We start from the raw sequence: 115,343 nt of genomic DNA, 5'->3' as shown, positions 1-115,343 counted from the left end.
AGATTATCATATTTATAGATATCCACACCAATTTTCTGGGGGGCAAAGACAGAGAATTGGAATAGCAAGAGCCTTGGCACTTAATCCTGAGTTTATTGTATGTGATGAACCTGTTTCAGCCCTTGATGTATCCATTCAGTCACAGGTGTTAAATTTAATGATGGATCTACAGGAAAGGATGAATCTTTCATATTTATTTATATCCCATGATTTATCTGTTGTAAAACATATATCCGATAGGATAGGGGTTATGTATTTAGGTACAATTGTGGAATTAGCTAATAAGCATAATTTATATGATGAACCATTACATCCATATACTCGTGCTTTACTATCGGCTATTCCAATAGCAGACCCAACTAAGATAAAGAAAATGGAGGCAATTATTGGAGAAATTCCGTCCAATGTAAATACTCCTTCTGGATGTAAGTTCCATACTAGATGTGTCTATGCAAAGGATGTATGTAAGGAAGTTGTTCCAGAATATAGGGAAATAAGACCTGAACATTTTGTTTCATGCCATTTTGCTGGAGAGATATAATATAGAAAGGAAATGTCAATGTTTAATAAGATAAAAGAGATACTTAATAAAAAAGAACTTGATGAAGATAAAAAAGATGTAGAATTAGAAAGAGGAGATTTTATAGCTATGGCAATAGCTCTTAGTTATTATATAGTTCCAGCTTTTATAGGTATCTTTGCCATAGTTGCATTAATTATATGGATATTATTTTATTAATATAATAAGTTTAAAAGGGAGGATTAACCTCCTTTTTTTAATACATAGAATTAATTGTACTAAATTGGGTATAACTCATATAATAATAAAAAAGGTTAGGATGATGATATGAAAGCAAAAGCAGCATTTTTTGATATTGATGGTACAATATTTAGAAATTCTTTAATGATTGAGCATTTTAAGAAGCTTAATAAATATGAGGTAATCGACCCTGCCATTTGGTACACCAAGGTAAAAAAGGTATATGAAGAATGGGAGAAAAGATTTGGAGATTTTGAGCTTTATTTAGAGACCTTAGCTCAAGTATATCTTGAAGAATTAAAAGGTGTAAGCAAAGATTATATAGAATTTATAGCATCTCAAGTAATTAATCTTAATGGAGATATGGTTTATAAATATTCTAGAGATCAGATTGAATGGCATAAGAATCAAGGACATAAAGTGTTTTTTATTTCTGGTAGTCCAGATTTTTTAGTATCAAGGATGGCTGAAAAATATGGTGTTACAGAATATAAGGGAACTATTTATAAGGTAGATGAAGATAATAAATTTACTGGAGAAATAGTTAGAATGTGGGATTCAGAAAGTAAACAAAGGGTTTTAGATGAACTGATATTAAAATATAATGTAGATTTGGAAAACAGTTATGCTTATGGAGATACTACAGGAGACCTTTCTATGCTGAGAATGGTAGGAAATCCAGTAGCTATAAATCCAAATAAACCTCTTTTTTTAGCTATAAGAGAAGATAAGGAGTTATCAAATAAAATAGATATTATAGTAGAAAGAAAAAATGTTATATATAGACTAAAGCCAGATGTAGAGATATTATAAGATGAGTTTATATACCCTATATTGTAATACTATCGTAAAGACTTTTTTATAAAAATATATTATAATTATAACTTAAGAGGATATAATCTAGATGAAGCGATGATTTGACAAATTAGTTATAGGAGTGATTTTATGAAAAAGTTTTTGTCATTATTAATGATAACAGTAATAATTATATCTCTAATTGGATGTGAAAAAGTTGTATCTAAGGATCAGGATAATGATGGACAGATATCAAAAGATGAAAAATTAACCATAGCTGACTATTATCCTTTTAAGGAAAATACTATTATGGATTACGAAGGCATAGGAAATGAGTATGCTGAACAAAAAACTTTTATAGAATTTGTAGAAGAAAATAGAGCACAAATGAAAATTATGAATTCAGGAACTAATTTCGTAAAGGTTTTAGAGTATAAAGATGGGGCATTGACAGAAGTCTTTGCAGAAGGAGAATTTTATCATATTGAAAATATGCTAAATGCTAATACAAATACTAATAATGTCATATTAAAAGAACCTTTAGAAGTTGGTAATACTTGGTCAAATAATGAGGGGAGTACAAAGGAAATAACTGGATTAGATAAAAAAATAGAAACACCATCTGGAACTTATGATGCATTGGAAGTAACAACTAAGTTTAAAGATGGAGGAAATCAAAAGGAATACTATGCGAAGGATATAGGACTTGTAGCAAGTATCTATAATCATGACGAATTTGAAGTTAAAACTTTATTAAAGGAAATAAAAAATGATAATCAAGAAATGGAAATACTAGCATATTATCCAATGGCTTCTGATATTGGGACAGTATCTGTTAAGCAAGAGATAGAGTTTGGAACCAATGAAAGTATTGAAGATATTTTAGAAAATGTTATGAAAAATCCTCCATCAGATAAGTTACATTCTTCTATTTCTCAGAATACTAATATAAATAAAATACATTTAGATAGAGAGACCTGGACTTTGGAAGCAGACTTTTCAAAGGAATTATTATTAGATATGAATGCAGGGTCTTCTTCTGAGGCTGAGATCTTAAAATCCATAGTAAATACATTAGGTAAGTTTTATGATGTGGAGAAAGTATATATAACTATAGAAGGCAATCCATATGAATCTGGACATTTTGGTATAAAAGCTGATGAACATTTTCAAGTAGACGATTCAGATGTAAAAGAATTTAATAAATAAAGAAAAAATAAGTATCATTTTTGGTGCCTGGCACCAAAAATGATACTTATTTATTAATTCGCTGATTCTATTTACTTTAGTTGTCTTCTCTTTTAGAATCTTGATTGTTGTCATTTTTTCTCTTTTGGTTGTTTTGATTGTTTTGATTGTTTTGGTTATTCTGGTTGTTTTGGTTGTTTTGGTTATTTAAATTGTTTTGTTTATTTTGTTTATTTTTCGCCATTACTACTATTTCCCTCCCTTTTCAGAATTATCCTTGCATATATAGTATTACAAATAAATAAAATTTTACTCTTTAAATTGCAAAAAATATAATTTAAATTACCAAAAATGATAAAAAAAGAAAGCTTATGCCTTCTTTTTCTCTAAATCGATCAAAAATCGTGATGGTTCCACTCTTTTTTCACCAATATTATTCACTGTAATTAAAGACAGATGATATTTTGCTCTACTCATTCCAACATAGAAAAGTCTTCTTTCTTCTTCAATTAATTCATATTTACCTTTTTCAGAAGCTTCGATACTAGAAGCAGATGGAAAATCACCATCTATTAAATCTATCATATATACTCTATCAAACTCTAATCCTTTGGCTGAATGAATAGTAGATAAGGTTACCGCATTTTTAGAATTCTTTGAGTTTCTGCATAAATGTTCCAAGTATTTTAGTCTGCTAAGTAGTTCATTTAAGTTTTCACTATCTTTAGCAATAAGTTTTAAATAGTACATAATAGTTTTTAAAACATCATAGGTATATCCAAATTTCATAGAGTTCTCTTTAAGATATTTTTCATATTCTAATTCATGTTCAATAAAATCTATTGCATTAGTAGGATTCATTTTTGAAAGCTTTTTAAAATCTAATTTTAATTCATTAATAGTGGATTTATAAAAACTAGATAGTCCAGGAAAGTCTAGTATTCTATCAAAAACAGATAAATTGTAATTTAATGTTTTAGCATAATTAATTTGTCTCTTTGAGATATATCCTTTTGTTTTATAATAGATGTTTTCATATATATTCATATTGCTAGTATCTTCTGAAAAGATTATGAAATTTATTACATCCTGTATAAGCCAATGATTAAAAAATCTCATTTTAATATCCCTCATATAGAAAGGAATTTTATTTCTTTCTAATAACTCAACAAGACCAATAGATGATAAATTATTTCGATATAGTATACAGCATCGAGAAAGTGTTCTATCTCTTAAATCTTTTATCAAATACTTATATTGCTCATCAATGGAATTAAATTTTACTATATTAATAGGTTCGATAAAGCAGTTGTCAGTAGAAATATTTTTATTATATCTTAATGTATTCTTTTTTATAAATTGATTGCAGACAGATACGATGTTTTTTGATGACCTATAATTTTGTTCCATAAAAAATATTTTTCCTTGAGGATAGATTTTATTAAAATTTAGTAGCCCCTTAGGATAGGCTCCTCTAAATCCATAAATAGATTGATCATCATCTGCTACGATAAATAGATTATTTTTAGGATTTGCCAATAATTTTACTATTTCTAATTGAACCCTTGAAGTATCTTGTCCTTCATCTATTTGGATAAAATCATATTTGGACCGATATTTTTCTAATATATTTGAATTTGACTCAAGAATTTCCAAGGAAATAGATAACATATCATCAAAATCTATAAGATTATTATCTCTTTTGTATTTTTCATAAGTGTTATAAATTGTTTTTAGATTTTCAATATCAGATTTATTTTGTTTTATGAACTCATCTACTGACATCATCATATTCTTAATATAACCAATTGAATTCAATAAAGATTCTAATTTTTCCTCAGTAATATATTCTTGATTTGTTGCAAAATATATTTTTTTAAGTACGTTATATTTATTAAGCTGATTTTTTTCTTCTTCAATTAATGTATATTTAATTTTATTTATATATGCATATTCTCTAATTAGACTAAAACAAAAACTATGGATTGTAGAGAATTTAATTGGGATAGATGAAATGTCTGAAAAGCATTTATTAAATCTTTCTTTCATATCCTTTGCAGAAGCTTTACTAAAAGTTATTGATAATATTCTCTCTGGGCTTACTTTATGATTTAATATTAAATTAACTGTTCTATGTATCAATACAGTGGTTTTACCTGCACCAGGCACTGCTAATATTAAAGCAGGGCCTTTTACATGTTGTATAGCTTTTTCTTGTTCTATACTTAAATTCATACAAACACCTACTTTTAAAATTGTCTATTATATTCTAACATAAAAAAGAAGTAAGGAGTATAGCTAATAAAACAATAAAAAGATTGATATCTGGGTAATAATAAACTAGAATATAATACTGAGGACAATAAATTTTCTTATTAAAGGTGGAAAAAATGAAAAATAAATTAAAAAGATTTGATGATATTTTTATAGATTTAATTAATAGAAAAATGAAACATAGGTATTTAGATGCCATAATGTATAGAGTTACAAATCTAGGAGGTGCAGTATTTTCTTCACTCCTAGTTTTAATTTTAATATTTATAGGAAGTAGTGATGTAAGGTTCATAGGTTTTGAAGCCCTTAGTGTTTTACTTATTAGTCAAATAATAGTTCATGCTCTCAAGAGGATATTAAGTAGAGAAAGACCATATAAAATCATAGAACAGCTAAATACTTTTGGTATAAATCTGAAAGATTACTCATTCCCATCTGGTCATACTACTGCAAGCTTTTCTATTGCTACAGCTATAGCAGTTAATATTCCGAGATTATCTATTTTAGTATTTACTATTGCTATAATAGTTGCTATATCTAGAATATATTTAGGAGTTCATTATCCTACAGATGTGGCTGCAGGTATATTTTTAGGAATTGGTACAGCCTTAGTAGTACATTTATATTTAATTGAACATATTTATACTATAATAGATGGTCTAGGATTGAAATTATAGATTAGAACATTCTAATAGTGGTATATATAATATATCAATTAGATAGGGGGGATTTCGTATGTTGATGACTAATTTTTTAAAGAATAGAAAATCTGTTAGGGAATTTAGAAATAAGAATATAAATACTGATATATTAGATGAAATTAAATTATATTTAGATTCTTTAGAAAAGGAAGATGGAACTAAGGATATAAGATTTAAACTATACGAATATGGTGAAAAATTATATAAAGAGTTAAAGGGAATCGGAGGATATTCAGGGGTAATGATTCAAAGTCCACATTATATAGGACTTGAAATAATAAATGATAAAGAAAGAAATATAATTTATGGTTCATATTATATGGAAAAGATCATAACTAAGTTAAATAATATGGGATTAGATACTTGTTGGGTGAGCATAGTAAACGTAGATAAGAATATTAAAAAAGAAATATTCGGAGATATAGTAGGTAAAATTGATTATATACTCGCTATAGGCTATGGTAAACTAAGAAATCCTTTTATTAATGAAACGTTTAGTGAGAGAATAGGCGTTGATGAACTAGTATTTACTGATAAAATAGGAAATTATTCTAATATTGATGATTTAGAAAATAGGGGATTAAGTGATTTATTTTATTATATAAGGTTTGCACCATCTGCTTTGAATAAACAGCCTTGGAGATTTTTACTTGAGAAAGACAAGGTTACTCTGCTAATTAAATATGATAAAGGAGAAAAACCAAATCTTGTAGATGCAGGAATAATTATGTATTATTTTGAATTATTGGGAGAATCCATAGGTTTAAATAATAAATGGAAGTTAATAGATGGATTATTAGAAGGAGAAAATGATAATTATAAATATATAGCAGAATTTAAATTATAAAGCACTTAAATGTGCTTTTTTTATTGACAAAAACCTCTAATTGGCATATAATCATATCAACATATGAATAATTGTTCATATGTTAATATGTTAAGATTGGGGGATAAGAAATGAAGCAAATTGAATTAGAACTAGACGGATTAAACTGTGCAGGTTGTGCAGGAAAAATTGAAAAGCTGTCTAGAGAAATTGAAGGAGTAGAAAATGCTAACCTAGATTTTATATCAAGAAAATTGAAGGTAAATGTAATTAAAGACGATGAGGCAAATACAGTAACTGAAAAGATAAAGAAAATTGTAAAGGAACTTGAACCTCATGTAATAGTTATAGATAAAACAAATAATCCAGGTCGTAAACACGGCAATAGTCATGGTCATTGTTGTGACCACGATTGTCATCATGATCACGACCATGGACATGAACATAGTCACGAACACAGCGACGAACATGGTGAAATGAATAAAAAAGAAATTATAAAATTGATTCTAGGTGGATTATTATTTGTAATTCCATTGTTATTTAAATTAGAGGGCACACCAAGATTTGCAGTATACTTCCTTGCATATATTGTAGTAGGATACGAAGTTATAATAATAGCTATAAAAAATTTATTAGCAGGAATACCATTTGATGAAAACTTTTTAATGACTGTAGCCACAATAGGTGCATTAGTAATCGGAGAGTATCCAGAAGCAGTGGCAGTTATGTTATTTTATCAATTAGGGGAAATGTTTCAAGGTATGGCAGTTAATCACTCTAGAAACTCTATAGCTTCTTTATTAGATATAAGACCAGATTATGCTAATCTTGAGAAAGATGATGAGATTATAGTTGTAGAACCTAGTGAAATACAAGTAGGAGACATAATAATTGTAAAGCCTGGTGAGAAAGTTCCATTGGATGGTATTGTAATAGAAGGAGAATCTTCTCTAGATACATCAAATATTACAGGGGAGTCTTTACCTAGAGATGTAGGAGTAGGGGATAAAATATTATCTGGAGTAGTAAACAATCATGGACTTTTAAAGATAAGGGTTGAAAAGGAATTTGGAGAGTCTACAATATCTAAGATATTAAATTTAGTAGAAAATGCGTCAGGTAAGAAAGCACCTACTGAAAACTTCATTACAAAATTTGCTAAGGTTTATACACCAGTTGTAGTATTTGTAGCTCTAGCTATTGCAATATTGCCTCCATTATTTATAGGAGGAGAATTAAAGTATTGGGCATATAAGGCATGTATATTTTTAGTTATATCTTGTCCTTGTGCATTGGTTATATCTGTTCCATTAGGATTCTTTGGCGGAATAGGAGGAGCTTCTAAATCAGGAGTACTTATAAAAGGCGGAAACTATTTAGAAGCCTTAAATGAAGTAAGCACAATAGTATTTGATAAAACAGGGACTATTACAAAGGGAACTTTTAAAGTAACAGAAATAAGAGCTTATGGTGATTATACAAAAGAAGAAATACTAGAATTAGCCGCATATGGAGAAGCTTTTTCAAATCACCCTATTGGTAAATCCATAGTGGAAGCATATGACAAGGAAATAAATAATGAATATATAAAATCTTATAAAGAAATATCAGGTAAGGGAATAGAAGTAGAGGTAGAAGGTAAGAAAATTATATTAGGAAATAAAAAATTATTTGATGAAAAGAATATCCTAATAGATAAAGTAGATTCCATAGGTACTGTTGTATATGTGGGCAGAGATAATTCTCATATAGGAAGTATAATAGTATCTGATGAATTAAAGGATAATGTAGTGGAAGATATGAAGAGTCTAAAGGCGTTAGGTATCAAGGAAACAATAATGTTATCTGGAGATAATGAAAACACTGCGAAAAAGGTAGGAGAACTAGTAGGAGTAGGTAAAGTATATGGTAATCTTCTCCCGCAGGATAAAGTAAGGATGTTTGAAGATATAATAAACAAAAGCAGTGGTAAGGTTGCATTTGTAGGTGATGGTGTAAACGATGCTCCTGTCCTTGCGAGAGCAGATATAGGCATTGCTATGGGAGGATTAGGTTCTGATGCAGCTATAGAGGCTTCTGATATAGTTATTATGACAGATGAAATAGGAAAAATTGCTACAGGAATAAAAATAGCAAAAAATACGGAAAAAATAGTAACTCAAAATATTGTATTAGCATTAGGAGTAAAACTTGTAGTTTTAACTTTAGGAACCATAGGTTTAGCAACTATGTGGGAGGCAGTATTTGCAGACGTTGGAGTCTCCATAATAGCAATACTAAACTCAATAAGGGCATTGAAAGTAGAGGCATAAGATTTCCTCTACTTTTTTGCCATAAATGTGGTAGACTATATATAGTACAAAATTTAAGAGGTGGTTTTTATTGGTAAGAGAAATAAAGGAACATACTAGACAATATAATTATGTACTATTAGCTGAAAATGCCTATATTAATGATAATAAAGAAAAAGCTATAGAATTTTATAAAAAAGCTTTGCAATTTAGAGGTAATATGGTGGATAATATAGCTATACTATATAATATAGCTCAAATTTATGATGAAATAAATAATATAATGAAATCATTATCTACATATGAAGAGATAGTAAAAATTGCTCCCAATGAAGCAGGAGCATATTATGGTATGGCTATGATATATGAACAAATAGGGGAGAAAGATAAGGCGTTAGAATATTATCATAAAGCAATAGCCATAGACCCTTATTATGATAGAGCCTATTATTACGCTGCTAATATATTTGATGAAAAAGGCGATAAAAATAAGGCAATAGAATATTATTATAAAGTAATAGAAATGGTGCCTAATGATTATATAACTTATAATAATATTGGTTCAATATATGAGGAATTAGGAGATTATAATAAGGCATATAATATGATAGAGAAAAGTTTAGATATAGAGCCAGATTACTATAAAGCTTTATTTAACATGGGAGTTGTATATAAGGCATTAGGAAATAATGACAAAGCCTTAGAATATTATTTTAAATCAATAAATATAAATCCTAAATATTCTTATTCCTATCTAAATATTTCTGCTATTTATATAGAACAAAAGAGATTTCAGGATACAATTAATTTATTAACAGAAGGAATAAGTAATAATAAAGATGCTCATGATTTATACTATAATAGAGCTTGTTGTTATTCCATATTGGGTAATAAAAAAAAGGCATTAGAAGATCTAAAGAAGGCGGTAATACTGCTGCCAGAAATAATAGAATCTATAAAAGGCGATAAAGATTTTGAAAATCTATATAATGAAGTTGAATTTGTAAAAATAATAGAACAATAAATATATATGGGGGCAAGTAAATGATTATATTAAAAACAAGTGAAGAAATACAAAAAATGAAAAAAGCTGGAGAATTGTTAGCAAATGTTCATAAAGAAATAGCAAAGATTATTAAACCTGGAATATCTACTATGGAAATAGATAGATTTGTAGAAGAGTATTTAAAGGAGCATAATGCTTATCCAGAACAAAAAGGATACCATGGATACCCTTATGCAACTTGTGCTTCAGTCAATGATGAAATTTGTCATGGTTATCCTAGGAAAGAACCATTAAAGGAGGGGGATATAGTAACTATTGATATGGTAGTAAATATAAATGGGTGGTTGGCAGATTCAGCTTGGAGTTACGCTGTTGGAAATATATCAGATGAGGCTAGAAAATTATTAGATATAACTAAAGAGTCTCTGTATAAAGGAATAGAAAAAGCGATTATAGGAAATAGATTAGGAGATATTGGTTATGCAGTACAGTCTTTTGCAGAGTCCAATGGGTATTCAGTAGTTAGAGACTTTGTAGGCCATGGAATAGGGAAAGAAATGCATGAAGACCCTCAAGTACCTCATTATGGTATACCTGGAAGAGGACAAAGACTTGTAGAAGGTATGGTTATAACCATAGAGCCAATGATAAATATAGGAACCTATAGAATGAAAATAGATGATAATGAATGGACTGCTAGAACAGTAGATGGTAAACTTTCTGCCCAATATGAACACACCATAGCAATTACAAAAGATGGCCCAGTAATTTTAACAGACCAAGATTAATTAACAAAGACAGTTAAATGATTAAGATATAACTTACATTTTGTTTAGTTACTTTAATATTTCCAATAGTTAATCTTTAATTGTTAACTGATAATTGTGAAAGGATAGGTATAAATATGAAAAATGAAAAATCAGTTCAATTGTTAGGTAAGAAATATACGGTTAAAGAAGAAATTGCCAATGGTATTACACACGGAATAGGAGTGCTATTTGGTATAACAGCTCTTGTAATTTTATTGGTTATGTCTATTGGAAAAGGAGATAGATTGTCTATTATTGCATTTAGTATATATGGAGCTTGCTTCATCTTTATGTATCTATCATCAACCCTATACCATAGTATTACTAATGAAAGAGCAAAAGGAATACTGAGAGTGTTTGACCATTCCTCTATATTTTTATTTATAGCAGGAACATATACACCTATTGCTTTATTAACTATGGATGGAGCTTTGAGAATTGGCATCTTAATTGCAGTATGGTTTATAGCGATATTTGGTATTGTATTTAAGATATTTACTTTTGGGAAATTTGATAGATTTAAAGCATTTTCCTTAAGTCTTTATATATGTATGGGATGGATAGCTGTATTTACCATTAAACCTATTATTAGGATGACTTCAATAGGATTCTTTATGTGGATATTAGGTGGAGGGCTTTTATATACTCTGGGAACTATATTCTATAGTATTAAAAAGATACCTTATCATCATGCTATTTGGCATATCTTTGTTTTAGCTGCATCTGTGGCTCATTTTGTAGGGATTATATTATACTTAGTATAGATAAGGATATTATACCTGTAACTAAAATATTATATAAACTAGAATTAAGAGAGAACTCAATTAGCAGTATTAATTAAAGATTTTAAGAGGATAAAAAATGCTATGATAATCATAGCATTTTTTATTCGATTATGAATAACATCTATTATTTAATATAGTTTATTAGGTTATGGGTTATAAATAATTTTATGAGAAATATATTTAATTTTTGAAAACAATCATATAAAATTTTATAATGAGGAAGGGAAATAAAATGGGTAATGTAAAAACAAATGCTATGCGTATTTTAGACCAAATGAAAATAGAGTATAGCTCTATTACTTATAATGTTACTGATGGAAAAATTGATGGTGTAGCAGTTGCTAAAAAAATTGGTAAAGATGTAAAATCTGTTTATAAGACATTGGTAGTTCAAGGACATAGTAAAAATATTTATGTATTTCTTCTACCAGTTCAAGAGGAATTGGATTTAAAAAAGGCTGCAAAGGTAGCAGGAGAAAAAAGTATTGAAATGGTACCAGTCAAAGATATATCAAAGCTTACAGGTTATATAAGAGGAGGATGTTCGCCAATAGGCATGAAAAAGAATTATAAAACCTTTATAGATATATCTGCTTTGGAAATAGAAAAAATCATTGTAAGTGGCGGAAAGATTGGTGCTCAGATGGAATTGGACACATCTAAGTTAATTGAAGCCTCTCAGGCTGAAATTGGAGATTTCATTGTTAAATAATAATTATTTACTTTAATTTCTAAAAATAACATTATAATTGTTTACTATTGATATACCTAGATATTCTATGTATAATTATACATAGAATATCTAGGTATGTTTTTTAGGAGGTGTAAATGTGAAAATTGATAAGGGATTCATAGGAGGAAGTACTAATTTATTAGTACTGTCTTTGCTCAAGGAAAAAGATATGTATGGATATGAAATAATTAAAGACTTAGAAATTCGTTCTGATAATACCTTTAAATTTAAAGAGGGAACTTTGTATCCATTATTACACAAATTAGAAAATGAAGGATATATTAAATCCTATAAGAAAAAAAGTGAAACAGGAAGAGAAAGAAAGTACTATGAGATTACAGATAAGGGAGAAAAACAATTAATTGAAGAAAAGAAACAATGGCACGTATTTTCAACAACTGTAAATAAAGTAATAGGTGGTGATGAACATGCCTTTTTGTAAATCTAATGAATTTTTAAAAATTGTATTATCATATATAAAGTTTTCTTTTGATAGAGAAGATATAAAATTAGAACTAGAATCTCATATATTAGATAAGATAGAATATTATATGGAACAGGGGTATCATAAAGAGGAAGCAGAAGAACTTGCTTTAAAAGATATGGGAAATCCTAAAGAAATAGGGATTCAGTTAAATAAGGAGCACAATCCTATAATAGGATGGATTTGGAGAATAACAAATATAGCAGTATCTATATTTGTTATAATTAATATTTTCATTGTGGGAGCAATATTATTAACATCAATATTTAGTAGAAATCCAATTAAAGATATTCCAAAGGAAGATATAGTTTATAGAATTGATATTAATGAAAAAGTTCAATTAGATGATACGGTTATAAAATTTACCAATGTGATTTATGATAAAGAGGGAGAGTTACATATACTCTATAGGTATTATGATAAAAGACTATGGGGAGGCGGTTGGAGTCTTGGCACCATTGGAATTATAAAAGATGATTTGGGAAATGAATATTTTTCGGGTTCAGGTTCTGGAGGTGGAGGGATTATTTCTAAACGTAGAAGAAGTCTTAGGGATTTTCCGGAGGAGGCTAAGGCCTTAATTATTGAATATGATGAATATAATAGAAAATACAAAATAGAGATTCCATTAAAAGTAGGTGAATATAATGAGTAGATTAAAGAAAATATTAAGAAATATAATAATTTTAGTAATTTTATTCTTTATATTCTTGAAAAGTTCAGGTCTTTATCTAACTCCATTATCTGCTCACAAAAATTCTGAAAGAAGTATTCACTACGGGCCATCGAAAGTCGTTCATATAGAGGATTTTGATAAAGGAAAATATATACTATGCAAATATGATAAATGGATTTCTTGTAATACTGTAAAGAGGAGCCTATTTTTCTTTTGGAGTTTTGGAGGTCAAGTTACTGGTAGGGAAAATGATTTATCAAATCCATTATCGTATACTTGGTCAGGTGGCGTAAGGGAGTTTTATAAAGTCTATGGAATTATTAATGATGATAGGATAAAGGAAATAGAAGTGACCCTTGAGAATGGAGATATACTTACACAAAATGAGTTTTATGAAGGGATGTTTCTTGTTACTTGGAGTGCTAATGATGATAGCCTTATGGATTTTGCAGGAATTAAAGCTTATGATAGCAATGGTAATATATTATTTGAAAAGATATATTAGATTTTATACTGATACGATAATTATATTATTTAGTTAATACATTATAAATTATGGTATAATGAGGTTATAATTAGTATTAATTATTTTCTGAAATAAGTGGAAGACTTACCGGACTCTTTAGAGCTAGTAGATGAGGCAATTAAAAAAACTATAAAAATAGTAATAGGTTTACAAGCTCCTGTTGAGTTGGAGCCAATGATTATAGCAGTAAAATAAAACATCAGCTAGACTAGGGAGGAAAATATCACCCTTGTTTAGCTATTTTATTAATTATAATATTTTGTTAGGAGATAATAGGATGACAAATGCAAAAGATGAATTAAAAGTTTCTTCTCCTAGAATCCCAGTGAGACTAGAGAACTTAGATATAACAAACAAAAACATTCTAGATGAAGATTTTTTCAGTATGGCTATTATTAATGATTGCTATATAGAAGAGCAGAGAGCGGAGAAGATAATATTTGAAAAGATAATATTTAAGAATGTTATATTTGAAGATATATTTTTTAAAGGTGTTGAATTAACTGATGTAAAGTTTGTTAATTGTGATTTATCTAATATAGATTTAAGTTGGGCAATTATACATAGAGTAGAGTTTGTGGATTGTAAGATGATGGGAATAAAATTAACTAATGGGACATTGAGAAATGTAGTATTTACTAATTGTAATCTTAATTACTCTATTTTTAGGTTTTCTGATTTAAAACAAGTAAGTTTTATAGAATCTCTATTGAATAATGCTGATTTTCAAGATTCTAAGTTTTTAAAAGTAGTATTTAGAGATATTGAGATGAAAAGAGTACAAATGGTTGGAGTAGCATTAAAGGGTATAGATTTAAGAACCTGTGATATAGAGGGAATAGGAACAAGGATTGAGGACTTAAATGGAGCAATAGTTTCAAATATGCAGGTAATTGGATTAGCAGGGTTTTTGGGAGTTGTAATTAAGGAATAAGGTAGAGGAAAATGAACTAAATCACAAATCCTCCGTTTGGGCTAATTATTTGTCCAGTTATAAAATCAGCATGATTAGATGATAGGAAAAGTACACAATTAGCAATATCAGAAGGAGTTCCTAATCTCATTAAAGGTGTATTTTCTTTAAGGACATTTAATTCATCTTCATTATAAGGGGAAAGCATTTCGGTTTGAATAACACCAGGTGCAACGGAATTTACTTGAATATTTGAAGGACCTAGTTCCTTTGCCAGAGCTTTTGTTAACCCTATTATACCTGCCTTTGTAGCAGAATAGTGGACTTCACAAGAAGCACCTACAATACCCCATATGGAAGAAATATTGATGATTTTGCCTTTTTTATTAGAAATCATATATTTTAAAACTGCCTGTGTACAGTAAAAAACACTTTTAAGGTTAATATTTATCATATTATCTAAATCTTCATCAGTAATATCTGTGAATAATTTTGATTGACTTATTCCTGAATTGTTGATAAGTACATCAATACTATGAAACTCTTCCATGCAAAACTCTATCATTGAATTTACTTCGTTTCTCTTAGAAACATCTGCTTTAAACAATCTTACAGATAGACCTTTATTTTTAAGTTTATTATATAAATTTAAGGCATTTTCTTCAGATTTATTAAAGTTAATTAAAACATTATAACCTTCATTTGCGAATAATTCTGCTATAGATTGTCCAATGCCTTTAGAAGCACCAGTCACAATTGCAGTTTTTGAAAAAATCATAAATAACACTCTCCTTATAAATAACAGTTTATATTAGTCTCGAAAATCTATTTCTATATAATAATTATTATACTCTATATTTTAGATAGATAATATATAAGGAATTCAATTTAATTAGATATTACTTTTTTAACCCTTATACTTGAATAAATGCATATAAAGGAGTAGTAATATACATTAAACAATTTATAATATAATTATGAAGTAAGCTAAGTAGATTTAGACATAAGGCAGAGCTTGGTATATGCATATTAAAAGATTATTGGGGTTGCGGAATTGGTAAAATCCTATTAGAGAGTATTTTAATATGGGCGGATAATGTAGGGATTAAGAAAATTTCATTAACTGTTGTACAAACTAATATAAAAGCAATTGAATTATATAAAAGGTATGGATTTATAGAGGAAGGATTGTTAATAAATGATCGTATTCACAGAGATGGAAAATATTATAATACAATTATAATGGGAAGATTATCAGATAGATGAAGATTAACAGTTAAAACATAGTTTATTGTAAAATGAAGTGACTACAAAAAATAGGATAAAATATAATTGCAGTAAAAAGGGGAATAAATAATGAAAATAGATAGATTGCTTTCTATTATAGTCGTATTACTTAATAAAGATAATATAACTGCTAAGGAATTAGCTGATAGATTTGAGGTTTCAATAAGGACTATTTATAGAGATATAGAAGCCATTAATTTATCAGGTATTCCCATAGTATCTAATCAGGGGAGAGATGGAGGATTTAGTATCTTAGATAATTATAAGATAAATCATCAATTGCTGACATTAGATGATATGACCTCAATAGTTGTGGCATTAAAAAATATAAATAATTTCTCAGAAAATAGAAATATAGATTTAACTATTGATAAGATAAGTAATATAGTACCTAAAGATAGAAAAGAGGAATTTGATTACTATTTTAATGAATTAATAATATGTGATTTGCCATGGGGATATAGGGTTAATTTAAAAGATAAAGAAAAGCATAAAATTATATATGAAGCAATAAGGGAAGAAAGACTGGTAGATATAGAGTATAGAGATTCAAATGGAAATGTAAAAGAGAGAAAAATAGAGCCTATGAGTCTGGTTTTAAAAGGAATTAGTTGGTATGTTTTTTCATACTGCCATTTAAGAAATGAGTATAGATTTTTTAGACTTTCTAGAATAAATAAAATCAAAGTGTTAGAAGAAAAATTTAATCGCAGAGATATGTCCTATGAAGAGTTTAAAGAAAGAAACACCTACATAAATAATATGGTAGACTTAGTTTTGAGATTTTCTCCCAAAGTAAAGCAAAGAGTTGATGAATTTTTCTATGAAGAAAATATTACAATAGATGAAAATGGATATATAATAGTTAGAATTTCATATCCAGCAGATGAATGGATTCATTCTATGATATTAAGTTATGGCGAATATGTAGAAGTTATTGAGCCGGATTATATTAAAGATATAATCAAGAAAAAGGCTCAAAAGATTTATGAAAAATATTAAATATGACATACTGTTGTCAATACATAATGTTATTATAGTTAAAACGATAAAAAAACAAGGGGGAAAATCTAATGAAACAAGAATATTGCCAGAGCTGTGGAATGCCAATGGAAGATATGAGCCTTTATGGTACAGAAAATGATGGAAGTAACAATCAAGATTACTGCATATACTGTTATGAAAATGGGAGATTCAGAAAACCAGATGAAACTATGGAAGAAATGATAGAAACTTGTGTGCCTTTTATGACAGAAAAAGGAATGGGTGAAAAAGAAGCAAGAGAATTACTAAATAGCTTTCTCCCATATTTAAAACGTTGGAAAAAATAAAATGATTTTCTAATTTTAACTCTCCTATTTATAAAGACATTAAATTAGGAGAGTTTTTTGTATTTTATTAAAATATAGATATTCATCGGGAGGATAGTAAATTAAAATGAAATATATTGATGCTAAGATAATAATCACACATAATAAGCATCCAAATGTATGGTTTGGAAATAAATATAATATGAATATTTATCGTGGGTGTAGTCATAGCTGTATTTATTGCGATTCCAGATCCAACTGTTATCAAATAGAAGATTTTGATGAAATTGCAGCAAAGAAGGATGCTCTTAAAATAATAGAAAGAGAATTAAAGAGTAAAAGAAACACTGGTAGTATATGTACTGGTGCTATGAGTGATCCATATAATCCATTGGAGAAGAGATTATTTCTCACTAGAGGAGCATTGGAACTTGTAAATTCATATGGTTTTGGTATTAATATTATAACTAAATCAGATATTATAATTAGAGATATTGATATTTTAAAAGATATTAACAGACATTCCCCAGTGTGTATTGGGATTACCATAACAGCAGCAAAAGATTCTTTATCTCAGAATATAGAACCATTATCACCTTCTTCTTCAAGAAGATTTAATGCCATAGCCGAGTTGTCTAGGAATGGAATATATGCAGGTATTTTAATGATGCCTATTCTACCATTTATATCTGATAATACAGAAAATATTATTTCTATTATAAAAAAAGGAACAGAATGTGGTGCTAAATATATTTATCCATACTTTGGAGTTACTTTAAGGTCAGGTAATAGAGAATACTTTTATCATAAACTTGATGAAATTTATCCAGGAATTAGTGAGAAATATAAGATTCATTTTGGATATTCCTATGAATGTCTGTCACCAAACTATAGAGAATTATGGAGAAATTTTAAAAAAGAATGTAATAAATATAATATTGTTTATAAAATGTCTGATATTATAAAAGGTGTAGAGAAAAGTGTCCAGATAAAACAATTATCCATATTTAGTTGACTATAGAGAGTTTAAAGATTGGGATGAAAAAGCCTATAAAAATCTTTCTATATAATAAATATATTAAATAAAAGCTTTTTATTGACTTTGCCTTCTTACTTTGATAGAATCATCCTTATGTCTAAAAATAGAGAGGGGATTTTTATATGGTTATTATGGCAAATGAGTTGTCTAAAGGGTATAAAATACCCAAAAGAAATCCTGGTATAGTAGGTGGGCTAAAGAGTATTATACATAAGGAATATAAAGAAATAACTGCTCTAGATAAGATATCTTTTGAAGTAAACAAGGGAGAGTTAGTTGGATATATCGGACCAAATGGGGCAGGTAAATCTACTACAATTAAAATACTATCAGGTATTTTAACGCCAGATTCGGGAGAATGCAAGATTCTTGGGAAAATTCCCTATAAGGAAAGGAGTGATTATGTAAAAGATATAGGGGTGGTTTTTGGTCAGAGAACTCAACTATGGTGGGATTTACCTGTAATTGATTCCTTTGAGTTACTGAAAGACATTTACAAGATTCCTTTAGGGGATTATTTAAAGATTAAAAATGAGCTTATAAAATGGCTGGACTTAGAGAGTTTTATAAATACTCCAGTGAGACAACTAAGCTTAGGCCAGAAAATGCGATGTGAATTAGCAGCATCACTTCTTCACTCTCCACAAATACTCTTTCTTGATGAACCTACCATAGGATTAGATGCTATATCTAAATTAGCTGTTAGAGAATTTATAAAAAAGCTAAATAAAGAAAAGGGAGTTACAGTTATACTTACAACTCATGATATGGATGATATCGAGACTTTATGTAATAGAGTAATTATAATAGGCAAAGGCAAAATCCTTTTAGATGGTTCCTTGCAATCTTTGAGACATAAAGTGTCTAAAGATAGAAGACTGATTGTAGATTTTGATGAAGGAACAAATGACTTTTCGGTAGTAGGAGCAACTCCAATAAGTCAAGAAAATAATAGGCTTATCATTGATTTTAATCCAGATATAATCACACCTGCAGATTTAATAACTACTTTATCCACAAAATATAAAATAGAAGATATATTAATAGAGAACCCTCCCATTGAAGAAATCATTGCTAAGCTTTATGGAGAATTTAACATATGAAGGCATTCTTATCTATTATAAAAATCAGATTTAATTTATTATTACAATATAGAATTGCTGCTATAGCAGGTATGGTTACTCAATTTTTCTTTGGGATGATTATGGTTATGGTACTATACGGGTTTTATAATTCCTCAAGTGGAGAGATGCCTATTAATTACGGGTCAGCTGTTACTTATATATGGATTGGTCAAGCTATGCTTGGAATGTTACCTTGGAATGGGGATACTGAAATACAAGAACTAATAAGGACAGGAAATGTGACTTATGAACTTATTAGACCTATGAATTTATATAATTATTGGTTTGCAAGAGCCTTTGCTTTACGAACTGCACCAACTTTGATTAAATCCATTCCTTTATTTATTGTTGCTTCATTACTGCCAAAGGATTATAGAATGGGATTGCCACCAAATATTTTAGCCATTATAGGATGGATAGTAACTACTTTTGGAGCTCTTATGATTTCCTGTACTATAACTAATATAATTAATATGACTACTCTTTATTCCATATCAGGGGATGGCATACAAAGATTATTAGCTACTATCGTTACAATATGCTCTGGGATGGTAGTACCTTTACCATTATTTCCAGATAAGCTGAAACAAATATTAAATTATCTACCCTTTGGTGGATTAGTAGATATTCCGGCTAGATTTTTTACTGGAGAAATTCATTTTTCTAAATTATTTAGATATTTTGGGTTTCAGTGTTTTTGGGCATTAGTCCTATATGTATTAGGTCAATGGATTTTAAATAAAAAAATAAAAAACTTAATAGTACAAGGGGGCTAGGGCATGGACAGTATAAAATTATATTTTAAATATATTAAATTAAATATAGAGTCTCAGCTGCAATACAAGGCTTCCTTTGTTATGATGTCCATAGGCCATTTTTTAATAACCTTTATTGAATTCCTTGGCATATGGGTGTTGTTTGAAAGATTTGGCAGTATTAAAGGTTTTAAATTTGAAGAAGTTGCTTTATTCTATGGAATAGTCCATATTGCTTTTTCCATTACGGAGGGTTGGACTAGGGGATTTGATGTTTTTCCTAGATTAGTTAGATCAGGAGATTTTGACAGGATATTACTTAGGCCAAGGTCTACAGTATTACAAATTCTAGGACATGATTTTCAGATAATGAGAATAGGTAGATTTATTCAAGGTCTTGTAGTTCTTATATGGGCAATATTTAAACTAAATATAAAATGGACATTAGGAAAGACTCTATTATTAGTTGGGGCAATTCTTGGAGGAAACTTTTTATTTTCAGGTCTTATAGTATTACAAGCTACTTTATCCTTCTGGTCCATACAGAGTCTGGAAATAGTAAACTCCTTTACCTATGGAGGAGTACAGGCAGCACAATACCCTATTTCCATATATAAGCCTTGGTTTAGAAAAATTCTTATATATATTATACCATTAGCTACAGTTAATTATTTTCCAGCTATGAGCATATTAGGAAAAGTTGATTCCCTTAACTATCCTTCATGGCTCGGATGGATTTCCCCTATATGTGGATTTTTGTTTTTTGTATTTTCCCTAATTATTTGGAGATTTGGAGTAAGGCACTATACTTCTACAGGAAGTTAAAAGCAACCTATTTATAAAAAAAGCATAGCTTAAATCATTGAAATTGATTCTGTAAAGAAAAATAATATTATAATTACTATATTGACTGCAATATTCAGGCTTTAAAAGAGAGACATAAATAAGCGATATGGTGACTGAATAATTAAATATAAGAGTTTTTATAGAGATATTTAATTATCTTGAATAATCCTTAAATTTAATGTAAAATTATTTAGAGTCGCCAAATATAAATCAACTAGAGGAGAATTATATGGACAGAAACGTTAATTTAACAGAAGGAAAGATTTCTAGTACTCTTACTAAACTAGCGCTGCCTATTATGGGAACATCCTTCATTCAGATGATGTATAATTTAACAGATATGATGTGGCTAGGCAGACTTAGTACTAAGGCTGTAGCTGGAGCAGGTACTGTTGGATTCTTTATGTGGTTTGGTATGGCATTGGTGTTGATTTCTTCCATAGGAGTAAGTGTAGGGGTATCCCAAGCTTATGGAAGAGAAGATATGGAAGATGCAAAGGAATATATTTCTAATGCTATAAAATTAGATATATTTATAGGAATTATGTATTCATTGCTTTTACTAGTATTTAGACATAAGATAATAGGATTTTTTAAATTAGGAGATTCTGAAACTATTAAAATGGCAGTAGATTATTTAACGATTATAGCCTGTGGATTTATATTTCATTTTATTAATCCAATTTATTCTGCTATATTTAATGCATCAGGAAATAGTGTTACACCTTTTATGATAAATTCTATTGGATTAGTCACTAATATATTTCTGGACCCAGCTCTAATTTTTGGAATTGGACCGTTTCCAGAAATGGGTATAAAAGGGGCAGCTTTAGCCACTATAACTGCTCAGATAGTGGTTACTTTAATATATGTATTAGTATCAAGAAAAAATAAGGTACTATTTTCTAATTTGCATATTTTTAAATTACCAAATAGAAATTATATTAAAAAGATATTCAAATTAGGATTTCCAGCATTCTTACAGTCTGGTGTTCATGCATCTATATCTATGGTTTTAACTAAGATATTAGCTGAATGGGGACCAATACCAGTAGCTGTACAATCTATAGGTTCACAAATAGAATCCATATCTTGGATGACAGCAGAAGGATTTTCCACTGCAATATCAGCATTTGTAGGGCAAAATTATGGTGCTAAAAATTATGATAGGGTAGAAGAAGGATATTATAAAGGACTTAAAATAGTAGGTACTATAGGAATATTTGCAACTCTATTACTTATATTTGCTGGTCAGCCTATATTTAGAATCTTTACCCCAGAGGACTCTGCTGCAATAGCACTTGGCACAGTATATTTAAGGATTTTAGGATTTTCTCAATTCTTTATAACTATTGAGATAGCTTCAGCAGGGGCATTTAATGGTATAGGTAAAACACAAATTCCAGCAGGAATAGGAGCTGTATTAAATTTATTGAGGATTCCTGGGGCTCTAATATTATCAAAAACAGTATTAGAAATGTCAGGAGTATGGTGGAGTATGAGTATTAGTACTATACTTAAGGGGATTATTTTAACCTCTTTATTTGTAGGTATGCTGAAAAGAGGAAGTTATAAGAAATAACTATCATTTTTGATTTAACTATCAAAAATGATAGTTATTAAATATTATAAACGATTTACTTTTCTAGCAGCAATTACATCAATACCAGTATCTAATATGTTTTTTATTATTATATCTCCTTTTTCTATAGGTGCAGATACTTCTGTGATTTTGATTATTTCCATACATTCATCGACTAAATTTTCAGGAATAACTCCATTTGTTTTAACTGGCAATCTACTCATAGGACCACTTTTTAAGAGTACTCTAGATGTAATAATCCTTGAAGGTTCTAAGATTTCTTTAATACCATATTCTTTACCTCTATTACATCTATTCCCTTCAACTGAATACTGTTGAGTTAAAGAATCATCTTTAATAATTTTAAGATTGCAACCTACAGCACATACCCTACATTTTTTTTCAATTATATTCATAAATAAGACCTCCATAATAAATTAACATAAGACTAATTTAAGCATAAGATGTTCTATACTTTTAAAAATCAACTTTCATGTAAAGATATCTTTCAAATATATTATACCATTTTAGAAATTAAGGTGTAAAATAGCAATTATTTTTTAGTAAATGATTCTTTCATAAAATTTACAATTCCTTATAATAAAGTGTAGATATAAAGATAGGTATCTGTATATAATATGATATATGTATATAACACTGAGTATGGAGAATTAATGTATTGGATTATACTATATAAGGGGTTTTTTTATGATATCTAGAATGGAGATAGTTAAGAGGCTAGTACTGTCTGCTATAGTAGGTGGACTTATAGGAACTGAAAGAGAAATCAATAATAGACCAGCAGGTCTTAGAACTCATATATTAGTTACATTAGGCTCCACATTAGTTATGCTTGTTTCCATTGATGGTTTTCAACTAGGGGACCCTTCCAGATTGGCGGCACAGGTTGTTAGTGGAATAGGATTTCTTGGTGCTGGAACTATTATGAGAACAGGTAACAATATTAGCGGACTTACTACTGCTGCCAGCCTATGGGTTTGTGCTGGTATTGGATTGGCAATGGGTGCAGGATATTATTTAGGGGCTATATTTACTACGACTATAGTTCTTGTAACTCTAATGAGTTTAGATCCATTTGAAAAGATGATATTGAAAAAAAGATATAGAGCAGTTGAAATAGTAGCTACAAATAGACCGGGAATTATTGGTCAAATAGGAGTCTTATTTGGTAAATATTATATTTCTATTAAAGATATTAATATATTAAGTGCCGATAGTGAATATGATGAAGATAATGGAATTATGGAAATACGATTTCTGATAAAAACGCCTAATGATTTTAATATAAATACTTTATATAAAGAGATTTATCAGATTCATGGTGTTATTAGTGTTAGTTTCGGGGGAAACATTATACCCAATAATAATTATATTGATTTTTAGTTATAATTAGTATAATATACAGCTAAAATGATTGAAGAACTGGGGATGAAAAAATGAATAGGAATAGTACTAAGATTTTAATATTAGTATTAGCTATCTCTCTGATTTTGTTTACAGGGGGATGTGAAAAAATGAAAGTAGAAAAAATTGAAAAGATTGAAGGAGGAAATGATATGGCATTAGAACAACTAAAACAGCCACAAGAAGGAGAAGAAATTATTGCTATTATTACAGAGTATGGGGAAATAAAGATAAGACTTTTTCCAGACATAGCACCAAAGGCAGTAGAAAATTTTAAAACCCATGCCCAAAATAGATACTATAATGGTGTTACATTCCATAGAATAATTAAGGATTTTATGATTCAAGGTGGAGATCCAAAGGGCACTGGTATGGGTGGAGAAAGTATTTGGGGAAAACCTTTTGAAGATGAATTCGCTAAAGATTATCATAATATTAGAGGAGCATTATCTATGGCAAATGCAGGACCGGGAACTAATGGAAGCCAATTTTTCATAGTGCAAAGACCATTTGTAGAAGAAGATTTTTTAGATCAAATGAGAAAAGCAGGAGAAGAAGCGGGATTTTCAGAGGATGTAGTGAATGCTTATGCAGAGCTAGGCGGAACTCCATGGTTAGACTATAAACATACAGTATTTGGTCAGGTATTTGAAGGGATGGATGTAGTAGATAAAATTGCTGATTTAGAAGTTGATGCAAATGATAGACCAGCTAAACCAGTTGTTATGGAGAAAGTAGAGATAAGAAAAGTAGAATATAAATAATTGGTTGTAAAGGGGAGATAGCATGAAAGAAAAAATCGAAAGTATTATAAAAGAATTTATTTTCAGCTATCAAGGTAAATAAGTATCATTTTTGGTGCCTGGCACCAAAAATGATACTTATTTTTCAATTTACCATCTTTCAAATTTATTTTCTAAAATAGCAATTATCTTATACATTAAAGCAGATATAATGGCTAATATAAATACGCTCATCATTACAATATCTAGCTTAAATACTTGACCGCCATAGACTATCAAGTATCCAATACCTGCTTTAGATACTAAAAATTCTCCTACAATTACTCCAACCCAAGATAATCCAATGTTGATTTTTAATGTGCTTATAAGAGTTGGTATAGAAGATGGAAGAACTACTTTCTGAAAGATTTGCAGTTTAGTAGCACCAAAAGTAGTTAATAGTCTGATTTTATCTTCATCAACAGCCATAAAGCTTGCAAACATATTCATTATAGTTACTACTATGGAAATAGTAATAGCAGTTACAATTATGCCAGAATATCCTGCTCCAACCCAAATAATGATAATAGGTGCTAAGGCTGTTTTAGGTAAACTATTTAGCATGACTAGATAAGGATCCAATACTTTAGCCCAGAAGTCGGACCACCAAAGTCCAATGGCAATGATTATACCTAATAATATACCACCTAAAAATCCCAATATAGTTTCAAATACAGAAATTCCAACATGATAGAAAAGATTTCCTTGCTTTGTATAAATTAAAAATAGTTTCCATATTTGTGATGGATAACTGGTTAGAAAAGTATCTATCCATTTAAAATGAGCAGCTACTTCCCAAAGGCAAAGACCCAAGATTAAAATACTTATTTGAGTTATAAATATATTTCTTTTTTTTCTCTTTATATTAATTAGATAATTTTCATGTTCTTTAGAAATATTTTTATTAGACATGGATGTCCAACTCCTTCCATATTTTATTAAAATAATATCTAAACTCAGGAGCTTCTCTACATTTAAGCGGAGTTCGACATCCCTCTGGGCAACTTAAGTTTATATCGATTACTTCCTTTATAGTAGAAGGCCTGTTTGAAAGAATAACTACTCTATCTGAAAGGCTGATGGCTTCTGCGATATCGTGAGTTACTAATAGTCCAGTTTTTCTTTCTTTTTTCAATATAATTCCAATCTCATCTGCTATTGCAAGTCTTGTCTGATAATCTAGAGCAGAAAAAGGTTCATCTAGTAGAAGCAAATTAGGTTCTAATAAAAGGGTTCTAATAAGAGCTACTCTTTGTCTCATTCCTCCTGATAATTGACTTGGATAGCTGTCTATAAATTCACCTAATCCATAGTTTTTAAGCAGTTCTTCTGCTAATTTATAGTCATCATGATGTAATTTTCCTCGAATTTCTAATCCAAGCACCACATTTTCTAAGATAGTTCTCCATTCTAATAATTGGTCCTTCTGGAACATATAACCAATGTTTCTATTGGATTTATTTACTTTCTCACCATTTACTAGTACATTACCACTAGTAGGTTCAATAAGACCAGCAATTATTGAAAGTAATGTAGATTTTCCACATCCACTTGGTCCAACTATTCCAACAATTTCACCTTCTAATATATTTAAATTTATATCTTTAATAGCTTCAGTTTCTCCTTCTAATGTATGATAGGTCATTCCGATACTATTAATTTCAACTACAATGTTTTCAGCCATAGTATCCCTCCCAAAAGTATTATATAGTACTTTATTGTATTCTAAATAGAGGAAATATGTGAGATTACAAAAAAATATTAATTTTGTGGAAAGCAATAAAAGGTGGTATAATATTTCAGTAATAGTTTAAAGGAGGAGTTGTTTTGCATCAATATAAAGGAAAATTAATCATACATACAGGGTCTATGTTTTCTGGAAAAACCTCTAGTTTAGAAAAAGATGTAAAGAGATTTAATATAGCAGGATACAGAACAGTGGCATTTAAACCATCAGTAGACACTAGATATCCAAGAACAGAAATAAGAACCCATGATAATACTACCTTAAATGCAGTAATGGTAAATAATATATCTGAAATCTGTGAATACTGTAAAATACATAATCCAAATGTAATAGCCATAGATGAGGTACAATTTTTAGGTGGAAATATAGAAGAGATAGTAAAGGCAATAAATAAATTTTTAGAGAAAGATATAACTGTTGTATTAGCAGGACTTGACATGGATTTTACTGGACAAGCTTTTGAAATTGTAAAAGAATTGATGCCTATTGCAGATTATCTATATAAGCATCATGCAGTATGTGCAAAATGCGGTACAGATGCTTGGGTAAGTCATAGAAAGACAAAAGCCCAAGAGAGGATAGTCATAGGGACAACAGATGAATATGAACCTCTTTGTAGAAAATGCTTTTTAGAAGAAGAAAAATAGAAAGGATAGAGTATGGTATGTATATAAAATTTGAACCTTCAAAAGATTCGTTATACGATGAATGTAATAAGGATCGTATGTATTTATTTAATGGAAATAAGCTTATGGTAGAGGTAAAAGATAAGGAATATATTGTACCTAAGAGGGAAGATTTAGAAACATTTAAATTACAAATAAATTATTTACAATGTTTAGGTGCTTATAATGGTATAAACTGTTATTCTGGTGAAATAGGAGAGGGTGCAGGGAATGATTATGAATTTATAGATTTACGGACATATTCAAAGAATATAAATCATGATGATTTCTTAGTATCTGCTAAGGCATTACTTTTATTAGATTATGTAAGAAATAATCAAAGATGTGGAATATGTGGATCTCAAATGATTGCTAAAATTAGTGGAAATGATAGGGCTATGATTTGTTCCTCCTGTGATAATATGGTATGGCCAAAAACTGCTCCTGCAATAATAGTAGCAATTACAAAAGAGGATAAGTTATTACTAGCACACAATAGAATGTTTCCAGATGGAATGTACAGTGTAATTGCAGGATTTGTGGAATTAGGTGAGACTTTTGAACAATGTGTAAAAAGAGAAGTCTTTGAAGAAACAGGCATAAAGGTACATAATATAAAATATTTTGGTTCACAGCCATGGCCGTTTCCAAATTCAATGATGATAGGTTTTACAGCAGAGTATCTAGAAGGAGAAATAAAAGTAGATAATGATGAAATAATTGATGCAAAATGGTTTGTAAAGGAAGAAATCCCGGGTAAATATAGGAAGTCCATTAGTATTAGTACGGAATTAATAGAATGGTTTTTAAATAAATAATATGATATTTTTTTTTGAATTTTGTATAAGTTATTGAATAAATCTTTTTTTATTGGCATAAAATAATATTTGGGTCATTAATCATATTTCTTATAAATATGACTTTTAATTTGTAATTAAAAGAATTGGTCAAATTTAATTTAGTAGCTTTTCCTTGAAAAAGCAATTAAATTGTGATAATATTTAGTTGATTAAAATAATATAAAAGGATGGAAATTGCAGAAATGAGAATATAATCCGCTTAAATTAAAAGAACAATTTGAACTTAGGAAAATAATACCTATTGAGTAGGTTTGTTTTTGCTGTAAAAATGTTCTGAAGTGGATTATAATCGTTTATTATTTATTTGAATTGACTATATTTTTAGTTGATTTATTTATTTTTGCAATAATATTTGTAATAATAAAGGATATTTAATCCCTTCAGATTTATAGGAGGGATTTTTTTATGTTGATTTTAGAGATAAATAATTTGAAAAAGTATTATGGAGATAGACTTATATTAGATATAAAAGATTTAAAAGCATATACAGGTGATAAAATCGGTTTAGTTGGATTAAATGGTTCTGGAAAAACTACATTACTTAATTTAATTTCGAAAAAAATAAATCAAGATGAAGGAACAATAAAAACAACTATTGAGCCATTTTATATTAAACAATTAGAAAACGAAATTAATAAAGATGTAGACAATGAATATATAAGTAAATTTGGACTCAAAAATAAAAATGAAAGATATATGAGCGGTGGAGAGATGGCTAGGTTAAAAATTGCTGAATTTTTAACTGATAACAGAAGATTTCTTCTTGCAGATGAACCAACTTCAAATCTTGATTTTGAAGGGATTAATATATTAATAGAAAAATTGTCTAATTTTGATGGATGCATGATCATTACTTCTCATGATAGGAATTTATTGGAGAAGGTATGCAATAAAATAATGGAAATTGAAGATGGAAAAATTAAAATATATGAAGGAAATTATTCAGAATATAAATCTCAAAAAGAATTAGAAAAAAAGACTCAAAAATTAGAATATGAGAAATATAATAAGGAAAAGAGAAGATTGGAAAGAGTTTTATTTGATACAAGAAAAAGAACAGATAAAATAAGAAGAACACCTAAGAGAATGGGAAACTCCGAAGCAAGGCTTCATAAAATGGGTGGGCAGAATTCTAAGAAAAGCTTAGATAATAAAGTAAAAGCGGTGGCTTCTAGGTTGGATAAATTAGAAGAAAAACATAAAGCAAAAGAGATAGAAAAAATAAATCTGGATATTAAAGGTGATGAGTTGTTTTCAAAAATAGTTATTGGGGGGAAAAATATCACTAAGACCTTTGAAAATAGGGTCCTGTTTAAAAACTCTAATTTTCAAGTATATAATAAATCCAAGGTAGCTTTAATTGGTAACAATGGCAGCGGAAAGACTACATTATTAAAAATGATAATGGAAAATGCTCCTAATATTAATATTTCTAAGAAAGCTAATTTAGGATATTTTAGCCAAAATCTAAATATTCTAGATGAAAACAAAACCATAATAGAAAACCTTCTTGAATCAAGTAATTTAGAGCAAGAGGCGAGGGATATTCTAGCAAAATTTCTATTTAAGCGAGAGGATATATATAAAAAGGTTAGTGTAATAAGTGGAGGTGAAAGAGTAAAAGTATCCTTAGCAAAAATACTCTTAAGCGATTTTAATATATTAATTTTAGATGAACCAACTAATTATTTAGATATATATTCAATTGAAGCACTGGAGGAAGCTTTAATAAACTATGGAGGTACTTTATTATTTGTATCCCATGATAGAAGATTAATTGAAAAAGTAGCAGATACAATAATGATTATTGAAAACAATAAAATTAATATATTTCAAGGGAGCTTTAATGAATATAATAAAAAGGATATGATAGAAGATTCCAATAAAAAGGATATCTTGTATAAGAAGGCAATACTAGAGAATAGATTAAGTGAAGTAATAGGGCTTCTTTCTATTTCTGCAAATGATGAAGAAAAGAAGGAACTTGATTTAGAATATCAAAAATTATTAAAAGAATTAAGAGAATTAAAGGAAATTAAATAAATAAAAATCTAAAACCTACAAAAGTAGGTTTTAGATTTTTGTATAGGAATCTCTTATTTTTTCTTGAATTCAACATCTCCAGAAGAAGTACTGATATCAATAGATTTTTCCCCTGAACCTATTGTCGCCCTAAATCTACCTTTTTCATTTTCTTCTATATTCATATCTATAAAGGAACTAAAATCGCCAGAAGAAGTTGAACCTTTTATATTGTAACTGGCATCATTACTAAGTTTAATGGATATATCACCTGAGCTAGTGGAAATATTCATATTTCCGCTTACTTTTTTATTGTTTAAAGAAATATCTCCAGAACTGGAAGTTACAGTGATTTCACCTATAAAACCATCTAATTCCATATCACCAGAAGAAGTAGATAAATTTAATGATTTTCCTTCTAAGTTTTCTAATTCTAAATCACCAGAACTAGATGATATACTTATATTATTTCCAACTAAATTTTTGATATAGATGTCACCAGAAGAAGTGGCAGTACTAAAATTACCTTTGAAAGACTTAGGTATAAATACTTCTAATAGAATATCAGATTCTACTACTGAATAACTATTGGAATTTATCTCAAGTTTAATATTTATGTGATTAGATATTTTTTCAATTTCTAGTTCTGGGACCACATTTGTTTTCATTTTACCATGATAACGAATCTGAACATCATCTCTATCCTCTGGTATTACTTTAACATCTATAAATGGGGAAGAAATTTTTATATTATCTATACCATTTATCTCAGCAAATTTTTCTTCATTGATTGTTTCCCATTTTATATCTTTAGAATTTATACCAAACCAGTTTCCACCATTATCAATTCTATGACTAGTTCTATTTTGATCATTTATTTTAATACCATTCCATCCAATCTTTACTTCATCTTCACCATCAGTGACTTTGATCCCATTCCAACCTATGGATACATGATCATCTCCATCTTTAACTTCTATTCCATCTATACCTATTTTTACTGTCCCATCATTAGATTTAATATTTAATAAATTGCCAGATTTAGAACCTGTAAATCTATAATTATCGTTATATCTTAGGGATAAAAAACCTACTCCAAAAGCAATGAGAGCAATAGCTAATAAAATTGGAACAAATTTTTTCATATTCATTTTTCAACCCCCCTATTTATTAATTACTTCTACATTCCATTGAATGTATTTAACTACTAGCTTATAAAATCCTTTTGTTAAATATATTGATAGTATTATTCCCAATGTACCTAATGCAAGTAATCCTATACCAAATGATATAGAAGTAAGTATATGAGGTGATGGTATTGGTGTAAAAATTGCAATTGGAAATCCAAAGAAAATTGCGATGCCGCCTAATATAAAACTGAAGGAAATGCCGTACGAGCCAATTAATAAGCCTACTAATGTCATAAAAGGAGCTAATACTACTATTAGATTAAATCCTATTAATAATAGTGTAATCAATAATTTTCTTGTATTATCATTGGAAGAATTCATATTATAATTAGTCTCATTGTAGTTAGGTTTATAAGTTGTTCTGTAATTCTTTGCAATTTCTCTAGGGTCTCCTAATTCCCTAGATATTTCTTCTTCTGATTTACCCTTGGAAGTTCCTATATCAAAATGCTCTTCATAGTCTGATAAAATATCTTGTATTTCATCAAGGGATAAGCCTTGCAAATATGTTTTTAATCTATCTAAATATTCTTTCCTGCTCACGATAATTCACCTCTTAATATATTATTTACTCCGTCAATAAAACTTTGCCATTCTATTTCCAATTCTTCATAAACTTCCTCACCACGAGCTGTTAGTTTATAATATTTTCTAGGAGGACCTTCTTGAGATTCTTCTAAATAAGTGGTTACATATCCTTCAGATCTAAACTTTCTAAGTAATGGATAAATAGTACCCTCAGATATATTTATATATTGTGAGATATGTTCAACTAATTCATAACCATAGAAATCCTTTCTATCCAGCAAGGAAAGAACACAAAGTTCTAAGACACCCTTTTTAAATTGAATATTCATAAACTTCTCTCCTTATTATTATATATTGACTATAGTATATCATACGCTACCTTTTATTACAAGGTACTGAAATAAAAAAATACAGGAGAATATTCTCCTGTTGGTTAAAAGCTTAGTTCATCCCTATGAACACTTACACTTAAAATTATTCCTATACAAATCATATTGGACAATTGGAAGGTACCTCCGTAGCTTATAAATGGAAGGGGAATACCTGTAATAGGCATAAGTCCTATGGTCATTCCTATATTTTCCCATATATGAAAAAGGAACATTGCAGCAAAACCAATTATCATTAAAGAACCAAATAAGTTTTTAGATTTTTTCGCTATTTTAATGAATCTATTGAGAAGAATAAAATATAGAGAAATAAGACCCAATCCCCCTAAAAACCCTAATTCTTCTCCTATTACAGCAAAAATATAGTCAGTTTGTTTTTCAGGCACATAGTTAAATCCAGTTAGTACACCTTCAAATAAACCTCTACCAAAGACTTTCCCAGAGCCAATAGCAATTTTCCCAAATTTAGCCTGATATCCAGTATTAGCTGCATCTCTTTCAGGATCTAAGAAATTAAAAATACGATCTTTTTGATATGGACTAAGTTTCAGCCACAATACGGGAAGACTTAGTATTCCAATTAAAAATGCATAGCCGATATATCTCCATTTTACACCAGCAATAAACAACATTACAGCTATGAAGAATATAAACACCATGGCAGTACCAGCATCTGGCTGAAGAAGTATTAGTACTACTGGTGCAAATGCAAATGCTAGTATTTTTAGTAGTATAAATGGTTCATTTATGCTTTCTTTATTATTATCTATAAATTTAGCTAATGAAATAATCAAACCGATTTTTACAAATTCAGCTGGTTGAAATTTTATAGGTCCGATCTTTAACCAAGATCTTGCTCCCCACTGTTCGTCACCGATTCCAAATATCAAAACAGCAACCAGTAAAATATTACACACTACATAAATAGGTATGTATAGTTTCCCTAGAAACTCATAATCTAATAAAACTAATACAGCAATGACAATTAACCCTAAAATTGTAGCTATTCCCTGAGTTTTTACAAAGCTCATAGTTCCTTTACTTAGGGTTGCGCTCATTATCATAATTAAACCATAGCCACATAATATTAATGTGGTCAAAAACAATATATAGTCAAAATTTTTATAGGATTTTTTCTTTAAATTAAACATAAACTTATTTCCTTTCGTAAGACAAGTTTTTATTGAATCATAAATGTCTTAAATTGTCTTATTTTTACCTTAAATTCAATTATAACATATTTTATTACTTTCAAATAGTTAAAAATATATGACAATGTGGTATCATAAAATATGATATTATAATATACAAGAAACGCTTTCAACATATTAGAGAGGCTATTCTTGAGACCCATTTAGGTTAAGTTTATAAGAAGCTTTTCTATGGGATATAAGAAAGGATGATTAGAGTGTTAAATATTGGATGTCATTTATCTATTTCCAAAGGACTATATAAGGCAGCATTAGATGCCATTTCTATAGGAGCCAATACATTTCAATTTTTTACGAGAAATCCTAGAGGTGGCAAGGCAAAGGAAATTGATATGGAAGATATAAATAAGCTTAAAGAATTAATATTAGAATATAAATTTGCGCCACTTTTTGCTCATGGGGCTTATACTATGAATCTTGCTTCAGATAAGAAAGAGACTAGAGAGTTTGCAAATATAATATTAAAGGATGATTTGGAGAGACTAAAATTAATTCCAAATACTTATTATATATTTCACCCTGGTTCACATGTAGGACAGGGAAGTGAAAAAGGTATAGAATTTATAGTTAATGCTCTTAATGAAGCTATAGATGAAGATAATGATACAGTAATATTATTAGAAGGCATGTCAGGCAAGGGAACAGAAATAGGGAGAAATATGGAGGAGCTTAAATATATAATAGATGGTGTGAAGAATAATAGAAATCTTGGTATATGTATGGATAGCTGCCATTTATACTCTAGTGGCTATGATATAGTTAATGATTTAGATGGAGTATTGGGGGAAATAGATAGAATAGTTGGCATAGATAGATTAAAGGCAGTACATTTAAATGATAGCAAAATGGAGTTTAACTCCAATAAGGATAGACATGAAGTAATAGGAGCGGGAACTATTGGGCTAGAAGCTATAGTAAATATAATCAACAATCCTCTATTAAAAGATTTACCCTTTAATTTAGAGACACCAAATGAATTAGACGGTCATAGAAAAGAAATTGAATTACTTAGAAGGAAATATAAATGAATGAATTAAATCAATATATAATCAATAAATCCAAAGAATTGAATATAGATATTTGTGGTTTCACAGATGGCTTACCATTATATAATATTAAAGATTATTTAAAATATAGAGAAGAAAATAGGATAAAAACAGAGTTTGAGGAAAAGGATATAGAGAAAAGAATAAATCCTAAGCTGACTATGTCAAATTGTAAATCTATTATAGTTGCAGGTCTTTCTTACAATGTAGATTATGATGAAGTTCCAGATTATCCACTGAAGGGGAAGTTGTCAAAATCTACTTGGGGTATAGATTATCATAAGGTTCTCAAAGAAAAGATAGAATTACTTATTGATGAAATAAAAAGAAAAGTAGATTTTGAATATAAATATTTTGTAGACACAGGACCGTTAATAGATAGGGAGTTGGCCAGAAAAGCAGGCATTGGATATTACGGGAAAAACTGTTCTATTATAAATGACGAATATGGTTCCTTTATATTCCTAGGATATATATTAACTAATTTAGAGTTAGAGTTTAGTAAAGAAATTTCAAATAAATGCGGAGAGTGTGATCTTTGTCTAAGGGCCTGTCCAACTGGTGCCTTGGAGGGTGCATACAAGTTTAATCCTAAAAAATGTATATCATATTTAACACAAACAAAGGATAATATTCCAACTGAGCTTCGAGAAAAAATGGGAATAAAAATATATGGTTGTGACACCTGTCAACTGGTTTGCCCAAAGAATAAAAATATAAAGCAATCTATCCATGAGGAATTTATACCTAATATAACTAAGGGATATATGAATATAGAAGAGCTTTTATCTATGTCAAATAAAGAGTTCAAGAAAAAATATGGAGAAATGGCTGGCAGCTGGAGAGGAAAAAACATACTCAAAAGAAATGCAATTATTGCTTTAGGAAATATGAAAAAAGAGGAAAACATACAAATTATTATGCCGTTATTAGAAGATTCCAATGTGGTAATAAGAGAATATGCACAATGGGCCATATCAAATATTTTACTAACAACTGTATCCAATAAATAAAAAGATATGTTATAATATATCTGTTATATATGTTTAGAAAAATAGGGGGGGTTATATTGTGTCTAATGTTCATGAGTTAAAATTTTTAAAAGAAAAGATTGAAGAACTTAAAAAAGACGGAGTTTATAGGAAATTACCTGTATTAGAAGGTGCAAGTGAAGCAGAAGTAATATTAAATGGCAAAAAAGTTATAAACTTATCCTCAAATAACTATCTTGGATTTGCTAATCATCCTAGATTAAAAAAAGCTGCTATTGAAGCTGTAGAAAGATATGGAGCAGGTACAGGTGCTGTAAGAACTATTATAGGAAATATGGATATTCATGAAAACTTAGAAGCACTTTTAGCTAAATTTAAAAAAGATGAAGCAGCATTTTTATATCAATCAGCTTTTAACTGTAATGCAGGAACTATTCAAGCAGTTACAGAGGCAGGAGACATCATTATATCTGACGAATTAAACCACGCTTCAATTATAGATGGTACTAGATTGTCAAAGGCTGCTAGAGGAATTTATAAACACTCTGATATGGACAGCTTAGAGGAAGTATTAAAAGATGCTAGAGGCAAACATAAAAATATCCTTATAATTACTGATGGTGTTTTCAGTATGGATGGAGATATAGCAAAACTTCCTGAAATAGTTGAATTAGCTGAAAAATATGAAGCTATGACATATGTAGATGACTCTCATGGTTCAGGAGTATTAGGTGAAAGCGGAAGAGGTACTATTGACCACTTTGGCTTACATGGTAGAGTAGATTTTTCAATGGGTTGTCTTTCTAAAGGTATAGGAGTAATGGGAGGATATGTATCTGGTTCACAAGCTATGTATGATTGGTTAAGTCATAGAGCAAGACCAGTATTATTCAGTACATCCTTACCACCAGCAGTAGTTGGTGCAGTTACTGAAGCAATAACAATGCTAATGGAATCAACAGAATATACAGATAAACTTTGGGATAATGCAAAATACTGGAAATCAAAAATTGGCAGTCTAGGATTCAACACAGGTCATAGTGAAACTCCAATCACTCCAGTAATCATCGGAGATGAAGCAAAGACTATGGAATTCAGTAGAAAATTACTTGAAAACGGAGTTTTCGTATCAGGTATTGTATTCCCAACAGTTCCAAAAGGAACAGGAAGAGTTAGATGTATGGTAACAGCAGCTCATACAAAAGAGCAATTAGATAAAGCTGCAGAGGTATTTGAAAAAGTAGGAAAAGAAATGAATATATTAAAATAATTTAAGGGGGAGATATTCTCCCTTTTTCTTTTACATAAATATTATATAAATTGTGAAGTCTAGATATAGAGGTGGTAAATTTGGTAATAGGAGCTTGTTCATTGGAATTAATCATATACGAGTCTCATTCTCTAAAGGAAAAGAGACAAGTTGTAAAAAGTATAATAGGGAGAATACAGTCAAGATTTAATGTATCAATAGCAGAAATAGATTTAAATGATAGTTGGCAAAGAGCAATAATAGGGTTTGCTTGTGTAACAAATGATGTAAATCATGCTAACCAAATATTGTCAAATGTGATAAAATTTATAGATGAAGATAGTAGAGTAGAAATAATAGAAGATAAAATAGAAATATTGTAGGTGAGAAAATGAAAAAGATGTTATCAAAAGAAGAAATAAAAATTGTATTAGAAAGGCTTACGGAAAGATTTCCAGATGCAAAGGCAGAGTTGAATTTTACCAATCCATTCGAGCTCTTAATTGCAACCATACTTTCAGCACAATGTACAGATGTACAGGTGAATAAGACTACAGCAGTATTATTCAAAGAACTGAAAACTCCAGAGGACTATATAAAGTTATCTGATGAAGAATTAGGAGGAAAAATTAGATCCTGTGGATTTTATAAGACAAAAAGTAAAAATATTTTAGAAACATGCCGACTTCTTATAGAGAACTACAATAGTCAAGTTCCTGATACTATGGAAAAGTTAGTTTCTTTACCAGGTGTAGGCAGAAAGACTGCAAATGTAGTTTTATCCAATGCTTTCAATACTCCAGCTATTGCAGTAGATACTCATGTTTTTAGGGTTTCTAATAGAATAGGATTAGCTAATAGTGCTAATGTACTAGATACAGAGAAAGATTTAATGGATAATATAGAAAGAGAGATGTGGTCAAAGGCACATCATTTATTAATCTTTCATGGTAGAAGGATTTGTAAAGCTAGAAACCCTTTATGTACTATATGCCCAATAACTGATTATTGCTTTTACTATAAAAAGGAGACTAAACAATAGGAAGAAGGTGTTATTGTGAAGGATGAATTAATATTTTCTTTAGATATAGGTACTAGAACCATAATAGGTATGGTAGGAGAATATACTGAGAACGAAGTATTTAAGGTACTTGCTTTTACCATAAAAGAACATAAAAAGAGGAATATGTATGATGGACAGATTCATGATATAGAGGGAGTAGCAAACCTAGTTAAAGAAATAGTAGTGGAATTAGAAGAAAAGACAGGGGAAAAGTTGAAGGTTGCATCAATCGCCGCTGCTGGACGAGCTCTCAAAACCCATAAAATAAGGATAGAAAAATCCATTGATAGTTCAAAAGAGATATCTAAATTTGATGTAGAAGCCTTGGAATTAGAGGCAATACAAAAAGCACAAGAAGAAATAAATGAAATAGAGATGAATAGAAGTCTCAGATATTATAGTATAGGCTATACAGTATCTGATTATTATTTAGATGAAGATAGAATGGAAAAATTACAAGGGCATAAAGGAGAAAGAATAGGAGTTGAGCTTTTAGCTACATTCTTACCCCAAATAGTTATAGAAAGTCTATATTCTGTAATTTCAAAGGCCGGATTAGAAGTGGGAAGTATTACACTAGAGCCTATTGCAGCAATTAATGTAGCTATAAAAAAGGAATTAAGATTACTTAACTTAGCATTAGTAGATATAGGTGCTGGAACATCTGATATTGCCATTACAAAGGATGGACAAATTACTTCATATGCTATGACATCAACCGCAGGAGATGAAATAACAGAGAGATTAGCAAAGGCATATTTACTTGATTTCAATAGTAGTGAAAAATTGAAAGTAGAGCTTAGTAAAAAAGAAGAGCATGAATTTGTTGATGTAATTGGAATACCATATAAGCTTACTACTACGGAAATAGTAAATAATATTAAAGATATAATTGAAAAGATTGCAGGAGAAATATCAGAAAAAATTATTGAATTTAATGGCAAATCTCCAAATGCAGTGTTTCTAATTGGAGGAAGTAGTCAAATGCCTATGCTAAGGGAGATACTTGCTGAAAAACTTGGGTTGCCAAAGGAAAGGGTTGCCATAAGAGATGTATCTATTGTTGGGAACATAGATGGTTTAGAAGGCGTTAATGGACCTGATATGATAACTCCAATAGGAATTGCTATTGAAGGTGCTCAAAATAAGTATAAGAATTTTATTAAAGTAAATTTCGACGGTGAGGAAGTTAGGATATTTAACTCAGAAGATATAGTGGTTTCTGATGTTTTAGTCCTTACAGGATATAATCCAAGAGACCTGCTTCCAAAAAAATCCAATGATTTTATTTATTATCTAAATGGCAAAAAAAGAATAATAAAGGGAAAAGATGGGACTCACCCTGAAATATTAGTAAATAAGAAACAAGCTAATCTAAGAACAAAACTTTATGATAAAGATATTATAGAGATATTACCTAGTATAGTAGAGCCTTTAATATCCCCATATTTATATGATGTAGTAACTGTGGATAAAACTGTATGTTTTCAAGAGGAAGAAGTAAATCTTGTAAAATCTATTAAGATAAATGGAGAAGAAATAAAAAATAATATTATTCTAAGCCCAGAGGCAAATATAGAAATTGAGGAAATAAAAACTTTGGAAGAATTACTTTTGCAGTATAATGATAATTACTCTAAATATGAGTTTTTAGTTAATGATATTAAAGTATCTAACAATTATCAACTGAAAAAGGGAGATACCATTATAAGAATAGATAATATTAAGACAGATAATAAGATAGATAACAAAGGAGATAATAAAAAATCAATTAAATTAGTAATAAATGATGAAGAGATGGAAATATACTATAAAAAAGATAAATTTGTTTTTGTAGATATTTTTGACTATATAGATTTTGACTTATCTTCATTAAAGGGAAAACTTATTTTGAAAGTAAATAATAAAGATGCAGAATACCTAGAAGAATTAAAGAATGGAGATAGTATAAAAGTCTATTGGGAATAAAATATTAATATTCTAGGCTGGAGGATTTAGATGAAAAAGGGTAAAATGGTTTTATTACTTATTGTTATAATAGTGTTTTCTATTGGTTTAGGAGCTGGAGTCTATATTTATAAGAATGTTCTAAATATAGATACTATCTATAAAGGTGTACGAATAGATGGTTATAATGTAGGGAATAAAACAAAGAAACAAGCCCTAGAATATATAAAAGAAAAAAAAGAAGTAGAAATCGATAAAAAGGCTATGAATCTAAACTATAATGGGAATGTATATAAAATTAACTTACGGGATTTAGGTTTTTCTTATAAATATGATGAAGCTGTTAATAATGCATTTCAATTAGGTAGGGAAGGAAATTTCATTAAAAAATTAAAAGATATATCCAAAATCAAATCTGGTATAGATGTACCATTGGAATCATTTTATGATGGTGATAAGATAAAAGATGTTGTTAATAATATTTCCCAAGAAATAAATAAAGAAGCCGTAGATGCTGTACTTAACTTTAATAATGGAAAAATTACTGTGAAAGATGAAAGTATAGGAAAAAGAGTACTGAAGGATGAGCTAATTACAAGAATAGATAATAATATTTATGAATTAAAAGATATAGAAATACCAGTGGATGATGTAAGTCCAAGGTTAACCAAAAACCTTTTGTCTAGAATAAATGGAGTCATAGGGGAATTTTCTACTTCTTTTAAAGGAAGTAGTAGGGGAAGAATAGCGAATATTAAATTATCATCTAAAGCAGTTAGCAATAAATTGATTTTACCTGGTGAAGACTTTTCATATAATAATACGACAGGTCCTAGAACAGCACAATCTGGTTATCAGGAAGCGAATATAATTGTTGGCGGAGAATTGACACCAGGACTTGGAGGAGGAGTTTGCCAGACTTCAACTACTATGTATAATTCTTTATTGCTTGCAGATCTTACTGTGCTTGAACGTCATCCGCATTCTATACCGGCAAGTTATGTTCCTTATGGTCAAGATGCAGCAGTATCATATGGTTACTTAGATTTAAAGTTTAGAAATGACTTTGACTTTCCTATATATACTTATGCTAAAGTAACAGGTGATCGTATATATGTATATATTTATGGAGATACGAAGGCGAAGAATTATACAATAAAGATAAACCCAGAAATAGTTGAAACTATCCAACCTAAAGTAGAAGAAGTATATGATGAACAGCTAGCTCCAGGGACTAGACTTGATATACAGAGAGGAAGAAAGGGCTATAAAGTTAATACTTATAAAAGTATAATAAAAAATGGGGAGGTAGTATCTAAAACAAAAATTACTTCAGACCATTATAGAAAGAAGGATTATATATATAAGATTGGTCCTACTTCATCAACTAATGCGGTATTGGGGGGAGACAAAAATACGTAGAAAGGCAGGCATAATAAATTGACCGAAATAAATGAACTATATGACAAAGAAGTGGAGTGTCCAATTTGTTCAAATAAATTTATAACTAAAAAAATAAGAACTTCTAGACTAAGACTTTTAAAGAGAGATGAGGATTTCTTAAACTACTATAATGTGGAAAACCCTATAAAATATAATGTGTTTGTATGTCCCAACTGCGGATATGCCGCATCTGAGAGTAAATTTAATGATATTAGAAAAGACCAAGTTGGAATGGTCATAGATTATATATCATCAAGATGGAATAAAAGGGATTTTGGTGGTGTAAGGAGTTTAGAGGAGGCTATAGAATCCTATAAATTATCTCTAATTACAGCAAACCTACTGAAATCTACAAAGTTAGAACAAGGCAATATTTGTTTAAATATAGGATGGTTATATCGTTTAAAAGAAAATAAAGATGGAGAAATGAGATTTTTAGAATTGGCTAGAGATCAATTTATAGATGCATATAATACTGAATCATTATCAGGGACAAATATGGATGATAGTAAATTATCCTATTTAATAGGAGAATTATCAAGAAGAACAAATGAAAAAGAAGAGGCATTATCTTGGTTTAATACTTGTTTGAGCCTTTCTTCAACAAGGATGAATCCTGCATTAAATGAAATGGCTAGAGAACAATGGAGATTAGTAAAGGAGATGTAACTAATGAATCCTAAGTATTATTCATTTGAATCACCTATAGGTAGATTAACAATATATTTTACAGAAAAAGGAATAATATCTCTTTCTTTTAAAGAAGAGGACAAGCTTAAATATATGGAGAGATACTATGATACTCCTATTAAAGTGGACCAAAAGGATTATAATTATCATGAGGAAATAACTAAATATTTAAAAGGAGAGTTAAAGGAATTTACTATGCCAATTTCCTTTAAGGGGACTCCTTTCCAAGAAAGGGTGTGGAATGAATTATTAAATATACCCTATGGAAAAACCAAAACATATAAAGAGCTTGCTGAAAAAATTGGGTGTCCTAGAGGATCTAGGGCAGTTGGAGGAGCATTAAATAAAAATCCAATAGCAATTATAGTTCCATGTCATAGGGTTGTAGGTTCAAATGGAAACTTAGTAGGCTTTGCTGGTGGAGTTGAAGTAAAAGATAAATTATTGAAATTAGAAATAAATAACATCATATAAGTGAATTGAATATTCTGGTATAAAAACGGAAAGGAGAATAAAGATGGACTATCCTATTGTTTTTATACCAGGACTTTTTGGTTCTATGGGAGATGATGTAATAAAGGGAACAGGGGACTTTTCCTTTGGATTAGCAGAAAGAATCTATAAACCTTTTATTGAAATATTAAATTCTATGGGTTATATAGAAGGAGTGAATTTATTTATATCTTATTATAATTGGAAAATCCCTGTATTAGAATCAGTAGATAAATATTTAATTCCTACTGTAGAAAAAGCTAAAATAATTACAGGTATGAAGAAAGTGATACTTATTGGTCACAGTTTAGGTGGATTATTGGGAAGGGCTTATGATAGCTATTTTAATCCTTCTTCTGTTCATAAACTAATTATGATAGGTACTCCTAATCTAGGAAGTGTAAATGCCTATCAGTTTTGGAGCGGAGGAAAACTTCCTTATCCTAAAATAGAGGATAATGTTCTTTACAATGGATTAAAGCTTGGATTTATAATTTATTATTATTTGTTTGAAAAAGTAAATTATATAGAAGGATTAAGGAAAATATTTCCTGTTGCAAAGGATTTATTACCTAGTTATGAATATGGTGATTATTTATTTTGGGAAGATAAAGGTATGAGAAAAGGAATTCCAATAAGAAGTATGTCCATAGATAATTTGTTTTTAAACAGAATGGAGCATAGCTTCATAGATGAAAACAAATTATTTATTATAGGAGGTAAGGGAATTTATACCAATAAAGAATTTATGGTAAGTTTAAAAGAAAAAGGTAAAATCAAATGGACAGATGGGAAGCCAATAAAAACATTTAGAACAAATTATGGAGATGGTACAGTAACTACAGCTAGCGCTTTAGGATATTTAGGTGGGAACAATATAATATTAAAGGGCAACCATACAGATATTTTATATAAGTCAAAAGATTATTTATCATCAATTTTAGGCAAGCCATTGACTAGAAAAACTAAGGTTAGCAAGGTAGAAAAAGTATATGTTATTTTAGCAGATAATTGTAAAAAAATAAATATAGAAGCATTTAGCTTTAATGAAATAATTGGTAAACAAAATATTGATGACAGTGAAATTCAAACTATAGATTTATTATCAAACAGATTTTTAGTAATGATTGCAGGTGATAGAAGCTTAGAGATTAATTTAGATATAGAGTCTATTGATGGAAAAAAACCAAGGGTATTTGTAAATACTATAGGAAAAGAAGGGATTTCATCTGAATATAAGTCATTTAAATATAAAATTTAATAGTGTAATAAATGAACCTTTCTATAGATGATATCTTAGAAAGGTTTATTATTAACACTGTGAGATATTTTATCATAAACTAAAATATAGGATACTAATATCTATTTTTCTATTTTAATTTTATACTCTTTATGCTATATTAAGTAGTTGAAGGAGTGAAAAAAGTGAAATATAAATTAGTCGCAACAGATATGGATGGAACACTTTTAAATAGCAGTAATCAAGTGTCAGAGAGAACTAAAAAGGCAATAGAGAATGCAAAGGCTAAGGGAGTTCATGTAGTGTTATCAACAGGAAGAGTATTAAAATCGGCTTTATCTTATTCTAGGACTCTAGATTTAAGAAATCCAATAGTTGCATGTAATGGAGCGATAATAGTAGATGAAACGGGTAATATTATTTATAGAAGGCCTATAGATAATAGTTTAGTAAAAGAAATAGTTAATATAGCAAGAAATAATAATATTTATTATCATTTTTATGATGAAAATAGATTTTATTCTCATACTAAAGTTGATGAAATTCTTAAGTTCTATAGTGAAGGAGATGAGAGTAATAGAATAGATATAAAAATATTTGATAATATAGAAGAAATAACAAAAATAAAGGACCTAAATATATATAAATTCTTGTTTGTTGATGATGACAAAAATAAATTACAAAATTTAAGGACTGAATTAAATAAATTAAATAATATAGAAACTTCAAGTTCTTGGTCTAATAATATAGAAGCCATGGGACTAAATGTATCAAAAGGTATGGCATTAAGTGAATTATGTAATAATCTTAAAATAAATCCAGAAGAGGTAATTGCCATTGGTGACAACGAAAATGACTTATCTATGATTAATTTTGCAGGATTAGGTGTAGCAATGGAAAATGGTGCTGAATCTATAAAAAAACAGGCAGACTATGTTACAGCTTCAAACGACGAAGATGGTGTAGCTAAAGTAATAGAGAAATTTGTATTAGAATAGGAGATGAGGACAGCGATGTCACTACACATAGTATTAGTTGAACCAGAAATACCTTCAAATACAGGGAATATTGCTAGAACTTGCGCTCTTACTGGAACTACACTTCATTTAGTAAGACCATTAGGATTTTCTGTAGACGATAAAGCACTTAAAAGGGCAGGACTTGATTATTGGAATTTAGTTAATATATATTATTATGATAGTTTTTTTGAATTATTAGAAAAATATCCAGATAGTGAATTTTATTATGCTACTACTAAATCAAAGAATAAATATACAGATATCAAATATAAAGATGAAAGTTTTCTTGTCTTTGGAAAGGAAACAAAGGGATTATCTAAAGAAATACTAGAAGGAAATATGGATAGAGCTATTAGAGTGCCAATGAGGACTAATATAGCAAGGTCTCTTAACTTAGCAAATTCAGTTAATATAATACTGTATGAAGCTTTAAGGCAGTTGGATTTTCCAAATATAGAGTAGAAATTAAATAAAACAGAGTATTATATATTAAATAGATATATAAAGCAAAAGAATAAATAGGTTAATAAAATTATCTAGGAGGTTAGTTATGGATATAGCACTACCAGTACTTGGTGGACTTGGGTTGTTTCTATATGGAATGAGTATAATGGGAACAGGGCTTCAAAAAGCTGCAGGTGAGAAATTAAAAAGGTTGATAGAGGTACTTACTAATAACAGGCTAATGGGTGTTATTATTGGGGCTTTAGTAACTATGGTCATTCAAAGTAGTTCTGCAACTACAGTTATGGTAATAGGATTTGTTAACGCTGGACTTATGTCTTTATATCAAGCAGCAGGTGTTATTATGGGTGCTAATATTGGTACTACTGTAACAGCACAATTAATTGCATTTAATTTGACAGAATATGCTCCTTTAGCGGTAGCCATAGGTGTGGGGATTTGGCTAACAGCTTCTAAGAAAAAATCAAAAAATATGGCTGAAATACTTATTGGATTTGGTATCCTATTTGTAGGGATGGATATGATGGGAAGCGGATTAAAACCTTTAGCCGATTTACCAGCTTTTGCAAATATTATGGTAAGGTTAAATAATCCAATTCTAGGAATGCTAGTAGGACTTGGATTGACTACTATAGTTCAAAGCAGTAGTGCATCTATAGGTTTATTACAAGCATTAGCAGGACAGGGATTATTAAACATTAATATTGCTTTTCCAATTCTTTTTGGAGATAACATCGGTACAACTACAACAGCTATGATATCATCAGTTGGAGCTAATAAAACAGCAAAAAGAGCAGCTATTATACATTTTCTATTTAATTTAATAGGTACGATTATATTTATGACAATTCTGAGGATGCCAATACAGAAATTAGTTACTAGAATATCACCTAATGATATCCAAAGACAAATAGCCAATGCTCATACTCTATTTAATATAATAAATGTAATTATTCAATTGCCTTTTGCAGGGCTATTGGTTAAGGCAGCAAATGCTATAGTTCCTGGCGATGATAAAGTAGAAGTCCATGAGGCAAAATTCCTTGATTTTAGAATTATTGAAACACCGCCAATAGCATTGGGGCAAGTGAGAAAAGAAATTTCAAGAATGGGTGAATATGTAGAAGATAACTTGGGCAAGGCTCAAAGGGCATTTGTAGAAGGAAAATATGAAGAGATAGAACCAGCACTGGAACAGGAACAAAAAATAAATAGGCTTCAAAGAGAAATAACTGATTATTTAGTAAGACTTTCAAATGCCCCATTATCAGATGAAGAACATAAAGAAGTAAATGTATTCTTCAATAATATAAACGATATAGAAAGGGTAGGAGACCATGCTGAAAATATAATTGAACTTGCCGAAGAAAGAATGGAAGACAATTATCAATTCACAGAGGATGCTGTAGAAGAATTAAATGAGATATTTGGTAAATGTCAATTAGGTTTTCAAAAAGCCATGGAGGCGTTTAAGACTAATAGTGAAATTTTAGCAAAGGAAGTTTTGGTTATAGAAGATGAAGTAGATGAATTAGAAACCAAAAATAGAACTAATCATATAGATAGATTAAATAAGGGATCCTGTCAAACAGGACCAGGTATAATATTTTTAGATGCAATATCTAATTTAGAGAGAGTGTCTGACCACTGTTCAAATATAGCATTATACGTACTAGATAAGTATAAAACAAAACCTAAAAATATATAAAAAAGATTAATATAAAAAAGGGTTGTATAATTATATTTTATATATTATAATAATAGTGAAATGTGAAAAAACTATCAAATAACTGCATTATCTGGATGACTAATGCGGGAGAGACCATATTTTTTATATATGGCGCCGAAGGAACAAGTTGCTGGATAGCCAATCTGCAATGAAATTCTCAGGCAAAAGGACCGTGTTATGACAGAACTCTGGAAAGCGAAAGCACCGAAGGAGCAACCCAAATTTTGGAGAATCTCTCAGGTAAATGAACAGAGTAAGTAGGCCTAATAGACCTATTTATTCTGTTTTTTTTATATAGTATTATATACAAGAAATATTTAGAATTTAATAACAAATTGTAAATACAAAAATTAATTAATTTTTATGTTGATTTTTTAAAATCAGTAAGACTATAATTAAGTTGATGTAAATTGATACAAATTATAATAGTTCTTCAATTAGAGATAAATAATATTTATAAAAGAATATTATTTATAGAATTTGTTAAAAATTTTATATTAGAGAACTACATAAAATATTTTCTAAGGGAGGAAGACAAATGATTTATGATGTAATAATCATAGGTGCAGGTCCAGCAGGTTTGGCAGCAGGTTTATATGCATCAAGAGCAAGACTTAACACTTTAATTATTGAAAAAGAAGGCGAAGGCGGACAAATAAAGACAACTGATGAAGTTGCCAACTATCCAGGTTCAATTCAAAATGCTAGTGGACCATCTTTAATAGCAAGAATGGTAGAACAAGTTAATGAATTTGGAGCAAAAAGAATAATTGATGAAATCAAATCAGTAGAACTAAATGGTAAGATTAAAGTTTTAAAGGGTGCTAAAGAAGAATATCAAGCAAAAACAGTTATTATAGCAACTGGGGCAACTCCAAGACCAATAGGATGCCCAGGAGAAAAAGAATTAATTGGTAGAGGTGTTTCTTACTGTGCTACATGTGATGCCGCTTTCTTCGAAGATTTAGAGGTGTTTGTAGTAGGTGGAGGAGATTCAGCTGTTGAGGAAGCTATGTATTTAACAAAATTTGCTAGAAAAGTTACTATAGTTCATAGAAGAGATGAATTAAGAGCAGCTAAATCAATTCAAGAAAAAGCATTTAAGAATGAAAAAATGAATTTCATGTGGGATTCAGTTATCACTGAAGTAAAAGGTGATGGCATACTTGAATCAATGATAGTTAAAAATGTTAAAACAGGCGAAGAAAAAGAAATATTTGCAGATGAAGATGATGGTACATTTGGAGTATTTGTATTCATAGGATATAACCCAGCTACAAAATTATTTGATGGAATAATTGATATGGAAAATGGGTATATAAAAACTGATGCTGATATGAAGACTAGTGTAGCTGGAGTATTTGCAGCAGGAGATAATAGAGTTAAATCACTTAGACAAGTAGTTACAGCTAGTGCAGATGGAGCTATAGCAGCTGTTCAAGCTGAAAAATATATAAATGAAAACTTTGAAGACTAATAAATAACAATAGTCTTACAATGCTTAAAAATAAAATTAGGAGGTATAATAAATGTTAGAACTTAATAAGGATAATTTTGAAGAGGAAGTATTAAAGGCAGAAGGATATGTTTTGGTAGATTACTGGGGACCAACTTGTGAACCTTGTAAAGCACTTATGCCACATGTTCATGCTTATGAAGAACAATATGGTGATAAAATCAAATTTGCATCATTGGACATTACAAAAGCAAGAAGACTTGCAATAGGGCAAAAAGTTATGGGATTACCTGTAATAGCTATTTACAAAGGTGGAGAAAGAATAGACGCAGTGGTAGCTGATGAAGCTACAAAAGAATCAGTTGAAGAATTAATAAAAAAATATTATTAATTAATTTGGTAACTTCAAATTTATTCGAAGATTACAAATATCAAGGTTTTAGTTCTGGGCCTTGTGCCCAGAATTGAGATATAGATACTTGCTAAAATAAGAGGAGGTGAATTTTATGCGTCTGGAATTAGGCCATGTGCTAATTAAAGATGTTCAATTTGGTAATGAAACCAAAATTGAAAATGGGGTGCTAACAGTTAATAAGGAAGAATTGCTTAACTTAATAAAAGAAGATGAGCACCTTGCATCAGTAGACGTAGATATTGCAAAACCTGGTGAAAGTGTTAGAATTACACCTGTTAAGGACGTAGTAGAACCAAGAGTGAAGGTAGAAGGTCCAGGAGGGGTTTTCCCAGGAATATTATCAAAGGTTGATGTTGTAGGTTCAGGAAAAACTAATGTATTAAAAGGTTGTGTTGTTATGACAACTGGTAAAATCGTTGGTTTCCAAGAAGGTATTGTTGATATGACAGGACCTGGAGCAGAATTTACTCCATTCTCCAAAACAATTAACCTAGTATTAAAATGTGAACCTGTAGAAGGATTAAAACAACATGATCACGAAAAAGCAGTAAGATTCGCTGGATTTAAGGCAGCTCAATATCTAGCAGAAACTGCTAAATCATTAACTCCAGATACTGTAAAAGTATACGAGGTAGATCCATTCTTGAAAGGAATTGAAAAATATCCTAATCTTCCAAAGGTTGGATATGTTCAAATGCTTCAAACACAAGGATTACTTCATGACACTTATGTATATGGAGTGGACGCTAAACAAATAGTACCAACCATAATGTATCCAACAGAAATTATGGATGGTGCAATTGTAAGTGGTAACTGTGTATCAGCTTGCGATAAGAATACAACTTATCATCAAATGAACAACCCAGTTATTCATGATCTTCTAGAAGAACATGGAAAATCACTTAACTTTGTAGGCGTTATAATTACAAATGAGAACGTTTATCTAGCTGATAAAGAAAGATCCTCAAACTGGACAGCTAAATTAGCTGAATATCTAGGACTTGATGGAGTTATAGTATCACAAGAAGGTTTCGGTAACCCAGATACTGACCTTATTATGAACACTAAGAAAATTGAAGCTAAAGGTATAGATACTGTAATAATTACTGATGAATATGCAGGTAGAGATGGTGCCAGCCAATCACTTGCAGATGCTGATGCTTCAGCTAATGCAGTTGTTACAGGTGGTAATGCTAATGAAGTAATAGTACTACCAAAGATGGACAAAGTAATAGGTACTTTAGATTATGTTGATATTATAGCTGGTGGATTTGATGGAAGTTTAGCAGCTGATGGTACAATCACAGTTGAAATCCAAGCTATAACAGGAGCAACTAATGAAGTTGGCTTTAACAAAATGTCCGCTAGAGGATTCTAATTTATATAAAAGATATGTAGAAAAATTTTAATATAGAACAAAAGATTAAAGAATACAAATAGGAGAAAGGAAGTGGCAAGATGTCAATCTTTAATGAAAACACAAAAGTTATGATTATCGGTGACAGAGATGGTATACCAGGACCAGCTATGGAAGAATGCATAAAGACCACTCCTGCAGAAGTAGTATTTTCAGCAACAGAATGTTTTGTCTGAACGGCTGCAGGCGCAATGGACTTAGAAAATCAAAAAAGGGTTAAAGATTTAACTGAAAAATACGGTGCAGAAAATATGGTCGTATTAATCGGTGGTGCAGAAGCTGAATCAGCAGGATTAGCAGCTGAAACAGTTACAGCAGGAGACCCAACTTATGCAGGTCCATTAGCAGGAGTTCCGTTGGGACTTAAAGTATACCATGCAGTAGAACCAGAATTTAAAGAATCAGTAGATGCTGATGTTTATGACGAACAAATCGGTATGATGGAAATGGTTCTAGATGTTGATGCAATAATTGAAGAAGTAAAAGCGATGAGAGATGAATTTACACAATTTTAATGTTGAGTGAAATCCCGATACGAAATATACGAGAGGAGGGAAATAAATGGGGAAAATAAGAGTTGTTCATTATATCAACCAATTCTTCGCTGGTATAGGTGGAGAAGAAAAAGCTGACCACAGACCAGAAGTGAGAGAAGAAGTACTAGGACCAGGTCTAGCGCTTCAAGCAGGATTCAAAGGTGAAGCTGAAATCGTAGCTACAATTATTTGTGGTGACAGTTATTTTGGTGAAAATTTAGAAGAAGCTAAAAAAGAAGTATTAGAAATGGTTAAAAAATACAATCCAGACCTATTTATTGCTGGACCAGCATTTAATGCAGGTAGATATGGTGTTGCAGCAGGTACTATAACAGAGGCAGTTCAAAATGAATTAGGTATACCAGCTTTAACTGGTATGTATATAGAAAACCCAGGTGCTGATATGTTCAAGAAATCAGTTTATGTTATTTCTACAAAGAACTCAGCTGCTGGTATGAGAGATGCAGTTAAGAAAATGGTGCCATTAGCACTTAAATTAGTTAAAGGGGAAGAAATAGGTTCTCCAGATGAAGAAGGCTATTTAGAGAGAGGCATCAGAAAGAATTATTTTGCTGAGAAGAGAGGTTCTACAAGAGCAGTTGATATGCTTATAAAGAAACTTGCAGGGGAGCCATTCGTTACTGAATTCCCTATGCCAAACTTCGATAGAGTAGATCCTAATCCAGCTGTAAAGGATTTATCTAAAGCTACAATAGCTATTGTAACTTCAGGTGGTATAGTTCCACACGGAAATCCAGATCATATAGAATCATCATCAGCTCAAAAATATGGTAAATATGATATTGAAGGTGTTGATGACCTTAAAGAAGGCGAATGGGAAACAGCGCATGGTGGTCACGACCCTGTATATGCTAATTTAGATTCAGACAGAGTTATTCCAGTTGACGTTTTACGCGATATGGAAAAAGAAGGAAAAATTGGAAAACTACACAGATACTATTATTCAACTGTAGGTAATGGTACTGCAGTAGCAAGTTCTAAAAAATTCTCAGAAGAATTTAGTGCAGAAATGAAGAGAGATGGAGTAGACGCAGTTATCTTAACTTCTACCTGAGGCACCTGTACACGTTGCGGTGCGACAATGGTAAAAGAAGTTGAACGTGCTGGTATTCCAGTAGTTCATATGTGTACAGTAGTTCCAATATCATTAACAGTAGGAGCTAATAGAATAGTTCCAACAATAGCTATTCCTCACCCATTAGGAGATCCAAAATTAGATCCTAAGGAAGAGAAAGCTTTAAGAAGAAAATTAGTTGAAAAAGCATTAGAAGCTTTATCAACTGAAGTAACAGAGCAAACAGTATTTGAAGTTAAAAGATAATTAATGAAACTTATAAAAGGGTGATTTTTCTTATCACCCTTTTATAAGCAAAATAAATTACATACCAAAATTTATGGAGGTGGACATATGAATTATTCAGTAGTAAAAGGAGCATCTTATGTATTGATACAAGCACCAGATATGATTATTCACAATGGTACAACTCAAACAACAGAAAGAATATTACATCCAGAGTCAGAATATCTAAAAGAGTTGCCAAATCACATACGTAGTTATGAAGAAGCAGTTAATTATTTACCAAATCAAGTATATATTGGAAATCATAAGCCAGAGGAGCTTAAAAAGATTGAGCAACCATGGTATGACAAAAAGGTTGAAGATGCAAAAAGAGATGGTAGATATGGTGAAATAATGCCGCAAGATGAATTTATAGGTCTAATCAAAATAGTAGACGCATTTGATCTTGTGTTATTATCCAAAGAATTTACAGCAGATGTTAAGGCAAAATTAGAAGCTCATCCATTGATTAAAGATGAACTTGTTGCTAAATTAAAAGATGGTGTAGAATTGGCAGATATTGAAAAGTCAATTAATGAGCAACATTCAGAACCATTATATAATGATAAAAAAGTAGTAGGTTGTGTAAAGAGAGCTCATGATGTAGATACTAACTTAACAGCTCACGTTATGTTTGAAAACTTAGTTACAAAAGCATCAGGAGTATTATCAGCATTACATTGTATAGCTAAAAATGATATAAATCCAGAAGATATTGAGTATGTAATAGAATGCTCAGAAGAAGCTTGTGGAGATATGAACCAAAGAGGTGGCGGTAACTTTGCTAAGGCAGTTGCTGAAATGGCAGGACTTGTAAACGCTACAGGTTCAGACTTAAGAGGATTCTGTGCTGCACCTGCTCATTCTATAGTATCAGCTTCTTCCTTAGTTCAAGCAGGAACTTACAAAAATGTTATGGTTGTTGCAGGTGGATGTACAGCTAAATTAGGTATGAATGGTAAGGACCATGTTAAAAAAGGTATGCCTATATTAGAAGATGTTATAGGCGGATTTGCAGTTATAATATCAGAAAATGATGGAGTAAACCCAGTTCTTAGAACTGATTTAGTTGGTAGACATACTGTAGGTACTGGTTCATCACCACAAGCAGTAATTACTTCATTAGTTACAGCACCACTTGACAAAGCTGGATTAAAGATAACTGATATTGATAAATACTCAGTAGAAATGCAAAATCCAGATGTTACAAAACCAGCAGGAGCTGGGGATGTTCCAGTGGCTAACTATAAGATGATAGCAGCTCTAGGAGTTAAGAGAGGCGAATTAGAAAGAACAGCTATAAATGACTTTATAGAAAAACATGGTATGGAAGGATGGGCACCAACTCAAGGACATATTCCTTCAGGAGCTCCTTATATTGGATTTGCTAGAGAAGCTATGTTAGCAGGTGAAATAAATAGAGCTATGATAGTAGGAAAGGGAAGCTTATTCCTAGGTAGAATGACTAATCTATTCGATGGTACATCAATAGTTATAGAAAAGAATAGTGGAAAGTTAGATGAAGGTAAGGGTGTATCACAAGAAGAAGTCAGAACACTTGTGGCAGAAGCTATGAGAGATTTTGCTTCTCATCTACTTCAAGATTAGAGGTGATAAAGATGGCGGACAATAATATAAAAGATATGATAGGCAAGGTATTTAATGACATTGCTGATGCTATGCAAACTGGCCAATTTGGAGAGAAAGTAAGAGTAGGTGTTACAGTAGCAGGTAGTGAACTAGGCATTGATAATATAGTTAAAGGTGCTGAAATGGCACAGGCTAGAGACAATAGCATAGAAGTAGTATTAATTGGACCAAAAGTTGATTCAAAACTTACTCAGTATAATGTTGATGGAGAAGATGCTCAACATAAGAAAATGGAAGAATTACTTGACAGTGGAGAAATTGGGGCATGTGTTACTATGCACTATAGTTTCCCAATAGGAGTTTCAACTGTTGGAAGAGTAGTGACTCCAGGTAAGGGTAGAGAAATGTTTTTAGCTACAACTACAGGAACTTCTTCACCACATAGAGTTGAAGCTATGGTTAAAAATGGTATCTATGGCATTATAGCTGCTAAGGCTATGGGAATTGAAAACCCAACTGTAGGTATTTTAAACGTAGATGGTGCAAGACAAGTAGAAAGGGCATTTAAAGATTTAGTTAGCAAAGGATATCCAGTTAACTTTACTGAATCAGGAAGAGCAGATGGTGGTTCAGTAATGAGAGGTAACGATCTTTTAACAGGTACACCAGATATAATGATAACTGATACTTTAACAGGAAATCTTTTAATGAAAGTATTCTCTTCATTTACAACAGGTGGATCATATGAAGCTCAAGGATTTGGATATGGTCCTGGTATTGGAGAAGATTATGATAGAACTATTCTGATTATTTCAAGAGCATCAGGAACTCCAGTAGTTGCTAATGCAATTAGTTATGGTGCATCTTTAGTAAGAGGAAATGTAGTTAATATTGCTAAAGAAGAATTTGCAAAAGCTAATAAAGCAGGACTTAAAGATATTTTAAATGGTCTTACAAAGGATAATAAGAAAACTGAATCTAAAGAAGAAGCTGTAGAAGCACCACCAGCAGAAACTGTAACAGGTACTATTAGTGGTATAGATATTATGGAATTAGAAGATGCTGTTCAAGCACTATGGAAAGCAGGTATCTATGCTGAGTCTGGAATGGGCTGTACAGGACCAATAGTGATGGTAAATGAAGCTAAATTAAGCGAAGCTACTAAAACACTAGCAAAAGCAGGCTACGATGTAGGTGAATCTGATCCATGCTAATAAAAAGCCTCCGAGGAAAAGATGAATATCGTAGGAAGGTTTTGGAAAGGCAAGTAAATTGATTTGAAAGTTTATTAATTGAATTAATAGTTTTAAAAACAAACTCCCAAAGTATACTGATAGTACTTTGGGAGTTTTACTGTATAAAGAATTTGCTGGATTTCAAATATATTTAAGATTTCTTATGCATACTAAGATAAATCGATTTAAGAATCGATAGATTTATTATTAATTTTTAGAGATTAAAAAAGATTATTTAACATAAAGAAATCCCATGTGCGTGACGATCCCATTTTAAGATTTAGTGTAAGGTTTGCTCCCATAGAAGCACGCTCACTGTTAATATATTTACTAAATCCTGTATTATAATTAATGATACTGCTATACACTTTAACCGCGTATAAGGAAGCTTAAGGTTTTCTTTTAATGCCTTTTTGCTTATAAAAAGAGTTATAATAAATGACAAGGTTAAGTAAAATACAGGAATGGCAAAGAATGTATTTATCATTTCATAGAGTAAGTTATATTGCTTAGTTAATACATTGATTAATATTAAATTGTATAAAGTAATATAAAATAAACTTATTATGAGTAATACAATATTGATTGAAAGTGTTGTATTCTTTTTTTTCATTTACATTGCCCCTTTCTTGGATATATCTTATTGATTTATCACATATTGGAATTACCACTAAAACTCTATTATCTATTATATATTATCTATTATATTTTTATATTTAAATTTTTATCATAATATTCAAGTTATATGAAAATATTTAAAGTACGTAGCCCTTTAAGGTAATTTAGACTTTTTGAGCTAAAATCTATGATGATTTTTATATGGATATTGATGTCTATGATTGATATTTTAGTATAGATTTTAGATAGAGTTGTATTATAGGTGTTTATAATGTTCTAAGAGTTAATATTAACACTATTTAGACCCCTAACCATTTTGGATAATCGCACACGATTATAGTAAAATATAATCAATGGGAGTTTGCTAAAAAGTACTTAAGATACTTGGACTACATAGATCGACCTATTACTTTAATATAAATAAAGATTTAAAGATAGAATTAGAAGAAAATCAAAAGTTGGTAAACAAAGGTAGCAGACCAATTTTTGATTCGTCTAAAACTACTGATGGAGAAAACTATCTATGATGAATAAATTAAAGAATACATTTGTGAAATCATTGAATTTGAGGGATTATGCTATGAATATTATAAAATAATCATAATATTAAGAAGAAAAATTAATTATAATTGTATATTATTTTCAGCAAAATTGCAAATTTTTGACATATATAAAGATGTGAATTAATATAGTGAGTTTATTAATTGGTATTAACAATGTAAATTAGGAAAGGATTATGAATTTAAAATAACGAAATTCTATGTTTAATTATGGTTGATAAAGTTGGAGTGATTTCAAAAATCAGAGTGTACATTTGTGAAGAAAGATATGTATATTTAATGACAAATATAGAGCTCTAAAACTGATTTTGAGATGCTATAGGATTATCAATTGGGTATTGAGTTTTAAAATACTTTATAGATGAATTACTATATTTACTGGTTTATGTTCTAGTCAGCTTTAAAACGGGATAGGAGCTTCTATTCAAGGAATGGATTTATAGGGGTGTTTTCTGTATTCTATCTATTTTCTGTAGGTATTACATCAGTAGAAGAATGATGAATTATGGAGTAGATAGTTGATATCAATGAAAAATATGCCTTGTGTGATTAAATAATGAGTGTAAACTTTCTATACTATACAGCTATCATAAACTTGGGGCTTTTTAATTGTGGTTTTTAACAAAGACTTTGTTGACTTAATAGTTGAAATTTTGGTTTGGAAAGGTTATAATTAAGTCAGAGACACTAGTCAAATGAACTAATTAGGGGGGTAAAAAATGAAAAAAATACTAACCATTGCTTTGGCAATTATGTTGGTAATGATGAGTTTGACTGGATGCGGTAATAAAAATGTAAGCACTCCAGACAATTCAACAGGTTCAAACGATTCAACAGAATCAAAAGAAAAAGATTCAAGTAAAGGATATGAAATTGCACTTATTACAGATAAGGGTAATATTGATGACAAATCATTTAACCAAGGAGCTTGGGAAGGTGTACTTGCTTTTACAGAAGCAGAAAATATTACACATAATTATATCAAGCCAGAAGAAGCTTCAGATGCTGGTTATCTAGCAGCTATTGACCTTGCAGTAACAGGTGGAGCAAAAGTAGTTGTAACTCCAGGATTCTTGTTCGAGGTTCCAATCTATGAAGCACAAACAAAGTACCCAGAAGTAAAATTCATACTTCTTGATGGTTCACCCCATACAGCAGATTATGCGACATTTGAAACTAAAGAAAATGTTGCAAGTATAATGTATTCAGAGGAGCAATCAGGATATCTTGCAGGTTATGCAGCTGTTATGGATGGATTGAATAACCTTGGATTTATGGGTGGTATGGCAGTTCCTGCAGTTCAAGCTTTTGGATATGGATATCTTCAAGGGGCTGAAGATGCTGCTAAAGAATTAGGGTTAGATGATGGTGCTATAAAGGCAACATACCATTATACTGGCAATTTTGAAGAAAATGATACAAATAAATCAACTGCAAAGACAATGTACCAAGAAGGTGCAGAAGTAATATTTGCATGTGGTGGTGCAGTTGGCAAGTCTGTTATGTCAGCAGCTAATGAAGCAGGTTCAAAGGTTATTGGTGTTGACGTTGACCAAAGATATGACAGTGAAACTGTAATGACATCAGCTACAAAAGGTCTTGCAGCTTCAGTAATCTCTGTTCTTGAGTCCATATATAAAACAAATGACTGGGATAAGTTTGGCGGAAAAACAACATATTTTGATGCTGCTAACGACGGTGTTGGACTTCCAACTACTGTAATTGGAGACGAAAGTGCAGATGGATTTGATAGATTTAACTCTTTCAATAAAGAAACATATGAGAAAGTATTTGCAAAATTAGTAGATGGAAGCATTAAACCTATTCGTGAAATCGAAGTTAAAGATTCATCAGGAAATGCAACTGCTGATGAACTTGTTAATGGATTAAATCTTAAAAAAGTTGTAGTTACTACTAGATAGTAAAGAAATTTAAATTACCTGCCATATTGGCTAAGCCTTATGCAAGTAAAATTTTATTAACGGGGGAAGGCTAAATATTCCCCCATTTTTTATCTTCATTTTGTAGATAATATTAAACTAGAAAATAATGTTTGAAAAATAAAAAAATATAATAATAAGAAGAGGTTAAAGTGGAAAATTATATTGTTGAAATGCTTAATATTACAAAAGAATTTCCGGGTATTATTGCTAACGACAATATTACTCTAAAATTGAAAAAAGGAGAAATACATGCACTTTTAGGGGAAAATGGAGCAGGAAAATCCACTCTTATGAGTGTGCTTTTTGGTCTTTATCAGCCTGAAAAAGGTGAAATAAGAAAAAATGGACAAGTAGTTAAAATAAACAATCCTAATGATGCTAATGCACTTGGGATTGGAATGGTTCATCAACATTTTAAGCTAGTAGAGATTTTCACTGTGCTTGAAAATATTATACTAGGTGTTGAACCTAATAAGATGGGATTTCTTGAAAAAAAAGAAGCTAGAAAAAAGGTTGTTGAACTTAGTGAAAAATATGGACTGATGGTTGATCCAGATGCCTTTATTGAAGATATTACTGTGGGTATGCAGCAAAGAATTGAAATACTTAAGATGCTATATAGAGATAATGAAATTTTAATATTTGATGAGCCTACTGCTGTTTTAACACCACAGGAGATTAAAGAACTTTTACAAATCATGAGAGGATTTGCTAAAGAAGGAAAATCAATTCTTTTTATTACTCATAAACTCAACGAAATAATGGAAGTTGCAGATAGGTGTACAGTTCTTAGAAAAGGTAAGTATATTGGAACTGTAGATATTAAAGATACGAATAAAGAAGAACTTTCTAAGATGATGGTAGGACGGGATATTAGCTTCAAGGTAGATAAGAAAAAGATGGAAGCTGGGGAAGTGGTTCTATCTGTTAGAAATGTTACAGTAGCTTCAAAAACTAATAAAAATAATGCGGTGAAAAATGTATCGTTTGATATTAGGGCAGGAGAAATAGTGTGTCTTGCTGGAATTGATGGAAATGGGCAGACAGAGTTTGTAAATACACTTACAGGTCTTGAAAAGCCTAGCTCAGGTAGTATTACTTTAAAAGGTAAAGATATAACAAAGGCTTCTGTTAGACAGCGTTCCATATCTGGTATGAGTCACATTCCAGAGGATAGACATAAACATGGTCTAGTATTAGATTATAAACTAGAGGAGAATCTTGTGCTTCAAAGATATTGGCAACCTGAATTTCAAAAAAAAGGATTTATTAAATTTGATGCAGTGAGGAAATATTCTAAAAGACTTATAGAAAAATATGATATCAGATCTGGCCAAGGACCAATAACCATAGTAAGGAGTATGTCCGGAGGTAATCAGCAAAAGGCAATTATAGCCAGAGAAATTGATAAAGAGCATGAGCTTTTAGTGGCAGTACAACCAACTAGAGGTCTAGATGTAGGGGCAATAGAGTATGTACACAAACAGCTTGTTGAAAGGCGTGATGCAGGTAAAGCAGTATTCCTTGTATCATTGGAATTAGAAGAAGTCATGAATGTATCTGATCGTATTTTGGTAATATACGAAGGAGAAATAGTTGGAGAACTTAACCCTAAAACAACAACTGTTCAGGAGCTTGGACTTTACATGTCAGGCGCAAAACGTGATATCGTAAAGGAGATTAATGATGCAGGATAATAAAAAGATTAATTTAAAAAATATAATACACAGTAGTTGGGTTTCCTCATTTTCATCAGCACTAATGGCTATTACCCTTGGTTTAATTTTTGGATTTTTTGTAATGCTTGTGGCGGCACCAGAAAATGCATTTGAAGGATTTAAATATATAGTTCTAGGAGGATTTAGTCGTATAGGCGATGTTTTTTACTTTGCAACACCAATACTTATGACAGGTTTAGCTGTAGGATTTGCATTTAAAATGGGGTTATTTAATATAGGGGCTTCCGGTCAATATACAATGGGGATGTTTTTTGCATTATATGTAGGATTTATGTGGAAATTACCGGGCAATATACATTGGATTGTAGCGGTTTTAGCTGGAATGGTCGGCGGAATGATTTGGGGTTTTATACCTGGAATCTTTAAGGCCTTTATGAATGTTAATGAAGTTATTACATCTATAATGTTTAACTATATAGGCATGTATCTTGTTGATATGTTAATTCAAAGTAGTTCAGTAATGTATGCATCCAATATGACTAGAACCAATTATTTACCAGCTGCAGTACAACTTCCTTCTTTGGGGATTACTGGATCAAATGTAAATATTGGAATTGTTTTAGCCATTATTATTGGGATAATTATATATATTGTCCTTCAAAAAACTACCTTTGGTTATGAATTAAAAGCAACAGGATTCAATAAATATGCCAGTGAATATGCTGGAATGAAAGGTAAGACAAATATAGTTATTACTATGATAATAGCTGGAGGACTATCAGGATTAGGTGGAGCTTTTGCAATATTGGCACCATCGGCTATTGCAGGAAGTAGTATGACTTATGAGCCTATTAATATTATTGCTGCTAATGGATTTAATGGTATAGCTGTTGCCCTTCTTGGAAGTTCTCATCCAATAGGGATTATTTTTTCATCTATATTTATTTCTCATATACAGCGTGGCGGAACACTAGCTAGTCTTGTAGGTTTTAAACCAGAAATAATAGATGTGGTTATAGCTGTTATTATTTATTTCTCAGCTTTTGCTATGATAATGAACTCTGCATTAGCTAAGTTCTTTAAAAGAATATTTAATAAGGTGCATATAAATCATGATAAAGAGTTAAAACCTGTTAGTACAGATAAAAACTCTGATGATAAAAAGGAGGGGGCAGAGTAATGGAAACCGTATATTATTTAATTCAAAATATGCTTCCTGTAGCAATGCCACTACTTCTTGTAGCTTTAGGCGGTATGTTTAGTGAAATCGGTGGAGTAGTAAATATTGCTCTTGAGGGTATAATGCTTTTTGGAGCATTTTTTGGAGCATTATTTGTTTACTTTGTTCAAGATTCAGGTATGAATCCTCAAACTGTTCTACTTTTAGGAATGCTAGTTGCTGCATTGGCAGGTTTAATTTATTCCTTACTTTTATCCTTTGCGGCGGTTACTATGAAAGCAGACCAAGTTATTACTGGTACTTCTCTTAATATGCTTATTCCCGCAGTAATATTATTATTTGCAAAGATGTTTTTCACCAGTGATGGTATAACTACAAACATGAACTTTTATATTCGGGAAATACCTGTTTTAGGGAAAATACCAGTACTAGGTCAGATGTTTTTTCAGAGAACTTATCTTACAGTTATGATTAGTGTAGTATTTCTTATAATCACAGTTATAGTGTTCTATAAAACAAAATTTGGTCTAAGATTAAGAGCATGTGGTGAACATCCTCATGCAGCTGATTCCGTAGGTATCAATGTTCACAGAATGAGGTATGCAGGTACTAGTATTTCAGGTATCTTAGGTGGTATCGGAGGATTCTTCTATTCAGTAGGAGTCATGGATGGGAATGTAAATGGACATACTGGAGTAGCTGGATTTGGATTTTTAGCTTTAGCAGTAATGATTTTTGGACAATGGAAGCCAATAAAGATTTTTTTTGCAGCACTGTTCTTTGCATTTTTAAGGACCTTGGCATATTCCGTTTCCTTAATACCTTTTTTAGCTAATCTAGGAATTAATCAAACGTATTACAAAATGTTACCTTATATAGCTACAATGGTGGTTCTTGCATTTACCTCAAAGAAATCAAGGGCACCAAAAGCAGAAGGTATACCATATGATAAATCTCAAAGATAGATTGTTATATTAATTTGGATAAAAAAATTGATTTATACAAAAGAGGACCTATTAGATAGACATTAAAGAATCTATTTTAATAGGTCCTTTCTATATATTTCTTGGGATTATTTAAAGGTACTATTAAATATTTAATCCAAAATACTAAAATATTTGTTCTTGATAAAGTTTATTGTTATGATACAATGAAGGTAATAGATAATCTCAGATAAATTCAAAAGGATTAGCTAATATTGCATCTGAAATTATTACATATCTTATTAGCCACTTTATTTTAATCAATATTTATAGATTTAATATAAATATTCTAACTCATAAAGCATAATTATTCCCATATTTAAGAAAATCAAGTTAGTTTACAAACAAGTATAACTGCATTTTAAATATGCTATATAATATCATTCTAATTATTTATTTTGACTCATCTAAATTATATTTACAAGGAGGAGATTTTAAATGAGATATTTTAGAAAAACAGCATTTTTTCTATTGGTCTTCTTTATTTTTATTCAAGTATCATTTGCTGCAGAAGACACTCAACATAAAAGGGTTGAAAGTTCTATAAAAAGGGTCAACAGTACAAAAAATTCTATTCTTAGTGAATACTGGTTTATTGAATATAATCGTAAAGATGAACTTACAGATTGTATTGTTCCAGTTGATGAATATCTAAATTTTTTAGGATATACAAGTAACCTTAATAATAATGAAGAACTTATTTTAAAAAATGAGTTTAATACTATAGAAATTATTGATTATGAGAAATTAGGTAATCTAATGAATTTAGACCAGATTAATAAATTACCAGTTGTAATGATTGGAGATAAGGAATATGCAACTATATCAGAAATTAATAAAAGTATACTATTAAATGAATTTGAAAATATAAGTATTGTGAAATTAGTTAAATATGCTTATGGACCAACTAGAAAAGCAGAGAAAGATCAGCTTCATATTTTACGAAGAGATAATAAAAAGAAGTTAGTTTTAAATATTAAAAAAGAATTAAAAGAAAGTGAAAAAGATAATATAGTAAAATATAGAGAAATCTTAATGGATATAGATTAAATATTAGATATTATATTATAAGATACTTAATATATTATTAAAGAGCTAGTATTAAATATAGCTCTATTTTTATTTATAAATTTCATTTGCTATAGAAAAGTTTGAAAAGTATTTAACACGGGTTGGAAAAATAGAAAAATTCTGACAAAAATTGATCAATAAATGCAAAATACTTTAAAATCAACGGTTACTTGTCTTATTTTATTTTGTACTATGCTAAATTTCTGATATAATATAATTATATAAATAATATCTGGAGGATTGAGCTGGATGAGACTTAGTTATGATTTAACCCTTGAGCAATCACAGAAGTTGATAATGACACCAGAATTAAGACAGGCAATAGAATTGCTTCAATTCAATAGCCTAGAACTGAAGGAATATATAACTAACGAAATGGAAGAAAATCCTATGCTTGAGTCATTGAATTCCTCCGAGGAATTCGATAATTTGGATAAATATACAAATGATAATGAAATAGACTGGAAAGAATATTTTGAAAAGTATGACGATATTAGTTATAGGCCCCAGGTTGATAAAAATATAAAGGAATATAATTATGAATCCTTTGTATCCTATGAACCTACATTAAAAGAGCATTTGATGTTACAGTTAAGACTTATTCCATTGGAAAATAGGGAATATAAAATAGCGGAAAATATTATACAAAATATTGATGAAAATGGATACCTTACTGTTTCTACAGAAGAAATTGCAAAATTTATGAAATGTGGACAAGAAGAGGTGGAAATAGTACTAGATATTGTGCAAGCATTTGAGCCAGCAGGAGTAGGAGCGAGAAATTTAAAAGAGTGTTTGTCAATACAAGTAAGGAATAAGCCGGATGTAGACTATTATATTGTTAGAATAATCGAAGATTATTTAGAAGACCTTGGATATAATAGAATATTAAAGATTTCCAAAGAATTAAATCTTGATTTAAAAGAAGTTCAAGAGGCCTGTGACTATATAAAGAGATTGGAACCTAAACCAGGAAGGTCTTTTAGAAGTGATTCAGATGACATAAGATATGTTCTTCCTGATGCTGAAATTAAATTATTAGATGGAGAATTTGTTGTGATATTAAATGATGTTGCAGGACCTAGACTCAATATAAATAATTATTATAAAGAGTTGATGAAGTCAGGTGGAGATAAAAAGACAATAGACTTTCTCAATGAAAAGTTTAACTCTGCAATGTGGGTTATTAGAAGTATAGAACAAAGAAGAAATACAATTAGAAGAGTGATAGAATCCATATTGAAATTTCAGAAAAGTTTTTTTATTGAAGGTGAAATAGCATTAAAGCCCTTAACATTAAAAGATATAGCAGATGATATTGATATGCATGAATCCACTGTATCCAGAGCAACAAATGGAAAATATGTACAAACTCCGAGAGGTTTATTTGAGTTAAAATATTTCTTTTCTTCAGGAATATTGGGAGATGAAGGAGATATATCTTCAGCTAGTATTAAGGTTACATTAAAAGGAATTATAGATAATGAAGATCCTAAAAAACCATATAGTGATCAAAAAATATCGGAATTATTAAAAATACAGGGTGTAAACATTTCTAGAAGAACTGTTGCAAAATATAGAGATGAGCTTTGTATACCTTCATCTTCAATGAGAAGAAGATATTAAATATAATTTTATTTTGATATTGCATAAAAAATAAAATTAGGATATACTGTAAGTGGTAGAATTTGTATTCTGCCATTTATTTAATATAAGTGGGACAAAAAATAGATATGTGGGTCAAAAAATGACCAACCATTAAATAAGTTTTCTCATTGAGAGGTGATTTTATGGAAGTACTAGAATTATTAAAAAAGATAACTCCAGAAATAATTGAGATAATCGAAAAAAGATATCTTATTTTAAGATCTATTTCCTATAATCAACCAATAGGCAGAAGAGCCTTGTCAGGAGAGCTAGGATTTAAAGAAAGAACTGTAAGGGATGAGGTAGGAATCTTAAAAAATCAAGGCTTATTAAACATAGATTTAATGGGTATGTATATTACCGAAGATGGAAAGAAAGTTCTAAGTAATCTTCACTCAATTTACAGCAATCTAAAGGGTATTCCAAAATTAGAGGAAAAATTAGAAAAGCTACTCGGAATAAAGAAAATAATCATAGTTCCAGGAGATTCTGCACAAAATAATATGGTCCTAAAGGATATGGGAAAAGTTACATCTAAGATATTAAAAGATAGTATTGAGGATAAAGATATAATAGGTATAACTGGTGGAAGTACAATGGCTGTTGTAGCTGAGGAAGTTACATCTGATAATAAGAGTAGAGACATAGTAGTTATACCTGCAAGAGGTGGATTAGGCCGAGATGTAGAGACTCAATCCAACTCCATAGCTGCAAAGCTTGGACAACAATTAGGAGGTTCTTATAGATTATTATATGTACCAGATAGGTTAGAAGAAGAAGCTTTAGAGCTTATGTTAAGGAATGAAGAAATTAGAGAAACAGTAGAAATACTCAACAATATGAATATCCTTATATTTGGCATTGGCAGAGCAGATACAATGGCAAAGAGAAGAAATCTATCAAAGGAAAGAATAGAAGCCTTAATCAATGAGGGAGCAGTATCAGAAGCATTAGGTCATTATTTTGACATTAGAGGTAAAGAGATTTGGGAATTTAAAACCATTGGATTATCTCTAGATAAGTTCAAGGGATTAAATGATGTTATTGGAGTTGCAGGAGGGGAAGAAAAGGCAGAGGCCATACTTTCTGTATCTACATTAAATAAAAATATGACTTTAATAACAGATGAATCAGCAGCAAGAAAAATACTTAAAATTGTAAACAAGGCTACTAAGTAGCTAAAGATATAAAAAGTAAAAATATAAATAAATAGGAGGAGTTTTTTATGGCAATGAAGGTTGGTTTAAGTGGATTTGGTAGAATTGGTAGAGATGTATTAAGAGCTTATGCAGAAAATGGTGTAGACGAATTTGAAATAGTAGCAATAAACGCATCAGGTAATTTAGAAGACCTAGCTCATCTATTTAAATATGATACTATGTATAGAAAATTCAATGGCACTATAGAAGTGGCAGAAGATGGATTTATCATAAATGGTAAAAAGATTAAGGTAGTAGCTCATAGAGATCCAGTTGAAATTCCTTGGAAAGAACTAGGTGTTGAATTGGTAATTGATTCAACAGGTGCTTTTAGAGATAGAAAAGGATTATCTAAACATATTGAAGCAGGAGCTAAAAAAGTTATTATAACTGCTCCAGCTAAGGACGAGGATATTACAATAGTATTAGGAGTAAATGAAGATAAATATGATCCAGATAATCATCATATTATTTCAAATGCTTCATGTACAACAAACTGTCTAGCACCAGTAGCTAAGGTAATATTAGAGAAGTTTGGTATTAAAAAAGGCTTAATGACTACAATTCATGCTTATACAAATGACCAACAAATACTAGATAAAAGACATAAAGACCTTAGACGTGCTAGAACAGCAGCACAAAATATTGTTCCTACAACAACAGGAGCTGCAAAGGCTGTAGCATTAGTTCTTCCAGAATTAAAAGGAAAACTTAATGGTTTCTCAGTAAGAGTTCCAGTACCTACAGTTTCCATGGTAGACGTAGTATTTGAAGTAGAAAAGCAAGCTACAGCAGAAGAAATAAATAATGTATTAAAAGCAGCTAGTGAAGGAGAATTAAAAGGTATATTAGGATATTCCGATGAACCATTAGTATCATCAGATTATATTGGAGATTCTCATTCATCAATAGTAGATGGATTATCAACTATGGTTATAGATAACATGGTTAAAGTAGTTTCATGGTATGACAATGAGTGGGGATATTCTGAAAGAGTAGTAGACCTTGCAAAATTAGTAGCAAACAAATAATCTAATAAGTATCATTTTTGGTGCCAGGCACCAAAAATGATACTTATTGTTCAAATATTAGTGTGGGGGAATTAAAATGCTAAATAAAAAATCGTTAAAGGATTTAAATTTTGCAGGAAAAAAAGTATTAGTTAGATGTGATTTTAATGTGCCTATGGACGGAGAAGGTAAAATCACAGATGATATAAGGATAAAATCTTCACTGCCAACTATAAATTATCTAATAGATAAAGATGCAAAAGTTATACTCATGTCACATTTAGGCAGACCGAAGGGAGAAGCAAATAAAAAATATTCATTAAAAGCAGTAAGAGATAGATTAACAGAATTACTTAATAAGGAAGTTATATTTGCAGAGGACGATAGTGTTGTATCTAATACAGTTAAGAAACAAGTAGAGGCTATGGAAGATGGTGATGTTTTACTACTTGAAAATACAAGATTTAGAAAAGAAGAAGAAAAAAATGGAGAAGATTTTGCAAAGGATTTAGCTTCATTAGGAGATTTATATGTAAATGATGCCTTCGGAACTTCCCATAGATCCCACGCATCTAATGTAGGTGTATCCACTTATTTACCATCTGCTGTAGGATTTTTAGTAGAGAAAGAAATATCTGTTATGGGTAAGGCTTTAGAGTCACCTGAAAGACTTTTTGTAGCAATCTTAGGTGGTGCTAAAGTATCTGACAAAATAGGTGTAATAGAAAACCTTATAAATAAAGTAGATATAATAATAGTTGGTGGAGGTATGGCTTATACTTTTCTAAAGGCACAAGGACATGAAATAGGAAAGTCTCTATTAGAAGAGGATAAGATTGATTTGGCAAATGTATTATTAAAGAAAGCGAAAGACAATAATGTTAAATTAATGTTGCCAGTAGATGTAGTAGTTGCAAAAGAATTTAAAAATGATACGGAATTTAAAACTGTTGACATAGACAGTATACCAGAAGATATGATGGGTTTAGATATAGGTGAAAAGTCTATAGAATTATTCTCGAATACAATCAAAGAATCAAAAACTATAATATGGAATGGACCTATGGGAGTATTTGAAATGGAAAATTTCAAAAAAGGTACAGATGCTATTGCAAAGGCTATGGCAGAATCAGACGGTATAACTATAGTAGGCGGCGGAGATTCTGCTTCAGCAGTTGAAAAATCAGGTTATGCAGGTAAAATGACTCATATTTCCACAGGTGGAGGAGCTTCCTTAGAACTTCTTGAAGGAAAAATTTTACCAGGTATCGATGCAATAAGTGAAAAATAGTAAATAAAAAGGGGGATGAATATGCGAACTCCTATAATAGCAGGAAATTGGAAGATGAATAATACAATAAAAGAAGGTATAGAACTAGTAGAAGAAATTAAATCTCATAAATTAAACCAAGATGTTGAAGCAGTAATTTGTGTACCATTTATTTGTCTTTCAGAAATTAAAAAAGCTATTGAAAATACAAATATAAAACTAGGTGCTCAAAATATGCACTGGGAAGAAAAAGGAGCCTTTACAGGTGAAATTTCTCCAAAGATGTTAAAGGAATTGGATATTGATTATGTAATAATAGGTCATTCAGAAAGACGTCAATATTTTAATGAAACAGATACTACAGTAAACAAAAAAATAAAGACTGCAATTTCTTATGGCATTAAGCCAATAGTTTGTGTAGGAGAAACTTTAGAAGAAAGAGAAGCAAATATTCAAAATGAAATAGTAAAAAAACAAATACTAAAAGCTTTCGAAGACATAGAAGAAAAAGATTTAGATAATATAGTTATTGCCTATGAGCCAATTTGGGCTATAGGTACAGGTAAGACTGCTTCTTCAGATGATGCTAATAATATGATTGGCTTTATAAGAGAAACCATAGGAAGTAAATATAAAAATAAGAAAGATGTAATTAGAATCCAATATGGTGGCTCTGTGAAACCAAGCAATATAAAAGAATTAATGGATAAAGGTGAAATAGACGGTGCATTAGTTGGAGGAGCCAGTTTAGTAGGGAAAGATTTTGCAGATTTAATAAATTTTTAATTGGAGGACAATATGGCTAAAACACCAGTTATGCTAATAATACTTGATGGCTTTGGTATAGGTAAAGAATATGAAGGAAATGCTGTAAAACTAGCTAGTACACCTAATATAGACAGACTTTTTAGCGAGTGGCCAAATACTACTTTGGAAGCATCTGGATTAGCAGTAGGGCTTCCAGAAGGACAAATGGGTAATTCAGAAGTTGGACATTTAAACATTGGTTCAGGTCGTGTAATATATCAAGATTTAACGAAAATATCCAAATCCATAAAAGATGGTGATTTCTTTGAAAAGAAAGAATTCTTAGAGGCAATAGAAAATGCTAAAAAGAATAATTCAAAACTTCATCTTATAGGTTTAGTATCATCAGGTGGAGTTCATAGCCACAATACTCATCTTTATGCATTATTAGAATTAATGAAAAAACAAGATTTTGATAATGTATATATACATGCAATATTAGATGGAAGGGATGTATCTCCGACTGCTGGTAAAGAAGATATAGAAGAATTAATGAGAAAAATAGATGAAATAGGCGTTGGGAAAATAGCAACAATTTCAGGCAGATACTATGCTATGGATAGGGATAAGAGATGGGATAGAACAAAACTAGCCTATGATGCCTTTACTTTAGGAGAAGGAAATGAAAGTAATAATCCTATATTAGCAATAGAAAAATCCTATAGTGATGGTGTTACAGATGAATTTATTATACCTACTGTTATAAAAGACAATGGGGAACCTATTGGAACTGTAGATAATAATGATTCAATTATATTCTTTAATTTTAGACCAGATAGGGCTAGACAAATTACTAGGGCCTTCGTAGATAATGATTTTGATGGATTTGAAAGAGGTAAAAAAGTAAATACATTTTATATTACTATGACTGAATATGATAAAACAATAGAGAATGTAAAAGTGGCTTATAGTGACGAAGCACCTAAAAACACTTTAGGAGAGTATATTAGCAATAAAGGATTATATCAACTTAGAATTGCTGAAACTGAAAAGTATGCCCATGTAACATTTTTCTTCAATGGTGGTATAGAAGAACCTTATGCTAATGAAGATAGGGTGTTAATTCCATCTCCAAAGGTAGCAACCTATGACTTACAGCCAGAGATGAGTGCTATAGAAGTAAAGAATGAAGTGTTGAATCGTTTGAGAATGGATAAATATGATTTAATTATATTAAATTTTGCAAATCCAGATATGGTAGGTCATACAGGAATAGTATCAGCTACAATAAAGGCGATAGAAACTGTAGATAATTGTTTAGGAGAAATAATAGAACTTCTAATGGATAAAGGCGGTAAAGCTTTAATCACAGCAGATCATGGAAATGCAGAAGCGTTAATCAATGAGGATGGCAGTCCTATAACATCTCATACAAGCAATAAAGTACCACTAGTATTAGTAGGAGAGAAGAATGTAAGACTCCAAGATGGAATACTAGCAGATTTAGCACCAACATTATTAGAATTATTAGGAATAGATAAACCAATGGAAATGACAGGGAAATCGTTGATAATTAACAATTAACAAAGAGTAAAGAATAAGATTTTATCAATTAATAATTGTCAGAGAACAATTAACAGTTAAAACATTAAAGGCTCAATATTTTTTAAATAACTTGACTAGTTTCAATGCTTTTAAATTGCATACATGACCTTTGGCTATTAATCATTAATTGTTAATTGAAAATCGAAATCAAGGAGGAATTTATTTTGAGTATAATAGTAGATATCTATGCAAGAGAAGTATTAGATTCAAGGGGTAATCCTACTGTAGAGGTAGAAGTATGGACAGAGGATGGTGCATTTGGTAGAGCATTAGTTCCATCAGGAGCTTCTACAGGAGCATTCGAAGCTGTAGAATTGAGAGATGGAGATAAGGAAAGATTTTTAGGTAAAGGCGTTATGAATGCAGTAAATAATGTTAACGATATAATAGCAGAAGAAGTAATAGGTATGGATGTATTTGAACAAGCAGCAATAGATAAATTAATGATTAGATTAGATGGTACTCATAATAAAGGTAAATTAGGTGCTAATGCAATCCTTGGAGTATCTTTAGCAGTGGCAAGAGCAGCAGCAGATGAATTAGGAATGCCATTATATCAATATGTTGGTGGAGTTAATTCTAAAACATTGCCAGTACCTATGATGAATATTCTAAATGGCGGAGAGCATGCTGATAACAATGTAGATATCCAAGAGTTTATGGTAATGCCTGTGGGAGCTAAAAACTTTAAAGAAGCTCTTAGAATGGGTGCAGAAATATTCCATAGCTTAAAAGCAGTTCTTAAATCTAAAGGATTAAACACAGCAGTAGGAGATGAAGGTGGATTTGCACCAAATTTATCAAGTAATGAAGAAGCTTTAAAGACTATAGTAGAAGCTATAGAAAAAGCAGGATATAAACCAGGAGAAGAAATAATGCTAGCGTTAGACGTAGCAGCATCAGAGATGTATGATGAAAATAAGAAGGTTTATAACTTAGCAGGAGAAGGCAGAGTTCTTACTGTAGAAGAAATGATAGATTATTATGAGGAATTAGTAAATAAATATCCTATTATATCCATTGAAGATGGTTTAGCAGAAGATGATTGGGATGGATGGAAACTGTTAACAGATAGATTAGGTAAGAAAATTCAATTAGTAGGTGATGATTTATTTGTTACAAATACTGAAAGATTGAAAAAAGGTATAGAATTAGGTGTTTCAAATTCAGTACTAGTAAAATTAAATCAAATAGGTACATTAACCGAAACTTTAGATACAATAGAAATGGCAAAAACCAATGGATATACAGCAGTTATATCCCATAGATCAGGAGAAACTGAGGATACTACTATAGCAGACTTAGCAGTAGCAACAAATGCAGGTCAAATAAAAACAGGAGCTCCTTCAAGAACTGACAGAGTAGCTAAATATAATCAACTACTTAGAATAGAAGATATGCTAGGAGATGAATCAGTTTATAAAGGAAAGAAAACATTTTATAATATAAAGAAATAATACAGACATTAAAGGTTCCATAATAAATTATAGAACCTTTAAACATATATTGATAAATTTGTACCAAAAGATATTGATTAAAGGAAAAATATGGTATATAATGAAGTTAATTCTGAAAATTAAATATAAAGTGTTTAGGTTCTTTGTATAACAAAGATTAAAAGGGAATCGTGTGAAAATCACGAACGGTCCGGCCACTGTAAATGGAGAGCAATCTTTTAAAATACCACTGGAAAATCTCTGGGAAGGTAAAAGAAAGCAACGACCCATAAGTCAGGAGAACTGCCTAAGTAATATTTTCATTAGCCTTCCAGGATTGAGGCGAGATGTAACGACTGTATATTGGCATGTAATTATACTTGTATAAAATGTCTTAACCTCTGGAGGTTAAGACATTTTTTTATTTATATAATTTATATAGTTAAGAAAAGAGGGATAATATGAAAATAAAAAAGAAGAATATTTTTCTCTTATTATTACTGTCTGTAGCAATCATTTTAGGTAGTTTTCAAATCATTGGAATAGTCAAAGACTATTTTTCTATTAATAAGGCATTCGCAAAATCAAATACTTTAGATATTGAATATTGGATTGACCATAATTCAGAGGAAAATCTTGAAGAACAGGAATCAGATTCACTTTTAGTACAGTTAAGAAATCAAAACAAACAAGATGCTGATTTATCACAAGGGGATTCTGAAGATATAGAGTCAGATATAGATGTTAAAGAAAAAGAAGAATCCACATGGCAAAAATTATTAAAGTCTAAGGAAAAGGATAAAAAGGTTACTCAAAATCTAATTATAGATGAAACAAAAAAAGATAAAGATAGTGGGAAAAATCAACCTGAAAAAGAGGAACCAATAAATAAATTTCAGGAGGAAATAAATAAATCACGAGAAAATGCAAAAAAGAAGGCTGAAGAAACTGAAAACAAAAAAGAAAAAGAAACTAATAAATCCACTGAAGAAGAAAAAGCAAAGGCAATAGCAGAAGCTAAGAAAGAAAAGGAGAAAAAAGAGAGGGAAGAAAAGGCAAAGGATAAAAAGGATAATATAGTAACTATGCATATTAGATGTGATACGGCAGTGGCAAAAGGGATGGCAGATGATCCTAAATGGCAGGGCATAGTTCCTCCTAGTGGAGTAATATTATCGACTACCAAATTTAAAATAAAAGAAGGAGATACGGTTTTAGATGTACTTATAGCAGCAAAAGACCAATATAAATTTCATATGAAATATATAGGCAATGGAGCCTCTGCCTATATAGAAGGCATAAATAATCTTTATGAATTTGATGGAGGACGTTGGAGTGGGTGGATGTATAGTGTAAATAATTGGTACCCAAACTATGGAGCTGGAGTATATACACTTAAAGGCGGAGATGTTATTGAGTGGAATTATACATGCGATTTAGGAAAGGATTTAGGTCAAGATTGGCTAGGAAATTAAGATTAGAAGGTGAAAATAATTGGGTGCATATATGGAATTAATAGATGTTCACAAGGAATTTATACTTGGGAACAACAAAATAAAAGCAGTAGCTGGAGTAAGTCTATCAGTACATAAAGGTGAGAGGTTAAGGATTTCTGGCAGGTCAGGCTCTGGAAAGTCTACGCTTCTAAATTTAATGGCAGGACTTGAAAAAACCACTTTGGGAAAGATAATAATTGATGGGAATCATTTAGAACAGTTAAACGAAAGGGATAGGATTAGATATAGAAGAAAAAACATAGGATTTATATTTCAATCTTATAATCTTCTGCCCCAATATACAGCATTGGAAAATGTTGCGCTTCCTTTAATATTAAGGGGGATGGCACCAAAGGAAAGACTTGAAAGGGCAAAGGAAATTATGGAGCGTGTAGGTATATATTCCCATGCAAAGCATAAGCCAAATGAAATGTCAGGAGGACAGCAGCAAAGAGTGGGAATCGCAAGGGCATTAGTTACTAATCCCCATATAGTATTTGCAGATGAGCCTACAGGAAACTTAGACACAAGGACCAGTGAAGAAGTAATGGACTTATTGATAAATTTTTTTATAAAAGAAGGGACAACTTTTATACTAGTATCCCATGATGAAATAGTAGCAGATTATACGACACGGACCGTATATTTAGAAGATGGCAAAATAATTAATTCATAGGTAAATGAGGGGGAAAATAATTGAATCACAAAATAACTACATTCACAAGATTAACAATATTTTTAATAATTATATCATTTGTACTTATGGGAAGATTATCTGCCATTTATGCAACAGATACATCAAATACATCAAATACAAATACGAAAACAAATATAGGTCAAGATAAAATTGAAGTTAGTGATAAAAAGGCAATTGTATTAGCTGATACTGGGGCAAAAACAGTCAGTGGAAATCCAGGAGATAAAATATTAATAGAACTTCCCTTAGCAGTAAATAGGGAGTATATACCAAGTTTAAATTACATAATAAGAAATATAACTATAGAACCAGTAATCCCAACGGAGAGATCAGAAATAGAAAATTGGCCCTTTGAAATTCAAAATGCAAGTTATATAAAACAAATAAAGGATATGACGTATAACAGTAGAGCAGATGTATTTTACGATTTCGAGATTTCTAAAACAGCACAAAAAGGCACTTATCCTATACCTTTTTTAGTAAATGCAACAATATGGAGAAAAGATGATATAAATGGAACTCAAATAAAGGAAGATGTAGAGTTTGAACTTATTACATATATAAAAGTAACTGATGATGGAAGCGAATCTAAAGTAACAAATCAATTAGGAGCATTGAGTATAGCAACTGTTGATAGAGATGGCTCTATTATTCCAGCTCCATCAGGAGATGCAGGACAAAGGATAAAATTAAAACTTCCATTAGTTAACAATGGAGGAACATTAACAGATATAAATATTACCCCTGTAATATCCAACTCATTAGAAGAATGGCCTTTTGTAGTGGAAGTAATTAACTATGGAAAAAAACTGCCTAATATGGCTCATGGAGATATAGTAAGTTTAGAATATGAATTTAAAATATCAGAAGAAGTTTCATCAGGAGCAAAACCAATAAATTTTAGGGCAACATATAAAGAAAATGGGACGCCAGAGGAAAGCCTTTTTTCTGCATATGTTAATGTGGCTAAAGGAAAACCAAAAGAGGACCCAAAGGAGTTACCAGATTCTATTCCAAAGTTAATGGTAATAGGGTATACTACGGAACCAGATATAATTTATTCAGGAGAAACCTTTGATTTAACCTTGGAGTTTAAAAATGCTTCAAAGAATAAAAGTATAGAAAATTGTCTCATATCTCTAACTTTAATTCAAGATGAATTAATGCCGGATTCAGGGAGAAGTGACAGTGCCTATATTGATTATCTAGGGGCTGGAAAAGTGGCAAGACGGACATTTAACTTAAAAGCGCTGTCAACAGCTACAAATCCAACTTCGACGATTGTAGTAAATATGGATTATGAAACGTCTAAAGTAAGTCCAGGTTCACAGATTCAAGGTATAGTTCTGGAGATAAAACAAGAAGTAGATATATCTATAGAATCACCAACAATATATGGAAATGAAAATAGAATAAATGAACCAATAGCTGTCACTATTCCAATAGTCAATAAAGGGAAAAGCAAAGTATATAATCTCCAAATAGATGTTGAAGATGAGAATATATCTATGATAGAAAAATTCTATGGCGGAGATTTACTTCCTGGAGCCAAAAGCAGTGCTGATTTTCAGATTCTATGTCATAGAGCAGGCGAAATAGAGGGGACTTTCATCATCACCTATGATGATATAGATGGAGTAGAAAATGTACAGGAATTACCTTTTAAAATTGATATCAAAGACGAGGATTATTTAGGAAATAAGGTGATTGAGGAAGAAATAAAACCAGAAAATGGACAGGCTAATGTTATAGTGGTTACTGGAGGAGTAGGAATATTGACAGCAATGGCAGGCGGAGCCTATTATTTTATAAAAAAAGGTAGGTGGTAGGCTGTGAGAATAGCAGATTTTTTCTATATGGGATTTATAAATCTCTGGAGAAGAAAGATAAGGACTATTTTAACTGCCTTAGCAATGACAGTAGGAGTAGCATGTATAGTTGTATTGATATCTGTAGGAATAGGATATGATAAAACCTACAAAGAGTCCATAGAGAAAATGGGAAGTCTGACAAAAATAGATGTTATGCCTCCCCGAGAATCGAAGGGAAAGGTAGCATTACTAAATGAAAAAGCAGTACAGTCATTTAATAAACTAGATGGGGTAGAGGTGGCAACTCCAGTATTACAAGTAGTGCCTTATTTAAAAAGTGGCAAATATATAGCACCTATTAAATTATATGGAATAGATATGGATACTGCTTCTAACTTTCAACTTATACCATTGGAAGGGGAACTTCCATTAAAAGGCACAAGAGTAAGACCAGAAATAATGGTGACTGATGATGTACAAAATTCCTTTGCAGATCCAGAAACATGGGAAGTAATAGAAAATGAAAACATTAAGGAATTAGTAAATCCTATGAAATCCAATATTAGAATGGCATTTGATTATGAAACATTAATGGGACAATATGAAGAAGGGAAAGATGGCAGAGCTATTCCTAGAGGCATAAATTATCAAGCAATAGTAACAGGAATATGCAGCAATCAGAACCATAACTATACTACATCAGGTTTCATAGAATATAAAAGACTAGAAGAAATAATGAAGGATAACAAAGAATATCTTCCTTCGCTACCAGATGATGATGAAAACGAAGTATCTAAACTTCAAACATATCAGATGGTATGGGTGAAAGCAAAGGATACTGACTCAGCACAGGAAGTAATAAATATAATTAGGGCAGCAGGATTTGAGACGTATTCCCTAAACGATATGTTGGAGTCAGTAAAAAAACAATCAAGACAAATTCAAGGTATGCTTGCAGCAATAGGGGCAGTTGCCCTTTTAGTAGCAGGTATTGGGACAGCCAATACTATGATGATGGCAATAAATGAAAGAACTAAGGAAATAGGTATCTTGAAAGTATTGGGAAGTGAATTAACTGATATATTGAAAATGTTTCTTGTGGAATCAGCAATTATTGGTGTAATAGGTGGAATAGCAGGATTATTAATGAGCTTTGGACTAAAAAATCTATTACCGGTATTGCTTAGTGAAATGGAAGTACGTTCTATAATTCCATTGTGGTTGGCAGTAGGTGGAGTAGCCTTTGCAGGAATAGTCGCTGTACTTAGTGCATTAATTCCAGCTATAAAAGCAATGAGAATAAGTCCACAAGTAGCTATTAGGGCAGAATAAATATATATATTTATTTATTATATTAATTCTACATTAAAGGGGGGGTTGCCATGGTAATATAGTCATTTGATTAAATATGACTATAAACAATATTTAATCATGGTAGCTAATGTTAGGAAAATTATCCTAACATCAAGAGAAAAGTAAATAGAATAAGCTATTTACAAAAAAACAAATTCTAAAAAGGGGGAAAAAAGATGTTTAAGAAATTCATGAAAAGTAGTAAAATTTTAAGTTTGATGTTAGCGTTAATTATGGTATTTGGTTTGACAAGTACTGTATTTGCAGCAGGGGATGGAATTCTAGATATTTGGGCTGTTAATGGTGACATCCATGCAGAAATGAATGCAGTAGAAGTAGGGGATGTAACTAGATATACTGGATATATAGAATTTCCAGAAGGATCAACTCAAGATTTAAGTCAGGTTGAAATTGAAGTTGATTTTAATCAAGATTTATATGATTTAGAAGTAGATGGAACTCCTTATACTCCAAATATGAGTGTGGATTTTAGTGAGGGGTATGTAGATTTTGTTCTGAAATCAGGCAGTGCAGTTTATAGAACCTATCAAATAAATGCAGGTATAGATGGTACAAATGTTTTAATATTTGTAACATTTGATTTGGAAAATGTAAATGATTGGTTAGACGGAACTTATATAAGTCCTAATACAGGAGGCTATGTAGTTCCTACGGCAGCAGCTTATCCTGCAGCAGCAGCTAGAGTACAGAATGCAGTGGATGGATTAGAAAGTGGTTCATTATTCATACCAGTAACCGCAAATATAGGGGAGTCAGCAATGGATGTATTCCAAAAGGCAGTAGATGGAACCAATCTTAATGTAATCGGTATAAACAGCGGCTATGTAAGTGAAATTGGAAGAGGCACTGATCCGACTTTACCAGATCTATTATTCCAAAAAACAGAAGGGGAGCCAGATTTCCCATCATGGGATTGGGAGAAGGACAGAACAGGCTGGATATATCTTATGAATAATGAGGTTGCTAATATAGGAGCATCTCAATATATTATAACAGCTAGCGATAGTACCTTAACATGGGGATATACCTTTGACTGGGGTATAGACCTAGGAGGACCAGAGTGGTAGAAGATGAATAAGGGATAAGGGGCTTATGCCCCTTCCTTTTTACATAAAATAAAAGAATAGGAAGATTTATATGAAAAGTTTAAAAAAAATTAAAAAGCTATTTAGTATTTTCTTAGCAATTCTAATTTTATTTTCATCCATTGAGATATCCTTTGCTTCAATTAGTGGGAGAGATTGGGTAGTCTATGCTTTTCGATCAATAGAATCTAAAGAACATTTTAGCCCGGGAATGATTGTTCCAGATAATATATTAAACACTACTGGAGCGATCAATATAAACGCTACTTTTATTCCCATAAAGGTTAAGGAAGCCACCATAACAAAGGCGAAAACATATGCATATAGCAATTCACAAAATGGAAATTGGAATCAACTGCCATTGGGAGAACTAGTTATTGATGGACAAAAGCATAACCATGAACTACCTGTAAAGTATCTTTATAGATTTACCTATGACAATGATACCAGGGAAGACTTTATGCCTGTATGGCTTATGGAGAATTATGATAAAAGTCAAAGAGTAGACCCTAAAGAGGTAGAGAATTTAAAGGAGGATTTTACAGAGGCTTTAGATACAATTAAGTCCTTGGCAGATAAAATTGCCAGACAGGGGGAACCTAAAAAGCCGGGGGATTATCACCCTATGCATAAAAATTATGCCGCAAATGCAATTCGAGAATGGAAACAGATACTCTTAACAACTACGAATTCCACAGAATTCAGCCAGTTTCTTTCCAGAGAGAAAATAGAAGCGTCTATTCCACTACTTTATGATGTAGTAAAATATATAGAATCCCATAGAATAAATGAACCGGAGATATTTGACTTTAAAATCGATAAATATTCAGGTGTAATTGACAAGGAAAATTCTTTGGTGAATCTATATGTTCCGGAGGGAACAGAGCTGGATAAATCTCAGGTGGAGATTATCACACCTGATTGGGTAATTGGAAGGTATAAATCTGGAGATTTTGAAATAGGAAGTTCTGCAATTTATTCTATAAGACCTATAGATGCGTCCCATGACAAATATATAGAATACTATGGTTTAAAGGATTATAGTCATATGGAAAAGGAGTGGACAGTCAAAGTATTGAAAGAAGAACCTAGACTGCTGATTAACTCTTTAAGCTATACCAGTGAATATGGAGAAAAAATAGATGGGATAATAGGGGAAGATAGCATAGACCTAGATATACCATTTTATATTGATTCACAGAAACTATATCTAGATATCTATCATACAGGTAATGAAGCCTATTATATAGATGAAAACAATGATGAAATTAAAATTGAAAAAAATAAAAATGTAAATATAGAAAAGATAAATAGTATAAAAATCCTAAAGGACGATTTAGAAAAAACATATACTTTAAATGTAACTTTAGAAAGGTCTCATAATAATGAAATCCTTTATTTTGGTATAGATGACTATAATGTAAATATCGACCATGATAGTGGAAGGATTAATATTACAGTGCCCTATGGAACCGATATTACTGCTTTAACACCAGATATTGAGATAGATTATAGAGCCAGTGTAGTTCCAAAGTCTAAAAAAGCGCAAAACTTTACAAATCCTGTCATATACACAGTAACATCTGAATCAGGGAGAACTAAAGAATATGAGGTAATTGTATCCCATGGTATTGCTTCTTCTGAGAATAAGATATTATCCTTTAAAGTAGGAACCATAGATGGGAAAATAGAAGAAAATAATATTACAGTAGAAGTTCCAAACACAGTAAATTTAAGTAATATAAAACCCTTTATAGCGATTTCTCCAAATGCAAAAGTAAAACCTGCCAGTTCAGAGGAAGTGGATTTTTCAAAGGGACAAATTGATTATACAGTAACTTCCCAAAATGGGGAACAAAGAGTATATAAAGTATCCGTAATCCATAGTCAGGAAGAAGCCGTTGGTCCTGATAAAGAATATATGAACAAACTTAAACAATTAAGGGACAATATATACAATAAATACAAAAAGGAAACAACTCGTGAAGATTGGGAATGGATGAATATAGGATTCTACGAAGGTGAAAAGAATGGCACCTCTGATGGAATAAGGAGAAAGACTGAAGATTTACCTCAAAGATTTAACATGTATGATGAAATAGGAGAATTATCCAGCATTAAAATTACGGATTTTGCCAGATTTGCTATGACTTTAACTGCTATGGGAGTAGATGCTACTAATCTGGAACCATTCCAAATTGATGGTAAACCCTTTAAGACGGACTTAGGAAAGCCTTCTGGGAAAGAAGTTATTAATATAATGGAGATGATGTATAACGGAGGTATTGGTGGTATAAACGGAGGTATTTTTTCTCTTATAGCCTTTGATATGGGAAATTACTCCATACCTGCCAATGCTGATATTACCAGAAAGGATTATATTAAATTTCTGTTAAATCATGAATATGGTTCTGATCCCTATGGAATTGATATGGTAGCCATGTTGATGCAGGGACTATATCCATATCAGAATCATCCTGTCTATGGTGATGAAGTAATGGATAAATTAGAAGAAGGGGTAGAGTTATTCTTAGGGGATAAACGGGGAGGAAAATCAGTTAAAGGAGTAGAGCCATTAAATGATGATTTCTTAGGGATTTCATGGAAAGATGTAAACAGCGAATCCACATCTCAGGTTATCATATCCTTATGTTCCATGGGTATCGATCCTTTTTCAGATTATAGATTTTCCAGAGGGCCAGAGGATAATATGATAGTCAATTGGATCAATAAATTTGCTACTCCTACAAGGGATGGATTTGGACATACTGATAATAGTTATAATTTTATGGGAACATATCAAGGAATGTATGCCCTTCAATGGTATATTAACTTTATAGAAAATGGGAGAAAACCCTATTCATTATATTATGATGTGCCCTTTGATTTTAGCAAGAAATTTAGCAGCGAAGCGGAAATTGAATATTTTGAGCTATTAGGAAAAGAAGGACTTATAGATTATGAAACTGACATCATAACAATAGATCTTCTAGAAGATATATCTAATGAAGAACTAAAAGACCAGATACCTATAATAAAAATATCTGAAAGAGCAACGATATCTCCTAAAATAGGAGAAAAACAAGATTTTACTAAGGATGTTGAATATAGAGTAACTGCGGAGGATGGAAGGACGATAAAAAAATATACAGTAAAAGCTAAAAGGAAAGAAGGAGTAAAGAACAGTAAGAAAAACATAGAAGAAGGTAAAGTAGAGGGCTTTCCAGATGCTAAGATCGAAATAGATAATCAGAATAAAAATATAAAAATAGAGCTTCCAGTAGGTACTAGTAAAGAAATATTAAAGAAGCTTAGAATATCTTTTGGCCATCAGGGAATAAACATATCTCCTGATGGAAATGAACCACAAGACTTTACTAGAGACGTTGAATACACAGTAACAGCAGAAGATGGAACTACCAAAGTATATGAAGTGCAAGTTTATATTAAGGAAGAAGCTCCATTTTGGTTTACTAAATTTGTATTGAGGGGTGTAGGAGGGAAGATAGATAAAGACAATAAAAAAATTCATTTTAAATTACCTTTTGGAACTTATGTAGAGGAAATATATATAAATGAATCAAAATTTGAACCAAATGATTCTAATACATCAGTAAGACCAGGATTGGGACAGCCACAGAATTATGATGAGAACAATAAGGTATCTATAAATCCATATCCACCTTTACCATCAAATGAAACAATAGATTACGGGGTTGATATAGAATATATATCTCCTTCAGGAAATAGTAAAATTGAAGAGTTTTTAGTACCAGGTTTAGAAACTACTATAAAGGGAAATACCATAGAGCTTAGATTACCAAAGGGTATAGATAAATACGATATTAATGATTTAATACCTAAAATTAAATGGACTGGAAAGACCATGGATCCAGAGCCCAATAAAGAAAATAACTCTTTAAGAGATTATTACAAAGATTATGTACTAACAGATGAGGATGGAAATATAAATCTATATACTGTTAAAATTATGGAATCAGATAGGGATTCAGATAATGGGGGTTCTACAGGGGGAAATGATGTAGATAAGAATAAAGAAAAAGAAGAAATGAAAATAGAATCCTTTAAGATAAAAGGAATAGAAGGAGAAATAGATAATGTCAATGGAAGGATATATATAGAACTTCCATATGAGCTTGATTTAAGAAATCTATCGCCAATTATAGGGATATCTAAGGGAAGCAGCATATACCCTGCATCAGGACAACCATTAAACCTTAGACGTTCTGCTAGATTTACATTAAGTGATGGAAAGAATATGAAAGAATATAAATTGATTATCATAATATCAGAACCAAAACCAGCTACAAAACTATGGGAATATATTGACGATTATGGTGATACAGTAGACTATCAAATTGTATATTAGTTTAATGGAGGAGAATATGAAGAATTTTATTAAGAGGGTATTGATATTCGCTTTAGTATTTATAAACATGATGAATATAAATGCAGTATTTGCAGAAACGGAAAAGATAAATTTGACCATAAGGGCAGTTGTAAATGATAAAAAGATAGATGAATTGATAAATGCAGGAATGGTAGTAGTAAAGGATGGAGAGGAAGTATTAGAAAACAACGTAGAAGTAAAACCGGGGACAACAATAACAATAAGGGCAGTAGACGGAAATAAAAGCTTTTTTAAGGAATGGAAAAGACCTACTGGTGTGAATAATCAAGAATTTATTAATCTGTTTGGAGCCTCAAATAAGACTCCAGAGTTGACATTTATGGTAACAGAAGAGTTTAAAACAAGAAATATAAAAACCATAGAAGCCAGTTATAATCATTTTATTGAAATAGATCCAAGCGGAACGGACTTTGGAAAAGGGACTGTTGATATTGAAGTGACAGGAAAGGGAACTGGCCTTTACTCGACGAAGAATGGATACCCTTTAGGACAAAATAATGATAGAGTAAAATTTAAAGCTGATGCAAAATCGGGATATGAATTTGAAAAGTGGGAGTTTATATGGGCAATGCCCATAATAGGATTAGGGGCGGCATCAAATAAAGATGTGAAAGAAACTGATGCTGAAATAGAAATAATTCTCCCTGCAATACCTAAACTTTCTTCCTTCCCTCAGAATTATCTTCCTGTAATAGCTCATTTTAAAGTTTCAGAAAAACAGGGCTACAGGATATCCTTTAACACAAATGGAGGAAGCGCTATAGAGGAGCAGCTGATAGATGAAGGAGAAAAAGCTGTAAAACCAGCAGATCCTACTAAAGAAGGATATAAATTTATAGATTGGTATATAGATGAAGCATTAGAAAATGTATTCAACTTTGATACAGCTATTTCAGATGATATAACTCTATATGCAAAATGGAAAGAAGAATTAATAAAAAAATATACTGTAACCTTCAACGCCAACGGTGGCAACAATATAGCATCAATAGAAGTGGAAGAAGGACGGAAACTTACAAAACCAACTAACCCAATGAAGGAAGGTTATAAATTTATATCTTGGTATGAAGATTCAAGTTTAACTAAGGAATTTAACTTTAATACAGAGATAACTAAAGATTTAACTTTATATGCAAAATGGGAAAAGGAATCAGCAAAAGAATATAACATAAACTTCAATACTAATGGTGGAAGTAGTATAAATTCAAAGAAGGTAACAGTAGGAGAAAAAGTTGATAGACCATCAGATCCTACTAAATCAGAAAATAAATTCATGGGCTGGTATGAAGATTTAAACTTAACTGAGGAATTTAGTTTTGACACACCAATTACCAAAGATATAACTCTATATGCAAAGTGGAAGGATAATAATAAAGCCTTAAATCCTAGTGATTATATAACTAATATAAAAATCCCTATTAGTCCAAAATCTCCAGACATAAATACAGTTTTTTTTCATAAGTATGAGCTTGAGGATGATAAAATACTTCTATATATAGGAAAGGATTCTTCTTCTTGGAAAGATCCGACTTATAATGCATTTCTAGGATTTACTGATCCAAGTAATGGAATTAGTAGATTAATGAATAATAGGCTTGTTATAGAAACGACAGGCATAAAGGAAATAAAAGTTGATAATTTTGCAAAGGATGAAATTATCAATTTGGATAATGGTAATACTCTTGAATATATGAGTATTAAAAATTTTAAAGAAGATGCAGATACTTGGAGTCAAGGTATATGGTTTAATAATTTTGGTAATAAGGTCATAACAAAGGATAAAGAGGGAAATATTACTCGAGAAATTAATACATCAAGATTTGATAAAGATAATCCTCCTGAATTTACTTTTATAACAAATGATGGAGATAAATTTCAATTAACTTGGGAAGTCATCAAGGTAAAGGCGGATATGGAGGAAGAACGAATCGAGCTTACAGTAAAAGCCTCTGCTACAACATATAATATTTATGACCCAGAAGTAAAAGCTGGTATTCTTCAAGGGAATGAGCTAATAGGATATAAGGAACTTAAAAAAGAGGATAGAGTTCGTATAAAAGCAGAAGACGGTAACAAAAGTTTTTTTACTAGATGGAAAATATGGAGAACGGAAGATATTGATATAGATAATAAATTAAATATACTTTTAGGAGAAGATATCACAAGTAGGGAAATAGAATTTGATATAGGAGATTATGCCTTTGAATTGGCAAAAAACTATAAAATAAAAATTGAAGCACTATATAAGACATATACTATTATAGATACAACTCAAACATCATCCAAGGAAGGAAATGTAGATATTTTAGTATTTGATACAGGCCTAAATGAAAGGAAAGACTTCAATTCAAAGGACGGTTTCCCTCTTGCGGATACAAAGGATATAATAGAGTTACGAGCAATACCTGAAGCTGGATATGTCTTTAATAGATGGGAATTTATAACTCCTGGTGTTGCAGGGACAGGTACTAAAAATCCTAATGTGAATTTAAATTCTCCGGTCATTCAGATTGAGCTTCCAGAAATGATTTCGGGAGGTGATCCTGAGAAGAACTATAACCTTAGACTTAAAGCTGTTTTTTCGGAAAATACTAAAAATATTGAAGAAATACTAGATATGGAAGATGAAGAATTCATCCAAGGATACGATAAATATCAATTGCCTTCAACGGTTAAGGTAAGATACTCTGACGGAAGCGAAGGATTTGAAATTATAAACTGGGATCGATCCATAGAAGTAGCTATATTGGGAGAAAATGTATTCATAGGTAGCGTTGCAGGTACAGATAAGACAACGGAGCTTAAAGTCATTATTAAGAAAATCATAGACATCAAGGAAGAGTATAAAATCCAAGAAGTGATGGTTTATAATAATGATTTCTTTGGTGTTGGCATGGATTATTATCTTCCAACAACCGTTAGCGTAAGATTAAATGATAATACTGAGAGGACTATAAATATTGAAAAATGGGAAGGTACAAATGTATTGGGAGGAATTAACGGAAAATATCGGATTTCCTACTATCAACATGGTACCTATAAAGCAAAGGGTACAATAAAAGGTTTTGATGATAAAATTGAATTAACACTAAATGTAGAAAGGGAACTGGAGAAGTCAAAACTGAAGGTTGAATTTGACCCCAAAGGTGGTAGTTTAATCCCTGCACAGGAAGTAAAACAAGGAGAAACTGTTTCTAGGCCAGCTGATCCAACTAAAGAAGGATATAAATTCATAGGTTGGTATGAAGATTTAGAATTAACCAGAGTATTTAATTTTGACACACCAATTACCAAAGATATAACTCTACATGCAAAATGGGAGGAAGAACCATTACAAGAAATCCTAGAAATAAAATCTGTAGAACTAACAAAAGATGGACAAACTATTTCCAAGGGAATTATAAAAGATAAAGAAATTACCTTGGAACTTCCAGAGGGTTTTGATGAAATCATAAATCAGGGGAAATATATGCTGAAAATAACTGGTACAGAAGGAACACGTATCACTCAAGATAAAGGCCATGATGCTCCTATAGAAGAATGGACTGCTGGAGTAAGTAACAGTATTATGCCAGGACAATCGGTAAAATTTGTTATATCTAAAGGAGATAACTTTGTAGAATATATTATAAAAATAGTGGAACCTACAGTAAAAAAATATACTGTAACTTTCAACACCAATGGTGGCAACAATATAGCATCAATAGAAGTGGAAGAAGGACAGAAACTTACAAAACAATCTAACCCTACTAAAGAAGGATATAAATTCATAGGCTGGTATGAAGATTCAAGCTTAACTAAGGAATTTAACTTTAATACAGAGATAACAAATGATTTAACTGTATATGTAAAATGGGAAAAAGAATTAGCAAAAGAATATACAGTAATCTTTAATACCGATGGGGGAAATAGTATAAATTCAAAGAAGTTAACAGTAGGAGAAAAAGTTTCTAGACCATCAGACCCTACTAAAGAAGGACATAAATTCATAGGCTGGTATGAAGATTCAAATTTAACTAAGGTATTTAACTTTAATACACCAATTACCAAAGATATAACCCTATATGCCAAGTGGGAGAAAGCAGAAAAGTCAGAACCAGAAAAACCAGTTGAAAAGAAAGATGCTAAAATCCTTAGCTTTAAATTATTAGGTATAGAGGGTTCGATTAATCATTCCACTGGAAAAATATATGTGGACCTTCCATATAGAACAAGTTTGAGGAATTTAACTCCTGTAATTACCTATTCAGAGGGGGCAACTATTTCTCCAGATATGGGAGTAGCCAAGGATTTTGACCGTATAGTGAGGTACATAGTATCTGGTAATGATTTTAATCCAAAGACTTATGAAGTAGATGTTTCTATGCCAAAGGAAAAGGAGTATGAGGAAATAATCAATAGAGATCCAGATTGGTATAGAGATAGAAGAAGATCAAGAAGAGATGAAAAAGACTGGTATGAAATAACTCAAGAGATTAAGAAAGAAAGATTAAAAGAAGAAGAAAGAAAAACAAGATCAGAAATTAGGGACGAGGCATTAGAGGAAGTCAGGAAGATTACAGCACAGAGTGAAAATATAAGGAGAGATTTATCCTTTACTCAATTTAGTAATTATATGGAAGTAAGATTAAATATAATTGGAATGAATGATTTATATAAAAATAAAATAAATATTCCAGCAGGTGTATTAAAGAATCTAAAAGAGTTAGAATTTGATTATCTAAAATACAATACAGGTTCATTGGGAATAAGAATATATCCAGCTATGGATAGCCCTGATGGAGTATATATAAATATAAAGCCTGCACCAAATGAACCATATAATAATATTCAATCTGCTTGGTCTAAGATAAAAGGGGCTGGAAGGCTATTTGAAATTGAAGCAAATTCAACAAAGGCTGGACTTTCCATAGAAATGAGATTAGAAAAATTTCTGCCAGCAGAATATATAAGGGTTGTAAAATACAATTATATGAAGAGACAATTTGAAGATTTAGAACCTGAAAAATGGTCAATAATAGATGGATATATTCATATGCAGCAAGTATCAGGGGGAATATATGGGGTTATTTACAAGGGATAACGAATAAGGATTAAATAGTTTGTAAAATAATTAAATAAAGAAGGGGTTATATATGTATAGATATAAAAAGATAGTTTCTGCATTAATAATACTGATTTTATCTATTAATCTTGTTGCTTGTAACGGAAGTATAGTAACAAATAATGATAATGGTTTAGATAAAAGCATTAAAGAAACAGCAAAGCTTATGGAAGAAACAATACCAGAGCCAATAGTATCTTCCATAGGAGGAGATTGGACAGTAATGTCTTTAGCTAGGGCAGACTTGGATATTGATAAGGAGTATTTTGAAAAATATTATAACAATGTTGTAAATACTCTCAAAGAAAACCAAGGTATTTTACATGAAAGAAAATATACGGAGTACTCCAGAGTTATACTTGCCTTAACCGCAATTGGAAAGGATCCAAGAAATGTGGGAGAATATAATTTACTTGAAAAACTAGCGGATTATGAAAAGGTTATATTTCAAGGGATAAATGGTCCTACTTTTGCTTTAATAGCTTTAGATTCTAAGAACTATGAAATACCTATAGTATCAGATGTTAAAGTTCAAGCTACTAGAGAAATGTATATAAATAATATTTTAGACAGACAATTACCAGATGGGGGATTTACCATAGGCGGTGATGATGAACCTGCTGATGCAGATATGACGGGCATGGTATTGCAAGCCTTATCTAAATATGAGGATAGACCTAATGTAAAGGAATCCATAGATAAGGCGGTTGAGTGTCTATCTCAGCTTCAATTAGATGATGGTGGATATGAAAGTTGGGGAGCTGCTAATTCTGAATCTGTGGTACAAGTTATTATGGCATTAACAGAATTAGGCATTGACCCAGATGATAGTAGGTTTATAAAAAATGGTAAGACCTTAATGGATAATTTGATGACTTTTTATGTAGATGGCGGAGGATTTATGCATATAAGAGAAGGGGAAGAAGAGAACGGAGGAGCAGAAGCAGGTGTTGTAGATGCAATGGCAACTGACCAAGGAATGTATGGAATAGTGGCATATCAAAGATATATGAATGAAAAAAATAGTTTCTACGATATGACTGATGTTAATTAATGAAGGCATAGGTATAAGGTGGTATGGGAATGAAATATAGAAAGTTTTGGCTAGGTTTATTTATAGTATCTATATTGGTTATTACTTTCTTTTGGGGAGGAAATAAGGAAGTTATACCATTGGAATCCGATGAAACAAATATGTCAAATGTCATACAAAACAGCAAAGATGAAAAGGAAAGAATTATAGCTAGAGATAAGGAAAATAAGGACAAAAAAGATAAATATCTAACAGATCCAATTCCAGAAGGAAAGCCAGAGCCAGTAGAATGGCAAAATATTATAAAAAATGAAGATAAAGAATTGAAAGCTACCTTATCAGTAACTTGCAAGTCCATATTAAATAATATGCATCTATTTAATATGGATAAGCTTGAAGTATTACCAGAGGACGGAGTAATCTATGAAACTAAAATTGTTGTGTTTTATGAAGGTGAATCCGTCTTTGACCTTCTTCTAAGAGAGATGCAGGAAAATAACATCCATATGGAATTTGTCATGACACCTATATATAACAGTCATTATATTGAAGGGATAAACAATATATATGAATTTGATTGTGGAGAGCTTAGTGGGTGGATGTATAAAGTAAATGATTGGTTCCCTAATTATGGGGCAAGTAGATATCTGCTTCAGGATGGAGATATAGTTGAATGGGTATATACCTGTGACTTAGGTAGAGATATAGGTGGTGGCTTTAGTATTACAGGAGGTGAGGAATAATGTATGATAGCTTCTCAACACTTCACCCTATAATAAATTTTGTTTATTTTACCTCTATGTTAGTATTTAGTATGTTTTTTATGCATCCAATATTTCAAGCAATAGGATTATTTAGTTCATTTATATATTCAATAATGTTAAAAGGTAGAAGTCGTATAAAATTTAATATTTTATATCTCTTACCTATGATGTTATTTATGGCAGTTCTCAATCCTGCTTTTAATCATGGAGGTATTACTATTTTATTTTATCTTAAAAACGGAAATCCAATTACTTTAGAATCTATAATATATGGAGTTGCAGCATCATGTATGTTTATAACTACAATATTATGGTTTTCTTGCTACAACACTGTAATGACATCGGACAAGTTTATTTATTTATTTGGAAGGATTATACCTAAATTATCTTTAATATTTTCCATGGCTCTACGTTTTGTTCCTAGATATTTGGAGCAAATAAAGGTGATTTCAGATGCCCAAAAATGTATAGGCAGGGATATGTCTCAAGGAAATATATTTAAAAGGGCTAGAAATGGTATTAAAATATTGTCTATTATGACCACATGGGCATTGGAGAATGCTATTGAAACTTCAGATTCCATGAGGTCTAGAGGATATGGGTTACCAAATCGCAGCAGCTTTTCAATATTTCGCTTTGATAATAGGGATAAAATAGTATTTTTGATTATATCCTGTCTATTAGCAATTGTATTAATAGGGGCTTTTAAGGGAGAGAATACAATTCGTTTCTTTCCTTCTATTAAAATTATTGAAATTACAAGCTTTAGTATTATAATCTATATGGCTTATTTTATTTTATGTATGATGCCTGTCATTATAAATATTCAGGAGGCAATGAAATGGAAATATATCGAATCAAGGATTTAAGTTTTACATATCCTGAAAGAACAAAAAAGGCTTTGTCAAATGTAAATCTTACTATAAATGATGGAGAATTCATTACCATATGCGGTGAATCTGGTTCTGGAAAAAGTACATTAATAAAGCAATTAAAAACTTTATTGACCCCTTATGGCAAAAAAGAAGGGGAAATTTATTTTTTAGGAAAAAACTTGGAAAAAGTTCCCCATTTTAGACAGGTTTCACAAATTGGCTATGTACTCCAAAGTCCAGATAATCAAATAGTTACAGATAAAGTTTGGCATGAACTTGCCTTTGGGCTTGAAAGTCTAGGATATGATAACAATACTATTCGGTTACGAGTTGCAGAAATGGCAAGTTTTTTTGGTATTCAAACATGGTTTGATAAAAAAATAATGGAGCTTTCAGGAGGACAAAAGCAAATTTTAAATTTGGCTAGTATTATGGCTATGCAGCCTACTGTATTAATACTTGATGAACCTACATCTCAATTAGATCCAATTGCAGCTTCAGATTTTATAGAAACAATAAAAAAGATAAATAGAGAATTGGGGACTACTATTATTATGACTGAACATCGTCTAGAGGAAGTAATCCCAATGTCAGATCGTATTATTGTAATGGATGAAGGAAGGATTATAGTTGAAGGTTCTCCAAGGGAAGTTGGTAAGGAATTAAACAAAACAAAGCATCCTATGTTTTATGCAATGACTTCTGCTATGCAAATTTCCACGGAAATAGATAATAATTTAAATTGCCCAATTACTGTAAACGAAGGCAGAAGGTGGATTAATAATTTTATGGAAGATAAAGAAGTTAGAGAAGATACTATATTGGAAGAAGATACTAAGGTTGAAAAAGAAATAGCCATAAGACTTAAAGATATTTGGTTTAAATATGATAAAAATCTTCCAGATGTTATAAAGGATTTATCCCTAGAAGTAAGGACAGGAGAATTTTATTGTATAGTAGGAGGCAATGGAACTGGAAAGACAACTGCATTAGCTATTATAGGCGGTATAAAAGTTCCTTATAGAGGGAAGGTTTTTATAAAGGGGAAAAATCTAGTAAAAATGAGTACCAAGGAAAGATTTGAGAATAATCTTGGAATTTTGCCTCAGAATCCACAAAGTCTATTTGTAAAAAAGACAGTAGAATTAGATTTGTATGAAATACTATCAGATATTAAATTAACAGATGAAGAGAAAAAGATGAGGATAAAAAAGGCAGTAGAGATTACAGAAATAGGAGAATTGTTGTCCATGCACCCATACGATTTAAGTGGAGGGGAGCAACAAAGAGCAGCTCTTGCTAAGGTACTTTTATTGGAACCTAAGATATTGTTATTAGATGAACCAACTAAAGGATTAGATAGTTTTTTTAAAGAAAAATTTGCTAGAATTATTAAATCTTTGACCAGCAAAGGTGTAACTATTGTTATGGTATCCCATGATATTGAGTTCTGTGCAAGGTATGCTGATAAATGTGCCATGTTTTTTAATGGAAATATTATAAGTTCTAATACTCCCAAGAAGTTTTTTTCTGGTAATAGTTTTTATACTACTGCAGCAAATCGTATGGTTAGACATGTATGTAAGGATGCTGTAACTATAGAGGATGTGATTAGATTATGTCAGGAAAGCCTTTAGAGAAAAAATCTTTAAATAGAAGAACTATAGTTTCAGCAATAATTATTTTAATAGTTATTCCAGTTACTATTTTTTTTGGAATATATTTTTTAAATGATAGAAAATATTATTTTATAAGTCTTTTAATTATTATATATACTATGTTTCCATTTATTATGATATTTGAAAAACGAGAGCCTCAGGCTAGAGAATTAGTTGTTATTGCAGTACTAACAGCAATAGCAGTTGCTGGCAGAGGAGCATTCTACATGATACCACAATTTAAGCCAGTTACAGCAATTGTAATTGTTACAGGGGTTACCTTAGGAGCAGAATCAGGATTTTTAGTAGGAGCTTTAACTGGATTTGTATCTAATTTTTTCTTTGGTCAAGGTCCATGGACACCGTGGCAGATGTTTTGTTTCGGTATAATAGGATTTTTAGCTGGGATACTTTTTCAAAAAGGTATATTAAAAAAGACTAGAACATCTTTATGTATTTATGGTGGATTATCTACTTTTTTTATATATGGAGGAATTATAGATATTGGAAGTTTGCTAATATTTACTTCGGATTTTTCGTGGAAGGCTTTATTGGCAACATATATTTCTGGATTTTGGTTTAATGTAGTTCATGCTATTGCTACAGTTTTTTTCTTGTATTTAATTTCACAACCTATGATTGAAAAAATAGATAGGATAAAAATTAAATATGGATTATTGAGATAGGGTGGTTTGAGATGAATTTTTACTAGTTTAATAATAAATATATTTGATAATAATAGTGAATATATACCTTATTATTTCATATGTAGGCGGGTATAGCTATTGATTTTATGTTCCTGCTATGTTAAAATATTAATGTTTTAGAGGATATATTATCGACTATATTTGTAGGAGGTGTAAAGATGATAACATTCGTTTCAGTATTAGTTCTTTTATCAAGTTTATCTTTAATCGTTTCTGTAATAATGCAAGAGGGAAGTGAAGAAGGACTAGGTGCTTTATCAGGCGGCTCATCAGATTCATTATGGGGTAAGTCAAGAGGAAAGAGCCGTGAAGACATGCTTAGGAGAATAACAGTTGCATCAGCTGTTGTTTTTATAATATCTACTTTAGTATTAGCAGCTAACTAACAAAGGAGGAGTTAAAATGAATTTGGCATTAATTGCTGCGCCATTAGTTGGGATATTGGCGCTATTCTTTGCTTATTATAAGGCAAGCAGTATTGACAAAGTTAGTCCTGGCAACGATAGAATGAAGGAAATAGCAACCTATATTCAAGATGGATCCATGGCTTTCTTAAGAAGACAGTACAGATCCTTAGCAATTTTTGTGGCAGTACTTTTTATTATTTTAACATTTGCACCTGGTCTTGGATTTAGGACAGCTATTTGTTTCTTACTTGGAGCATTATTCTCAATATGTGCGGGATATTTTGGTATGAAAGTAGCTACAAAAGCAAATGTAAGAACTGCAAATGCTGCAATGGAATCAGGTATGACTAAAGCATTAAACGTAGCATTCTCAGGTGGAGCGGTAATGGGAATGTGTGTTGTAGGTTTGGGAATTTTAGGTGTAGGACAACTTTATATAATATTTAATGGGGATGTAAATATTATAACAGGTTTTGGACTTGGAGCTTCATCTATAGCATTATTTGCTAGAGTAGGTGGAGGGATTTACACTAAGGCAGCAGACGTAGGTGCAGACTTAGTAGGTAAAGTAGAAGCAGGAATCCCAGAAGATGACCCAAGAAACCCAGCAGTTATTGCAGATAACGTAGGAGATAATGTTGGTGACGTAGCAGGAATGGGAGCAGACTTATTTGAGTCTTATGTTGGAGCTATTATATCAGCTATTACTTTAGGTCTTGCATCATATGGAGAGACAGGAGTACATTTTGCTCTTGCACTTTCAGCAGTAGGAATTATTGCTTCAATTATTGGTGTTTATTTTGTTAAAGGAGATAAAGACCCTCAAAAATCATTAAATAATGGTACATTGGTTAGTTCACTAATCACAGTAGTTGCAGGTTTCTTTTTAAGCAATTATATATTAGAATCATATAAACCATTTATAGCAATATTATCTGGTCTTGCAGTTGGGCTTATCATAGCTAGAATAACAGAGTATTATACATCTGGAGATCATAAGCCAGTACAAAGAATAGCAGCTGAATCAGAAACTGGAGCTTCAACAAATATCATTGGCGGACTTTCAGTAGGTATGATGTCAACAGCTGGACCTATTATTGTAATATCTATTGGTATTTTAGTAGCTTATTTTGTATCTGGTGGTGCAACTAACCCAGCTCAAGGATTATATGGAATTGCTTTAGCAGCAGTGGGTATGCTTTCTACTGCAGGTATGACTATAGCAGTAGATGCTTATGGTCCAATAGCTGACAATGCTGGTGGTATTGCAGAAATGTGTGAATTACCAGATAAAGTTAGAGATATAACTGATAAACTTGACTCAGTAGGTAATACTACAGCAGCTATAGGAAAAGGATTTGCAATAGGCTCAGCAGCACTTACAGCTCTTGCATTATTTGCTTCCTATACTCAAGCAGTAGGACTTACAAGTATAGATTTAACAAAACCAACTGTTATTGCAGGTGCATTTATAGGTGGTATGCTACCTTTCTTATTCTCTGCAATGACTATGGATGCAGTAGGTAAAGCAGCCTTCTCAATGATTGAGGAAGTAAGAAGACAATTTAGGGAAATACCAGGCATTATGGAAGGAAAAACAACTCCGGAATATTCGACTTGTGTAGATATTAGTACAAAGGCAGCACTTAGAGAAATGATAATTCCAGGATTATTGGCAGTAGTTGTGCCAGTAGTTATAGGGTTAGTATTAGGTTCAGAAGCTCTAGGTGGATTATTAGCAGGTGCATTGGTTACAGGTGTACTAATGGCTATATTTATGTCAAATGCTGGTGGAGCATGGGATAATGCTAAGAAGTATATAGAAGAAGGAAACCATGGTGGAAAAGGCAGCGAAGCTCATAAGGCTGCTGTTACTGGAGATACTGTAGGTGATCCATTCAAAGATACTTCAGGACCTTCATTAAATATATTAATAAAATTAATGACAATAGTAGCATTAGTATTTGCGCAAATGTTTGGAAACGGAATATTCTAATAAAATCCCTCTTTATGAGGGATTTTTTAATGATGTAATAATATGGTTAAATATGATATAATCATATAGTTAAGGGCATAATAATATATAAAAGGGTTGAGGTATATTAAAATGGATATTGAAGGTTTAAATCTAAACTACATAGTGGAAGGTGAAGGGAAGGATGTATTGGTGCTCCATGGATGGGGAGCTAATATAGATACAGTACTTCCAATAGTTAATATACTAAAGGAAAAATTTAGAGTGCATGCCCTGGATTTGCCAGGGTTTGGTAAATCTCAGGAGCCAAATGAGCCTATTGACTCTTTTAAATATGCGGAAATAGTGAAAAAATATATGGATAATATGAAGTTAAAGAATGTTATACTAATAGGACATTCCTTTGGTGGTAAACTATCAATTATTTTAGGGAATAGGTATCCAGAGATGATAGAGAAAATTGTCCTTGTAAATAGTGCTGGTTTAATACCAAAGAGGGGGATTAAATATTATACAAAAGTTTATAGTTTTAAATTTATGAAATTTCTATATAAGAGTTTTTTCTTCTGGTTAAAAAATGAAGAAATGATGGAAAGGTTCTATAAAAGATTTGGTTCAACAGATTATAAAGATTCATCAGGTGTTATGCGGAAAATACTGGTTATAGTAGTGAATGAAAACTTATTGCCTTTGCTAAGCAAAATAGAAGCTCCTACTCTGCTAATATGGGGAGATAAAGATACAGCTACACCATTATATATGGGAAAAATAATGGAAAAAGAAATAAGAGATTCAGGTCTAGTAGTATTAGAAAATACGGGACATTTTTCATACCTAGATGATTACCAAAGATTTACAATAATACTGAGAAATTTTTTGCAATATAATGAAGAGTAACGATAGTGAATATTGAAAAGTGAATAGATATATAATTTATCCACTATTAGTTTATTAGTTATTCACTATATATTTGGGGGGATTATTTTGTTGATTATAGTTATTATAATAGGTATTATAGCATTGGTTTTAATTGGAAATAAGACTAAAGAATTTTTGCATATAGTCCAATTAGAGGGATATAATTCGGAACAATATAAAAAATGGATAAAAAACAATAAAAGTAAAATTCTATCATTTAGAAAAGATAAACAAGAAGTTAAAAAACCCTTAGTATTTACAGAGAGAGCAAAAAGATTATTTATGACCAGTATGATACTAAATGGGATATATATAATTATACTTTTATTTAAGGCTTTCAATTTTTTAGAGTATTCTACTCCATATATATTTCTAAGCATGGTAATATTAGTATTTTTATTTTGGGTATTATATTATGCTCAACCTATAATAGTATTATGGGCAAATATAATAATGACTCCCATAGAAAATCGAATTAACCAAGGATTTTATGAGCAGGCTCAGGAAAAAATAAAATCTATGCAAAATTTAAACGTAGTAGGGATCACTGGAAGTTTTGGAAAGACCAGTACAAAATTTATAGTAGGAACCATATTAGGTGAAAGGTTCAAAGTGATTAATACTCCGGAATCTTATAATACTCCAATGGGGTTATCGAAAGTAATAAATAATCAATTGAATAATAGACATGATGTATTTATTGCAGAACTGGGTGCAAGAAATATTGGGGATATAAAAGAAGTGTCAGAACTAGTAAATCCTAAAATAGGAGTTATTACTTCCATTGGACCGACACATATAGAGACATTTAAAAATATAGATAATATAATGAAAACTAAATATGAGCTTATAGAAGAATTGCCTACAGATGGAATAGCCATATTTAATTATGATAATGAATATATAAAAAAACTGGCAGATAAAACATTTAAAGAGAAAATTCTTTATGGAGTGGAAGATATAGAAAACTTGGATTTATATGCAGAGGATGTAGAAGTTTCAGAATTTGGCTCTACTTTTACTGTTAAAGATAAGGAAGGAAATTCCATAAGATGCACAACAAAACTACTTGGTAAACATAATATATATAATATTTTAGCAGGTGTTGCAGTGGCAAAAGCTCTAGGCTTATCCTTTGATGAAATAAAAAAAGGAATAGAAAAAATAGAACCAATACCACATAGATTAAATATAATAAATCCAGGTACAGGTATTATTATAATAGATGATGCATTTAACTCTAACCCAATAGGTGCCAGAGCAGCATTAGAAGTATTATCACAGTTTAAAGATGGAAGAAAGATAATAGTCACACCAGGAATGGTAGAACTAGGTGCCATGGAAAATGAAGCAAATAGAAAGTTTGGCACAAATATAGGGAAAGTTTGCGATTATGTTATACTTGTTGGAGAGAAAAGAACTAAACCAATATACGATGGATTGATGGAAGTAAACTACAACAAAGATAATATATTTATTGTAAATACTCTAGATGAAGCAACAGCTAAAATTCAAAAATTAGCAAAACCAAAGGATATAGTGTTATTTGAAAACGATTTACCAGATAATTATAGTGAATGATATGAAAGGGGTTCTTCAATGTGAAAAAGGTCGGAATAATATTTGGAGGAAAAAGCGTAGAGCATGAGGTATCTGTAATTACGGGAATGCAGATAATAGAAAACATTGATAAAAGCAAATATGAAGTAGTGCCTATTTATGTAGATAAAGATGGAAGATGGTTAACGGGAAATAGCTTGATGGATTTTAAAAATTATAAAGATGGAAACTTTAAAGATGCTAAAGAGATAATAATATCTCCTAATTATGGAGATAAGAATATATATGCACATCCACAAAATATAGGATTGTTCGGGAAAAAGATTCTTGGAGAAATAGATATAATATTTCCAGCATTTCATGGTATGAATGGAGAAGACGGAACAGTACAAGGATTGTTTGAGCTTATGGATATACCTTATGTAGGTTGTGGAGTATTAGGTTCAAGTGTAGGTATGGATAAAATACTGATGAAAGATGTATATAAGGCAAATGGATTGCCCGTAGTAGACTATACTTGGTTTTATAGATCTAAATGGTTAAAAGATAAAGATGTGATTATAAAAGATATAGAAGAGAAATTGTCTTATCCATTATTTGTAAAACCAGCCAATTTAGGTTCAAGTATAGGTATATCAAAGGCGAAGGATAGAGAAGGACTTGTTGATGCTATAGAAGTAGCTATTAGATATGATAGAAAAATAATTATAGAAAAAGCAGTAGAAAATCTTAGAGAAATCAATTGTGCAGTTATGGGATTTGATGATGAAGTAATAACTTCTTTATGTGAAGAGCCAATCGGTTGGGAAGAAATCTTAAGTTTTGAAGATAAATACGTGAAATCTAATGAAAAAGGCGGAAAAGTAAGCGGTGAGAGAAGAATAATACCAGCTGAACTCAAGGACAGTATTAGAGAAGAGATAGAGGAATTAGCTAAAAAAGCATTTATAACAATTGATGGCAGGGGAGTTTCTAGAATAGATTTTTTAGTAGATGAAAACAAAAAAGTATATATAAATGAAATAAATACTTTACCAGGTTCAATTGCATTTTATCTGTGGGAAGGTAAAGGATATTCATTTACAAAATTAGTAGATGAATTAATATCTATCGCAGTAAAAGTACATGATGAAAAGAAAGAAAATATATACTCTTATGAGGCAAATTTATTTAATAGAACACAATATGGTGCAAAAATTAAGTAGGGTAGGCAAAGCCTACCCTAAATTTATATTTTGTGGATTATTAATAAATAATGGGTAAATAATAAGAATAAATAGAGAATATAAAAATAAAACCCAGAGAGGTAGGAATAAAGATGAGTATTAGAGAGAAAATTATAGAATTTATGGAAGATACGAAATATAAGCCAATGATAAAAGAGGAATTGGCAGTACAATTTAATATAGAGCGTAAAGATTTAGAAAATTTTTATAAGATATTAGACGGCTTGGAAAGAGAAGGAATACTGATAAAGGCTAAAAATGAAAAATATGGATTAATAGATGATGATTATTTAGTTGCAGGTATTTTAGAAGGACATGAAAGAGGATTTGGATTTCTTATTCCAAATGATAAAGAAAGACCAGATATATTTATTCCAGTTGAAAATATGAATGGAGCAATGCATGGAGATAGAGTAATAGTAAATATTACAAGAAAACAAGAAGTAGATAGAAGAGAAGAAGGAGAAATAATTAGGATTTTAGAAAGAGGTAATAAAATCATTGTAGGTACCTTTGAGGATAATAGAAATTTTGGATTTGTGGTACCAGATGATCTTAAATTTGGTTATGATATATTCATACCAAAAGCAAAAACTAAAAATGCAAAAAGTAATCAGAAGGTAGTTGTGGAAATAACCACATGGCCAGAACCTAGGAGAAACCCAGAAGGTAAAGTAATAGAAATACTTGGATATTTAGACGAAAAGGGTACAGATATATTATCGATTATTAGACAATTTAATTTACCAGAGGAATTTCCAAATAAGGTGCAGGAAGCAGCAAATAAAATAGACCAAGAGGTAGACCTAGAGGAAGTTAAAAGAAGAGTTGATTTAAGATATTTAAATGCTTTTACAATAGATGGAATTGATGCAAAGGATATAGATGATGCTGTATCTATTGAACTGAAGGAGAATGGAAATTATTATCTTGGAGTCCATATAGCAGATGTGGCTCATTATGTTAGAGAGAAATCAACATTAGATAAAGAGGCATTGCAAAGAGGAAACTCTGTATATTTAATAGATAGAGTAATACCTATGTTGCCAAAGGAATTATCTAATGGAATATGTTCATTGAATCCTAATGTAGATAGACTTTCATTATCTGTTTTTATGGAGATAGATAAGAAAGGTAAAGTGGTAGACCATGAAATAGTTGAGGGTGTAATCAATAGTAAGCAAAGGTTAGTATATGATGATGTATCTAATTTATTAGAAAATGATGATGAAGAGGCAAAGGAAAAATTAGCTAAAGTGGTAGATGATTTAAAATTAATGGAAGAATTAAGTCATATATTATATGAGAAAAGAGAAAGAAGAGGAAGTATAGACTTTGATTTTCCTGAAGCAAAGATTATTCTAGATGAAAAGGGAGTACCTGTAGAGATAAAAAAAGAAGATAGGCGAATAGCAAATAGATTGATAGAAGAGTTTATGCTAGTATGTAATGAAACAGTTGCAGAACGATTTTTCTGGTCACAAACTCCATTTTTATATAGAATACATGAGGAGCCTTCCCTTGAAAAAATAGCTACTTTCAGTAAGTTAATACACAATTTTGGATATACATTAAAAGGACAGCAGGAAGTTCATCCAAAGGAATTACAGTTATTGACTAAGGAAATAAAAGGTAAAAAGGAAGAAACTCTTATTAGTACCTTGATGTTAAGGTCATTGAAAAAGGCAAAATACAGTAGTGAACCAGGCATACACTTTGGTCTTGCAGCTAAGTATTATTCTCATTTTACAGCTCCTATTAGAAGATATCCAGACTTAGTGATACACAGAATAATAAAGTCATATTTAAATGGAAGATTAAATCATAAATCCTTAGAGAAACTAGAAGTAACTTTACCTGAAATAGCGGAACATACTTCTATGACTGAAAGAAGATCTGAAGAAGCTGAAAGAGAAGTTGAAGATATGAAAAAAGCTCAATATATGACTAGATATATTGGGGAAGAGTTTGAAGGAATTATATCATCACTAACTAACTTTGGTATGTTTGTACAGCTTGAAAATACCATAGAAGGGTTAGTCCATTTTAATAATATGATAGATGATTATTATCATTTTGATGAAGAGAAATACTATATAATCGGAGAAAGGACAAATAAGATATATAGATTAGGTGATATAGTTAAAATAAGAGTAATAGATGCTGATGTAATAAGGAGAAACATTGATTTTGAATTATTGTAAGATTGACATCATCATATATATTTGTTAAACTAAATTAAAAGAAATTAGAATATGGTGATAATATGAAAAAGACAGGAATTAAAGTAGTTGGAACCAATAGAAAAGCAAGATTTGAATATTTTATAGAAGATACCATAGAGGCAGGACTAGTATTAACTGGTACGGAGGTTAAGTCTGTTAGACAGGGGAAATTAAATATTAAGGATAGTTATGCCTCTATAGAACAAGGAGAAGTATTTATAAATAATCTTCATATTAGTCCCTATGAACAGGGAAATATATATAATGTAGATCCTCTTAGAAAGAGAAAATTATTATTGCATAAGAGAGAAATAAGGAAGCTAATGGCGGCAATAAGTCAAAAGGGTTATACTTTAGTTGCTCTATCTGCATATATAAAAAATGGATTAGTTAAAATAGAGTTAGCCACTGCAAAGGGTAAAAAGCTATATGATAAAAGGGATGATATAGCCAAGAAAGATGCAGAAAGAAGAATGCAGCAGCATGCTTCTGAGAAATATAGGGCATAATTACTGATAGATTGACATAATATCATTAATTTGTTATAATATATTGCATTGAAAAGTTTTAAATAAATATATTAAATGGGGGCGAATTTGGTTTCGACGGGGATGTGGAATCAGGAGCAGCGAGTCGTTGTCGCCAAGCAACGTTAAAAGTGGCAAACTAAATTAAACGCAAACGATAATTACGCATTTGCAGCTTAATTAAGCTGCTCGTTCTACCTAAGTAACCCACGGCTTGGGATAGAACGTCAATCTAGTGGGGCACCGCACTTAGCAAAGCTTTGAGCTATGGACGGAACTTATGAAGCTACCAAAACCTATATCTTGTCAGTAGGAGATAGGTCGAGGGAAATATAAATTACTGACTGCACTCGGAGAAACTCTTGTGGAAATGTTTTCGGACGTGGGTTCGATTCGTATGGAGTCGCCCTATAGAGTGATCTATAGGTGATAATCTGGCTTTATCGGTGAAAGCTTTAAAATGCTAATACCGAGGGGTATGTGGAGAAATTCAACAGCCCTGTATCGACTTATAGGCTGCTAAGTCATTTGATAAGCAGTACTAGGATGAAAGGAATAAACTATAATTAACTTTCATAATACGCCAGAGGGGTCAGAGACCTCAAGATATAGTCAGTGCCTTTAGGAAACTATTGGATATCATGTCCCACCGCCTCCACCATACATAAATCAAGCTCTAATGAGGAAAATCATTAGAGCTTTTACAATGCAATAAATTCATTATAAAATTGTTCTTTAGCTAATTTTTGAACTTCATTATATCTGCCATTTCGTATAGTGACCTCCTTATATTTAGAAATAATATGTTGTGCTCTAGCTTTCTTTTTTTCTATTACCAAGTATGGTTCAATATCTTGTAGAAGTTGTATGGCTTCATTATATATTATTGTATATGTATAAGAGTTCTTATGTTTTTCTTTATTATAATTTTTTTTAGTAGTAATTTTACCAGACTTTACAGTATTTTTAATCCATTGTAATAATTCTAAATCAGTGGAAGCAATTGAAACACATGGGGAATGATATTGGTTTTTATGGAATCTTGTAAGCATAATGCTACCTTCTCCATCTATAATACCAGCTATATAGGCTTTTTGAGTATCAGTCATTGACACACCTCCTATAAACGAACGTTCTAAATATATTATATAACAAATTTTAATAGTAGTAAATAAAATATGCTTTATAAGTTTAAATATTTACTTACATGATATAGATTGTAAATTCAATCATAGATTTGTTTGATTATAACTTTAAAATGTTACATATGCTATAGAATCAATAATTAAAAAGTAGTAGCCTGTTATTCTAAATAAAAATCTCAGTATGAATAAGCTTGACATCTGTATTTTAATGGTATATATTAGTAAAAATACTTTATATAATATTAGAATAAGGGGGAATTGAGATGTATTATGGAGAAAAAGTTTGTTTGAGAGCCTATAAAGAAGATGATATACCAATGGCAACATCATATATTAATGATGAAGAACTTAAAAAATTATTAGTTACAGATATTCCTTTTCCAATGACCTTATGGGAAGAAGAAGAATGGATAAAGTCTCAAAAAAGCAACCAAAGAGGCAACTACAATTTTGCCATAGAAGATATAGAAACGAAAAGATATATAGGCGGCTGTGGTATTCAAGAGGTTAATTGGCTAACTCGTGTTGCAACAGTTGGAATTATGATTGGAGATAAGGAATACTGGGGAAAAGGATATGGTACTGATGCAATGAAAGTACTTATAGATTTTGTCTTTAACAAAATGAATATTCGCAAGGTAAGGTTAAATACCTTTTCATTTAATACAAGGGCTAAAAAGAGTTATGAGAAATGTGGATTTGAAGTAGAAGGAATTTTAAAAGATGAAATATTTAAAGATGGAGAGTATTATGATGAAATAATAATGTCGATTTTTAATAAACGGGATTAATATATTAATAATACAGATTTTATATTCATTAATAAGTGAAAATTAGTATATTTATGAAATGCTGAAAAAATAAAAGGGAAAAGTTTCTAGAAACTTTTCCCTTTTATCGTATAAGATAAATTGGATTTTAATTTTTTCTAGCTTCCTCTAAGGCTCTAGTACCTCTTTCTTGAGCATCCTTTAGAGCTTCATCTATGGATTTTTCACCAGCAAATACTAAATCCAGTTCTTCACCTAGAACATCAAGAGCATTTATACTTCCAATATTTCTTGCACCTTGGAAACCAATATTAAAGCTTTCTAGGCCAACTGCTTTAGTTGGATTTTCTTCTAAGTATTTTTTATATTCTGGGATTTCTCTTGCAGAATATCTAACAGGTAAATAGCCAGTATTTTGTGCTAAAAAAACTGTATTCTCAGGAGTAGATAGGTATTTAGTAAATAACCAAGCGCCTAATTTTTCTTCTGGAGTTCCTGTATTATATACGGCAATATTTGTACCATAGTATAGTTGGTCATTAGTTTTATGTGCTGGAAGAGGAGCTAAGAACCAATTAACTCCTTCTACAGTATCTTTCTCTAGACTTGATAGAGCTGAAGTTGAAGCAACACACATTGCAGCCTTTCCTTGTGATAAAGGCAGATTTGCATATTTATCTTCTCCTGCTAATCTAGCAACTTTTGACTGAATTAAACCATTTAAAAATTCTATTGCTTCTTTAGTTTCTGGAGTATCGAAGAATAACTCATTTGTTTCTTCACTCATTGTAATACCTCCGGCTTGTTTTAGCCAAGGAGCTATATCTGTTGATATATTATTAGCAAATACTATACCATATATATCTGGTTCCCCGTCTCCATCAGTATCTTTAGTTAATTTTTCAGCTGCTGTTTTCCATTGGTCCCAAGTCTTAGGTATTTCTATATTGGCTTCTTTAAACATATTTACATTATAGTATAGAACCATTTGGCTTTTATTAAATGGCATAGCATACTGATGACCGTTCCATATACCATCATCTAAGAATAGCTGAGGATAGTCTGCTTTTTCTTCATCACTAAATCCAATTTTCTCATTTTCCATATAAGGATCTAAATTTTCAACTAATCCTTTTTCAATATACCATGATAATCTATTACAATAGATTTGGGTCATAGTTGGAAGTTGATTTGCCTTAGCTGCAGCCATTAGCTTTTCAAATAGCTCCCTATAATTACCTTGGAATTGTAAATTAATTTTAATATTTGGATTTTCATTCATAAAGTTTTCAGCTAAAGTAACTAATGTTTCTTCATTTGAACCAGCCATGGAATGCCAAAATACAACTTCAACTGGTTCGGTAATTTCAGTTGCAATTGTATTACTTTGAATGTTTTCCTCATTTACATCATTAGTCTTTGCTTCTACTGAATCATCAGCTGCTTTTTTACTACAGCCAGCTAATCCTATTACTAAAACCAGTGTTAAAATTAATGATAATATCCTTTTATTCATTCATACTACCTCCATTTTATTATTAATATTTTTAAATTTATCTATATAGAGTAGATAAATTTTTTAATCTTAACCTTTTATTTCAGATTTAAACACTCCAGAAATTATATATTTTTGAAGCTTTATATATAGGATGATTATTGGAAGTATTATAATATTAGTAGCAGCCATCAATATATTATAATCAGTTCCTACTTCATCTACAAATGCAGATAAAGCAACAGGCAGAGTTCGCATTTCTGTTGAATTAGTTACAATAAGAGGCCACATAAAGGAATTCCAGCTGCTAATAACTTTAAGTATTATAAGGGTTACTATGGCAGGTGTAGCAAGTGGAACCATTACTAGCCATAAAAATTTAAAGTCTGTACATCCGTCAATTTTGGCAGCATGATTTAATTCCTTTGGTATGCTCATGAAATGTTGTTTTAATAAATAAATCGTATATATACTAGCACACCAAGGTACTATAAGAGCCTTATATGTATTTATCCAATTTAATTTACTTAATGTAACAAAATTAGGTATTGTTAAGACTTCAGTAGGTACCATCATAGTTGCCACTAATATGGTAAATATAATATCTCTTCCTTTAAAGTCTATTTTAGAAAATGCATAGGCTGCCAATATTGTAGTTATTAATTCTCCAATAGTTATAGATATAGTAACTATAACACTATTAAAAAAATACCTCTTAAAAGGTGCAGCTTCTAAAGCTAGTTTGTAATTTTCCCACATTAACTTTGAAGGTATGAACTTTGGAGGCATTATAAGTACTTCATTGGATTGTTTTAAAGATGTAGATAACATCCATATAAATGGTACTAATATAAAAATAGCACCAATAATAAGTAATAAATATATAATTGATTTTGATATAAATCTTTTCATCAGTCTCATCCTATCAATAATTGGATTTTATTTTACTAATCTTTAACTGGATTAAAGTAAATATTAATATTATTATAAATAATACTACAGCTGCTGCTGAGGCAATAGAGAATTGCCAATGTCTATAGAATTTATTAAATATATAATATACAATGGTTAAACCACTTTTAAGAGGTCCTGTACTAGTATTGTATAGTACAAAAACTTCATCAAATATTTTAAAAGCTCCAATTATAGATGTAATAGATACGAAAAATAATGTAGGAGTAAGTAATGGCAATGTTATATGAGTAAATATCTTTAATCTGCTGGCACCATCTATTTTAGCTGCAAGATAATATTTTTTATCGATATTTTGTAGACCAGCTAAAAATATTATTATCTTATATCCCATGCTCTTCCATATACTAAAAAGGACTAATATAGGTATTGTATATTTAGGATTAGTTAGCCAATTTATTTTCTTTCCTCCAAGAAGTAATATGAAATAGTTTGCAAGTCCATAGTCCTTATTAAAAATCCATCTCCAAATTATAGACAAAGCTACAGTGGAAGTAACAAATGGTAAAAAATAGACACTCCTAAAAAAATTACCTAATTTTATCTTTGAATTCAATAAAATAGCAAATCCTAAAGATATGATTATAGATAATGGAACTACACCTAATACGAAAAAGAATGTATTTTTAAGTGCAAGATAAAAATCAGGGTCAGTTAACACGTATTGAAAATTATCAAATCCTCTTTCATATACTTCTCCTGATAAATAATCGAAGTCAGTATAAAATGCCATGCTAAATGATTTTATAATAGGATAAATCTTAAATAAAGTTAAAATCAGCATGGCAGGGAATATATATAATAGTCCTTTTATTGTGTTATTTTTAAACAAAGATTTTATTTTTTTCAAATATTTCACCTAACTCCAAGGATATTTTAGAAAAAATATATATTTTTAATATCTAAACATAGCTTGTCTCCAGTATTGACATTAAGATCCCAAGAAGCAACCATAGTTATTTTTATATCTTCATTTAATTTAGCAGTAATATAAATTTCTTTTCCCATTATCTGTGTATTTGTAACTATGGCTGAAAATATAGCCTTATCTTCTGTAGTGATTATAAAATCTTCTGGCCGAATTCCAAGGGTAATTTTATTATTATTTATTTTCTTATCCTTAAGATAATTGGATAAATCTATGATAATATCACTATTATTTAGAGTTACATTATTTTCATCAGAATAAATAGTTCCTTCAATAAAATTAATAGGAGGATTTCCTAAAAATTTAGCTACAAATTTATTAGTTGGATTAGTATACATTTCTCTAGGTGTAGTATATTGTTGACATACTCCATCTTTCATTAATAATATCTTATCGGAAATGCTCATGGCTTCTTCCTGATCGTGGGTAACAAAAATGGTTGTTATATTTATTTCCTTTTGGATTCTTCTTATTTCCTCTCTCATTTCAATACGTAATCTAGCATCTAAATTGGATAAAGGTTCATCTAATAAAAGAATCTTAGGTTTTTTTACTAAAGCTCTTGCAATAGCAACTCGCTGTTGTTGTCCACCTGATAATTCTGATGGTTTCCTATTTAGTAAATCACCTATTTTGGTTAACTCTGCCATTTGCAGAGCTGATTTTTCTCGAGTTTTTTTATCTATTCTTTGCATTTTTAAAGGAAACAAGATATTTTTTAGTACAGACATATGAGGATAAAGAGCATAGTTTTGAAACACCATTCCTATGCCTCGATTCTCTGGTTCTATATTATTGACATTCTGATTGCCAAAGAAAATATTACCAGAGGTAGGTTTATATAACCCTGCGATTAAAAATAAAGTAGTACTTTTACCACATCCGCTAGGCCCTAATATAGATATTAGTTCCCCATCATTTATTTCTAAATTCAAGTTATTGACTGCAATAACAGAGCCAAATTTCATATTTAAATTTTCTAGTTTAATTTCCATAAAATTATTCCTCAAAACTATTTAAATTTATATTTTATAATTTAAATTTATACTTTATAATATTTACATTATTATAATCAATATCAAGATATCATTTTCTGGGATATATGTTAAATTATATATTTGTATAGGTGGCTAGATTGGTATAGAAAATAGTAATAATCTGAATATTCCTAAAATAGAAGGGGGATATAGTATTATTCAAATTTGTCATAAAACCTAAACTTTTGTCTAAACCGTTGACATGGTTTCTAAATTATATTATAATTTAGAAAATTTCAAATATTAAATTAAGGAGGATAATAAAATTGAAAAAGACAGCTCGTAAGCCATACTTATGGGAAGCATCACTATCATTTGCTTTCCTAATCCTTGTCATGGGGACTAGTATCTATTTTTATGAAGCTAATCCACATATTCCAATGCTTATAGGAACTTTATTTGCATCAATGATAGCGATGAAAATTGGTTTTACTTGGAATGAAATTGAAAAGGCAATGTTTGATGGTATCTATCAAGCATTACAAGCAGTTATTATTTTGGCAATTATAGGTGTTCTTATTGGATTGTGGTTGTTATCTGGTGTAGTTCCCAGTATGATTTATTATGGATTAGCAATTCTGAAACCTGGAATTTTCTTAGTGGCAACTGTCATTATTTGTTCAATTACATCCTTAGCTACAGGCACTAGCTGGGGTACTGCAGGAACTATTGGTATAGCATTAATAGGAATCGCCAAGGGACTAGGTATACCTGTTCCTGTCGCAGCAGGTGCTATTATTTCAGGGGCATATTTTGGAGATAAGATGTCACCTTTATCTGATACGACAAATTTAGCACCTGCAGTTTCTGGAACTGATGTATTTACCCATGTAAAAAATATGGTTCCTACTACATTGGTTTCATATGGTATTACTTTAGTGATATTTTTAGTTATGGGGTTTAAATATGGTGGTGAAGGTGTTGATGTATCAGGCATAAATGCTATTAGAGAGGGAATAGCTTCTTCATTTAATATATCTCCATTATTATTGATACCTCCTATAGCTGTAATAGTATCCATAGCATTTAAATTACCTGCTATTCCAGGCATTACTATTGGTATAGTATTAGGTGGAATCCTTGGTGTAGTTATGCAAGGGGCACATTTAGGGGATTTATTGACTGCAGCATATGAAGGATTTACATCAGAAACAGGTATTGAGATGATAGATGAGTTATTATCTGCTGGAGGATTAAATGGTATGATGTATTCCATTTCCCTTACGATTATAGCCATGATGTTTGGTGGCATAATGGAAAAGACTGGACAGCTTGAGGTTATAGTAGGGGCTGTATTAAAGAGGGTAAAACGTGTAGGTTCATTGGTGGCTATGACAATATTCACCTGTATATTTAGTAATGCAACAATGCCTGAACAGTATATTTCAATAGTAGTACCAGGCAGGATGTATGCTAAATCATATAGGGAGAAAGGTTTACATCCTAAGGTATTGTCTAATACTTTAGAGAGTGCTGGAACACTTACTTCTGCTCTTATACCTTGGAATACCTGCGGTGCTTTTCTTTATAGTATTCTTGGAGTTACAGCAATGGAGTATGGTAAATATGCATTCTTTAATTATCTAACTCCTATAATAGTTATTATATTTGCATATCTAGGATTAAATCTACCTAAGATAGAAGACGATCCTGATACTATAATAGGTTTAGAAATGGAAGGCGTGTAAATATATTGGATTTAATAAAAGAAATACAAGTTTTAATAGGTTTTAAAATGAAACTTAAGTATATTAAAAAGGTTTATAAAGCTAGGAGCTGATTTCTGATGTGTACAGAAGTCAGCTTTTATTATTGTTGATAATATTAAAAAAAACATGTAATATATTATTTATATGAGAATAGTTTCAATATAATAAATTTAGATACGTTAACTTAAACTTGAGCAATAGAAGATATAGTGAAAACAGAATAAGTATTTAATAATAGAGAATATTAAAAAGTGAGCAAGTGAATACGGAGGGGTATATGGGAAGGTTTAGATTATTATTAAAGAAAAATGGAACAAAGATTTTAAAGCTGATTTTTATGCTTTTTATAATATGGATTGTAATTACCAGTGGAGCAAGGGAATTGAGATCCATAAATTTTGCTAAAACAATCTCTATAATTAGAGGATTTCCTATAAATCGTATATTGATATTTGCTGTTCTAGGAATGATAGCAGTATCTTCAATGAGCTTATATGATTTTCAAATAGTTAAATATTTAAATCTCAATATTAAAGGCATAACGATATTTAGTATTACTTTTGTTGCTAACACAATAAATAATATTTCAGGTCTAGGAGGTCTAACTGGTGCTTCTATTAGGTCTATATTATTCAAAAATAGTACAGACACTAAGGAAGATATAATAGATTATAATTTGTTATTAATTCCAGCAACAGGCATAGGTCTTTCTTCTATGATGATTATTGCATTATTTAAATATCAATATATAATTCCGATTATAGAAAAACACAGACTTATTATTGCAGCAATCACTATTTTTATAATATATTTCATAATATACTTTTTTATAGATAAAATCTTCTATAGAATAAACAAAAGTTTGCCAAATGGAAAGAATCCTACTAGGATTGTATTGAGGACAAAGCTATTATTATTATCTTTTATAGATTGGAGTATTGCTTTTACTCTATTTCTTTCTATTGTGAGACAGTTTAACCAAAGTATTAACTTTTCTATTGTATTTATTATATTTGTTTTAGGATCAATAACTGGGATTTTAAGTTTATTACCAAGTGGAGTTGGATCCTTTGATTTAATGATATTATTAGGTTTTCAATATTATGGAATGGCAACTGAGGATGTTTTGGCAGTTATAATACTTTATAGGATGTTCTATTATATAATACCTTTAATAGTAGGGATTATATTTACTTTAGTAGTACAATCTAAAAGTGATAATAAATTAATTCAATTTATTAAATTATCAAGGATAAAAGATTTTATAAATAAAACCTCTATTATCACAAATTTATTGCTATCTATATTAATATTAGCAAGTGGAGTAATTTTATTGTTATCTGCATTAGTTCCAGGAGTAATTGAGCGAGTTAGAATAGCCACAAGACTTTTATCTTTTCCGATCTTACAATTATCACGTCAATTATCTATATGTGTAGGTATATTATTAATAGCAGTTTCTCGACAAATAAGAATGAAAGTAAAACGAAGCTATAGAATAACTATGTGGTTATTATTTTTAGGTTCCATATTTACATTAATAAAGGGTTTTGATTATGAAGAAACCATTTTCTTGCTTTTAGTTTTAATAATATTGAAAATGTCTAAGGAAAGTTTCTATAGAAAAAGCTTACCGATTGATTGGTTTAAGGTTTCTATAACTATGGTATTAGCATTTATAGGAATTTTAGCATATATGAAAATGGCTCATATAATATGGAAGGGTTTTATAAAAACCCAACATTTTAAGACATTGATATCAAGACTTAACTGGTGGAATGTTCTTGGTGGTATTAGTGCTTATGGACTTTTAATTATTTTCATTGTTTATTATGAATTAACTAAAACTAGAATAACAAAAGATCCTAGATATGAAAGTGCTGATGAAGAAAAGTTAAATCATTTTCTACAGGAATATGAGGGTAATTTTTTAACCCATCTAATATTTTTAAAGGATAAGCATTTGTTCTGGGGTAAAGATAACAAAGTATTGATTCAATATGAAATAAGCCATAATCTTGCAATAGTTTTAGGAGATCCTATTGGGCAACAAAAATACTTTAATGAAGCTTTAACAGAATTTCAGGATTTTATAGATGAATATGGATATAAATCAGTTTTTTATCAGTCTAGTGAGAAACTATTGCCATTTTATCATGACCATGGATATTATTTTTTCAAATTAGGTGAAACAGGATTAGTAGAGTTGGACAATTTTGATATAAATAGTCCTAGGAGTAGAGACTTTAGGAATATCCTTAGACGATTTGAAAAAGATGGTTTTGTTTTTGAGATGTATAATGAGAACTCTTTAGATGAGGATTTGTTCATATCCTTAAGAGAGATTTCTGACCAGTGGTTACATGATAGAGAGGAAATGGGATTTTCCATTGGATGGTTTAATAGGGAATATTTAAATAAGTCTAAAGTAGGAATTGTAAAGAATGAAGAAACTGGAGAAACGATTGCCTTTGCATCAATAAGCCCTAGTTATGATAATAGTTCGGTTTCAATTGATTTAATGAGATTTAAAAAAGATGTACCTAGTAATACTATGACATTTTTAATATTAAATTTACTCTTAAAGTTTAAAGAAGATAATTATAAATTATTTAATTTAGGAATGGCACCCCTTTCAAATGTTGGTATAGCCCAAAATGCCCATATACAAGAAAGAATGGCTCATTTAGTATTTAAATATGGTAAACATTTTTATAGTTTTGATGGATTAAGAAAATATAAAAACAAATTTGACCCAAGATGGGAAGGAAGATACTTAGTTTATGAGGATTTCATTTTGCTTCCATCTTCGTTAATAGAAGTCACATGGCTTATTCATTCAAAGAAGAAAAAAATTTAAAGAAACGGTGAATATATGGAAAAAAAAATATTAAAGACTATCTCTAGTATTGATAGTTTAAATATGGAAGAATTAAATAATCTTAATATGGGCGTTGAAATACAGGATTTAACAGAACCTAATTTATCTGTATCTGAGATTAATAAAATAGTAGCTCAATATAAAGAAAGATTCCGAGAATTTAATAATATTAAAGCTTTACATGGACCTTTTTTAGATTTAAAACCTTCAAGTCCAGATAAATTAATTAGGGAAGTAAGTTATAATAGATATTTATATACTATAAATGCAGCTAAGGAATTGGCTATGGATTATTTAATATTTCATAGCCAAATAAACCCATATTTAAACCAACCATTTTTAAGAGAATTAAATAATATACAAAGTAAAGAATTTTGGGAAAAGATATTAAAGGAAGTACCAGATTATAAAGGAACAATATTATTAGAAAACATATTTGAAGAAACTCCAGATATGTTAAAGGAATTAATAGAAACCATAAACTTATCTAATATTAAGATTAATCTAGACATAGGACATGCTAAGCTAGGTAAAGCTTCATTGGAAGAATGGATAAGAGAGCTTAAAGACTATATAGTATATATTCATATACATTCTAATGATGGGTTATATGATGAACACCAAAGTCCAGCTTTAGATGAAATAGAGAATTTATATTATATATTAGATAAATATGATTTAAATCCGGTATTGTCTTTAGAGTATAAGGTAGATAATTTAAGAGAAGAAATAAAAAGATATAGGTAGGAGGAGATTATATGGCAAATATTATGGTACAAGGAACCACATCTTCAGCAGGTAAAAGTCTTATGTGTACAGGATTGTGTAGAATATTTAAAGAAGATGGATATAAGGTATATCCATTTAAGTCTCAAAATATGTCATCAAAATATTATACTACTAAAGAAGGCTATAAGATAAGTACTGCTCAAACTTTACAGGCAATAGCTGCAGGAATTGAGCCGAATCCAAGTATGAATCCAATCTTACTTATACCAAAATCTGATAAGGGGTCTATGGTAGTTATTAAAGGTGAAGATAAAGAGGATATGGAAGCTGTAGAATATTTTAAATACAAAAGTAGTCTTAGACCAATGATTCTTAATATATATAATGAAATAGAAAAAGAGAATGATATTGTAGTTATAGAGGGTGCAGGCAGCCCAGCAGAAATAAATCTAAAAGAAAATGATATAGTAAATATGGGGATGGCTGAAATGGCAGATGCCCCAGTGATTTTAGTTGCAGATATAGATAGGGGAGGGGTCTTTGCTTCTCTTTATGGTACTGTAATGCTGTTAGAGGAACATGAAAGAAGGAGAATAAAGGGACTTATAATAAATAAGTTTAGAGGAGATAAATCTCTTTTAGATTCTGGTATTGACATGATTGAAAAATTATTAAATATACCAGTAGTAGGCACTATACCCTTTGCACATTTGGAGTTAGTAGATGAAGATAGTCTAGTGGATTATGAGAAAGAGTGTAATACAAAGCCACAAACGGAAGAACAAATGGAAGAGGAGTTAAATAAATTAGCTGCCATATTAAGAGAAAATATGGATATAGATTATATTTATGAAGTAATGGGAATTAAGAAATATTAATGATTAAAGGATAATTGACGATATAGGGCAGTTAGCCTATTAAGGAGAAATTAATATGTTAATTAGTGTAATATTTGCAGTTATATTAGATTTTATCATAGGAGATCCATATAGTTTTCCACATCCAGTAAAATTAATGGGGAAAATAATTTCCCTTGAGGAAGGAATAGTAAGAAAAATCACTCAGTCCAAAAAAGGACTTAAGATTTCTGGATTTATTATTGTTATAGTAAATATTTTACTTGGGTTTTTTATACCTTATTTATTATTGGGTTTTATAAGACAATATAAAATCCTTCATATAATAGTAAATACTTATTTAATATATACATGTATAGCAGCAAGATGCTTACATGATGAAGCCATGAAAGTATCCAAGGCTTTAGATATTGGCATAGAAGAAGCTAGGACAAGACTTTCTTATATTGTAGGAAGGGAAACTAAAAATCTTTCAGAAGAAGAGATTATAAGGGCTACGGTGGAAACTGTAGCAGAGAATACATCTGATGGTGTTATTGCTCCTTTATTTTATATAATGCTTTTAGGTGCTCCAGGAGGACTAGCATATAAATTTATTAATACTATGGATTCAATGTTAGGATATAAGAATGAGAAATATATGGATCTTGGATTTTTCCCTGCAAATGTAGATGATATATTTAATTATATACCTGCTAGGATTACAGGTCTATTTATGTGTATTAGTTCCACATTTAAGTTTAATATAAAGAATGGTTATAAGGTTATGATTAGAGATAGAAAAAATCATAAAAGTCCAAATTGTGCATATCCAGAAGGAGCTGTGGCAGGACTTCTAGGTATTCAACTGGGAGGAAACAATTATTACCATGGTAAACTTTTTGAAAAACCAACTATAGGGGATAGAATTAAGAATATTAATAAAGTAGATATAAATAATACTATAGAAATTATGTATCGGAGTGAAATACTATTTCTGATTATCTATATTGCATGTAATTTAACCTTTTATTTATAAAAATATCTTGTATTAAATATAAACTTATGATAGCATTTAAAATGAAAATTTAATTTAAAATACATTA

99 protein-coding genes, 1 other RNA gene, 1 pseudogene and 3 riboswitches (2 of these 104 running past the window's edge) are annotated in these 115,343 nt (G+C 30.6%); of the genes and pseudogenes, 86 read left to right on the top strand and 15 right to left on the bottom strand.

All coding sequences use genetic code 11. The features are described 5' to 3' along the window. The 4 genes from ABWP20_RS01050 to ABWP20_RS01035 all read left to right on the top strand — a co-directional run. Positions 1-541, top strand: partial view of an ABC transporter ATP-binding protein gene (locus ABWP20_RS01050; RefSeq protein ID WP_353092858.1) — the 3' portion only. Its footprint begins 434 nt before the window's first position; only the last 541 of its 975 coding nucleotides appear in the window; the start codon falls outside the window, past its left edge; the stop codon is at positions 539-541. Between the two features lie 18 nt (positions 542-559). Beyond that, a complete protein-coding gene (locus tag ABWP20_RS01045) occupies positions 560-739 on the top strand; it encodes a hypothetical protein (RefSeq protein ID WP_353092856.1) in 180 nt (59 codons plus the stop codon). 108 nt (positions 740-847) lie between these two features. Further along, positions 848-1,573, top strand: a complete 726-nt coding sequence (locus tag ABWP20_RS01040) for an HAD family hydrolase (RefSeq protein WP_353092854.1) — start codon at positions 848-850, stop codon at positions 1,571-1,573. Positions 1,574-1,705: 132 nt separating this feature from the next. Further along, complete coding sequence (locus tag ABWP20_RS01035; protein WP_353092852.1) at positions 1,706-2,764, top strand: GerMN domain-containing protein; 1,059 nt, start codon at positions 1,706-1,708, stop codon at positions 2,762-2,764. A 76-nt stretch (positions 2,765-2,840) separates the two neighbouring features. Here the strand turns inward: ABWP20_RS01035 and ABWP20_RS01030 are convergent, their stop codons facing one another. Together ABWP20_RS01030 and ABWP20_RS01025 are read right to left on the bottom strand one after the other, a co-directional pair. Beyond that, positions 2,841-2,987: a hypothetical protein gene (locus ABWP20_RS01030; RefSeq protein WP_353092850.1), complete on the bottom strand. Its 147-nt coding sequence runs from the start codon at positions 2,985-2,987 to the stop codon at positions 2,841-2,843. A 125-nt stretch (positions 2,988-3,112) separates the two neighbouring features. Continuing rightward, complete coding sequence (locus tag ABWP20_RS01025; RefSeq protein WP_353092848.1) at positions 3,113-4,978, bottom strand: ATP-dependent helicase; 1,866 nt, start codon at positions 4,976-4,978, stop codon at positions 3,113-3,115. 155 nt (positions 4,979-5,133) lie between these two features. Between ABWP20_RS01025 and ABWP20_RS01020 the strand changes: the two genes are divergently transcribed. The 11 genes from ABWP20_RS01020 (at position 5,134) to ABWP20_RS00970 (ending at position 14,788) form a co-directional block, all read left to right on the top strand. After that, complete coding sequence (locus ABWP20_RS01020) at positions 5,134-5,694, top strand: phosphatase PAP2 family protein (protein ID WP_353092846.1); 561 nt, start codon at positions 5,134-5,136, stop codon at positions 5,692-5,694. A gap of 58 nt (positions 5,695-5,752) precedes the next feature. Further along, entirely contained in the window at positions 5,753-6,565 is an 813-nt protein-coding gene (locus ABWP20_RS01015; protein ID WP_353092844.1) for a nitroreductase family protein, read from the top strand. A gap of 110 nt (positions 6,566-6,675) precedes the next feature. Continuing rightward, on the top strand, positions 6,676-8,856 hold the full coding sequence (locus ABWP20_RS01010) for a heavy metal translocating P-type ATPase (RefSeq protein WP_353092842.1): 2,181 nt from the start codon (positions 6,676-6,678) through the stop codon (positions 8,854-8,856). Between the two features lie 70 nt (positions 8,857-8,926). Next, positions 8,927-9,859, top strand: coding sequence for a tetratricopeptide repeat protein (locus ABWP20_RS01005; RefSeq protein ID WP_353092840.1), 933 nt, complete (start codon positions 8,927-8,929; stop codon positions 9,857-9,859). Positions 9,860-9,879: 20 nt separating this feature from the next. Continuing rightward, the gene (map, locus tag ABWP20_RS01000) at positions 9,880-10,629 is read left to right on the top strand and encodes a type I methionyl aminopeptidase (protein ID WP_353092838.1); all 750 of its coding nucleotides are present in this window, start codon (positions 9,880-9,882) and stop codon (positions 10,627-10,629) included. 116 nt (positions 10,630-10,745) lie between these two features. Further along, positions 10,746-11,414: a PAQR family membrane homeostasis protein TrhA gene (gene trhA / locus ABWP20_RS00995; protein WP_353092836.1), complete on the top strand. Its 669-nt coding sequence runs from the start codon at positions 10,746-10,748 to the stop codon at positions 11,412-11,414. A gap of 253 nt (positions 11,415-11,667) precedes the next feature. Continuing rightward, positions 11,668-12,147, top strand: coding sequence for a Cys-tRNA(Pro) deacylase (gene ybaK / locus ABWP20_RS00990; protein WP_353092834.1), 480 nt, complete (start codon positions 11,668-11,670; stop codon positions 12,145-12,147). A 118-nt stretch (positions 12,148-12,265) separates the two neighbouring features. After that, positions 12,266-12,610, top strand: a complete 345-nt coding sequence (locus tag ABWP20_RS00985) for a PadR family transcriptional regulator (RefSeq protein ID WP_353092832.1) — start codon at positions 12,266-12,268, stop codon at positions 12,608-12,610. After that, on the top strand, positions 12,597-13,307 hold the full coding sequence (locus ABWP20_RS00980; RefSeq protein ID WP_353092830.1) for a permease prefix domain 1-containing protein: 711 nt from the start codon (positions 12,597-12,599) through the stop codon (positions 13,305-13,307). The genes ABWP20_RS00985 and ABWP20_RS00980 overlap by 14 nt, the downstream gene beginning before the upstream one ends. Beyond that, a complete protein-coding gene (locus ABWP20_RS00975; RefSeq protein WP_353092828.1) occupies positions 13,300-13,833 on the top strand; it encodes a hypothetical protein in 534 nt (177 codons plus the stop codon). Before ABWP20_RS00980 ends, ABWP20_RS00975 begins: the two co-directional genes overlap by 8 nt. 298 nt (positions 13,834-14,131) lie before the next feature. Further along, the gene (locus tag ABWP20_RS00970) at positions 14,132-14,788 is read left to right on the top strand and encodes a pentapeptide repeat-containing protein (RefSeq protein ID WP_353092826.1); all 657 of its coding nucleotides are present in this window, start codon (positions 14,132-14,134) and stop codon (positions 14,786-14,788) included. Positions 14,789-14,804: 16 nt separating this feature from the next. Here the strand turns inward: ABWP20_RS00970 and ymfI are convergent, their stop codons facing one another. Beyond that, positions 14,805-15,545, bottom strand: a complete 741-nt coding sequence (ymfI, locus tag ABWP20_RS00965; protein WP_353092824.1) for an elongation factor P 5-aminopentanone reductase — start codon at positions 15,543-15,545, stop codon at positions 14,805-14,807. A gap of 227 nt (positions 15,546-15,772) precedes the next feature. On the opposite strand from ymfI, the pseudogene ABWP20_RS00960 reads away from it, so the two are divergent. The 8 genes and pseudogenes from ABWP20_RS00960 to ABWP20_RS00925 all read left to right on the top strand — a co-directional run. Further along, positions 15,773-16,033, top strand: a pseudogene (locus tag ABWP20_RS00960) (GNAT family N-acetyltransferase); the annotation flags it as partial. Between the two features lie 90 nt (positions 16,034-16,123). Then, the gene (locus ABWP20_RS00955) at positions 16,124-17,056 is read left to right on the top strand and encodes a helix-turn-helix transcriptional regulator (protein WP_353092823.1); all 933 of its coding nucleotides are present in this window, start codon (positions 16,124-16,126) and stop codon (positions 17,054-17,056) included. Between the two features lie 71 nt (positions 17,057-17,127). Continuing rightward, the gene (locus tag ABWP20_RS00950) at positions 17,128-17,385 is read left to right on the top strand and encodes a zinc ribbon domain-containing protein (protein WP_353092822.1); all 258 of its coding nucleotides are present in this window, start codon (positions 17,128-17,130) and stop codon (positions 17,383-17,385) included. A gap of 106 nt (positions 17,386-17,491) precedes the next feature. Further along, the gene (locus tag ABWP20_RS00945; RefSeq protein WP_353092820.1) at positions 17,492-18,379 is read left to right on the top strand and encodes an SPL family radical SAM protein; all 888 of its coding nucleotides are present in this window, start codon (positions 17,492-17,494) and stop codon (positions 18,377-18,379) included. A 146-nt stretch (positions 18,380-18,525) separates the two neighbouring features. After that, positions 18,526-19,506, top strand: a complete 981-nt coding sequence (locus ABWP20_RS00940; protein WP_353092818.1) for an ABC transporter ATP-binding protein — start codon at positions 18,526-18,528, stop codon at positions 19,504-19,506. Continuing rightward, entirely contained in the window at positions 19,503-20,303 is an 801-nt protein-coding gene (locus ABWP20_RS00935; RefSeq protein WP_353092817.1) for an ABC transporter permease, read from the top strand. The genes ABWP20_RS00940 and ABWP20_RS00935 overlap by 4 nt, the downstream gene beginning before the upstream one ends. A gap of 3 nt (positions 20,304-20,306) precedes the next feature. Next, positions 20,307-21,107 (top strand): ABC transporter permease, encoded by an 801-nt coding sequence (locus ABWP20_RS00930; protein ID WP_353092815.1) that lies wholly within the window; start codon positions 20,307-20,309, stop codon positions 21,105-21,107. Positions 21,108-21,357: 250 nt separating this feature from the next. Then, the gene (locus ABWP20_RS00925; protein WP_353092813.1) at positions 21,358-22,710 is read left to right on the top strand and encodes an MATE family efflux transporter; all 1,353 of its coding nucleotides are present in this window, start codon (positions 21,358-21,360) and stop codon (positions 22,708-22,710) included. A gap of 44 nt (positions 22,711-22,754) precedes the next feature. On the opposite strand, the gene ABWP20_RS00920 is transcribed toward ABWP20_RS00925, so the two are convergent. Next, entirely contained in the window at positions 22,755-23,126 is a 372-nt protein-coding gene (locus tag ABWP20_RS00920) for a DUF1667 domain-containing protein (protein WP_353092811.1), read from the bottom strand. 292 nt (positions 23,127-23,418) lie between these two features. Here ABWP20_RS00920 and ABWP20_RS00915 point away from each other — a divergent pair, with 292 nt between their 5' ends. Both ABWP20_RS00915 and ABWP20_RS00910 read left to right on the top strand, forming a co-directional pair. After that, positions 23,419-24,114 carry an MgtC/SapB family protein gene (locus ABWP20_RS00915; RefSeq protein ID WP_353092809.1) on the top strand — a complete coding sequence of 232 codons (696 nt, stop codon included), beginning with the start codon at positions 23,419-23,421 and terminating at the stop codon, positions 24,112-24,114. A gap of 173 nt (positions 24,115-24,287) precedes the next feature. Beyond that, positions 24,288-24,899, top strand: a complete 612-nt coding sequence (locus ABWP20_RS00910) for a peptidylprolyl isomerase (protein WP_353092936.1) — start codon at positions 24,288-24,290, stop codon at positions 24,897-24,899. A 129-nt stretch (positions 24,900-25,028) separates the two neighbouring features. Here ABWP20_RS00910 and ABWP20_RS00905 read toward each other — a convergent pair whose 3' ends face one another. Next, positions 25,029-25,829 carry an ABC transporter permease gene (locus tag ABWP20_RS00905; RefSeq protein WP_353092808.1) on the bottom strand — a complete coding sequence of 267 codons (801 nt, stop codon included), beginning with the start codon at positions 25,827-25,829 and terminating at the stop codon, positions 25,029-25,031. After that, on the bottom strand, positions 25,822-26,601 hold the full coding sequence (locus ABWP20_RS00900; protein WP_353092806.1) for an ABC transporter ATP-binding protein: 780 nt from the start codon (positions 26,599-26,601) through the stop codon (positions 25,822-25,824). The genes ABWP20_RS00905 and ABWP20_RS00900 overlap by 8 nt, the downstream gene beginning before the upstream one ends. Before the next feature lie 143 nt (positions 26,602-26,744). Between ABWP20_RS00900 and ABWP20_RS00895 the strand changes: the two genes are divergently transcribed. From ABWP20_RS00895 to abc-f, 3 genes are all read left to right on the top strand, one after another. After that, entirely contained in the window at positions 26,745-27,311 is a 567-nt protein-coding gene (locus tag ABWP20_RS00895; protein ID WP_353092804.1) for a thymidine kinase, read from the top strand. A gap of 17 nt (positions 27,312-27,328) precedes the next feature. Beyond that, positions 27,329-28,147 carry an NAD(+) diphosphatase gene (gene nudC / locus ABWP20_RS00890; RefSeq protein WP_353092802.1) on the top strand — a complete coding sequence of 273 codons (819 nt, stop codon included), beginning with the start codon at positions 27,329-27,331 and terminating at the stop codon, positions 28,145-28,147. Positions 28,148-28,594: 447 nt separating this feature from the next. Further along, the gene (abc-f, locus tag ABWP20_RS00885) at positions 28,595-30,232 is read left to right on the top strand and encodes a ribosomal protection-like ABC-F family protein (protein WP_353092800.1); all 1,638 of its coding nucleotides are present in this window, start codon (positions 28,595-28,597) and stop codon (positions 30,230-30,232) included. Positions 30,233-30,285: 53 nt separating this feature from the next. Here abc-f and ABWP20_RS00880 read toward each other — a convergent pair whose 3' ends face one another. The 4 genes from ABWP20_RS00880 to rodA form a co-directional block, all read right to left on the bottom strand. Then, complete coding sequence (locus ABWP20_RS00880) at positions 30,286-31,362, bottom strand: DUF4097 family beta strand repeat-containing protein (protein ID WP_353092798.1); 1,077 nt, start codon at positions 31,360-31,362, stop codon at positions 30,286-30,288. A gap of 12 nt (positions 31,363-31,374) precedes the next feature. Continuing rightward, complete coding sequence (locus ABWP20_RS00875) at positions 31,375-31,944, bottom strand: DUF1700 domain-containing protein (RefSeq protein WP_353092796.1); 570 nt, start codon at positions 31,942-31,944, stop codon at positions 31,375-31,377. Then, complete coding sequence (locus ABWP20_RS00870; protein ID WP_353092794.1) at positions 31,941-32,258, bottom strand: PadR family transcriptional regulator; 318 nt, start codon at positions 32,256-32,258, stop codon at positions 31,941-31,943. Before ABWP20_RS00870 ends, ABWP20_RS00875 begins: the two co-directional genes overlap by 4 nt. Positions 32,259-32,362: 104 nt before the next feature. Further along, a complete protein-coding gene (rodA, locus tag ABWP20_RS00865; protein WP_353092792.1) occupies positions 32,363-33,469 on the bottom strand; it encodes a rod shape-determining protein RodA in 1,107 nt (368 codons plus the stop codon). A 257-nt stretch (positions 33,470-33,726) separates the two neighbouring features. On the opposite strand from rodA, the gene ABWP20_RS00860 reads away from it, so the two are divergent. From ABWP20_RS00860 to ssrA, 52 genes are all read left to right on the top strand, one after another. Further along, a complete protein-coding gene (locus ABWP20_RS00860; RefSeq protein WP_353092790.1) occupies positions 33,727-34,557 on the top strand; it encodes a deoxyribonuclease IV in 831 nt (276 codons plus the stop codon). Further along, complete coding sequence (gene queG / locus ABWP20_RS00855) at positions 34,554-35,588, top strand: tRNA epoxyqueuosine(34) reductase QueG (protein ID WP_353092788.1); 1,035 nt, start codon at positions 34,554-34,556, stop codon at positions 35,586-35,588. Before ABWP20_RS00860 ends, queG begins: the two co-directional genes overlap by 4 nt. A gap of 58 nt (positions 35,589-35,646) precedes the next feature. After that, positions 35,647-36,837, top strand: coding sequence for a glycine C-acetyltransferase (locus ABWP20_RS00850; RefSeq protein ID WP_353092786.1), 1,191 nt, complete (start codon positions 35,647-35,649; stop codon positions 36,835-36,837). A gap of 71 nt (positions 36,838-36,908) precedes the next feature. Beyond that, positions 36,909-37,199: a DUF503 domain-containing protein gene (locus ABWP20_RS00845; protein ID WP_353092785.1), complete on the top strand. Its 291-nt coding sequence runs from the start codon at positions 36,909-36,911 to the stop codon at positions 37,197-37,199. 8 nt (positions 37,200-37,207) lie between these two features. Further along, entirely contained in the window at positions 37,208-37,858 is a 651-nt protein-coding gene (gene nth / locus ABWP20_RS00840) for an endonuclease III (protein ID WP_353092783.1), read from the top strand. A gap of 15 nt (positions 37,859-37,873) precedes the next feature. Further along, the gene (locus tag ABWP20_RS00835; RefSeq protein WP_353092781.1) at positions 37,874-39,847 is read left to right on the top strand and encodes a cell division protein FtsA; all 1,974 of its coding nucleotides are present in this window, start codon (positions 37,874-37,876) and stop codon (positions 39,845-39,847) included. Positions 39,848-39,877: 30 nt separating this feature from the next. After that, positions 39,878-41,248, top strand: a complete 1,371-nt coding sequence (locus ABWP20_RS00830) for a VanW family protein (protein WP_353092779.1) — start codon at positions 39,878-39,880, stop codon at positions 41,246-41,248. 18 nt (positions 41,249-41,266) lie between these two features. Beyond that, entirely contained in the window at positions 41,267-41,938 is a 672-nt protein-coding gene (locus ABWP20_RS00825; protein WP_353092778.1) for a DUF2225 domain-containing protein, read from the top strand. 3 nt (positions 41,939-41,941) lie between these two features. Next, entirely contained in the window at positions 41,942-42,433 is a 492-nt protein-coding gene (locus ABWP20_RS00820) for a methylated-DNA--[protein]-cysteine S-methyltransferase (protein WP_353092776.1), read from the top strand. A 43-nt stretch (positions 42,434-42,476) separates the two neighbouring features. Beyond that, positions 42,477-43,712 (top strand): esterase/lipase family protein, encoded by a 1,236-nt coding sequence (locus tag ABWP20_RS00815; RefSeq protein WP_353092774.1) that lies wholly within the window; start codon positions 42,477-42,479, stop codon positions 43,710-43,712. A gap of 164 nt (positions 43,713-43,876) precedes the next feature. After that, entirely contained in the window at positions 43,877-44,689 is an 813-nt protein-coding gene (locus tag ABWP20_RS00810; RefSeq protein ID WP_353092772.1) for a Cof-type HAD-IIB family hydrolase, read from the top strand. Positions 44,690-44,704: 15 nt separating this feature from the next. Then, positions 44,705-45,172: a tRNA (uridine(34)/cytosine(34)/5-carboxymethylaminomethyluridine(34)-2'-O)-methyltransferase TrmL gene (trmL, locus tag ABWP20_RS00805; protein WP_353092770.1), complete on the top strand. Its 468-nt coding sequence runs from the start codon at positions 44,705-44,707 to the stop codon at positions 45,170-45,172. An 88-nt stretch (positions 45,173-45,260) separates the two neighbouring features. Then, positions 45,261-46,883: a Na/Pi cotransporter family protein gene (locus ABWP20_RS00800; RefSeq protein WP_353092768.1), complete on the top strand. Its 1,623-nt coding sequence runs from the start codon at positions 45,261-45,263 to the stop codon at positions 46,881-46,883. Between the two features lie 95 nt (positions 46,884-46,978). Beyond that, positions 46,979-47,087, top strand: a riboswitch (glycine riboswitch). Between the two features lie 355 nt (positions 47,088-47,442). Then, on the top strand, positions 47,443-48,381 hold the full coding sequence (trxB, locus tag ABWP20_RS00795) for a thioredoxin-disulfide reductase (protein WP_353092766.1): 939 nt from the start codon (positions 47,443-47,445) through the stop codon (positions 48,379-48,381). A gap of 52 nt (positions 48,382-48,433) precedes the next feature. Next, entirely contained in the window at positions 48,434-48,751 is a 318-nt protein-coding gene (gene trxA / locus ABWP20_RS00790) for a thioredoxin TrxA (protein WP_353092765.1), read from the top strand. A gap of 115 nt (positions 48,752-48,866) precedes the next feature. Next, entirely contained in the window at positions 48,867-50,153 is a 1,287-nt protein-coding gene (locus ABWP20_RS00785; RefSeq protein ID WP_353092763.1) for a glycine/sarcosine/betaine reductase component B subunit, read from the top strand. 80 nt (positions 50,154-50,233) lie between these two features. After that, complete coding sequence (grdA, locus tag ABWP20_RS00780) at positions 50,234-50,707, top strand: glycine/sarcosine/betaine reductase complex selenoprotein A (RefSeq protein WP_353092761.1); 474 nt, start codon at positions 50,234-50,236, stop codon at positions 50,705-50,707. A 46-nt stretch (positions 50,708-50,753) separates the two neighbouring features. Then, positions 50,754-52,070, top strand: a complete 1,317-nt coding sequence (grdB, locus tag ABWP20_RS00775) for a glycine reductase complex selenoprotein B (RefSeq protein WP_353092759.1) — start codon at positions 50,754-50,756, stop codon at positions 52,068-52,070. An 87-nt stretch (positions 52,071-52,157) separates the two neighbouring features. Continuing rightward, entirely contained in the window at positions 52,158-53,696 is a 1,539-nt protein-coding gene (gene grdC, locus ABWP20_RS00770; RefSeq protein ID WP_353092757.1) for a glycine/sarcosine/betaine reductase complex component C subunit beta, read from the top strand. A gap of 11 nt (positions 53,697-53,707) precedes the next feature. Continuing rightward, entirely contained in the window at positions 53,708-54,892 is a 1,185-nt protein-coding gene (gene grdD / locus ABWP20_RS00765) for a glycine/sarcosine/betaine reductase complex component C subunit alpha (protein WP_353092755.1), read from the top strand. Positions 54,893-56,810: 1,918 nt separating this feature from the next. Then, positions 56,811-58,013: a BMP family lipoprotein gene (locus ABWP20_RS00760; protein ID WP_353092753.1), complete on the top strand. Its 1,203-nt coding sequence runs from the start codon at positions 56,811-56,813 to the stop codon at positions 58,011-58,013. A gap of 170 nt (positions 58,014-58,183) precedes the next feature. Continuing rightward, entirely contained in the window at positions 58,184-59,731 is a 1,548-nt protein-coding gene (locus ABWP20_RS00755; RefSeq protein ID WP_503012505.1) for an ABC transporter ATP-binding protein, read from the top strand. After that, positions 59,721-60,893: an ABC transporter permease gene (locus ABWP20_RS00750; protein ID WP_353092751.1), complete on the top strand. Its 1,173-nt coding sequence runs from the start codon at positions 59,721-59,723 to the stop codon at positions 60,891-60,893. The genes ABWP20_RS00755 and ABWP20_RS00750 overlap by 11 nt, the downstream gene beginning before the upstream one ends. Beyond that, the gene (locus ABWP20_RS00745; protein WP_353092749.1) at positions 60,893-61,858 is read left to right on the top strand and encodes an ABC transporter permease; all 966 of its coding nucleotides are present in this window, start codon (positions 60,893-60,895) and stop codon (positions 61,856-61,858) included. Before ABWP20_RS00750 ends, ABWP20_RS00745 begins: the two co-directional genes overlap by 1 nt. A gap of 456 nt (positions 61,859-62,314) precedes the next feature. Further along, a complete protein-coding gene (locus ABWP20_RS00740; RefSeq protein ID WP_353092747.1) occupies positions 62,315-62,926 on the top strand; it encodes a hypothetical protein in 612 nt (203 codons plus the stop codon). A gap of 270 nt (positions 62,927-63,196) precedes the next feature. Next, a complete protein-coding gene (gene rpoN, locus ABWP20_RS00735) occupies positions 63,197-64,573 on the top strand; it encodes an RNA polymerase factor sigma-54 (protein WP_353092745.1) in 1,377 nt (458 codons plus the stop codon). 164 nt (positions 64,574-64,737) lie between these two features. Further along, positions 64,738-65,772, top strand: coding sequence for a sugar-binding transcriptional regulator (locus ABWP20_RS00730; protein ID WP_353092743.1), 1,035 nt, complete (start codon positions 64,738-64,740; stop codon positions 65,770-65,772). Between the two features lie 47 nt (positions 65,773-65,819). Continuing rightward, entirely contained in the window at positions 65,820-66,824 is a 1,005-nt protein-coding gene (gene gap, locus ABWP20_RS00725; RefSeq protein WP_353092741.1) for a type I glyceraldehyde-3-phosphate dehydrogenase, read from the top strand. Between the two features lie 76 nt (positions 66,825-66,900). Next, on the top strand, positions 66,901-68,094 hold the full coding sequence (locus ABWP20_RS00720; protein WP_353092739.1) for a phosphoglycerate kinase: 1,194 nt from the start codon (positions 66,901-66,903) through the stop codon (positions 68,092-68,094). Positions 68,095-68,115: 21 nt separating this feature from the next. Beyond that, complete coding sequence (tpiA, locus tag ABWP20_RS00715) at positions 68,116-68,859, top strand: triose-phosphate isomerase (protein ID WP_353092737.1); 744 nt, start codon at positions 68,116-68,118, stop codon at positions 68,857-68,859. A gap of 12 nt (positions 68,860-68,871) precedes the next feature. Then, complete coding sequence (gene gpmI, locus ABWP20_RS00710) at positions 68,872-70,404, top strand: 2,3-bisphosphoglycerate-independent phosphoglycerate mutase (RefSeq protein ID WP_353092735.1); 1,533 nt, start codon at positions 68,872-68,874, stop codon at positions 70,402-70,404. Positions 70,405-70,589: 185 nt separating this feature from the next. Beyond that, a complete protein-coding gene (gene eno / locus ABWP20_RS00705; protein ID WP_353092733.1) occupies positions 70,590-71,882 on the top strand; it encodes a phosphopyruvate hydratase in 1,293 nt (430 codons plus the stop codon). A 119-nt stretch (positions 71,883-72,001) separates the two neighbouring features. Beyond that, a riboswitch (cobalamin riboswitch) is annotated at positions 72,002-72,186 on the top strand. Between the two features lie 136 nt (positions 72,187-72,322). Continuing rightward, positions 72,323-73,336, top strand: coding sequence for a DUF4430 domain-containing protein (locus ABWP20_RS00700; RefSeq protein ID WP_353092731.1), 1,014 nt, complete (start codon positions 72,323-72,325; stop codon positions 73,334-73,336). Between the two features lie 19 nt (positions 73,337-73,355). Beyond that, complete coding sequence (locus tag ABWP20_RS00695; RefSeq protein WP_353092729.1) at positions 73,356-74,033, top strand: ABC transporter ATP-binding protein; 678 nt, start codon at positions 73,356-73,358, stop codon at positions 74,031-74,033. 20 nt (positions 74,034-74,053) lie between these two features. After that, complete coding sequence (locus ABWP20_RS00690; RefSeq protein ID WP_353092727.1) at positions 74,054-75,883, top strand: COG1361 family protein; 1,830 nt, start codon at positions 74,054-74,056, stop codon at positions 75,881-75,883. A 3-nt stretch (positions 75,884-75,886) separates the two neighbouring features. Then, a complete protein-coding gene (locus tag ABWP20_RS00685; RefSeq protein ID WP_353092725.1) occupies positions 75,887-77,197 on the top strand; it encodes an ABC transporter permease in 1,311 nt (436 codons plus the stop codon). Between the two features lie 197 nt (positions 77,198-77,394). Beyond that, positions 77,395-78,306: a hypothetical protein gene (locus ABWP20_RS00680; protein WP_353092723.1), complete on the top strand. Its 912-nt coding sequence runs from the start codon at positions 77,395-77,397 to the stop codon at positions 78,304-78,306. A gap of 70 nt (positions 78,307-78,376) precedes the next feature. Continuing rightward, entirely contained in the window at positions 78,377-82,714 is a 4,338-nt protein-coding gene (locus ABWP20_RS00675) for an SGBP N-terminal domain-containing protein (RefSeq protein ID WP_353092721.1), read from the top strand. A gap of 16 nt (positions 82,715-82,730) precedes the next feature. Then, positions 82,731-87,839, top strand: coding sequence for an InlB B-repeat-containing protein (locus ABWP20_RS00670; protein ID WP_353092719.1), 5,109 nt, complete (start codon positions 82,731-82,733; stop codon positions 87,837-87,839). Positions 87,840-87,891: 52 nt separating this feature from the next. After that, positions 87,892-88,914 carry a prenyltransferase/squalene oxidase repeat-containing protein gene (locus tag ABWP20_RS00665; protein WP_353092717.1) on the top strand — a complete coding sequence of 341 codons (1,023 nt, stop codon included), beginning with the start codon at positions 87,892-87,894 and terminating at the stop codon, positions 88,912-88,914. Between the two features lie 29 nt (positions 88,915-88,943). Next, positions 88,944-89,636 carry a DUF4430 domain-containing protein gene (locus ABWP20_RS00660; protein WP_353092715.1) on the top strand — a complete coding sequence of 231 codons (693 nt, stop codon included), beginning with the start codon at positions 88,944-88,946 and terminating at the stop codon, positions 89,634-89,636. Further along, positions 89,636-90,526 (top strand): energy-coupling factor transporter transmembrane component T, encoded by an 891-nt coding sequence (locus ABWP20_RS00655; protein WP_353092713.1) that lies wholly within the window; start codon positions 89,636-89,638, stop codon positions 90,524-90,526. Before ABWP20_RS00660 ends, ABWP20_RS00655 begins: the two co-directional genes overlap by 1 nt. Next, positions 90,499-92,169, top strand: a complete 1,671-nt coding sequence (locus tag ABWP20_RS00650) for an ABC transporter ATP-binding protein (RefSeq protein ID WP_353092711.1) — start codon at positions 90,499-90,501, stop codon at positions 92,167-92,169. Before ABWP20_RS00655 ends, ABWP20_RS00650 begins: the two co-directional genes overlap by 28 nt. Continuing rightward, on the top strand, positions 92,151-92,876 hold the full coding sequence (locus ABWP20_RS00645) for an ECF transporter S component (RefSeq protein ID WP_353092710.1): 726 nt from the start codon (positions 92,151-92,153) through the stop codon (positions 92,874-92,876). Before ABWP20_RS00650 ends, ABWP20_RS00645 begins: the two co-directional genes overlap by 19 nt. 179 nt (positions 92,877-93,055) lie before the next feature. Next, positions 93,056-93,283 carry a preprotein translocase subunit SecG gene (gene secG, locus ABWP20_RS00640; RefSeq protein WP_353092708.1) on the top strand — a complete coding sequence of 76 codons (228 nt, stop codon included), beginning with the start codon at positions 93,056-93,058 and terminating at the stop codon, positions 93,281-93,283. A 16-nt stretch (positions 93,284-93,299) separates the two neighbouring features. Next, complete coding sequence (locus tag ABWP20_RS00635) at positions 93,300-95,300, top strand: sodium-translocating pyrophosphatase (RefSeq protein ID WP_353092706.1); 2,001 nt, start codon at positions 93,300-93,302, stop codon at positions 95,298-95,300. 111 nt (positions 95,301-95,411) lie between these two features. Then, on the top strand, positions 95,412-96,176 hold the full coding sequence (locus ABWP20_RS00630; protein WP_353092704.1) for an alpha/beta fold hydrolase: 765 nt from the start codon (positions 95,412-95,414) through the stop codon (positions 96,174-96,176). A gap of 87 nt (positions 96,177-96,263) precedes the next feature. Further along, on the top strand, positions 96,264-97,778 hold the full coding sequence (locus ABWP20_RS00625; RefSeq protein WP_353092702.1) for a UDP-N-acetylmuramoyl-tripeptide--D-alanyl-D-alanine ligase: 1,515 nt from the start codon (positions 96,264-96,266) through the stop codon (positions 97,776-97,778). Positions 97,779-97,798: 20 nt separating this feature from the next. Then, entirely contained in the window at positions 97,799-98,962 is a 1,164-nt protein-coding gene (locus ABWP20_RS00620) for a D-alanine--D-alanine ligase family protein (protein WP_353092700.1), read from the top strand. Positions 98,963-99,075: 113 nt separating this feature from the next. Further along, positions 99,076-101,187, top strand: coding sequence for a ribonuclease R (gene rnr, locus ABWP20_RS00615; RefSeq protein ID WP_353092698.1), 2,112 nt, complete (start codon positions 99,076-99,078; stop codon positions 101,185-101,187). Positions 101,188-101,249: 62 nt separating this feature from the next. After that, on the top strand, positions 101,250-101,717 hold the full coding sequence (gene smpB, locus ABWP20_RS00610) for an SsrA-binding protein SmpB (RefSeq protein WP_353092696.1): 468 nt from the start codon (positions 101,250-101,252) through the stop codon (positions 101,715-101,717). 86 nt (positions 101,718-101,803) lie between these two features. Further along, positions 101,804-102,131: a transfer-messenger RNA gene (gene ssrA / locus ABWP20_RS00605) on the top strand. A gap of 305 nt (positions 102,132-102,436) precedes the next feature. Here ssrA and ABWP20_RS00600 read toward each other — a convergent pair. Then, positions 102,437-102,844, bottom strand: a complete 408-nt coding sequence (locus ABWP20_RS00600; protein WP_353092694.1) for an LAGLIDADG family homing endonuclease — start codon at positions 102,842-102,844, stop codon at positions 102,437-102,439. A gap of 299 nt (positions 102,845-103,143) precedes the next feature. Between ABWP20_RS00600 and ABWP20_RS00595 the strand changes: the two genes are divergently transcribed. Then, positions 103,144-103,671 (top strand): GNAT family N-acetyltransferase, encoded by a 528-nt coding sequence (locus ABWP20_RS00595; RefSeq protein WP_353092692.1) that lies wholly within the window; start codon positions 103,144-103,146, stop codon positions 103,669-103,671. 127 nt (positions 103,672-103,798) lie between these two features. On the opposite strand, the gene ABWP20_RS00590 is transcribed toward ABWP20_RS00595, so the two are convergent. The 4 genes from ABWP20_RS00590 to ABWP20_RS00575 form a co-directional block, all read right to left on the bottom strand. After that, complete coding sequence (locus ABWP20_RS00590; protein WP_353092690.1) at positions 103,799-105,166, bottom strand: ABC transporter substrate-binding protein; 1,368 nt, start codon at positions 105,164-105,166, stop codon at positions 103,799-103,801. Between the two features lie 69 nt (positions 105,167-105,235). After that, a complete protein-coding gene (locus ABWP20_RS00585; RefSeq protein WP_353092688.1) occupies positions 105,236-106,057 on the bottom strand; it encodes a carbohydrate ABC transporter permease in 822 nt (273 codons plus the stop codon). A 13-nt stretch (positions 106,058-106,070) separates the two neighbouring features. After that, complete coding sequence (locus ABWP20_RS00580; protein WP_353092686.1) at positions 106,071-106,976, bottom strand: carbohydrate ABC transporter permease; 906 nt, start codon at positions 106,974-106,976, stop codon at positions 106,071-106,073. 17 nt (positions 106,977-106,993) lie between these two features. Next, positions 106,994-108,040: an ABC transporter ATP-binding protein gene (locus ABWP20_RS00575; protein WP_353092684.1), complete on the bottom strand. Its 1,047-nt coding sequence runs from the start codon at positions 108,038-108,040 to the stop codon at positions 106,994-106,996. Between the two features lie 308 nt (positions 108,041-108,348). Between ABWP20_RS00575 and nhaC the strand changes: the two genes are divergently transcribed. From nhaC to cbiB, 5 genes are all read left to right on the top strand, one after another. Further along, positions 108,349-109,770 carry a Na+/H+ antiporter NhaC gene (gene nhaC, locus ABWP20_RS00570; RefSeq protein ID WP_353092683.1) on the top strand — a complete coding sequence of 474 codons (1,422 nt, stop codon included), beginning with the start codon at positions 108,349-108,351 and terminating at the stop codon, positions 109,768-109,770. A 298-nt stretch (positions 109,771-110,068) separates the two neighbouring features. After that, positions 110,069-112,651: a bifunctional lysylphosphatidylglycerol flippase/synthetase MprF gene (gene mprF / locus ABWP20_RS00565; protein WP_353092681.1), complete on the top strand. Its 2,583-nt coding sequence runs from the start codon at positions 110,069-110,071 to the stop codon at positions 112,649-112,651. Between the two features lie 15 nt (positions 112,652-112,666). Beyond that, positions 112,667-113,419, top strand: a complete 753-nt coding sequence (locus tag ABWP20_RS00560) for a sugar phosphate isomerase/epimerase family protein (protein WP_353092679.1) — start codon at positions 112,667-112,669, stop codon at positions 113,417-113,419. 11 nt (positions 113,420-113,430) lie between these two features. After that, a complete protein-coding gene (locus tag ABWP20_RS00555; RefSeq protein WP_353092677.1) occupies positions 113,431-114,279 on the top strand; it encodes a cobyric acid synthase in 849 nt (282 codons plus the stop codon). Between the two features lie 55 nt (positions 114,280-114,334). Next, on the top strand, positions 114,335-115,276 hold the full coding sequence (gene cbiB, locus ABWP20_RS00550; protein ID WP_353092676.1) for an adenosylcobinamide-phosphate synthase CbiB: 942 nt from the start codon (positions 114,335-114,337) through the stop codon (positions 115,274-115,276). Positions 115,277-115,325: 49 nt separating this feature from the next. Further along, a riboswitch (cobalamin riboswitch) is annotated at positions 115,326-115,343 on the top strand (it continues 161 nt past the right edge of the window).

The sequence above is a fragment of the Tissierella praeacuta genome, assembly GCF_040396155.1.
Taxonomy (GTDB): domain Bacteria; phylum Bacillota; class Clostridia; order Tissierellales; family Tissierellaceae; genus Tissierella; species Tissierella praeacuta_A.
Note: the sequence above shows the minus strand (reverse complement) of the source record. Positions and strands in the feature narration are given on the sequence as shown.

What these genes read in the sequence shown, in the direction of transcription:
- ABWP20_RS01045 (WP_353092856.1), top strand. Translation starts at nt 560, where the DNA reads ATGTTTAATAAGATAAAAGAGATACTTAATAAAAAAGAACTTGATGAA.
- ABWP20_RS01040 (WP_353092854.1), top strand. Translation starts at nt 848, where the DNA reads ATGAAAGCAAAAGCAGCATTTTTTGATATTGATGGTACAATATTTAGA.
- ABWP20_RS01035 (WP_353092852.1), top strand. Translation starts at nt 1,706, where the DNA reads ATGAAAAAGTTTTTGTCATTATTAATGATAACAGTAATAATTATATCT.
- ABWP20_RS01030 (WP_353092850.1), bottom strand. Translation starts at nt 2,987, where the DNA reads ATGGCGAAAAATAAACAAAATAAACAAAACAATTTAAATAACCAAAAC.
- ABWP20_RS01025 (WP_353092848.1), bottom strand. Translation starts at nt 4,978, where the DNA reads ATGAATTTAAGTATAGAACAAGAAAAAGCTATACAACATGTAAAAGGC.
- ABWP20_RS01020 (WP_353092846.1), top strand. Translation starts at nt 5,134, where the DNA reads ATGAAAAATAAATTAAAAAGATTTGATGATATTTTTATAGATTTAATT.
- ABWP20_RS01015 (WP_353092844.1), top strand. Translation starts at nt 5,753, where the DNA reads ATGTTGATGACTAATTTTTTAAAGAATAGAAAATCTGTTAGGGAATTT.
- ABWP20_RS01010 (WP_353092842.1), top strand. Translation starts at nt 6,676, where the DNA reads ATGAAGCAAATTGAATTAGAACTAGACGGATTAAACTGTGCAGGTTGT.
- map (WP_353092838.1), top strand. Translation starts at nt 9,880, where the DNA reads ATGATTATATTAAAAACAAGTGAAGAAATACAAAAAATGAAAAAAGCT.
- trhA (WP_353092836.1), top strand. Translation starts at nt 10,746, where the DNA reads ATGAAAAATGAAAAATCAGTTCAATTGTTAGGTAAGAAATATACGGTT.
- ybaK (WP_353092834.1), top strand. Translation starts at nt 11,668, where the DNA reads ATGGGTAATGTAAAAACAAATGCTATGCGTATTTTAGACCAAATGAAA.
- ABWP20_RS00980 (WP_353092830.1), top strand. Translation starts at nt 12,597, where the DNA reads ATGCCTTTTTGTAAATCTAATGAATTTTTAAAAATTGTATTATCATAT.
- ABWP20_RS00975 (WP_353092828.1), top strand. Translation starts at nt 13,300, where the DNA reads ATGAGTAGATTAAAGAAAATATTAAGAAATATAATAATTTTAGTAATT.
- ABWP20_RS00970 (WP_353092826.1), top strand. Translation starts at nt 14,132, where the DNA reads ATGACAAATGCAAAAGATGAATTAAAAGTTTCTTCTCCTAGAATCCCA.
- ymfI (WP_353092824.1), bottom strand. Translation starts at nt 15,545, where the DNA reads ATGATTTTTTCAAAAACTGCAATTGTGACTGGTGCTTCTAAAGGCATT.
- ABWP20_RS00955 (WP_353092823.1), top strand. Translation starts at nt 16,124, where the DNA reads ATGAAAATAGATAGATTGCTTTCTATTATAGTCGTATTACTTAATAAA.
- ABWP20_RS00950 (WP_353092822.1), top strand. Translation starts at nt 17,128, where the DNA reads ATGAAACAAGAATATTGCCAGAGCTGTGGAATGCCAATGGAAGATATG.
- ABWP20_RS00945 (WP_353092820.1), top strand. Translation starts at nt 17,492, where the DNA reads ATGAAATATATTGATGCTAAGATAATAATCACACATAATAAGCATCCA.
- ABWP20_RS00940 (WP_353092818.1), top strand. Translation starts at nt 18,526, where the DNA reads ATGGTTATTATGGCAAATGAGTTGTCTAAAGGGTATAAAATACCCAAA.
- ABWP20_RS00935 (WP_353092817.1), top strand. Translation starts at nt 19,503, where the DNA reads ATGAAGGCATTCTTATCTATTATAAAAATCAGATTTAATTTATTATTA.
- ABWP20_RS00930 (WP_353092815.1), top strand. Translation starts at nt 20,307, where the DNA reads ATGGACAGTATAAAATTATATTTTAAATATATTAAATTAAATATAGAG.
- ABWP20_RS00925 (WP_353092813.1), top strand. Translation starts at nt 21,358, where the DNA reads ATGGACAGAAACGTTAATTTAACAGAAGGAAAGATTTCTAGTACTCTT.
- ABWP20_RS00920 (WP_353092811.1), bottom strand. Translation starts at nt 23,126, where the DNA reads ATGAATATAATTGAAAAAAAATGTAGGGTATGTGCTGTAGGTTGCAAT.
- ABWP20_RS00915 (WP_353092809.1), top strand. Translation starts at nt 23,419, where the DNA reads ATGATATCTAGAATGGAGATAGTTAAGAGGCTAGTACTGTCTGCTATA.
- ABWP20_RS00910 (WP_353092936.1), top strand. Translation starts at nt 24,288, where the DNA reads ATGGCATTAGAACAACTAAAACAGCCACAAGAAGGAGAAGAAATTATT.
- ABWP20_RS00905 (WP_353092808.1), bottom strand. Translation starts at nt 25,829, where the DNA reads ATGTCTAATAAAAATATTTCTAAAGAACATGAAAATTATCTAATTAAT.
- ABWP20_RS00900 (WP_353092806.1), bottom strand. Translation starts at nt 26,601, where the DNA reads ATGGCTGAAAACATTGTAGTTGAAATTAATAGTATCGGAATGACCTAT.
- nudC (WP_353092802.1), top strand. Translation starts at nt 27,329, where the DNA reads ATGTATATAAAATTTGAACCTTCAAAAGATTCGTTATACGATGAATGT.
- abc-f (WP_353092800.1), top strand. Translation starts at nt 28,595, where the DNA reads ATGTTGATTTTAGAGATAAATAATTTGAAAAAGTATTATGGAGATAGA.
- ABWP20_RS00880 (WP_353092798.1), bottom strand. Translation starts at nt 31,362, where the DNA reads ATGAATATGAAAAAATTTGTTCCAATTTTATTAGCTATTGCTCTCATT.
- ABWP20_RS00870 (WP_353092794.1), bottom strand. Translation starts at nt 32,258, where the DNA reads ATGAATATTCAATTTAAAAAGGGTGTCTTAGAACTTTGTGTTCTTTCC.
- rodA (WP_353092792.1), bottom strand. Translation starts at nt 33,469, where the DNA reads ATGTTTAATTTAAAGAAAAAATCCTATAAAAATTTTGACTATATATTG.
- queG (WP_353092788.1), top strand. Translation starts at nt 34,554, where the DNA reads ATGAATGAATTAAATCAATATATAATCAATAAATCCAAAGAATTGAAT.
- nth (WP_353092783.1), top strand. Translation starts at nt 37,208, where the DNA reads ATGAAAAAGATGTTATCAAAAGAAGAAATAAAAATTGTATTAGAAAGG.
- ABWP20_RS00830 (WP_353092779.1), top strand. Translation starts at nt 39,878, where the DNA reads ATGAAAAAGGGTAAAATGGTTTTATTACTTATTGTTATAATAGTGTTT.
- ABWP20_RS00820 (WP_353092776.1), top strand. Translation starts at nt 41,942, where the DNA reads ATGAATCCTAAGTATTATTCATTTGAATCACCTATAGGTAGATTAACA.
- ABWP20_RS00815 (WP_353092774.1), top strand. Translation starts at nt 42,477, where the DNA reads ATGGACTATCCTATTGTTTTTATACCAGGACTTTTTGGTTCTATGGGA.
- trmL (WP_353092770.1), top strand. Translation starts at nt 44,705, where the DNA reads ATGTCACTACACATAGTATTAGTTGAACCAGAAATACCTTCAAATACA.
- ABWP20_RS00800 (WP_353092768.1), top strand. Translation starts at nt 45,261, where the DNA reads ATGGATATAGCACTACCAGTACTTGGTGGACTTGGGTTGTTTCTATAT.
- trxB (WP_353092766.1), top strand. Translation starts at nt 47,443, where the DNA reads ATGATTTATGATGTAATAATCATAGGTGCAGGTCCAGCAGGTTTGGCA.
- trxA (WP_353092765.1), top strand. Translation starts at nt 48,434, where the DNA reads ATGTTAGAACTTAATAAGGATAATTTTGAAGAGGAAGTATTAAAGGCA.
- ABWP20_RS00785 (WP_353092763.1), top strand. Translation starts at nt 48,867, where the DNA reads ATGCGTCTGGAATTAGGCCATGTGCTAATTAAAGATGTTCAATTTGGT.
- grdC (WP_353092757.1), top strand. Translation starts at nt 52,158, where the DNA reads ATGAATTATTCAGTAGTAAAAGGAGCATCTTATGTATTGATACAAGCA.
- grdD (WP_353092755.1), top strand. Translation starts at nt 53,708, where the DNA reads ATGGCGGACAATAATATAAAAGATATGATAGGCAAGGTATTTAATGAC.
- ABWP20_RS00760 (WP_353092753.1), top strand. Translation starts at nt 56,811, where the DNA reads ATGAAAAAAATACTAACCATTGCTTTGGCAATTATGTTGGTAATGATG.
- ABWP20_RS00750 (WP_353092751.1), top strand. Translation starts at nt 59,721, where the DNA reads ATGCAGGATAATAAAAAGATTAATTTAAAAAATATAATACACAGTAGT.
- ABWP20_RS00745 (WP_353092749.1), top strand. Translation starts at nt 60,893, where the DNA reads ATGGAAACCGTATATTATTTAATTCAAAATATGCTTCCTGTAGCAATG.
- ABWP20_RS00740 (WP_353092747.1), top strand. Translation starts at nt 62,315, where the DNA reads ATGAGATATTTTAGAAAAACAGCATTTTTTCTATTGGTCTTCTTTATT.
- rpoN (WP_353092745.1), top strand. Translation starts at nt 63,197, where the DNA reads ATGAGACTTAGTTATGATTTAACCCTTGAGCAATCACAGAAGTTGATA.
- ABWP20_RS00730 (WP_353092743.1), top strand. Translation starts at nt 64,738, where the DNA reads ATGGAAGTACTAGAATTATTAAAAAAGATAACTCCAGAAATAATTGAG.
- gap (WP_353092741.1), top strand. Translation starts at nt 65,820, where the DNA reads ATGGCAATGAAGGTTGGTTTAAGTGGATTTGGTAGAATTGGTAGAGAT.
- ABWP20_RS00720 (WP_353092739.1), top strand. Translation starts at nt 66,901, where the DNA reads ATGCTAAATAAAAAATCGTTAAAGGATTTAAATTTTGCAGGAAAAAAA.
- tpiA (WP_353092737.1), top strand. Translation starts at nt 68,116, where the DNA reads ATGCGAACTCCTATAATAGCAGGAAATTGGAAGATGAATAATACAATA.
- gpmI (WP_353092735.1), top strand. Translation starts at nt 68,872, where the DNA reads ATGGCTAAAACACCAGTTATGCTAATAATACTTGATGGCTTTGGTATA.
- ABWP20_RS00700 (WP_353092731.1), top strand. Translation starts at nt 72,323, where the DNA reads ATGAAAATAAAAAAGAAGAATATTTTTCTCTTATTATTACTGTCTGTA.
- ABWP20_RS00680 (WP_353092723.1), top strand. Translation starts at nt 77,395, where the DNA reads ATGTTTAAGAAATTCATGAAAAGTAGTAAAATTTTAAGTTTGATGTTA.
- ABWP20_RS00675 (WP_353092721.1), top strand. Translation starts at nt 78,377, where the DNA reads ATGAAAAGTTTAAAAAAAATTAAAAAGCTATTTAGTATTTTCTTAGCA.
- ABWP20_RS00670 (WP_353092719.1), top strand. Translation starts at nt 82,731, where the DNA reads ATGAAGAATTTTATTAAGAGGGTATTGATATTCGCTTTAGTATTTATA.
- ABWP20_RS00665 (WP_353092717.1), top strand. Translation starts at nt 87,892, where the DNA reads ATGTATAGATATAAAAAGATAGTTTCTGCATTAATAATACTGATTTTA.
- ABWP20_RS00660 (WP_353092715.1), top strand. Translation starts at nt 88,944, where the DNA reads ATGAAATATAGAAAGTTTTGGCTAGGTTTATTTATAGTATCTATATTG.
- ABWP20_RS00655 (WP_353092713.1), top strand. Translation starts at nt 89,636, where the DNA reads ATGTATGATAGCTTCTCAACACTTCACCCTATAATAAATTTTGTTTAT.
- ABWP20_RS00650 (WP_353092711.1), top strand. Translation starts at nt 90,499, where the DNA reads ATGGAAATATATCGAATCAAGGATTTAAGTTTTACATATCCTGAAAGA.
- ABWP20_RS00645 (WP_353092710.1), top strand. Translation starts at nt 92,151, where the DNA reads ATGTCAGGAAAGCCTTTAGAGAAAAAATCTTTAAATAGAAGAACTATA.
- secG (WP_353092708.1), top strand. Translation starts at nt 93,056, where the DNA reads ATGATAACATTCGTTTCAGTATTAGTTCTTTTATCAAGTTTATCTTTA.
- ABWP20_RS00635 (WP_353092706.1), top strand. Translation starts at nt 93,300, where the DNA reads ATGAATTTGGCATTAATTGCTGCGCCATTAGTTGGGATATTGGCGCTA.
- ABWP20_RS00630 (WP_353092704.1), top strand. Translation starts at nt 95,412, where the DNA reads ATGGATATTGAAGGTTTAAATCTAAACTACATAGTGGAAGGTGAAGGG.
- rnr (WP_353092698.1), top strand. Translation starts at nt 99,076, where the DNA reads ATGAGTATTAGAGAGAAAATTATAGAATTTATGGAAGATACGAAATAT.
- smpB (WP_353092696.1), top strand. Translation starts at nt 101,250, where the DNA reads ATGAAAAAGACAGGAATTAAAGTAGTTGGAACCAATAGAAAAGCAAGA.
- ABWP20_RS00600 (WP_353092694.1), bottom strand. Translation starts at nt 102,844, where the DNA reads ATGACTGATACTCAAAAAGCCTATATAGCTGGTATTATAGATGGAGAA.
- ABWP20_RS00595 (WP_353092692.1), top strand. Translation starts at nt 103,144, where the DNA reads ATGTATTATGGAGAAAAAGTTTGTTTGAGAGCCTATAAAGAAGATGAT.
- ABWP20_RS00590 (WP_353092690.1), bottom strand. Translation starts at nt 105,166, where the DNA reads ATGAATAAAAGGATATTATCATTAATTTTAACACTGGTTTTAGTAATA.
- ABWP20_RS00585 (WP_353092688.1), bottom strand. Translation starts at nt 106,057, where the DNA reads ATGAAAAGATTTATATCAAAATCAATTATATATTTATTACTTATTATT.
- ABWP20_RS00575 (WP_353092684.1), bottom strand. Translation starts at nt 108,040, where the DNA reads ATGGAAATTAAACTAGAAAATTTAAATATGAAATTTGGCTCTGTTATT.
- mprF (WP_353092681.1), top strand. Translation starts at nt 110,069, where the DNA reads ATGGGAAGGTTTAGATTATTATTAAAGAAAAATGGAACAAAGATTTTA.
- ABWP20_RS00560 (WP_353092679.1), top strand. Translation starts at nt 112,667, where the DNA reads ATGGAAAAAAAAATATTAAAGACTATCTCTAGTATTGATAGTTTAAAT.
- ABWP20_RS00555 (WP_353092677.1), top strand. Translation starts at nt 113,431, where the DNA reads ATGGCAAATATTATGGTACAAGGAACCACATCTTCAGCAGGTAAAAGT.
- cbiB (WP_353092676.1), top strand. Translation starts at nt 114,335, where the DNA reads ATGTTAATTAGTGTAATATTTGCAGTTATATTAGATTTTATCATAGGA.